The organism is Undibacterium sp. 5I2 (assembly GCF_035019605.1).
Lineage (GTDB): Bacteria > Pseudomonadota > Gammaproteobacteria > Burkholderiales > Burkholderiaceae_D > Undibacterium.
This window is the reverse complement of record NZ_JASJVS010000005.1, coordinates 1-115,343: the sequence shown is the minus strand read 5'-3', so window position 1 is coordinate 115,343 and position 115,343 is coordinate 1. Positions and strand designations below refer to the sequence as shown.

Below are 115,343 nucleotides of genomic sequence, written 5' to 3'. Positions count from 1 at the left end.
CGCTCAATATCTGCCTGACTGTATTCGGCGAACTGCCGCCAGGCTCGGCATTACGCCGCGATGCTGCACGCGACGATGATGACATCTGGGTTTCCGGCACACTCGGCGACGCCCGTCTGGCGCTGGCTGGGTATTTACACGAATTAGCACTCAGTCCAGCCGATTTACACTTGGCCGCACCGCGCATGCATGCGCCCACCCCACGCGTCGCGCTTGGCTTGGCCTTGCGCGGCATCGCCCATGCCGCAGTGGATATTTCCGATGGCCTCGCCGGAGATCTCGGTCACATATTAGAACGCTCGCACTGTGGTGCGACCTTATTCATCGATGCGCTGCCAGCCGGACCCGCCTTGCAACAGCAAGATCGAGCCATCCGACGCCGTTTCACGCTCAGCGGCGGCGACGATTATGAATTATGTTTCACCGCCCCGTCCAGCCAGCGTGCCGCCGTGCTCGCGGCCGGACTGCACAGCGCCACGGCCGTCACACGTATCGGCCGCATTGAGGCGCAGCCTGGCTTGCGTCTGCTTGATACGAACATGAAAACTGTCAGCCTGAGACTGGAATCCTTTGACCACTTTAATAGCCCATGAGTAATCATCCTGACCCGACGCATGCGCCTGGCCGCCGGCCCAGCGCGCGCTTCATGCTGGGCCATCCGGCCCATTTGCTGGCACAGGGTTTTGGTAGCGGCCTCTCGCCTGTCATGCCCGGCACCAGTGGCACACTGTTCGCTTGGCTTAGCTTTGTCTTGCTCAGCCGAGCTTGGCCGGACCTGTTTTCGACGACCACCTGGGGCATCCTGATTGGCGTCGGTTTTTTGATTGGCGTCTGGGCTTGTCATGTGACCGGAAAAAATCTCGGTGCGCCCGACCATGGCAGTATGGTGTGGGATGAAATCATCGCCTTCTGGTTGGTACTGCTGTTCATTATGCCAGCTGATTTCGCCAGTCAAACTTGGGCGTTTGTGATATTTCGCTTTTTTGATATGGTGAAACCACAACCGATTCGCTATTTCGACCAGCGTTTCAAAGGTGGTTTCGGTGTCATGTGGGACGATATCGTGGCAGCTTTTTTCACCTTGCTGAGCTTGGCACTGTGGCGCATCAGCTGAGCGCTTCACATTGATACCGACATGGGGTAAAGTAAAGCCAAGTGCAGCGCTGCTCAGCATTGAGCGCTCGCTCCGCCTAATCAACGAGCCAGGAGTCAAAAAATGAGCAATGCCATAGACCTTGCCGCCGCCGTCGGCGTCGAATTAAAAGCGAAAAAACTCTTGTTGAGCGTAGCAGAATCTTGTACCGGCGGTGGCGTTGCCCATGCCATTACCGACATCGCTGGTTCCTCAGAATGGTTCGACTGCGGATTTATCACCTACTCCAATTCGTCCAAAACCGAATTACTGAATATTTCGGAAGCACTGATCGCCCAACACGGTGCCGTCAGTGAAGAAATTGCCGCCGCCATGGCGGCCGGTGCTATCGCCAATTCGCAAGCGCATGTCGCCTTATCGACCACCGGTATTGCCGGCCCCAGCGGTGCAGTACCGGGCAAGCCAGTCGGCACAGTCTGTTTCGGCTGGCAAATTGGCAGCGTGACACACACCGAGCGGCTGGTTTTCAGCGGCGAGCGCAGTGCTGTACGCGCACAAGCGGTGCAGCATGCGCTGGAAAAACTGCTGCAGTTTCTGCGACAGGAATAATCCGCGCGATGACAATAAAACAAAAAGCTGCAAATTGATACAAAGCTGAAACATTGCCAGAACTTGGATGCGGCACACTGAGGACTAGACATACACTCGCGTGCCGGATTTTGCCGGCCAGTGAGCCAGACTGAGGAAACCCTATGAGCAGCATCAACATTGGCAGCAGCACTACTGCCCTGTCTACCGCACTGCGTAATCTCTCGACGCAAAGCTCGGCGGCGAGCGCAAAACAGGCTTTAGCCGCGATCGACAGCAAGGGTCAGGGGTTTATTGATCCGGCTGAACTGGCATCAAGCTTCACGCAGATTGCCACTGACAGTGCCGCTGCTGGCACCACTACCGGCAGCAGCACAAGCAGTGCCACGGCAGCGGCTGATAAATTATTCAAGCAACTCGACAGCGATAGCAATGGTCAGGTGAGCCAGAGCGAATTGAGCAATGGCTTGCAAAGTCTCAGTGATGCCTTGACCGCTCAATTCAATCAAAGTCGCACGACGGGTTTGAGCAGCAGTAGCTCGGAGGCGAGTACGGCAGCGGTTTCGGCGTCAAGTTCCAGCTCCGCATCGAGTAGCAGTTCCGCGCCAAGTTCAGCAGCTGGGGCTGGCTCAGCGGGTGGTTCGGCGGTCAGTTCTACCAGCAGCAGCAAAACCTATGAAGCGGCCGACACCAACGAAGATGGCACGGTGACGCAAACCGAAGAACAAGCTTATCTTCAAAAACTCGCCACTGCGCGTGCGGAAAAACAGCACGCCAGCACGCCTTCAGAGAGCTCGACTGGCACCAGCGACAAATCACAGCAAGTACAGCAAGCTTACCTCGGCAGCCTTGCTGCCAGCACGGGCACACTTTCTGCCAGCGCTTGATAAACCACGCTTCCTTAATTGCTTTGCATTAATAATTCATCAAGTAAGACCGACTGAATTTTATCGGTATGCAAAGCAAGATTGAATTCTGTTCGAAGTTGCTCGCGAACAATCTCAAAGCCTTCAGTCGTATGCAAGTTGTCAGGATCGATTTTCGACATAATGACGGGAGTCATTTGTGAGAACGCGGCTTTATTCTGAAACAACCACTCTTTATTCTCGTTACTGACTTGTAAAGTCAATTGCATACGGATCACTTGGCCATCCACAGTGACAACGGTTTGCGGCATAGGTAGGTAAGCAAGCGCGGTTTCATGCCCATCGGTAAGACGAATATACGAAATACTGCCAAAAATAAGCAACAGGCCGCATAGAGTCAGGATTGCTGCATAGCGGGCAAAGTTATCGTTTGCGGCAGTCTTTTTCGGTTTCGGAGTATTTTTTTTGCTCGCAACGGCCGGCTCAAGCAGCTTGATTGGCGCGGGGGGCGGGTTCAGTAGCGCAGCCGGCAGAGGCACGGGCTCTGGCACCGGTGCCAATGGTGGGGAAGGCAAATATGCTTCCAGCATGGCCGGCTTGCTCAGGTCCATGTCAAAAAAATCGAGTTCTTGGCTCGCAGCCGGCTGAGGAAGCTCCCCGACTTGCTCAAAATCGAGTTTCTCGGATAGCAGACTCGCTTTTGACTTTTCTATCGCCATGCCAAGCCACCTGATGCTATTGTCCAGTCTACATTGTAACGCATAGAAATTTCCAAAAAGAAACTTTTTGTGTCTAATGCGGACTTATCATCGTAAATCATGCGCCGTCTTTTTTCGTTACAAAGTATGATTCAGTGATTATCAGCTGTTTCGTTTATGATGGACTGTTTTGTTACGTTCACTTGGTTGGCAATGTCTCTCTCTTCTCCCCCCTCTTTCCCTACACTAAGCAGAAATACCACGCTCGACAATATCAAAGGCGTCTTGATTTTTTTAGTGGTATTCGGCCACTTCATTGAAGTGCATATCTCCAATGATGCGTTTTTACGACCCATTTGGGTGTTTGTGTATGCCTTCCACATGCCCATGTTTGCATTGGTATCCGGCATCTTTTCCAAAGCGTATTTGGATGAAACCCAATCGCTGCAATTGATCAAAAACATCGTCGCGCCCTTGCTAGGCATGGAGTGCATTTACGAATTGACGGAATATGCACTGCAAGGCAGTATGAGCGTGTATGCCGGCTTGGTCGCGCCCTACTGGATGCTCTGGTATCTGCTGAGCTTGTTGTGCTGGCGTTTGCTGCTACCCTTGTTTGCACGCTTGCAATTTCCGGTATTACTGGCCGTGGTACTGGCCTTACTGGGCAGTTATTCTGCACAGGCCGGCTACTTTCTGAGCGGCGCGCGCACACTGATGTTTTTCCCGTATTTCTTGCTCGGTTATAGTTTGGGCACGAACTGGCTGCGGAACTATAAACAGGTTTACCTGATCGCTGCACTGGCGATTGCCGCGCTGGCCGCGCTGGCGGTGACGCTGTTACCCGATAATTTTGATTATCGCTGGCTGTACGGCAGCTTCTCGCTGCAGCGCTTGGGCATGGCAAATGTTCATGGAACACTGTACCAATTGTTGCAGTTTGCCGTTTCCACCACGCTCGGACTGGCCATGTTGTATCTGTTGGCACGTAGAGATCTGGGGCTGGCGCGCATAGGCAGGCAATCTATGTATGTGTTTTTATGGCACGGCATGGCTTTAATCATCCTGCAACACTACGGCATACTGAGCCAAATTTTGCACATGGAAGCTGCCACCCGCCTTTGCTTGTCGCTGGCCGCAAGTGCCGCCATCGTCTGGCTGACTGCCCATCCCTACTGCGAACGCATAACGCAAATAGTGATTCTGCGGCCGCTGAGCTGGCTACTGCTGCGTGCTAGCGCGAACCGGGCCGATCCGCTTGGTCTGGCAAAAGAGACGGTGCAGCCGAAATAGTCCGAGCAGATTCCTCTTCTATCCGACAGGCTAACTGCACTTCCCCAGCAACACCGGTATCAAATTGCTGGGGATTTTTTCCCTGTATGCCGCTGTAAAATTGTTTGATTTCTTCCATATCACGCACAATATCGCCGGTAGGCATAAATAAGGGCCCGATACCAGCCGCTTTGCGTCCAAAATCGAGATAGCCGAGCGCTATCGGTACGCCGGCACCGTGTGCAATATAATAAAATCCGGTTTTCCAGTGTGTGACTTTGCCGCGTGTGCCTTCCGGTGGCACGATCACAGTCAGGCGCGCATTGGCGTGAAAGGCATCGACCGTATGCTGAACCAAATTACCGGAACGACTACGGTCGACCGCAATACCACCGAGCCAGTGCATGATATGACCGAACAGCGGCGGAAACAAACTCGCCTTACCCATCCAGTAAACCCGCAGTTGCAGCGCGAAGCACACCATGAGTGTGATCGGAAAATCCCAGTTGCTGGTATGGGGAGCGGCAATCAGTACATATTTTTGCGCATCCGGGGCATCGGTTTCCACCCTCCAACCAGACCAACGTAACAGACGGACAGAAATCCAGCGCATCGCGGAATTGATTATCGGTGTTTCAAAAATAGTAAGATGCATGCCGTAAGTCTTTGAAATAAAGAGATAAATTCACACTCGCTCAGCGTGAACCGGCATTATAGGGAGATATTTTGAAAGCGGGAAATATTTCTTGCTGCTGTGGTAATTTAATCCAGGGAAGCGCCGGTAAAGGTGGCGCGTGATAGCGCGCAACTCAGTGCACAGCGACCCGATGTAGCACACCGAAACGCTCAGCCAATTCGGCCAAGCGCTGATCGAGCGTCCACAGCTTGGCGCCGGGGGTCAGTAAGGTCGAGCTCAACAAGACCATGTCAACGAGCCCACATCCCATCCCGTAAATTGACTCTGACTCAATGAACGCCATGGTTTCGTGCAGGCTGGCATGCTGAACCATAGGAAGCAGAGCTAAGTCGGCTAAGGTTCGCGCCCTTGGGCCGGGCGGTGTGCCGCAAGCAATCTCGCCGATCACCATGGGGTGCGTGAGTGCCAAGTCGCGTCTTAGTAAACTCTCCAGCACCTCATTGCCATTCCGAAAATGGTCAATCCACACCGAAGTATCGACCAGTACACCACTCATCAGGCTGGCTCGGGGCGACGGCGCGCGACCTCAGCGATCTCGGGCATGGCTGCACCCAAGGCCGCCAAACGCTTGGCCGCACGCACGCGTACAAAGGTTTTAATGGCTTCTCGAAACAGATCGGCCTTATCCATGGACGGGTCGGCAATCTCAAGAGCTTGACGATACAGTTCGTCGTCAATGGTGACGGTAGTTCTCATGGCTGCACTCCTGGCATCAATTATGACGCAAGTATGAGTCTGAACGCGCATCATTGCAAGCACTGAACATACGACAAATCACACTGAGGGTACCAACAAAGCCATTTGCTCTGCACTCAGATAGCACCACTGTCCCTCAGCGAGATTGAGTGAACTCAATGTCAACTGCCCAATTGCATTACGTTGCAAGGCTGCACAATGATTACCGGCAGCGGCCAGCATGCGCTTAACCTGGTGATATTTTCCCTGCTCAAGAATAATTTCAATTTTATGCGTATCAAGCTGACGGCATGATTGCGCGGCAAGCGGTGCCGGCTCATCGTGCAGTTGTACACCCGCGAGCAAGGTCGCAAGCAATTCCGGCGTCACTTCGGTTGCCGTGGTCGCTTGATAAATTTTGGGAATGTGGCGCTTTGGCGAAGATTGCGCGTGTATAAAAGGGCCATCGTCAGACATCAACAGCATGCCGGTAGTATCATGGTCGAGTCGCCCAACCGGTTGTACATCACGCCAGCTGAATTGTTCCGGCAACAAACTCAAGACCCCAGGGTGATGACTGGGCTTGCGCGAACACTCAAAATTCGCCGGTTTATTGAGCGCGATATACACATGCTCGCGGTATTGCCAGTCTTCATCAAAAATACGATATACCAAACCCTCGGTTTCCACCGTTGTTTGATAGCGCTCAATAATTTCACCGGCAATGCTGACTTCGCCGTCGGCGACTAATTCACGACAATATTTGCGTGTTCCGAATCCCTGCGACTGCAGGATACGATCTAAAGATAATTTACTCATGGCGTGACTGTAGCAGAAAGTGGCAGCGCTATGCTAGAAGGGAAGCGTTTTTGCTGGGTGAACCAGGCTTACGTGTCCTCGCATCTGCCGCGTCAGTGCGTTTGAGCTTGTTTGGCTATGCGTGGAATCAGCATCGTGAATCGCGTACCTTTGCCCACACTGCTGTCGACACTGATCTCGCCGCCCAATACCTCGGTGACAAGATTATAAACAATATGCAAGCCCAAGCCGCTGCCACCTTGGCCCAAGCGGGTCGTAAAAAAGGGATCAAAAATGCGTCCTAGATGTGCCTCGGGAATACCCTTGCCATCGTCACTGACAATGATTTCGATATTTTCTCGGTCCAGCACGCGTCCGCTGATGCGAACCATCCCACGGAGATCGGCATCGAAGGCGTGAATGAAGGCGTTGTTGATCAAATTGGTCAGCACTTGTCCGAGCGCGCCAGGATAACTGTCGATCATGATGCGCGCCGGAATTTCTGCCTTCACCGCATGCTTGGTCTTACGTATCATCGGTCCAAGCGTCATGATCAGTTCATCGACCATTTCGTTGAGTGCGAACACGCGCCGATTGGCACTGGTACGATCGACTGCAACTTGCTTGAAACTGGTCACCAACTCTGAGGCCTTGCTGAGGTTACGCAACAGTAAATCGGTGCCAAGACCGGCATTCTGCAAATACGTTTCGAGTGTGGAACGACGCAGCCCTTGATTCAGCTGTTGCAATACTTCTTGGGTTTGCTGTTGTAAGGTACTCGCTACCGTCACGCTGGTACCGATCGGAGTATTGAGCTCATGCGCGACGCCGGCGACCAGTGAGCCTAAGGCTGCCATTTTTTCTGTGCGCAACAATTCTTTTTGCGCACGCCGTAAATTTTCCAATACCACCGTCAATTCGCTGTTCGACTCTTCCAGTTCATGGGTACGTTCAGAAACCCGCAATTCCAGATTGAGATTCATATTGCGAATGTCTTGCTCATGTTGACGTTTTTCAGTGATATCTTCGAGGACCAGAATCAACAAGGGTTCACCGGCAATGCGTATCATGCGGCCCGACACCTGACACAGCAGCAGTTGTTCGTGACGGCCACAGCGGAACCACGCTTCACTGCTTGGCATTTCACCGTCCCGCTCAAGCAAGCGCAGCATATTCTGAAAATCTTCCGGATTGCGCCACAGACTGTCTTGGATACTAAGTTCATTGAGAATGACGGCAGCCGGCCAAGCAAACTGGCGCACCCAAGCATCATTGACCGCAACCATGCGATAGCGCTGCTCCTTGCGCAGCACGGTCATGGCCACCGGTGAGGCTTGGAAAATTGCCATGAATTTTTCTTCTGTTTCGCGCAAAATTTGCTCCACGCGCAAACGTTCCTGCAACTCTCGCTGCAAGGCTATATTTTGCTGCTCACGCTGGGCAATCAGTTCCCCGAGGTTCAAGCGCATCTTGTTCAAACCGGCAGCAAGATTGCCGATTTCATCATGGCGTTGCCATTCCAGCGGTTCATTAAGTTTGCCGCTGGCCAAGCGCTCCGTGACGCGCTGCAATTGCTGTATCGGCCGAACAATACGGCGATCGAACAAGAACCAGATCAGCGCAAAGGAAAAAATCACTTGCCCCACCAAGCCGGCGACCAGTTTAAAAAAATCATCGAGTAAGTCGCGATCAACAAACTCTGTGGTCAATTCGATGGTTACATTGCCAATCAATTTATGATTGAAGATGATGGGCCGGTGATCGCTGAGTACCCGCGCACCTTTGCCATACACTTTATCAGCGCGTACAAAGACATTGGCAGCCTCATCTGTGATGACCACGCTGACGACTTCGCGATTGCGCATGACTGCCGCGACGAATTGCTTGCCAACTTCTTTGTCGACATTCCAGATGGGAATTTCCATCGCTTTCGACAACATGTCAGCATTTTGCGCCATCGGCGCATGCACGCGTATCTGTAATTCACGCTCATAGCGTGCTACCAGCACAAAATAACCAAATACCAGCGCTGGCAACAAAATGCCGGAAGCGACGCCTAAGATCGATATTTGTCGGAGGGAAAGTTTACGGAAAACCAATGTTACCTCGACAGTCCGTTACTTAGACTGCTGCTTGCGCCACAATTGAATATTGCTTGCAACCAGTTTATTCATCAAATTCTGTTTGTCGAGTTTGTACAAAGCTTTGGCAATGCGGCCACGTAATTCCGGCGTATTGCACGGTGATTTATGCGACAAGGTGAGATACAGATTTTCATTGGTGATGGCCGAGTCAAGTGCTTTGATATTCGTCATATTCAATTTGGCAACATATGCCAAGCCCGGGTCTTCTTCGTAAATCAAGTAATCGGCACGCGACATGTTGAGCAGCAGAAACGCCTGCTCTAAACTGGGTACGGTAGAAAATTTGAGTGATTCTTTAGCGTAGCGATCAAACTCTTCACCAAAGCTGTTATTGATGACCGTAATACCGGTTTTTCCAGCCAGATCAGACCAATTTCTGTATGTCATTCGGCTGTTTTTGCGAGTCCAGATGACACTGCGCGTTTCGCGCAAACGCGGATAAAAATAATCCATGTATTCCATACGCGGAATGGTCAGAAACGCACCAGCCAATAAATCGACGTGGCCGAGCTTGGCTTCTTCCTGCACCCGTGCCCATGGCCCCACGTAACGGACCTCGATGGGAATGCCGATTTCGGCAGCGATGGCTTGCATGAGTTCAGTACTGGCACCGATGAGATGGCTGTCATCATCGGGATTGCGCCATAGGAAAGGAGGATATTCAGGATTACCGGTGGCGATCAGCTTTTTGCATTCATCAGCAACTGCTGTAGCGGCCCATAATTGAGCGCAAAGCAAGCTGGCCATGCCAAGCAAGCGCAGCACGCCAAACGATTCCGATTTCCATCTTTTCCCCATACTGCAGCCTTTTCTTTGCAACAACTCTGATTCGATTTTGAAGTCTAACCTGCACACAGACACTAAGCAAGCTGCGCTGAGCCTGTAGGAACAAATTAATTACTGTCCTTACAAAGAATAAAATTGCTTAAAATTTAAGAAAAATATCGATTCCTTATTATTCGAACAAAAAAAAACCCGCCGGACAACAGGCGGGTCGGACTGAGTGAAAACGAATCACATTTTTGCTTTGATCAACTTGGCTAATTTCTCTATCCCTTCGTTGATACGCTCCGGCGACACGGTCACGAATGACAGGCGCAAAGTATTTTTTTCACCCTCGTTGGCATAAAATGGTCCACCGGGTACGAAGGCAACATTTTGCTGTATCGCTTCATCGAGCAATTGCTTACTGTCTATATGTGCCGGCAAGGTCACCCAGATGAACATGCCGCCTTCCGGATGCGTCCATTCCACGCCAACCGGAAAATGTCGGCTCAAAGCATCAAGCATGACGGCACACTGACCGGCATAAAAAGTACGGATAGTCGGAATGTGCTGATCGAGGAAGCCATCTTTAATCACTTCATACACCACCATTTGCGTCAGTTGGGCAGTATGCAGATCAGCAGCTTGCTTGGCTTGTTCAAGCTTGCGTATCAAAGGCACCGGACCAACCACATAACCGAGACGAATGCCAGGCGTGAGCACTTTCGAGAACGAGCCCATATAAATGACTCCAGCCGGGTTCATGTTCAACATCTTCGGCAAGGGTTCGCCGGTATAGCACAAATCGCCGTAAGGGTTATCTTCAATCAGCGGAATACCCATGCGCGCGCAGGTTTCCACCAGTTCAAGGCGACGTTCCAGCGAGAGCGTGCGGCCGGTAGGATTTTGAAAATTCGGCAAGGCATACATCAAACGCGCGCCGGCACCGTTGGCAGCAACTGAGGCAGGCAAGACGCCATTTTCATCGGTATCAACCGAGACGAACTCCGGCTGGTAGACGGAAAAAGCTTGCAAGGCACCGAGATAACTCGGGGTCTCGACCAAAATCTTGCTGCCTTCATCGATCAACACTTTACCGAGCAAGTCCAGGCCTTGCTGCGAACCCGATACCATCAAAATTTGGTCCGGTGAAATGCTGCAATCGGCAGTAGACAGCGAGGCTGCCAAAAATTCACGCAGTGGCGCGTAGCCATCAGTCGGGCCGTATTGCAGCGCCGATTTACCTTGCGTTGACAAAACCTTATCAAACGCCGCCTTCATGCGCTCAACCGGGAAGGTTTCCGGCGAAGGCAGACCACCGGCGAAAGAAATGACTTCGGGACGCATGGTCACTTTTAATATCTCGCGTATCACCGAGCTTTGCAACTGCTCGGCGCGTACGGAAAATTTCCAATCGATAGGGGTAGGATTTTCAAGTTTCATGCGGGTCTCACTCAAAGTCATGCCTTACAGGCAAAGTGTTGTTTTCATGCCGTCACCTGAAAAACAGTGTGACGGCGATAGGTCAATGATCAGTCGATTTCGACGATCATTTCGATTTCTACGCAGGCACCCATAGGAATTTGTGCCACACCGAAAGCTGAACGAGCATGCTTACCGGCATCGCCAAACACTTCGACCAGCAATTCCGAGGCGCCGTTAGTAACCAGATGTTGCTCGGTGAAATCACCGGTAGAATTCACTAAACTCATTACTTTGACGATACGCTTAACGCGCGACAAATTGCCACCGCAAGCATCTTGTAAGGTAGCGATCAAATCGATCGCGATGCCACGCGCAGCCAGTTTACCTTCTTCCGTCGTGATATTTTTGCCAAGCTGGCCAACCCAAACTTTGCCATCTTTCTTGGCAAGATGACCGGATAAAAACACGGTGTTGCCGGTTTGAGCATGCATCACATACGCGGCAGCCGGTGCGACCACCGGTGGCAGAGTGATATTGAGCGCGTACAGTCGTTCGGATACTGGCATGATGATCTTCCTAGATAAAATAAACAAAACAGGCTGCCTTTATAACAAGGCAAGCCGGTGAATTCTTGGGTGTGTCGCTAAACGCCCTACAAAAGCCGGCAGCAAGCGCACAGCCTGCTATTGTAAGCCTGCACTAAACCTGTGACCACCCCCAATATCATCGCCCGGCACTGATTTAATTCGGTTCCCATGAGAATTGGGGTAGCGTGGCCGCCGATTGTACAGCCACGGCCAACTACAAAGAAAACATCCACACGGCGGTCAAGGCCAGTGCCACGCCCATACCCAAATTAAAACAGCGCAAACGCTGACCGACCTGCAAATATTGTCGCAACTTATCGCCCATCCAAGCCCAAGCGAATACGCTCAGGGCGCAGGGTATGGCGAAGCCGAGACTCATCCAAGCCATGCGACTGAAAAAATGCGTTTGTCCTATCGCATAGGTGGAGGTGACGGCCACCAACATCATCCACGCTTTCGGATTGACGATCTGAAACATCGCCGCCTGCGGCACGCTCAAGGCTTGCGTGCTTTTGCTATTCGACAGCGTTGCCGAAAAACACAGGCGCCAAGCCAACCACAGCAGATAAGCATTCCCCACCAGTTTCATCGAAAATAACAGAGTGGCATGGCCTTGCAAGATCCAAGCTCCGCCACTGCCAATCGCCCACATCAGGATGACAAAACCGAGTGGCACACCGATCACTTGCGGTAAAGCGGCGCGCAAGCCATGGTTGACGCCAGTCGTGGCGGCGATGGCAACATTCGGCCCCGGGGTAAACGAACCTATCCACGCGAATAAGGAAAAAGCAATGAATTCGCTCAAAGGCATGACAATTCCTCCGCTAATCGCGCGCAGCGGCATAGGACGTCGGCCCGTAGCGACGGCAGTGCAGCTACGTCCGGCTGAAATTGTTGCGAATATGTGAAGGTTTCCATCCTTGCCCCTGTTTGATTAAATATAGATCAATTGCACTGTTCGCATTCCTGTCCGTTCAGGCTTATGCTATCCTAAACGCAATTTCCAATACAGTACCGATACACAAAAGCAGTTAATTAACATACTGTTCCGGTCATTTCTCCAATACACGCTCAAGAAAATTCCATGCAAGCTGCGATGTTTTACCTTTCTCGCGATTCCGGCACCTCTTTGGTCGAGCAAATCGTCACGGCAGTAGCCAATCGCATCGACGATAAATTGCTGCGTACCGGTGCGCGCATGCCATCGATACGCCAGTTTGCCGATGAACAGGGTGTCTCGCGCTTCACGGTCGTCGAAGCCTATGACCGCTTGGTTGCCCACGGCTACTTGGAATCGCGCCGCGGTGCCGGATTTTTCGTGCGCGAACGCGCCCCTATGCTGGCCGCTAGCGCTAGCGCTGCAGCAACGCCGGTGCTGAGCGGCAGTCAGCAACTCGATGTGGTTTGGCTGGTCAGAAATATGTTCCGCCAATTGCCCCCGCAAAAAATGCCGGGTTCGGGCGTACTGCCGCACGACTGGCTGGACGGTGAATTGGTGGCCAACGGTTTGCGCGCGATCAGTCGCCTGAACCAAAATTTGCTGCTGCATTACGGCGTGCCCCAGGGTTTTCTACCGTTACGCCAGCAATTGCAACTGAAACTAGCCGAACTCGAAATTGCTGCAGCCCCAGAACAAATCGTCACCACCAGCGGCGTGACTCAGGCGCTCGACTTGGTGGCGCGTGAATTCACCCGTCCCGGCGACACGATTTTCGTCGATGATCCGGCCTGGTTTCTGATGTTCGGTTCGTTTGCCATACTCGGCGCCAAAGTGATAGGCATTCCCCGCCTGCATGATGGTCCCGATGTTGCCAAACTGGCTGAATTGGCAGCGATCCACAAACCCAAGCTCTACATCATCAATTCGGTCATGCATAATCCGACCTCGACCTCGCTGTCTGCCGCCAAGGCCTTCCAAGTCTTGAAAACGGCCGAGTTGCATGATTTCATGATCGTCGAAGATGATATTTACTGCGACATGCACCCCGGAACCGCAGTCCAGCCGGCCACCCGTATCGCTGCACTCGATCAGTTGCAGCGCGTCATCTATCTGGGCGGTTTTTCCAAATCCTTGGCGGCCAATTTACGCGTCGGCTTCATCGCCACCTCGCCTGAACTGGCGATACGCTTGTCCGATCGCAAAATGCTGTCTAATCTGACAAGCACCGAAATAGGTGAACGGGTAGTCTATAAAGTGCTCTCGGAAGGCCATTACCGCAAGCATGTCGACCGCATCCGCGTGAAACTCGATGCGGTACGCGATGACGTGACCAAACGCCTCGAAGATATTGGTATCAAGGTCGAATACCGTACCCCGGCCGGCATGTTCCTGTGGACCGAGACCGGTATCGATACCAATCGACTCACCGAGCAAGCCATGGAACAGGGATATTTGCTCGCGCCTGGCAGCCTATTCTCACCGCATCAAGCTCCATCGACCAAGATGCGCATCAACATCGCCGCCATGTCTGACTCTGGTCTGTGGGATTTTCTCAAGCAGGCTTTGAAAACAGCTTGAAATCGGCGCAAATTCGGCACTTTCGGATCAAAAACCAGCTTTCTATGCTACATTCTTATCCTTCATTCTAGCTTGCAGTCGCGCTGCTGCGAAACCGCTGCACGCCATATTGTTGTTGAGCTAGTTCACATTTTGCCGATGCTCCTCAGCGACCTCGCGCTGCCGAATTTTTTTGACCTCATTTATTTCTTTTCATTAGCAAATCAAGATGGACATTCTTTTATACGATAACTGGGAACGCCGCCTGCGCCCTTTCACTCCTTTGCGCACCGACTGGGTAGGCCTGTACTGCTGCGGTCCAACTGTTTACGATTATGCCCACATCGGGAATCTGCGCACGTATCTGTTCGAAGATCTGCTGCGTCGCTGCCTGGAATGGAATGCTTACACGGTGCGCCATGTGATCAATATCACCGATGTCGGCCATCTGGTGTCCGATGGCGACGACGGCGAAGACAAAATGGAAAAAGGCAGCCGCAAGGCCGGCGAATCGGCTTGGCAAATTGCCGAGCGCTTCACGCTGGCCTTTAAAGCCGATCTGGCGCGCCTCAATATGCAAGCCCCGGCAATCTGGTGCAAGGCCACCGACCATATCGTCGAACAAATTGATTTCATCGCTTGCATAGAAAGCAAGGGCTACACCTATCGTACCAGCGACGGTATTTATTTCGATACCAGCAAGCAAGATGATTACGGCTACTTGGCGCGCATCAAACGTGACGAGATCAAGGCCGGCAGCCGGGTCGAACTCGGCGAGAAAAAACATGCGACCGATTTTGCCTTATGGAAATTCAGCCCGGCCGCCGAACAACGTCAAATGGAATGGGATAGCCCTTGGGGTCGCGGTTTTCCGGGCTGGCACATCGAGTGCTCGGCCATGTCGGCGAAATACCTGACGCCCTGGTTCGATATCCATTGCGGTGGCGAAGACCATATTTCCATTCACCACAGCAATGAGATCGCGCAAAATCAGGCTTGCCACGGCACCCGCTTGGCCAATTTCTGGATGCACGGCTATTTCCTGCAAATCGATGCCGGCAAAATGTCGAAGTCGAGCGGTGATTTCCTGCGCCTGCAAACGCTGATTGATCAACACATCGATCCGCTGGCCTATCGCTATCTGTGCCTGAGCGCGCATTACCGCAGTCAGATGCAATTCAGCTTCGATGCCCTGCTGTCGGCGCAAACAGCCTTGCAGCGTTTGCGCGAAACTTTCCATGCTTGGCCAGCCGGCGGTGTTGCCGATGCAAGTTTATTGGAAAAATTCACCGCCTTTATCAATGAAGATCTGAATGTACCGCGCGCCTTGGCGCTGAACTGGGAAGTGCTCAAGTCGGGTTTGTCGGATGCCGATAAAAAAGCTACCGTCACCGAATTCGACCGCGTGTTCGGTCTCGGCTTGGTCGACTGGGTGCCGGCCGTGATCGCCATTCCGGCCGAGGTGCAAGCCTTGGCCGAACAACGCCAAGCCGCACGGCTGGCCAAAAACTGGGCCGAAGCCGACCGTCTGCGCGTCGCCTTGCATGCCCTTGGTTATGAAATTGAAGACTTAGCCGGTGCCATGCATATCAAGCCGCTGTCGGCGGTTTGAGGCAACGACGCGCATCAAACAAGTTTGCCTGACACGGCAAACTTGAAATCGCTGCAGCCGTCCCCACTTTGTAATGGTCGTTTTTTATATTTATTTATCTACTACTCTTGCCAAGCTAATTTCCGAGGAAAAAACATGTCAGAAAAACAAACCCTGGGCTTTCAGGCCGAAGTCAAACAATTACTGCAATTGATGATCCACTCGCTGTACTCCAACAAGGAAATTTTCTTGCGCGAGCTGATCTCGAATGCCTCGGATGCCGCGGACAAGCTGCGTTTCGAAGCGATCAACAATGCCGCTCTATTCGAAAGCGACAGCGAACTGCAGATCAAAGTCAGTTTCGATAAAGTCGCGCGCACCATCACGATTTCCGACAATGGTATCGGTATGACGAAGGCCGACGCGATCGAACATCTCGGTACCATTGCCAAATCAGGCACCAAAGAATTTTTCGGCAAGCTCTCGGGCGACGAACAAAAAGACGCTGCCATGATCGGTCAGTTCGGCGTCGGCTTTTACTCCGGCTTCATCGTCGCCGACCGTATCACGGTCGAATCGCGCCGTGCCGGTGCCGGTGCGGATCAAGGCGTGCGTTGGGAATCGGAAGGTGCCGGTGAATTCAGCATTGAAGACATCGCCAAGGCCAGCCGCGGTACCGATATCATCTTGCATTTGCGTGAAGGCGAAGACGATTTCCTGTCAGCTTGGAAATTGAAATCGGTGATCCGCACTTACTCCGACCACATCTCGCTGCCAATCAAAATGCAGAAAGAAGAATGGGACGAAGAAAAGAAAGAGCAAGTACTGCTGGAAGAATTCGAAACCGTCAATCAAGCCAGTGCACTGTGGGCACGCAGTAAATCTGAGATCACTGCCGAACAGTATGAAGAATTTTACAAGCATGTCTCGCACGATTACAGCGCCCCGCTCACACATACCCACAACCGCGTCGAAGGTCGCAGCGATTACACGCAATTGCTGTACATTCCGGCACGTGCCCCATTCGATCTGTGGGACCGTAATAAACGTGGCGGCATCAAGCTCTACGTCAAACGCGTCTTCATCATGGATGATGCCGAACAATTGATGCCGGTGTATTTGCGTTTCGTTAAAGGGGTCATCGATTCCAATGATTTGCCGCTCAATGTGTCGCGCGAAATCCTGCAGGAAAGCCGCGATATCAAAGCGATCCGCGAAGGCTCGACCAAGCGTGTGCTCGGCATGCTGGAAGATTTGGCCAATGCGGACGGCGATGATGCTATCGAAAAGCAAGAAAAATATGCCGGCTTCTGGAAAGAATTCGGCCAGGTGCTGAAAGAAGGCATAGGCGAAGATGCGACCAACAAAGAACGCATCGCCAAGCTGCTGCGCTTCGCCTCCACCCATAACGACAGCGATGTGCAAAACGTCTCGCTGGCCGACTACCTGAGCCGTGCCAAAGAAGGCCAGGACAAGATTTACTATGTCACGGCAGAAACCTATGCGACCGCAAAAAACAGTCCGCATCTGGAAATTTTCCGTAAAAAAGGCGTCGAAGTTTTACTCTTGACCGACCGCGTCGACGAATGGATGCTGTCTTTCCTGAACGATTTCGAAGGCAAGGAATTGGCGTCGGTTGCCAAAGGCGGACTCGACCTCGGCACGCTCGAAGATGAAGCCGAGAAAAAGCACCACGAAGAAACCGAAACCGCGTTCAAAGACCTGATCGAAAAAATGAAAGCCGCGCTCAGCGATAAGGCCAAAGACGTACGCGTGAGCTTGCGTTTGACCGATTCGCCAGCCTGTCTGGTGGCCGACGATAATGATTTGTCCGGCAATCTGGCACGCATGCTCAAAGCGGCTGGTCAAGCTGCGCCCGATTCCAAGCCTATTTTGGAAGTTAACCCCGACCATCCTTTGCTGCAAAAATTGAAATACGAAGAAGCCCGTTTCAGCGATTGGTCGCACATCTTGTTCGACCAAGCCTTACTGGCCGAAGGCGGTATGTTGAGTGACCCTAGCGGTTTCGTGAAACGTCTCAATGAATTGCTGCTGACTAAGTAAGTAAAAAGTCTGAAAAAAATGCCGGGGATATACTTCCCGGCATTTTTTTTGGTGCATGACAAGCGGCCGACACGTCATTCCCGCGCGCTTTTGGCGGGAACCCAGTGGCGTTCGTCGCTAACTCAGTGAGAGACGCGCGTAGTACCGCCGCTCGTTAACAAACGCACCCGCTCACCGCTGCGAAACGACTCATCGGCATCTTGAACAATCGCCTTGATCTCGCCATTATCGAGTCGCACCGTGATTTCATAACCAGGCTTTTGACTGACACTGCCTTCTATTTTTTGCCCAATCACGCCGCCGGCGATCGCGCCGACGATGCCAGCAGCAACCGCACCACTGCCGCCACCGATATTTTTACCCGCAGCGATACCACCGAGCGCTGCGCCGGCGACCGTACCGACTCCGGTTTGTCCCTTATCAATGGTGACATTACGCACCGACTCGACATAAGCCATCCGAATATTCTGCTCAATCTGCGCCTGACCGGCACGATATACGCTGCCCGAATTTGACGGCGACATACAGGCACTCAATAAGCTCGTGGCCGCTATGGCTGCCACGATAAATAACTTTTTCATCACAATCTCCTGGTTACGTACTGATAAGCACACCTTATCAGCTTACAATTAACAGATAATAAGAGTATTGTTTGAGCTCATAGTTCCTTAGCTCAAGCGGCAGCAGCGGTTTTTCGTGCGCCAGATAGTAGCATCCCTCCCTGCCCATCTCATTCAAGCATCTATGCACCGTCGCCCTGCTGCCTTGCCACCTGATTTCAAGCGTTGCTTCGAGCCGGTCATCGACGCTGGCACGCGCTTGCTGATACTGGGCAGTTTACCCGGTGAGCAATCTCTGATGCGCAATGAATACTATGGGAATAAGCAAAATCGCTTCTGGCAACTGGTCGGTGCTGTCATCGATGCCGAGTTACACCAACTGCCCTACCCGGATAAACTGGCCACCCTGCTTCGGCATGGCATAGGCTTATGGGATGTCGTGGCCCAAGCGCAGCGCGCCGGCAGTCTCGACAGCCAAATTCGTGCGCGCGATGACAATGATTTGCTCGGTCTGTTGGCACAGCATCCCGGCATCACAAGCATCGCTTTCAACGGCGGCACCGCAGCCAAACTGGGCTTACGTGTGCTCGGCGCACAGGCCGCCCACTATCGCATCGTCGCGCTGCCATCGAGCAGTCCGGCCTATACGCTCGCGTATGCGAACAAATTGGCGGCGTGGTTGGCCTTGCGCGGATTTTAGACGCTGCCGGCGCAGACCGGACGCGGCGATAGCACGGGCATTGAGCAAGTAGACGGCAGCTTTCATGCGGTTACAAGAATTTTCCCGGTTTTTACCGATGCCATGACAGTAAAAGGTAAAATAGCGCCATGCTTATCAAACGAAAATCCATAGAAGCCGAAGCCAACCATCGCTCCGGCCCACGTGCTGCGGCCCCCAAAGCGCCGCGCAAAGTCCGCTACGCACCAGTCACCTTATCTGAACTCGATGGCGTACGCTATTTGCACTTCGGTACAGAATGGGTACAAGGTGCCATGCGCTTGCGCAAACCCGATGCAATCGAACTCGAATACGCCCAGCAAATGATGTGCTGGATGCTGTTCAATCCCAAGCCTGAACATATGGTGCAACTCGGTCTCGGTACCGGTGCACTGACCAAATTTTGCTATCGTCAATTCGAACAGGCGCGGGTAACGGCCATCGAACTCAACCCTTCCGTCATTTCAATTTGCGAAAGCATGTTCAAACTGCCGATGAATGACGAGCGTCTGAACGTCTACGAAATGGACGCCCTCAATTTTGTCAACGACCCGAATCAGCATGGCGGGGTCGATGCGCTACAGGTCGATTTATACGATGCCACCGCCAAAGGACCGGTGCTCGACAGCGCCGAATTTTACCAAGCCTGCGCTGCATGCCTCAAGCCCGATGGCATCCTGACCGTCAACCTGTTTGGCGACCATCCCAGTTATGCGCGCAATTTGAAAGCCTTGCGCTTCGCCTTCGCGCAGGTGCTGTGTCTGCCGGAAGTCCATGATGGTAACGTCGTCGCAATCGCCTTCAAACAAAAACAGAGTTTCGATTTCAGCGCACTGTATGCACGCGCCGATGAGATCAAAAGCGCCACCAAGTTACCGGCCAAATCTTGGGTTAACGGCTTGAAAGCGGCCTGCGACCCGCTGTGAATTTTGATGCCTCGCTTCGCTGTGCGGGGCATTCCCACCCACTCCTTTTTCCCGCCACCACCTATGACCAGCACCAGCAAACGCAGCCTTAATCTGCAACAGATTTTCACCTGGCTCATGGAAGACGGCATACTCAAAAAAGAGGAAGTGAAAGCGAAATTCAATGAAGCCCAAGGCTTGCTCAAAAACGGCCCGGCCAATATGCACCCCTTGACGGCAGCGGCCCAGTGCAAGCTGCATTCGGCCAAGCCGCCACAAGGCTTGCTGACGCTGGACTGGCTGACCGAATGGGCGGCGCGGAAAGTGCACCTGCCGTTCTACCGCATTGACCCGCTGAAAATCGACTTCACTTCGGTGTCGGATGTGATGTCGGTCAAATATGCCACGCGCTTCAATATTCTGCCGGTCGAATCGACGGCGCAGACCGTGGTGGTCGCCACCACCGACCCTTACAATCATGAATGGCAAGATGAAATCGCGCGCATTTCGCGCAAAGAAATTCGCCTGGTGCTGGCCAATCCGCTGGAAATATCGCAGTACATCGTGCAGTTTTTTTCTTTGGCAAAATCGATTAAAGATGCGCGTAAAAAAGACAGCGCCAACGATCTCGGCTTGCGCCAAAATTTCGAACAATTAGTCGAACTCGGAAAAACCAATAAACAAGTCGACGCCAATGATCAGCACATCGTCAATATCGTCGATTGGTTGTGGCAATTCGCGTTCGACCAACGCGCTTCGGATATTCATCTCGAACCCAAGCGTGATATGGCGACGATACGTTTTCGTATCGATGGTGTGCTGCATCAGGTGTATCAGGTGCCGGCAACAGTCATGATCGCCATGGTGGCGCGCATCAAACTCTTGGGCCGCATCGATGTCATCGAAAAGCGCCGCCCGCAAGATGGTCGCATCAAAACCCGCACCGCCGACGGTCAAGAAGTCGAATTACGCCTGTCAACCCTGCCGACCGTGTTCGGCGAAAAAATGGTGATGCGGATTTTCGATCCGGAAGTGGTCGTCAAAACCTTGCCCGAACTCGGTTTCCCCATCAACGATGCACGCCGCTGGGATGTGCTGACCAAGAAACCACACGGTATCATTTTGGTCACCGGCCCGACCGGCTCCGGCAAAACCACCACGCTCTACACCACGCTCAAGGCCTTGGCAACGACCGATGTCAATGTCTGCACCGTAGAAGATCCGATCGAAATGGTGGAAGCCTCGTTCAATCAAATGCAGGTGCAAGCGTCGATCGATTTAAGTTTTTCCGATGGCATACGCGCCTTGATGCGACAAGACCCGGACATCATCATGGTCGGTGAAATCCGCGACCTGGAAACGGCGGAAATGGCGGTCCAAGCCGCCCTGACCGGTCATCTGGTGCTGTCTACCCTGCATACCAATGATGCACCGTCGGCCATCATGCGTCTGCTCGAACTCGGCGTGCCGTATTACTTACTCGAAGCGACCATCATCGGCATTCTGGCGCAGCGTCTGGTGCGCACGCTGTGCCGTCATTGCAAAACACCAGACGGCGAGATCACCGATGCAGTTTGGCAAAGCTTGGTCGAAGACTGGGGCATCGCCAAGCCGAGCACCGTGTATCGTCCGGTCGGTTGCCCGGAATGTCGCCAAACCGGCTTCCTCGGGCGTACCGGCTTGTATGAATTACTCACCGTTACCCAGGGTTTCAGCAAGCTCATCACCAAAGAAGCTGATTTGTCTGCGCTGCGGGCACAGAGCATCAAAGATCAGATGCAACCCTTACGCATTGCCGGTGCCCTGAAAATCAGCGAAGGCATGACTACCGCCGATGAAGTCTTGAAAGTCACGTCGGCGCTGATTTAAGCAAATGTGCGGCGGCAGCCGCAGCAATACCCTGCGTCACACTCGGATAGCGCAAGCGTGCGCCGAGTTCGGCTTTGATGCGGGTATTGTGCATGCGCCGCGATTCCGACATAAATGACAGCAGCAGCGGCGACACCTGTTGCGCCAGCTCGGCACGTGCCAGACGCGGCGCGGCCGGTAGCGCAAAGGCGGCCGCGACGGCATCGAAATACTCAGCCATCTTGCAATCACTGTCATCGACCGCATGATACACCCGCTGCGGTCGTGCGCGCATCAATGAGAGTACGATCAGGTAGGCCAAATCATCGGCATGGATGTGATTGGTATAGACGTCATCAGCCGCAATCAAGGCCGGCGTACCCTTACGCAAACGATCGAGCGGCAAGCGCTCGGCCGCATAAATACCGGGCACGCGCAGAATAGATAAATGCGCGCGCCTGCCTCTGGCCCAAGCACGCAAGCTCTGTTCGGCCGCCACGCGGCGACGTGCCCGCGCATTCTGCGGTGCCACGCTGCGGGTCTCATCAAAACGCTGCGCGCCGCAGTCACCATACACCCCGGTGGTACTGATATACACCAGACGGCCGCCCTCAGGTAAAATGGCGATCAAATTTTGTGTGCGGCGATCGCCCTCGCCTTCGGCGCGCGGCGGTGCCAGATGGACAATCGTCGGTGCCAAGCCGGCTAAACGTGCCAAGCTGGCGCGGCAATCAAGGTTGGCTAGCAGCGGTATGGCACCGGCGGCGCGCAGTTCGGCGCAACGCGCCGGTTGACTGGTGACGGCAAAGATGCGGAAGCGCTCGCGCAGCAAGGCCAGCAAACGCAGGCCGACATCGCCACAGCCGATGATCAGCAAGCGTGGCTTGCCAGTTTTTTTCAAACGTGTTTTCATATTCAGGATTGTATGACTTTTCAAGTAACCGTAACACCCAGTGGTCGTCAATTCAGTTGTGACGACGGCGAAACCGTCTTATCGGCTGCTTTGCGTGCCGGCGTAGGCTTACCGTATGGCTGCAAAAACGGTGCCTGCGGCTCCTGCAAAGGCCAAGTCACGGCTGGCTCGCTGACCCATGGCAAACATCAGGAACGCGCGCTCTCGAGCGAAGAAGCGGCGCAAGGCATGGCGCTGTTTTGCTGCGCCCGTCCGAACAGCGATCTGAGCATTGTCGTGCGCGAAATCGCCGCCAGCAGCGATTACCCGCTCAAAAAAATGCCAGCCCGTATCGCCAAGCTCGAAAAACTCTCGGGCGATGTAATGCTCATGGCCTTGCAATTGCCGGCCAATGAAAGCTTACGCTACCGCCCCGGCCAATACATAGAATTTCTGCTGAAAGATGGCAAACGGCGCAGCTACAGCATCGCCAATGCCCCCCACAGCGAGACCCAACTCACGCTGCATCTGCGTCACATGCCCGGTGGTTTGTTCACCGATCAGGTTTTTTCCACCCTGAAAGAACGCGACATCGTCCGCTTCGAAGGCCCGCAAGGCAGTTTTTTTCTGCGCGAAGACAGCGACAAGCCGATCATTTTACTGGCTTCCGGCACCGGCATGGCACCGATCAAAGCCATCGTCGAACAACTGATACACAGCGGCTCAACACGCGCCATCACGCTCTACTGGGGCGCTCGTCGCCCGAGCGATTTGTATCTCGATGCCCTGTGCCAGCAATGGCCTGCCCTGCTGGCCAACTTCCGCTATGTGCCGGTAGTGTCCGATGCGCGGCCCGAAGACCAATGGAGCGGCCGCAGCGGCTATGTGCATCAAGCCGTGATCGATGACCATCCCGACCTCTCCGGCCATCAAGTCTATGCCTGTGGCGCACCGCTCATGGTACAAGCGGCGCAAACGCAATTGTCCGGCATCTGCCACTTGCCGGCCGAAGAGTTTTATGCCGATGCGTTCACTTCAGAAGCCGATTTGGCTTAAAACACGGTACTGGGAAAATTTATTTTGACGCAGTGCGGAAAAAGTCCTACACTGCGTTTTATGAAAATCTTCTCTGACATGTCTTCACCAAATATCGCGCGACGCCGACTCGCGCTGTGCGAGCCTGGGCCGACATATTAGTGAAACCGCGCCGTCACCGGACGCAAGCTAATCAAGCCACAGGCCTTTTCCTGTGGCTTTTTTCTTATTGATTACCCCGTATGCCCGCTCACCCTCAGGAGTCTTGAAATGGAATTCAGTCAGTACAAAGTTAATTCTCTGATGTACATCACCCCGCGTCCCGAAATCATCTTTACCGAGGGTCAGGGCATGTGGCTGACCGACCACAATGGCAAACGCTATCTCGATTACTTGCAAGGTTGGGCCGTCAATTGTCTCGGCCATAGTCCAGCCGTGATCCACGAAGCGCTGGTAGCGCAATCAAAAAAATTGCTCAACCCTTCGCCGGCATTTTATAACGCACCGATGCTGGAACTGGCTGGCATGCTGACGGCCGCCTCGTGTTTTGATCGTGTATTCTTTACCAACAGCGGTGCCGAAGCCAATGAAGGCGCGATCAAACTGGCCCGCAAGTGGGGGCAATTGCACCGCAACGGCGCGTTTGAAATCATCACCTTCGACCATAGTTTTCATGGTCGCACCCTGGCCACCATGTCGGCCTCCGGCAAACCGGGCTGGGATACGCTGTTTGCGCCGCAAGTCAGTGGTTTTCCGAAAGCCGATCTCAATGACATCGCCTCGGTAGAAAATTTGATCAGCGACAAAACCGTTGCCGTCATGCTCGAACCGATACAAGGTGAAGGCGGTGTGATACCGGCCAGTACAGAATTCATGCAAGCACTACGCGCCTTGACACAAAAACATGGCATTCTGCTCATCGTCGACGAAGTCCAATCAGGTATGGGCCGTACCGGCGAATTGTTCGCCTATCAATTGTCAGATATCGAACCCGATATCATGAGCTTGGCCAAGGGCATAGGCGGCGGCGTGCCACTGGGCGCGCTGCTGTGTCGCGAAGCGGTGGCTTGTTTCGTTCCCGGCGATCAGGGTGGCACCTATAATGGTGCACCGTTGATGACGGCGGTCGGCATCGCCGTGCTCAAAGAAATCAGCAAGCCCGGCTTTCTGCCACAAGTCAAACAAAGCGCCGCGTATTTGAGTGCCGAACTCAATAAATTGTCGGATGAATTTGGACTCGAAGGCGAACGCGGCGCAGGCTTGCTGCGCGCGCTCAAACTCGGCAGCCCGATCGGCGGCGCGATTGTCGAAGCGGCGCGTAATTTGGAACCGGTCGGTCTGTTATTGAATTCACCGCGTCCCGATCTGCTGCGCTTCATGCCCGCCTTAAACGTCACGAACGCAGAAATCGATCAAATGCTGGCGATGCTGCGCGGCGTGCTCAGCGAACTCAAAAAATAAGAAAAACGCGGATTAAATCGCAGCAGGATTTAATCCGCAATTACTCAGGGTTGCAGCACGAAGTGCAGCACCGATTGTGCCGGTAAACTGTAACTGAAACTATTCTTGGCAATCGCCGCGATGCCCTTGCGTGCACTGAGTGCCTGGCTTGAGGCATCGACGCCCCAAGCCTTGACGGTTTTGAAAGCCAGCGGATTTTTAATCTGTATGCTCGCTTTCACAGCCGTACTCAAACGATTGATGGCGATGATATGCAGGGTAGTCGGATCAGTGGCGCTGACGGCCGCATACACGCTGGCATTGGCATTATTGGTCGAAGCTGATTTAACCGAAATTTCCGGAAATACCGATTTATTTCCATCGTAATTGCGGAATAATTTGAAGCCGGCACCGATATACCCTTCCACATCACCAAAGTAACTGGCCATGTACACGCCCTGACGACCGAACGCCCCGAGCGCATCGGCTTGAGCGATAGCCCCGCTGACATCATCCTTGCCACCGAAATCGTATTCGGTCACGGCCAACTTGGTACCGGGGTAAAAATCGGCAATCGCCTGTTTCAATTTCGGCAGCACCTGCAAGCCGCGGCCATCGGTAAACCCGTAACCGCTTTGGGTAATCCAGCTCGGTTCGACATACGCCGCATCCCACAAGCTGCGCGCCGCCTGCACACGGTCGGCCGGCGTTTGCGAAGCTTGCGGATAATAATGGAATGACAGCGTATCGAGCAAGCGGCGACCGGCGGCCGTCGAGGCTTGTTTCATTTTATTCAAATACACATTGGCGAAGGTCATGCCATTGTAACGATAGCGATCGCCCGTGTTATTGCTCAGAAAAGGTTCTACATTGTAGCTGGCCCAATCAGCCGGTTGCCGTGTCTGCGCACCATCCCACACGGCCCACAAACTGAACAGACCAAGATAGCCGCTGACGGCCGGACCATAAGTCTCCGCGCTGCCATCCATGCGTTTCACGGTTGCCGCCAAGGCAGCATTTTTCTGTAACACATCGGCCACCGTCGTCACATTCGGATACAGCAGCGGATGCGTCCCCTCGCCATAAGCCGACGGCCACTGGTGCCACAGATCCGGTTCATTATCGAGCTCATACGCCTTGACGCCTTTAGCACTGCTGGCCGCACCATAATTTTTCAGTAAAAAATTGAGTTCTTCATCAATATACACGGTGGCGTCGCCGATCTGCGGCTGCAAACTCAAGGCCCCGGCACTGGCCGGCTTATCATTGACGATGCTGACCCAGCGGCTCAGATCGATGTTCGAAGCACCGGGTGCGTTTTGCCACAAGGCGGAACCGTTGCAACTGCCGGGTGGATAGAGATTGACTATATCTTTCGGCAATTTGCCGGCGGCCGGTAATTGCAGCAAGGAGTAGGTACCCAACAACAGCGACTGATCTTGAAAGCTCTTGAGCGCAGCCCCCGGTGCGTAATACGCCAAGCCGGCGGTCTGGGACGGATCACCGGCACCGGCCGTGGCACTGACACCGGCATTGGATGAATTGCACCAATCGGCACCGGAATTACTGACGCCATTTTCCCAGTTATAACTGGTCATATTGTTACCGCCAAGACGACGCGAAACCAAATTCAATTCCTGCAAATTGGCCAAGCCACCCTGATTTTGCAAACCGTTACGCCCGCTGCCATCGGCATACGCGTTATAGCCATAAATCAGCGGACTGATGGCTTTGCGTTCAGATTGGGTATCGACGCTTAAGGTGACGCTCTGGGCCAGCGCCAAGGCGCTATGACCGGCACACGCGCACAGCGTCAAGAGATGGAATAATTTCGATGGGTTCATGGGCCGCTCCACAAGACTACGCGCCAGCCACTATTTCCATATGGAAATAATTTGCGCGATGTGGACGTTATAGCGGATTAGTTTCCCTACATCAACATTACTTACACTTCGGTAACATTTGTCACATCTGCTTGCGCGACGGCATGCCCGACCACATCCTTGTAGGCATGCCAAGTGGCATGGCCGATCAACGGCATGAGCACGATGAAACCCAGATTCCAAGTAGCCAGACCGAGCGCGACCGAGGCCACAATCAACAAGGCCCAAACGATGCTAAGCGGCACATTGATGAACAAGGCAACACAACTGATGATCATGGCGGTAATCGCATCGGTATCACGATCGAGCATGAGCGGAATAGAGACCCAACTGATGGCAAACACAATGCTGGCAAAAATAAAGCCTATGCAGGCATACACCAAAATGAATTCGAGATGGTCTAGCGAAAACAGGTGCTGCAAAAAGCCTTGCATGGTCGGCATGCCCTTGTTGTAAAACAAAGCGAAAATGACCAAAGACGCACGCGCCCACACCATCAGCACCACCGCCAGCACCAAGGCCAAGACGCCGATATTGCTCCAACGCCCGCGCATGGAAAACACACTGCCCAGCAAACCGGAGCGCTGATTTTCCAAGCGCCGGCTGATATCGTACAAGCCCAACGCCAACAAAGGCCCGACCAGTAAAAAGCCACAACTGAGCGCCGACACATACTCGGGCGCATGATTGAGCACCAGATTGAGAAACCACCCCATCAAGGCAAAGCAAACGCCATACAGGAAACTGCTGCCACCCGAAGCCAGGCTGTCACGCCAACCCAACCGTAACCACCTGAAGGGCCGCAGCATAGCGACCCGGCGCAATGGTGGAAACACGGTGTCGCTGTCGATCACGGTATGGATATCGGGCGGCGCGCTGTCGGCTTCGCGCGTCTGCAACGGGTTCGCCATTGAATTCTCTCCTCGCCACATTAGAACAAAGAATTTAATACTAAGACAGTCGCGCCGCATTTGGCAATCGCTGCTGCGCGAAAAGCCCGATTACTGATATTGCAGTGCAATCAAGCGAGCCAGCTGGACCAAGCTGCATCCACCCATTTCGTCGCTGTCCTATTTGTGATCGCCTGATTTTCGTATTTTTACGAGACATCTGCGCTCGGTTACAAACTAAAATCATATTCTCCCCTCCGCAGTATCACCCGCGCTATTGAGATCATCCATGCGTGCCAGTTGAACGAGGTCTCGTCAATGTTTGCCTATTATCTGAAGTCAGGAATACGTAAGCTGCGCAGTCAATTGTCACTGACCATACTTCTGACTATCATCTTGGCGCTCGGCATTGCGGCCAGTGTCACCACGCTGACGATCTTACATGCTTTGTCGAGCGACCCGATTCCGCATAAGAGTGCTGACTTGCTCGTACCTGTCATCGACAATGGTCCCTTGGAGAACTATATTCCGGCGGCCCCGCGTTCAGCAGAAGATTCCCCCCACATGAGCTATCTTGACGCGAGCAATTTGTTGCGTTTGAAATTTGCCAAGAACCGCACTGCACTCTATAACATCCGAAGTTTAGTTGAATCACCAAAAGCCGGATCAGGTTTACTCAGCGTTCGTGGCGTGGCAACCACCAGCGCCTATTTTTCCATGTTTGAACTGCCGTTCAAGTATGGCTCTGCGTGGAGTGAGGATGACGATAACAAGGGCGCCAGGCTGATTGTCTTATCGCAAAATACCAGCACACAATTTTTTGGCACAGACAATCCGGTAGGCAAGCGTCTGCGTTTTCAAGAGCAAGACTTCACCATCATCGGCGTGCTCGCAGCTTGGAATCCTTTGCCGCGCTATACCAATCTCTTGAATGGAAAAAGCATGGTCGCCGGCGAGGATGAAATATACCTTCCGTTTCGCACGGCGATCGCCAACAAGTTTGAAAACAGTGGCAATCTATCTTGCTCCGGCTTGGTCGGCCCGGGCTTTCAAGGCGTGCTTGATTCGGAATGCCTGTGGATACAGTTTTGGTTTGAAACCGATTCGACCATACAAAAAATTCTACTGAAGCAGCAATTGGATGCTTACACCGCCGATCAAAAAAAATTCGGCCGCTTCCCGCGTCAAGCACCGAATGCCTTGTTCAATGTCAGAGAATGGATGGAATATCTGCACGTAGTCCCGAATGACAGCAAGCTGGCGACTTGGCTATCCTTGGGGTTTTTAGTCCTTTGTTTGGTCAATGCGAGCGGCTTGTTACTGGCGAAATTTTCTGCGCGCACGCTTGAGATCGGTATTCGTCGGGCGTTAGGTGCGACGCAAGCTGAGATTTTCAAACAGTACTTAACGGAATCCGTCGTACTTGGCTTAGCCGGCGGCACCCTGGGTTTGGCCTTCACTTATTTTTGTTTGTCGCGTATTGCCATGCACAGTGCCGATTTGGCCGTGACCGCTCAGCTCGATTTCACCATGCTGCTGCTCACATTTTTCCTATCCATCGCCGCCAGTGTTGCGGCCGCGCTGCTGCCGACTTGGCGTGCTAGCAAGGTCATGCCTGCCATTCAATTAAAATCACAATAAATTCAGCAGCCATGGATATTCGCCCGATCTTTTCAGCCTTAATGCGGAATAAGACTGCACCGTTCTTGGTGGCGATACAAATTGCCCTGAGCTTGGCAATTCTGTCCAATGCCATGCATGTCGTAAATATACGCCTCCATGATGCCCATCGCCCTAGCGGTTTGGCCGACGAAGCGAATACTTTTTCCATGCGCATCAGCGCTCATCTGCCGCTGAGCCAGGCGGAAAAAATCAGCTACCAAAAAAGAATAGTACAAGTGGCTTCGGCCGTCGCCGGCGTCGTTTCTGCAGCGGAAGTCTCGCAAATGCCGATGTCGCAAGCGGGCTGGAACGTTTCCATCTCTACCGATCGCCATCAAACACAGCCCAGTGCCATCGTCTCGCTGTACCTGTCGCCGGACTCACTGATCAAAAGCTTGGGCTTACAATTAGTTGCTGGCCGCGATTTCACCGACAGCGATGTTATCGAGCAAGATCCGGACGGCGAAAAAATCAAGCCTGATCAAGTGATTGTCACGCAAGCCTTGGCGCAGAATTTATTTCCGGATGCCGAAAGCTATACGGGAAAATCATTCTTTTGGGGCACAGGATCAGGCGCGAAAGAATCGCACATCATCGGTGTCGTCGCGCGCTTGCAAACACCGAGTGCGCCCAGCGCATCGGCAGCCGACTACTCCGTGCTGCTCCCTGTGAGAACGGCAAGCAGCTCACCGATGCTGGTGATCCGCAGCGAACACGGGCAAGTGCAGCGCGTAATCGCCGAAGTGGAAACGGCCCTACGCGCAGCCAGTACATTTCCCGTGCGGATAGACAGCAAGACCTCACTACAAGACCGACAACAACGCTATGGCAAAGAGATGAGCATCATCTCGATATTAGTCGTCGTCAGCGTGTTGCTGCTGATAATCAGCGCCAGCGGCATAGTCGGCGTAAGCAATTTATGGCTCACGCAGCGACGTCAACAAATTGGCATGCGACGCGCACTCGGTGCAAGAAAAGTCGACATCTTACGCTACTTCATTACGGAGAATGTGATGATCAGCACGGCGGGAATCGGCGGCGGCATGCTGTTGGCTATAGGCTTAAATCAGCTGCTGATCAATCAACTGGACATTGCCCCACTACCGCTCAGCTATGTCGCCCTGGGTGCCATCGGCTTGCTACTGCTCGGTGTCCTTGCCGCTGCGATGCCGGCGTGGCGCGCGGCCAGTATTTCGCCGGCAGTGGCGAGTAAAAATACATTCATAAGGGAAAGCTGATGATCAGAGATACTTCATCACAAGATGCCGTACTGATCGTTCCGACCTGGCAACGGCGTAAGTTTCTGATAGGAATCAGTATCGGCGCAATCGTCCTCAGCATCCTTGCCTTCTGCTTGTTCGCGGCTTGGCGTAACAGTGCCCACTCAGTGAGTATGGCGCGGCTGCGGCTGGCGACAGTCAGCCATGGCAACTTGGTGCGCGATGCGAGTGTCAATGGGAAAATCATCGCAGCCGTCAGCCCGACGGTATTTTCCAGCGCCAGCGGCACGGTCACCCTCACCGTCAAGGCTGGCGATACGGTCAAGCAAGGGCAGGTAGTGGCAGCGCTGGAAGCCCCTGATGTGAGCGAAGCCTTGAAGCGCGAACAATCGCATTACGAACAATTGGAAGCCGAAGTCGCGCGACAAAAAATACTCGCAAGTAAACAAAAACTCTTGGCACAACGCGATGCCGATCAAGCCGAGATTGAGCGCATGGCGGCAGAAAATGCCTATCGCCGGATCGAGAAAGCGGGTGGTTTAGGCGTCGTGCCTGAGAATGATTTCGCCAAAGTACAAAACACACTCAAGAGCGCGGAAATCCGTAGCAAACATGCGGCGGCAGCCGCAGAACTCGAGAGCGCGGATGTGCAGTTAGAGCTGAAGTCAAAAATCCAGCAATTGCAGCGACAAAAAGCTACGCTTAACTATGCCAAACGACGCGTCGATGCCTTACACCTGAGGGCACCAATCGACGGACTGATCGGTGTCGTCTCGGTACCGAATCGTAGCATGGTCGCAGCCGACAGCCCGGTGCTGAGTTTAGTCGATTTGTCTCAACTCGAAGTCGAAGTGGCGATTCCGGAAATCTATCTTGCCGATCTTGGTTTAGGGATGCGTGCCGAGATACACATAGCGGATAGAAAAGTTGCTGGCCAATTAGCTTCCATGTCGCCCGAGGTGTCCAATAACCAAGTCTTGGCGAGAATCCGCTTCGACGCTCAGCAACCAAGCGGCCTGCGGCAGAGCCAGCGCGTCAGCGTGCGCTTGCTGATTGAAGAAAAAAATAATGTCATCGTGGTGCAACGGGGACCATTCTTGGAACAGTTCGGTGGAAAGTTTGCCTACGTATTCAATCAAGGAATTGCCGAGAAACGCGCAATTCAAGTCGGTGCCGTCAGTGTCAGTCAAATACAAATCCTCGATGGCGTAACAGTCGGGGAACAAGTGGTGATCGCCGGCGCTGATGCGTTTGACAATGTCAACCGCATTTCCATACACAATTAAAGGTCGGATTATCTATGATACGAATGACACATCTCAGCAAAGTTTATCGCACTCATCAGATAGAAACCTATGCTCTGCGTGACTTTGACATCCATGTTAAAGAGGGCGAATTCCTGACCGTCACCGGCCCTTCCGGTTCCGGCAAAACCAGCTTTTTAAATATCGCCGGTTTGTTGGAAGAATTTTCCAGCGGTGACTATTTTCTCGATGGTGTCAATGTGAAAAACTTATCCGATGACGCGCGCTCGCGCCTGCGTAATGAAAAACTCGGCTTCATCTTTCAAGGTTTTAACCTGATTCCTGATTTGAATTTATTTGATAATGTCGATGTCCCGCTACGCTATCGCGGGCTACCTCGAGCCGAGCGAAAGGAGCGGATAGAAAGTGTATTGAAACAGGTCGGCTTGGCCTCGAGAATGCGCCATTTTCCTGCCGAATTATCGGGTGGTCAACAACAACGGGTGGCGATTGCACGGGCTTTGGCCGGCTCACCGCGCTTGCTGCTGGCCGATGAACCGACCGGTAATCTTGATTCCAAGATGGCGCATGCGGTCATGGAATTATTAGAACAAATCAATAGTCACGGAACCACGATTTTAATGGTCACCCACGACCCGGAGCTGGCACGCAGGACGCAGCGCACGGTTCATATCATTGATGGACAAGTGAGCGAGCCGCTCAGGTACTGAGATATGACGGTTTCCGGGACGCTGGCACGTATGGCGAAACCAGCGGCTAAGATAACAATCACACCGAAGAAACCACCACGCGAACAGGTGAAGGCATGAGCAGTCAAGCCAGCGTCACGCACACAAAGAATTTATCGACTGGAACGATTGCCAAACATATTGTGGTGTTGCGCGATCAAAAGGTGTTACTCGATACCGATTTGGCAGCGCTGTATGGCGTAACGACCAGTAGCCTGGGGCAAGCCGTTAAACGTAATCTGCATCGGTTTCCGGAAGATTTTATGTTTCAGTTGGATGCTGCCGAATGGGAATCTTTGAGATCACAATTTGTGATCTCAAACACAGGGCGCGGTGGTCGGCGTTATGCGCCGTATGCGTTTACCGAACAGGAACTGGTAGCGGTTTAAGCTCAAATCTTACCAACTATCTTGACAGATACCGAATCCACGATTCGCAGCGCCGCGACACGTATCACAATGAGCGTTATAATCATCAAAATACCATTCCGTTCCGCACCAAGCTGAGTTTTTTCGTAGAAAAATTATCGGTCTAAGCATGCTGCCACTTCACTGCTCTTTTTTCGTCCGCTATGCATGTGCGCTCCTGCTGGCGCTGGGTGCGGGTGCGGCTGCGCCGGCGTTGGCCGCCACGCCGCTGCTGCTGGCCGAGACGCGTGACGAAAACGGTGCGCTGGCACCGATACGTCCGGAAAACCGCAAAATCATCGCTTATTTCGAACGTGCCCTGCATCTGCAGTTTGAGATCCGCCGCTATCCGCTGCCGCGCGTGATAGAAAATGTCAAAGCTGGTGAGGGCTTGGGTTTTGGGATGTCAAAAACCAGCGAACGGCTCAAGGTCTTGGCTTATTCAGAAGCGGTAATGAGCGACTATATCTGGTTGGTGGTGCGTGACGACGCCAACTGGGATTACACCAGCTTGAATGATTTGAAGGGGAAATCGGTCGGCATTGTGCGCGGCATACGCTTCGGCGATGAAATCGACAGTCAAAGAAATCGGCTGTTCAAGGTCGAAGAAGATCAGCCGCAAACCAGTTCGCGGCTGAAAAAACTGCTGTCCGGTCGCATGGATGTCTTACTGTTCAATTCGCGCCTGCAGAATGCGAAGGACCTGGAAAACGAGCTCAATGGCTATTTGCAGGATAAAAATATTCGCAGCGATGCGCAGGCAAAATACCATATCCGGGTGCTGAGCAAACCCTTCTTGGCCGATGAAATTCATTTCGTGACCAGTTTACAGGGCGATACCAGTCTACTCGAGCAAATCAATGCCGCCATCATCAAAGGGCGCAAATCAGGCGAACTGCCGGCATTGATCAAGCTCGAGCACTGAGCAGCACAGGCTCAGTTCAAGCTCAGCACATGGCCCTCGTCGGCACTGACCTGACCGGCCAACATCCGTTCCACCAACGACACCACGGCCGCCGCACCGCGCCCGTGCTGCACGCGCAACCACGGCTGGTCGGCGTGCAGTACCGGTTGCATGAAACGCTGCCAAGCATCGGCAACACGTGCCTGCAAGCCGGCCGGCCCCCAATCGGCCAGCCGCAGCTTGATCTGTGCCGGCGCGAAAAACAATACCGGCCGCGCGCCAGGCAAATGCTGCGCGCCACCCAACTCATCCCAGTGAGTGCCACCGACAGCGCAACTGTAGCGCATCTGATCTTGATATTTTTCATGCAGGGCGGCGCGCAGTGAGGCGTTGCCGGCCATATCGACATACGCGACTGCATGTCCGGCATCGAGCGCCGCCAGATCCTCGTAGCAGTGCACCTCGTGGTAGACGCCGAGACTTTCGACGAAGGCGCGATTGGCCGCCGAAGTCAAACCGATCAGACGCACGCTTTGACGTTGCGCCAGTAAGAATGCCAGCCCATAGGCGGTCTTGCTGGACGCGCTGGAGATCAGTATATCGGTAGCGCCGAAATATTGTTGTTGATCGAGAAAATCATCAATCATGAAGGAAGTGATGAACAGCGGTCGCAACAACATTTGCTCGGCTTCGCTGGCGGCCGTATAGGCCGGGTCGGCATCAGTCAACAGATATTGATTGTACAGGCCATGCATTTCCTGACGATGCGGCGCGGTATCGCTGAAGCCGCCGGCGTGAAAACGCCCCGGTGTCACGCACAAGTGCGTGGCCATCGGGTAGTAACCATAGTAGCGCTGTCCGACTGCGATACCGTCAACGGTAGACAACACCACGTCGGCAAAACCCCAAACCGGGATATTGCCCCAGCCGCTGACGGTTGGAAAAAAATTCCAGTACTTCATTGCCGTACCAAACGCCGCATAGGTGACATTGTTTGCGGTAAATGCAAAATGATCGATTTTCAGCAGCACTTGACCACTCACCAGCGTGGCCGCCGTCGGAATCGTCAGGGGTATGACCTTGGAAACGTGGAGCTGGGCGCGGTCAACAATAAATTCGCAAGACTGATGGTTCATGGTGCTTCCCTCGGTATGTGAGCGGACCAGTATCACACAAACCACCACAACTGCAAAGCCACCGTCTACGCCACGCCACCTGCCGTTGACGGCAGGCGGCGGCGTTTGGTCGCATTCGCCTCGCCGCGGCCAATCGGAAAATTTATGCTGTCAGGGTCGAATCACACCAACCACTACAGGAGAAACGCATGAATCTTCGTTCCCAATATCTGCCGTTTATCGCCGCCACCGTGTTATCACTGAGCGCCAGCGCGCCGGCACAGGCATTTTCAGAAGCCGCGTTTCAGGCGGCATTCACCCATCTGATGCATCCCCATCAAACCGAACAAGCCGCGGCCGCGTTTACCGCGTTACAGCAGAGCGAACCCGGGAATCCGCTGTTACTCGCCTACCGTGGTGCCAGCACCGCGAAACGCGCGGCCGACACGATTTTTCCATGGAAAAAAATGGCCTATGCTGAAGAGGGTATGGCCATGCTCGACAAAGCTTTACAGTTGGCCAGCGTGGCACCAGCCATGCATGGCAACGTGCCGCAACAACTCGAAGTCAAACTCACGGCGGCTAACACCTTTCTGGCGGTTCCCGGGTTTATGCACCGCGCCGGCCAAGCCAAACAATTACTCAAGGATATGTTGAGCGACACCCGGCTGCAGGCCACGCCGCTGGCATTTCGCGCCGCAGTGTGGTGGTGTGCAGCGCAGCAGGCACGCGCGGAAAAAAATCTGCCGCTGGCACGTAACTACCTCAATCAAATCATCGAGCACCATGCCGAGCAAAGCGCGCAGGCCGTACAACTGCTCAAGGAGTTGAGCTGATGAAGCCGGTCATAGAAATGCATGCCGTCCACAAGTCCTACCGCCTCGGTAGCCACTTGGTGCAAGCTTTACGCGGTGTCGACTTGCAGCTCGCGGCGGGTGAATTACTGGCTTTAACCGGTCCTTCCGGTAGCGGCAAGAGCACCATTCTCAATTTATGCGGACTGATAGATCGTCCCGATAGTGGTGACATTCTGATCAATGGCGCAGACATCGGCGGCCTCAGTGAAACCGCACTAACGCTGTATCGCCGCGATCAGATCGGCTTCATTTTTCAGAGTTTCAATTTAGTGCCGGTGATGACGGTGGCCGAAAACGTCGACTATCCGCTGTTCTTAAGCGGCGTGCCGGCGGCTGAACGGCGCGCACGCGTGGCGGCGCAGCTGGCAGCAGTCGGTCTGGCGGAACATGCCGCGCATTTACCCGATGCGCTCTCCGGTGGTCAGCGCCAACGCGTCGCCATTGCGCGCGCCTTGATCAAGCGTCCGAGCCTGGTGATCGCCGACGAACCGACCGCCAGCCTCGATTCGCACACCGCCGATCAAGTACTCGATCTGATGCGCGAACGCGGTCATGCCGAAGGCGCTGCCTTCGTCATCGCCAGCCATGATGAACGCCTGACGCGGCGCAGTGACCGCATCCTCACTCTGCTCGATGGGAAACTGCAATGACAACTCTGAGCCACTTCATCATCAGCAACCTGACTTGGCTGCGCTTCGCGTTTCAAAACAGTAAACGCAATCGCCGCCGCTCACTGGTTACCGTCGCCATCGCCGCCTTGGGCAGCGCCGCCATTTTACTCGCCGGCGGCTTTGCCAGCGCCAGCTATCAAGGTCTGGCCCAAGCCGCGGCGCGCAGCAGCGGGCATCTGATCGTCGGCACGCCGGCGCACTTCAGCAGCGAAGAATACACGCCGCTGCAGTTCGGCATCAGCCATGCCGAACTGCTGACACAAAAGCTGCTGAGCGACCCGGCGGTACGGTATGTGCTGCCGCGGGTAGATTTCAGCGGCCTCATCAGCAACGGCGATAAGTCGACCATCATGCTCGCCATCGGTATTGATCCGGTAGCTGAATTTGCCGTCAAAGGGCCGTTTTTACGCTTACTCGAGGGAGAACTACTAAGCCCACATCCGTCCAGCGCCGAAGTCGTGCTCGGTGCCAGTCTGGCTAAAACGCTCAAAGCCAAGCCGGGCAGTATGCTGACGCTGATGGTCAGCACCAGCGCCGGTGCGCTCAATGCCTTGGACGTCACAGTCTCAGGTTTGGTCTCGACCGGCATCCCCGATATCGACAAGCGTCTGGTGTATATCGATATCGGCTATGCGCAAAAAATTCTGGTCAGCGACAAGGTGTCGAGTCTGGGCTTATTTTTAAACAGCATCGATGCTACCGCAGCGGCGCAACAGCGCTTGGCGCGCACACTGCCACAGATGCGGATTCACACTTGGTTGGACGAAGCATTTTTCTATCGCTCGGTGCGCGATTTGTATAACCGCATTTTCGGGGCGCTTGGTTTGATCATCACGATGATCGTCGTGTTTGTAGTTGCCAATGCCATGGCGATGGCGATCATTGAACGCACCCGCGAAATTGCGACCCTGCGCGCCATGGGTACGCTGCCGTCAGAACTGCGGCGCAGCATTGCCTTCGAAGGAATGTTTCTCGGTGCCGCCGGCGCCTGTGGCGGTGCCCTGCTCGCCGTGCTGGTCTCTTTGCTGCTGCTGCTCTTCCCGGTCGACATGCCGCCACCACCGGGACAATCGGTCGGCTATCCACTGTTGGTGAACATCGATGCCGCCATGTATCTGAGTACCATCGGCATGATGGTACTGCTGGCGATGCTGTCTGCCAGCCTGATCGCCGGTCGCACTCTGCGTACTTCCATCGTCGTCGCCCTGGCGCATAACTGATACGGAGTCATCATGAAATTTCTGTACATTTTTTCTCTCAGCATGCTTGTTTGTAGCAGCACGCAAGCGCTCGAAGTCGGCCCCATGTTGGCTGCAGCCGATCAAGTTCGACTGGGCAGTGGCAATCTGCAAATCGATACCCACATCACCACCGTCCAGCGCGACGGCAGTGTCGAAAAGGAACGCGACTATCTGGTGTATTCCCAGCAGGCACGCCAGTCACTGGTACTGATGCAAAGTCCGGCAGAGAAAGGCCAGAAAGTGCTGATGTCGGGCGATGACTTTTGGATGATACTGCCCGGCAGCCAGCGGCCGATGCGTATCACACCTATGCAAAAACTGCTCGGCGACGCCGCCATCGGCGATATCGCCACCACCAGTTGGGCCGGCGATTACGACGGCAAGTTGATCGGTGAAGAACAATGCGAGGCACAGCGCTGCTGGCATCTGAGTTTGGCGGCGAACCGAACATCACTGGCCTATCAACACATGGAATTGTGGTTATCGAAACAGCATTACCTGCCGCTGAAAGCCGATCTGTATGTGCAATCGGAAAAGTTGGCGAAGCAAGCGCGTTTCATTATGGATGCGACGCAGAGCAGTGTCGCAGAGATGGTCTTGATTGATCAGCTCAGCAGCCACAAAGAAACCCGGATACGCTACCTCAAGCGCACGGCCAAGAGCATTCCGGCGGCATGGCTCAATCCCATGTTTTTGGCTAAAAATCCGAGCTTGGAGTAAGCCATGCGCTCTCGCTTCTGTACACCGGCACTGCTGCTCGCTACTTGCTTATTCCAGCCCTGCTGCAGCGCCGAGCAAAGCGTCAGCGGCCAAGTCCGCACACTGTGGAATACGGCGATCGAAAACAGCCAAGGCCCGGCCGCCGCGGCCGATCGTTTACTGCCCGGCATCGTCGACATGCGCGCCGCAACTGGCGTAGTCGAGGGCGAGTTGCATGTCACGCTACCCGGTGTTTATGGCATCGCTACCGTACAAGCAGACAGTCACAAGTACAGCACGGCGTGGCTCAATGAATTGGTGGCAAATTATGATGCCGGCGCCTGGCAATACAGTGCAGGAAAAAAAATCCTCAGTTGGGATGTCGGCTACGCCTTCCGCCCGAATGATGTGATCGCACGCGAAACCCGCCAAGCTCTGGTCAGCAGCACCTTGATCGGTAGGCCGCTGGCGATGGCCGAATATTTTACGGCCGAGCAGGCCGTCACGCTGGTCTGGGTCAATCCCGGTCAGCATGCCGCCGGTGACAGCAATCGCGAGCCGGCCGTGGCGGCACGTCTGTATCAGCGCGCCGGCGCACTCGACTGGTATGGTTTCGCTCGCTATGGCCAAGACAGTGCTGCCAGCCTCGGCAGCGCGCTGGCTTGGGTCAGTAACGAAGCGCTGGAACTGCATGCCTCGTATCGCTATCTGCAGCGCGCTGAGCTAGCGGGGCTAGATAGCGCAGCCCCTTTACTCGCCAGCAGCACACCAGTGAACACGACTCTGCAAGCACCGGCGCAGCAAGCCTTGATCGGTCTGACCTACACCACCGCAACCCAGCACAGCTGGCTGCTGGAGGCGTGGTGGGATGGCACGGCAGCGCCGGCTGCCGTCTGGCGCGAGTGGAATGAGCGTAATCGTCAATTGCAGGCATTCGCTACACAAAGAAGCACATTGAGCAGGCCAGTGGCCGGCAATTTGGCATGGCAAACCGGCTTACTGTCAGCCAGTGCCAATCTGCGGCGAAAAAATCTGTTGGCCCGCTGGAGTTGGCAAAGCGGCGCTTGGCAATACGCTTTCGATACGCTCTACACCCCGGAAGACGCGGCGCATGTCAGTACCGCCAGCTTGACTTGGCAAGGTGACCGTTGGCATATCGACGCCGGACTGCGCCATGCCGGCGGGCCCAGCAAGGCGATACTGAGCCAGTTACCGGTGAGGGATAATGCTTATGTAGCGGCGACCTGGGCGTTCTGAAGCAGCAGTCTGCTTATTGTTTCATCATGATGCTGCGCACCACATCATTGAAGGTGGTAACCATCTCAGGATCAAACTGCACATGAATATTGGCATTAATTTCGGAAATCGCGCTGAGCAGACTTTTCTTGTAACTGCGATCGGAACGCTCGGCCGTGATCGAGCAGAAGGTGTCAATGATGGCCAGCATGCGCCCGCCCGGGTGGATGGCTTCGCCGACCAAGCCATTCGGATAACCGGAACCATCGTAGAATTCATGATGGTTAAGTACGATCTGAGCTGCTTCGTCCCAGCCACCGAAGCGTAGCAACAGTTGGCAACTGATCTGCACATGCTCTTGCACGATACGCAGCTCTTCGCGCGACAACATGCCTTCTTTGTTGTAAATCGCGTGCGGAATAAAGCTCATGCCGACATCGTGCATGAGCGCGGCGGCGCGCAATTGATCGGGGTTGACCGGAAAACCCAAGGCTTCATTGAATGAGGCCGCCAATTGCACCGTTTGCTCGCTGCGGTTTTTACGGAACATGGTCAACATGTCCATGCGCACCGACAGACTGCGCATCAATTCCATATCATCCGGCAAAGTCAATTCGACCTTGCCCAGTTTGTGATTGGTATTTTTTTCCACCACCCGCCCGCCCAAAGCCACGATGGCATCGCGAAACACGGCCGGCGTCAAACCATTGACGGTATTGGCTTGCAGTGCTTCGCACACATCGGACAAACGTCGCCGTTGAATTTCATCGGCCGCGCCGGTGGCGATCAACTCCGATAACAAGGCTTCGATCTGATCGGTGGCCAGCAGTAAAAATTCGCCGAGCTCAGGAAAATATTGTTCCGGATGCGCGCGCACCCGGGCAAACACTTCTTCTATTCTATGGAGTAAGGCATTGAGCGGTGCCAGTCCGACCATCTGACAATTCCCTTTAAGGGAATGCATGGAACGAAACATGCGGTGGATGTATTCGGTACCACCATGCTGATTCAAGGCTTTGACGCAGACTTCCACTTCGGCGCAGCATTCACGGGTGCAGTCGACGAAATCATCGATAATGCTGCGCTCCATTGCCAGAAATCCCGGGCAGCTGAATTTTTCAGCATTACTGACTGTGTTGGTGGTCATGGCGATCCGTCCTCGTCTCAATGTGGGCTACGCTGGCTCAGTGCAAGCTTGGGTCAATATAATGATAAATATAACTGAAAACGCGCAAGCCAAGGACTTATTGACACAATTTATCATTATCCGTCGTTTCGCGAAGCGACACATCGCTGCCACCGCGAGCAGGTCGAGAAATTTGCAACTTGCGAGGCAATTCGAGAGATAATGGCAGATCCGACACCAGCAGGGAGTTTGCAGATTGAAAGCCAGCCACCGATTATTGAGTACTCTGGCCACGATGCTGCTATTGAGCGCCTGCCAAAAAGCTGTCCGTAGCCCTGAAACGGTCACGTATCTGATCAAAGGTGACAAGCACAGCGCGATTTATCCACTCGATATCGTATCGAGCAGCGAAGATGTGCACATCCATTTACAGCCAGCCGCACCCGACCCGCAAGTGTGGGCGATGGAAAATAATGGCACTCCTGTGCAATTCAACTTCAGCCGCGAGGGCGATACACTGATCGTGCCCGGGAAATTCGAACATTTACAATTGCGTCATGCTCCCGATGGGGATATCGACATCAGCAAAATAGAAAAATAGAACTGCTTGATTGAAAAAAAACCCCGCTGATGTAAGGCAGCGGGGTTTTTTTACAACAGTATTTACTTCTTACGTTGCGGTGGCAAATCCGTACAGACGCCTTTATACACTTCCGCCGCCATGCCTATCGATTCGCCCAGCGTTGGATGAGGATGGATGGTTTTGCCGATATCGACGGCATCCGCACCCATTTCTATGGCCAAGGCGATTTCACCGATCATATCGCCGGCATGCGTGCCGACCATGCCGCCACCAACGATGCGTTTGGTTTCTGCATCGAATAACAACTTGGTGAAGCCTTCATCACGGCCATTGGCCACTGCGCGACCCGAAGCCGCCCATGGGAAATGACCTTTTTCGTATTTGATACCCTTGGCTTTGGCATCATCTTCGGTCAGACCCACCCACGCGACTTCCGGATCGGTGTAAGCCACCGATGGAATCACGCTGGCATCGAAATAGGCTTTCTCACCGGCTGCCGCTTCGGCTGCCACATGCGCTTCATGCACAGCTTTGTGGGCCAACATAGGTTGACCGACCAAGTCGCCGATGGCAAAAATATGCGGCACGTTGGTGCGCATTTGTTTGTCTACGTTGATGAAACCACGCTCGCTGACTGCCACGCCAGCTTGGTCGGCGGCGATTTTTTTACCGTTAGGACTACGACCGACTGCTACCAGCACCAAATCATACAATTGTGGCGCAGGTGAGGCGACCGCAGCGTCAACGCTTTCGAAGCTGACTTTAATTCCTTCCGGCAGGGCTTCAACGGCGACCGTTTTGGTTTTCAACATGATGTTGTCAAAACGTTTTTCATTAAATTTCTGCCAGACTTTGACCATGTCACGATCAGCACCCTGCATCAAGCCATCCATCATTTCGACCACGTCGATACGCGCACCCAAGGTGGAATACACGGTGGCCATTTCCAGACCGATGATGCCGCCGCCGATGACCAGCATGCGTTTTGGAATCTGCCGCAATTCCAAGGCACCGGTACTGTCGACAATCCGCGGATCGGCCTGTTCCTTGGCACCGATAAAGGGCAAATTCACCACCGCAGAACCAGCTGCAATGATAGCTTGCTTGAACTGTATGGTCTTGCGCGTGCCATCGGCGGCGGTCACCGTCAGGTGATACGGGCTGACGAATTGTCCTACGCCCTGCTCCACAGTGACTTTGCGCGCCTTGGCCATGCCGGACAAACCACCGGTCATTTTTTTGATCACGCCGTCTTTATACGCACGCAATGCATCGATATCGATCGCCGGCTTGGCATACGTTACGCCATGCGCGGCCATGGTAGCGGTTTCATCGATCACTGCAGCCACATGCAACAAGGCTTTCGAAGGAATGCAGCCGACGTTGAGGCAAACACCGCCTAAAGTGGCATATTTTTCGACCAACACGGTTTGCATGCCCAGATCAGCGGCACGGAACGCCGCCGAATAACCGCCAGGACCAGCACCAAGCACCAGCATCTCGCATTCGAGATCAACCGTGCCGCTGTAATTGCCAGCGGCTGGGGCGGCTACGACTGCTGCTGTCGCTGCTGCCGCTGCCGGTACTGTAATTGCAGCCGCGACAGCAGGGGCCGCCGTGGTGGTTTCCAATTCCAGCAAAGGCGTGCCTTCGGCGACTTTATCGCCGACCTTGACTTTGATAGCCCGTACCACACCGCCCAAGCTGGTCGGAATTTCCATACTGGCCTTGTCCGACTCAACCGTGATCACCGACTGATCGAGCTTGACGGTATCGCCAACTTTGACCATGAGTTCGATGACTTCGACTTCTTTGAAGTCGCCGATATCGGGCACATTCACGGTGACCAGCGTTGCTACCGCCGCGGCTGCAGCTACAGCGGCTACTGGCGCGGCCGGCGTTGCTGCGGCCGCAGGCGCTGCGGCTGCCACCGGTGCTGCTGCAGTTGCCGGTGCAGAGACGGCAGCAGCGCCGGACTCTAATATCAGCATCAAGCCACCTTCGGCGATTTTGTCACCGATTTTGACGCGTAATTCTTTGATCACACCAGCATGACTCGATGGAATTTCCATACTCGCCTTGTCCGACTCGACCGTCACCAAGGATTGATCGACCTTGACCGTATCGCCTACCTTCACCAGCAACTCAATGACTTCGACTTCTTTGAAATCGCCGATATCGGGCACTTTGACTTCGATTGTACTCATCGCAGATTCTCCGTTTACAGCAGGGTTTTACGCAAATCAGCCAAGATATCGCCCAAATAGGCGGAGAACTTGGCGGCCATGGCACCATCGATGACACGGTGATCATACGACAAAGACATTGGCAACATCAGGCGCGGCACGAACTGCTTGCCATCCCATACCGGTTTCATGCTCGACTTGGACAAACCGAGGATCGCCACTTCAGGCGCATTGATGATAGGCGTAAACGCCGTGCCACCGATACCACCGAGGGAAGAAATGGTAAACGTAGCGCCTTGCATGTCGGCCGGTTTGAGCTTGCCATCGCGGGCCTGGGCTGACAATTCACCCATTTCCAGCGCGATTTGCGAAAGCGTTTTTTGGTCGGCATTCTTAATCACCGGCACCACCAAGCCATTCGGCGTATCGGCGGCAAAGCCGATGTTGTAATACTGCTTGAGGATCAGGTTGGCACCGTCAGCATCGAGCGAAGCATTGAAAGCCTTGAATTTTTTCAGTGCCGCTACGCTGGCCTTGATGACGAACGCCAGCATGGTCAACTTGACGCCGGATTTGACCAAGGCATCGTTGGACGATTTGCGGAACTCTTCGAGGCCGGTAATATCAGCTTCGTCGAAGTGCGTGACATGCGGAATCATGACCCAATTGCGATGCAAATTCGGACCGCTGAGTTTTTTGATGCGCGACAAAGGCAGTAATTCGGTGGCACCGAATTTACTGAAGTCCAGCGATGGCCATGGCAACACGTCGAGACCGACGCCGCTGCCGGTTTTCGCCGGTGCTGCCAAAGCTGCCACAGCAGTGCTGCCAGCCATGATGCCCTTGACAAAGTTCTGTACATCTTCTTGGGTGACGCGGCCTTTTTGGCCGGAACCGGCAACGCGTGCCAGATCGACGCCGAGTTCGCGTGCATATTTACGTATCGATGGCGAAGCGTGGGCTTTGCCGGCCGCAGCGGTGGCTGCCGGTGCGGCAGCTGCAGCCTGAGCAGGAGCCTGAGCAGGCGCAGGCGCTGCCGGTGCCGCAACTGTCGCAGCAACTGCAGGTGCCGCCACCGCTGCCACGGCTGGCGCTGCAGCTGCAGCTGGAGCAGGAGCAGCAGCAGCAGACGCCTCCACCACCACCATGGCCGAGCCTTCAGCGATCTTGTCGCCAACCTTGACTTTAATTTCGGTTACCACACCGGCATGGCTAGATGGAATTTCCATGCTGGCCTTGTCCGATTCAACTGTAATCAACGATTGATCGACCTTGACCGTATCGCCGACTTTCACCATCAGTTCAATGACTTCGACTTCCTTGAAATCGCCGATATCGGGCACTTTGACTTCAATTGTACTCATAGGATTAGCTCCGTTATGTTCTTCAGATAAGAGAAGCGCGGCACGCGGCAGCGCTTCCGAAGGCCGGCAACCAGTGCCGCCGACCCAGCTCAATCAGACTGTGACAGGATTCGGTTTGTCAGCATTGATGCCATACTTGGCGATGGCTTGCGCCACCACTGAGGCAGACAAAGCACCTTCATCAGCGAGTGATTTAAGCGCAGCGATGACCACGAAATAACGGTTCACTTCAAAGAATTCGCGCAATTTCGCACGCGAGTCGGAACGACCGAAACCATCGGTGCCGAGTACTTTATAGCTACGGCCTTTAGGAATGAAGGCGCGCACTTGTTCAGCAAAGGTACGCATGTAATCGGTCGAAACAACGATAGGGCCAGTGCTGTCCTTGAGGCATTCGGTGATGTACGGCAGACGCGCCGTTTCGGTCGGATGCAGCATGTTCCAGCGTTCGATATCCTGGCCATCACGCGCCAGCAGAGTAAACGATGGTGCGGACCAGACGTCGGCAGCAATGCCCCAGTCATTGATGAGCAAATCAGCGGCAGCGATCACTTCACGCAAAATCGTACCGGAACCCATCAATTGCACGCGGTGCTTAGTGCTTTGTTCGGCTTTCTGCAACTGGTACAGACCTTTGATGATGCCGGCTTCTTGGCCCGCTTTCAGACCCGGATGACTGTAATTTTCATTCATCAAGGTGATGTAGTAGAACACATCTTCCTGATCGGTAACCATACGGCGCAAACCATCATGCATGATGACCGCAACTTCATGAGCGAAGGTAGGATCATACGGTACGCAATTCGGAATGGTCGAAGCCAATACATGGCTGTGGCCATCTTCATGCTGCAAGCCTTCACCATTGAGCGTGGTGCGACCGGCGGTACCGCCGAGCAGGAAGCCGCGTGCGCGCATGTCGCCGGCAGCCCAAGCCAAGTCACCGATACGTTGCAGACCAAACATCGAGTAATACGTGTAGAACGGAATCATCACGCGGTTATTGGTCGAGTAGGAAGTGGCCGCAGCAATCCACGAACTCATGCCGCCGGCTTCATTGATACCTTCTTGCAGAATTTGGCCGGCTTTATCTTCGCGGTAGTACATCACCTGGTCTTTATCGACTGGTTCGTACAATTGACCCACCTGGCTGAAAATACCGATCTGACGGAACAAACCTTCCATCCCGAAGGTACGCGACTCATCAACCATAATAGGCACCACGCGCTGGCCGAGGCTGGCGTCGCGCAGCAGCGCCGTCAAAATTCGCACATACGCGGCGGTAGTCGAAATTTCGCGACCTTCTGCCGTCGGTTCAAGCATGGCTTGGAAAGCTGTCAGCGGTGGCACGACCAAGGCTTCATCGGCTTTCTGACGACGCTGTGGCAAATAACCACCGAGCGCCTGACGACGCGCATGCAGGTATTGCATTTCCGGGGTGTCATCGGCCGGTTTGTAGAAGGGAATCGACGGTAAATCGGCATCCGCGATCGGCAACTGGAAGCGATCACGCATGGCTTTGATCGCTTCGTCGTCGAGCTTCTTGGTATTGTGCGCAGTATTGCGTGCTTCGCCGGACTTACCGAAACCGAAGCCCTTGATACTCTTGGCCAGAATAACCGTCGGCGAACCTTTGTTTTCCTGGGCCACTTTGAAGGCTGCATAGATTTTATGCGGATCATGGCCACCGCGGGTCAAGCGCCAGATATCATCATCCGACATCTTGGCGACCATTTCCAGCAATTTCGGGTGTTTGCCAAAGAAATTGGCGCGGACATAGGCACCATCTTTGGCTTTGTAATTTTGGTATTCGCCATCGACGGTTTCCATCATTACTTTTTGCAGTATGCCGTCTTTGTCTTTCGCCAGCAATTCATCCCAGCCTGCACCCCAAATGACTTTCACAACATTCCAACCGGCACCGCGGAAATCCGATTCCAGTTCTTGTATGATTTTGCCGTTGCCGCGTACCGGACCATCAAGGCGTTGCAAGTTACAGTTGACCACGATAACCAGATTGTCGAGTTGCTCGCGACCGGCCATACCGATGGCACCCATCGATTCCGGTTCATCCATCTCACCATCACCGCAGAAGGCCCAGACTTTACGTTTTTCCGTGTCGGCGATGCCACGGGCATGCAAATACTTGAGGAAGCGCGCTTGGTAAATCGCCATCAGTGGGCCCAGGCCCATCGATACGGTAGGGAATTGCCAGAAGTCAGGCATCAGTTTCGGATGCGGATACGAAGATAAACCCTTGCCATCGACTTCGCGACGGAAATGGATCAACTGTTCTTCAGTCAAACGGCCTTCCAAAAACGCGCGGGCATAAATACCGGGGGAAGAATGGCCTTGAATGTACAGCAGATCGCCGCCGTGATCTGCGGTCGGCGCATGCCAAAAATGGTTGAAGCCTATGCCCAGCATATTAGCCAGCGAAGCGAAGCTGGACAAGTGACCACCCAGATCGCCATCGACCCGGTTCGCCTTGACGACCATGGCCATGGCATTCCAACGCATCATCGAGCGCAGTTTTTCTTCGATTTCCAAATTGCCCGGGCAATGCTCGCCCTGATCGGCTGGAATCGTGTTGACATACGCGGTATTGCTGGAAAATGGGATGTGCGCACCGCGACGGCGCGCCAGATCGACCATGCGTTCCATCAGATAATGAGCACGTTCCGGCCCTTCGTTGTCAATCACGGATTCGAGCGCGTCGAGCCACTCATTGGTCTCCATTACATCGGGATCGTTGACGGCTTGCGCCAGAACTTGGTCTATCTGGGGTGACATACAGGTCTCCTGTTGGTGTACTTTTTCTGAGAAAGCACGTGGGCGTATCGACAAATTAAAGCATGACTTTTTATTGCTACAAGTATTTTAACAGGGCTTTTTTAATTTACCAAATAGCGATATGCAATACCATAATGTGAAATTATACTGCTGCGCAACATATTTTCAGATAATTCTTTGTCAAGCACATACTTGCTTGGTGTTAAGTCGTATTGCACTGCAATAAAGAAGGGATTTCAGCGCTTTTCCAGCGTCGCTTTTCCGTCAAACTAAAGCACATGCAAGCGCGTGAGCATTCCCGCCACAGCAAATTTGCGCAATTTCCTAAAACGCACTGCCAATCCCAGCCCATCCCTTATAATCGCGTTTCCCCCCCTTTTTTTTTGCTGATTGCGATCATGACTGCCCACATCATTAACGGAACCGAACTCTCCCAACAATTGCGTACCGAAGTCAGCCGCCGCGCCGCCGCCTTAAGCGCACAAGGGCGCCAGCCCGGCTTGGCCGTGCTGCTGGTCGGTGAAAATCCGGCTTCGCAAGTGTATGTGCGCAATAAAGTCAAAGCCTGCGAAGACTGCGGTTTTTATTCGATACTCGAAAAATATGAGGCTGATCTCAGCGAAGCGACGCTGTTGGCGCATATAGAACGGCTCAATAATGACCCGAAAATCAACGGTATCTTGGTACAACTGCCCTTGCCGGCACATATCGATGCCAATAAGGTCATTGAAGCCATTGCCGCAGAAAAAGATGTCGATGGTTTCCATGTCAGCAATGCCGGTCTGCTGATGACCGGCAAGCCCTTGTTCCGCCCCTGCACCCCTTACGGCGTGATGAAAATGCTCGAGTCTATCGACTATCCACTGCGTGGTGCCAATGCCGTCATCGTCGGTGCCTCAAATATCGTCGGCAAGCCGCAAGCGATGCTGCTCTTGCAAGCTGGGGCTACCGTCACCATCTGTAATTCGAAAACCCGTGATCTCGGCGCGCACACACGCAATGCCGACATCCTCGTCGTCGCCACCGGCATCCGCAACATCGTCACGGCCGACATGGTCAAGCCCGGTGCCGTGGTGATCGATGTCGGCATGAACCGCGATGATGCCGGCAAACTGTGCGGCGATGTCGATTTCGCCAATGTCAAAGAAGTCGCCGGTTACATCACACCGGTGCCGGGCGGCGTTGGTCCGATGACGATCACGATGTTACTTGTCAACACTATCGAAGCTGCCGAAAGAAACTGATATGACCCACGCCTCTCCCTTGCTCGACTTTTCCGACCTGCCTCGCTTCGCCGACCTGCGCGCCGAAGAGATCACGCCGGCCATCACACAACTGATCGCCGAATGCCGCGCCGTTGTGACGCAGTTGACGGCCGACAGCGCTGCCGCCGAGCTGAGCTGGGACAATTTCGTCATCCCGCTGGAAAATGTCACCGAGCGGCTGGGACGGGCGTGGAGTACGATCAGCCATCTCAACGGCGTGGCAGACACACCGGAATTGCGTGCCGCTTACAATGAAAATCAACCTGCCGTCACCGAATTCTGGACCGAGCTCGGCCAGAATCTGGCGCTGTTCGAGCGCTATAAAGCGCTGCAAGCACGCCCCGACTTTGCAAACCTGGCCGCGGCACGCCAAACCATCATCAGCAACGCCATCCGTGATTTCCGTCTCGGCGGTGCCGAACTGAGTGAAGAACACAAGCAGCGCTATGCGGAGATTCAAGAACAGCAAGCCATGTTGTCGACCAAGTTTTCTGAAAACGTGCTCGACGCGACCAATGATTACCGTTTGCTGGTGGCTGATGTCAAACAATTAGCCGGTCTGCCTGAGGATGTCATCGCAGCGGCGCATGCGGCGGCTGCCGCCGAAGACCGCAGCGGCTATCAATTCACGCTGCACTTCCCTTCGTATTTCCCCTTATTACAATATGCCGATGAGCGGCAGTTGCGCGAACAAATTTATCGTGCCAATGCGACCAAGGCCTCGGAACTCGGCGCCAAGCCGGAATGGGATAACAGCAGCCTGATCGAGCAATTGCTGGCTTTGCGCGAAGAAGAGGCTGGCTTACTCGGTTACAGTAATTTCGCCGAAGTGTCGTTAGTCAGTAAAATGGCTGAGTCACCAGCCCAAGTCAGCGCCTTCCTGCTGGACTTGGCGCTGCGCGCACGACCATATGCAGAAAAAGATTTGCAAGAGTTACGCAGTTTTGCCGCTGCCGAACTCGGTATCGCTAGCCTGGAAGCCTGGGATGTCGCCTATGCCTCAGAAAAATTACGCGAAAAACGTTATGCCTTCTCCGAACAAGAAGTCAAACTCTACTTCCCCGAACATCAAGTCGTGCAAGGCTTGTTCAACGTGATTCAAACTCTGTTTGCGGTCAATATCAAACCCGATCAAGCCAGTACCTGGCATGCCGATGTCAAATTTTTCCGCATCGAAAAAGACGGTGAATTGGTCGGCCAGTTTTATCTCGACCTGTATGCCCGCGCCGGTAAGCGCGGCGGGGCTTGGATGGATGATGCGCGCGGCCGTCGCCGCACCGACGCCGGCATCCAGACTCCGGTGGCTTACTTGGTCTGCAATTTCACCCGTCCAGCCGTTACCGATGGCGTCGCCAAACCGGCTTATTTCACGCATGACGAAGTGATCACCCTGTTCCATGAATTCGGCCATGGCCTGCACCATTTGCTGACTCAGGTGGAAGAATTGTCAGTATCCGGCATATCAGGAGTGGAATGGGATGCGGTCGAATTGCCCTCGCAATTCATGGAAAATTTTTGCTGGGAGTGGGATGTGCTGCAGCAAATGAGTGCCCATGCCGAAACCGGTGCCGGTTTGCCGCGTGCGCTGTATGACAAAATGATCGCAGCACGTAACTTCCAATCGGGCTTACAGACCTTGCGCCAAGTGGAATTCGCTCTGTTCGACATGCGTCTGCATGGTGCCGATCAAAGCGGCTACCAAACACCGCAAGAAATTCTCGCTGCCGTGCGCAGCCAGGTAGCGGTATTCTCCGCGCCGGAATTCAGCCGCGTCCAGCATTCGTTCAGCCATATCTTTGCCGGCGGCTATGCGGCCGGGTATTACAGTTACAAATGGGCAGAAGTGCTGTCAGCTGATGCCTATGCGGCCTTTGAAGAACATGGTATCGCGGAAGGCAGTAATCTTTCGCGCCGCGCCGGGCTTCAATTTCAGCAAGAAGTATTGGAAGTCGGCGGCTCGCGGCCGGCACTGGTGTCCTTCACCGCCTTTCGCGGCAGAGCGCCATCGATTGATGCCCTGCTGCGACACAGCGGCATGAGTAACTGAGGAGGCGACGGTGCCACGCCATACCCTCATGTTGATAGGCAGCTTGTCTGCCTTACTGCTCAGTGCGGCAACACAGGCCGAGGTGTATAAGTCGGTGGGGCCAGATGGTAGCGTGACTTACTCAGACACGCCACCGCCACCCGGACGCGTTCTGCTGGAAAAAAAATCGCTGCCCAATGCCGAAGCCAACCCCGGGTTTTCGTATGAACTGGCGCTGGCAGCGAGTACTCAGCCGGTAATCCTCTACAGCATGGCAAACTGCCCGCCCTGCGTCGATGGAGCCAAGCTGCTGAAAGCGGCGGGCATTCCATTTCTCGAACAAACCATCAGTACCCCGCCCGAGCAAGAGCGCTTGAAACAACTGGGCGGCGACAGCCAACTGCCGTTTCTCACCATAGGCAGCAAGAAACTGCATGCGTTTAATCCCGACGAGTGGAAAGCCGCGCTCAAACTGGCCGGCTACCCGGCGGCCAACCGTTTGCCGGCTGATTATCGTTATCCCGCCCCACAGCGCTTGCTGCCGGCTGGTCCAAGCGCTGCGTCTGGCAACAGCAACAGCAAGAGTAACAGCAAGAGTAACAATCCGCCGCCGACCGCCGCACCGAAACCTGGTACTGATCATGACTTCCGCTTCTGAACCCACCCGCATTGATTTTCACAGCAATGTCAGTGACCCCATCCATTACGCTTGCCGGCTGATTCGCAAGGCCCGTGCGGCCAACTGCCGCTTGGTCGTATATCACCCGGAGGCCGCACTGCTGCAGCAACTGAGCCACGCCCTGTGGACCCTCGATGACAGCGCGTTTTTGCCGCATGTGATGGCTGACGACCCCTGTGCGCCGCAAACGCCGGTGATCTTCTGCCAGCGCGAGCTGCAACTGAGCCCGCACTTTGAGTTATTGCTCAATTTAAGCAGCTCGGCACCACCACAATTCGGCCTGTTCGGGCGCATGATAGAAATCGTCCCCAGCACGGCGCAAGCCACCGCGCTTGGACGCGAACGCTACCGCGGCTATCAACAACAAGGCTTTGCACTCTTCCACCACGTCGCGAATTAACTCTGATGAATACACAACTTGACGCCAGCATTCCTGTACTCACTGAAATCATCGAGGTCGCCACCCCGCTCACAGCGCTCAGCAGCGCTGCGGCCAGCTCCAGCGATGCCGCGGCCAGCCCCGGCTTGCAGCCCGATTCCGAGCAATGGCTGCTACTCGAACAAACGCTGAAAGAAAACGTCCTCAAACAGATTTTGGCGCGCGTCGACTTCGTGCTCGAACATCGGGTACGCGATAACCTCGCCGATATCTTGCAAACGGCGGTAGAAGGCTTGGCCGCAGAAATACGCAGCGGGCTGAAAAATTCGCTGGAAGATATCGTTACGCGTGCAGTTAATCAGGAAATCACCAAGGCAAAGATACAAAAATAGTCAAATTAATCGAGTCGACTTTCATTTATAAACATCAATTCAATTTTTTCGTTCATAAATAAAAATATTGGTTCACTTTCTGACTACCTCAATTCGCCAAGACTTTCTACAATCATCTCTCGACAAAAAAATTATCAGGAGATTTTGCCAATGAAAGTCATCGTCCTCGGCGCCGGCATTATAGGAACCGCTACGGCTTGGTTTCTCAATCAACAAGGTCACGAAGTGACTGTGATCGAGCGTCAGCCCGGTGCCGCCCAGGAAACCAGTTTTGCCAACGGATGCCAGATTTCGGTATCGCATGCCGAACCCTGGGCTAATCCTTCCGCCCCACTGAAAGTACTGAAGTGGCTGGGCCAAGCGGATGCCCCGCTGCTGTTCCGACCACGCGCCGAATACTTGCAATGGGCCTGGGGCATACGCTTTCTGCGCGAATGCACACAAACCCGAACCGACCACAATATCCGTCAAATTGTCGCGATTTCAGAATACAGCCGGCAAACGCTGCAAGAGGTAGTGGCCGAGACCGGCATCGAATACGATCGCCAGCAACAGGGGATTTTGCATTTCTATACCGATCAGAAGGAATTCGACAGTTCTCTGCCGGCTGCGCAATTGATGCGCGATCTCGGTTGTCCGCGTATTTCCATCGCGGCCGATGAGGTGGTACGACGGGAACCGGCACTGGCCGGGATTCGCGCCCAGATCGTCGGCGGCGACTATACCGAGAACGATGAGTCGGGCGACATCTACAAATTCACCACGCGCTTGGCTGAGCTGGCGCGTCAAGCTGGCGTCACGTTTCAATACAATACCAGTGTGACACGCCTGCTCACCGAAGGCAGCGCAGCCGCTGCCAAGATCACCGGCGTGGAAGTGATTGATGGAGCGGGCCGCCATCAAGTGCTGCATGCCGATTCCTTCGTGGTGGCGATGGGCAGCTTCTCACAAGCGCTACTCAAACCGCTAGGTATCAATCTGATGATCTATCCGGGTAAAGGCTATTCGGCTACCTATGCCATCCGCGACGCCGCGGCTGCCCCGACGGTCTCGCTCACCGATGATGGTTACAAACTGGTAGTCTCGCGCCTCGGCGACCGCCTGCGCGTGGCCGGCACCTGTGAAATCAACGGTTACAGCCGCGAACTCAACAGTGCCCGCTGCGCCGCCATCACGCGGCGCACCCGTGAATTATTCCCGCATGCCTGCGACTACGACAATCCGACCTACTGGACCGGTTTACGGCCACTGACGCCGTCGAACATTCCGTACATAGGCAAAACCCGGTATACCAACCTGTTCCTCAATACCGGCCATGGCACGCTGGGCTGGACCATGGGGGTCGGTTCCGGCCGCGCCATCGCTGAAATCATGTCAGGACACCGACCCGAAGTCGATTTCGCCTTCACCGGCAGCATCTGAATTATTTCCGCACAGTAATTTTTCGCCGCATGCTGCAGTCGAGTTAAGCCGAGGCGAGCATGACAGCCCGCTCAAAGACGGTCAAAACCGTGCTTGAGCGGCTATTTTTTGCCACAATCGGCAAATTATTTTTTCACTCTTACCAGTAGCTCGGTAGCCTTTTCATCGAACCCAATACGGGTACTGAACTTGGTCTTTTTCATCGGGAAACGTGAGTGGAAATGTCGGACATTGCCGGAACCGGAAATGGCGCGCCGCACAAATTGATAGTAGCCATCCATGTCAATCACGTGCACAACCAGAAAATAATCGTACTCACCGGAGACGAAATAACACTGCATGACTTCACTCTCTTTATTCATGCGTGCCTCAAAATCGTGCATGAATTCGTCGCCCTGATTGGTCAGGGAAACTTCAAGAAACGCCAGCATGCCGTAACCGAGTGCAAATGGATCGACCATACTGACCTCAGCATTGATCACTCCTGCCTCTCGTAACTCTCTGATGCGGCGCAAACAAGTCGGCTGAGAAATGTGTAATTTCTCAGCCAAGCTGCGCGTTGGGATTTGGTTGTCTTTTTGAAGCTGGTTCAAAAGCTTGCGATCCAGCTTGTCGAGCGCACGGAATTGGGGCATATAAAAATCGTTATTCTTGAAAAAAAAACGCACAAAATAGCTTTGCGAAACATTTTTTATGTTGTACCTTTTGCCTATTCAGTTATCTGGATAAGTCTGTAAGGCAGTATTGTTGTTCTACTTTTCAAACCTTAGGAGTATGTTCATGTCGTTCAAAACTAAAATGATTCCACTGGCAGGCGCAATTGCATTCGCTTTCGCCGGTACTGCGGCAGCTCAGGAAGTAGTAATTAAAATTGGTCACGTCGGACCAGTTTCAGGTTCCATCGCCCATCTGGGTAAAGATAACGAAAACGGCGCCAAAATGGCGATCGAAGAACTGAACGCCAAAGGCGTTATGATCGGCGGTAAAAAAGCCAAATTCGAACTGCTGACAGAAGATGACGCTGGCGATCCGAAACAAGGCACTACCGTAGCACAGAAACTGGTTGATGCGAAAGTCAACGGCGTCATCGGTCACTTGAACTCCGGCACCACAATCCCAGCATCGAAAATCTACAACGACGCCGGCATTCCACAAATCTCGCCATCGGCAACCAATCCTAAGTACACGCAACAAGGCTTCAAAGGCGCGTTCCGTGTAGTTGCCAATGACGGCCAATTGGGCGGTACACTCGGTCGTTACGCAGTACAAATCAATAAAGCGAAAAAAGTCGCCGTCATTGATGATAAAACAGCCTACGGCGAAGGCGTCGCTGCTGAATTTATCAAAGGTGCCAAAGGCAAGGGCGCAGAAATCGTCGTACAAGAGCATACCACTGACAAATCAACTGATTTCAGCGCTATCCTGACCTCGATCAAAGCGAAAAAACCTGACGTCATTTTCTTCGGCGGTATGGATGCAGTAGCTGGTCCTATGCTGCGTCAGATGAAAGCACTCGGCATCGAAGCCAAATTCATGGGCGGCGACGGCATCTGCACAACCGATCTGGTTAAATTGGCTGGCGACGGCATTGCTGATGGCCAGGTAGTCTGCGCTGAAGCGGGCGGTGTTCTGGATGCGCAAAAAACAGCGAATGACAAATGGAAAGCTGATTACAAGAAGAAATTCGGTATCGATGTACAAATCTACGCACCGTATGTCTACGATGCTGTGATGACTATGGTACAGGCAATGAAAGAAGCCAATTCAGCTGAACCGGCAAAATACCTGCCATTCCTGAAGAAAATCAAATACCACGGCGTCACTGGTGACATCGCATTTGATGATAAAGGCGATATCAAAGACGGCACACTGACTTTGTACACATACAAAGGCGGCAAACGTGACATCTTGGCTGTGACTAAATAAGTCTTGCTTCAAGTAAAAAAGCCCGGTTTCAAAACCGGGCTTTTTTTATGTGCGCAGGCAGTGTTTACTTCTGCGACAGCACCCATTTCACCAGCGTATGTGCTTCTGCATCGCTGACTTGCGGATTAGCCGGCATCGCCATCGCGCCCCACACGCCGCTGCCGCCCTTTTGTACTTTCATCGCTAATTTGGCTTCAGCCGTTTTGTCGCCGGCGTATTTTTTAGCGACGTCCTTGTAAGCAGGACCAACCAGTTTGGTGTCAACCGCATGACAAGCCATGCAATTTTTTGATTTGGCCAATTCCAGATTTGCCATCGCTGAACCAGAGGCCATCATTGCCACTGCCGCGCCGACCAATAATGCATATTTCATTACTCTCTCCAAGTTAATTAGTGCCCCATCATTCTAGCGCGTTTCAAAGATTTGCAAAGAACTGCACGTGACTTGGTTGACCTGCTACAAAATCAGCATTAATCTTCGTACAAAGGAATTTAACTATGTTACTAATCGTCACGCTGGCACTGCTGCTTGGGCTGAAATGGGCTGAGGTCTGGATATTCGCCAGCTTGTCTTGGTGGTGGATCATCGGCTTGGCGGTATTTGCCTTTCTGTGGTTTGAATTTTTCGAACGTATGCTCGGTCTCGACAAACGCAAAGAGCATTCCCACTACGAAAAAATCAAACAAGACCGGGTCAAACGCAGCTTCGATAAAAAAAATGGCCACTGACTTGGCTACTTCACTGCTAAGCTGATGCCGCTGGCCGCTACCCACCCGCTCGAATTACGCCAACTACGCTACTTCATCGTACTGGCTGAAGAAATGCACTTCGGTAAAGCGGCACTGCGCCTGAACATGACCCAGCCGCCGCTGTCGCTGGCGATCCGCCAATTGGAAGAGAAGCTGGGCAGCGCGCTGTTCTTGCGCAGCACCCGGCAAATTTCGCTCACCCCGGCCGGTGCCGCCTTGCTGCCAGCTGCGCGCAAACTACTGCAACAAGCACACAGCTTACGCCAAACGGTACAACGCGCTGCCGCCGGCACGGCTGGCCACCTGTCGTTGGCCTTCGTCTCCATCGCCGACTACAGTATTCTGCCGCCGACCTTACGCGCGTTTCGCCAGAGTCATCCGCATGTAAGTATAGAATTACGCGAGGCAACCAGCGATGTCCAACTGGCCGCACTCGACGCCGGCGAAATCGATGCCGGCTTCCTGATTCCGCCGCTGCCGGAAAAACTACAACAACGCCTCAGCTATCTGAAAATCCTGACCGAGCCGCTGATGCTGGCGGTACCAGAAAGCCTGTTCGCACGCGATCAAGCGGTGACGCTGGCCGATTGCATGGCCCAGCCGCTGATCTTATTTCCACGCAAAATCGCCCCGGCTCTGCACGACACCATCTTGGCCTGCTTCCATGCCGCCGGTCTGACACCGGAGATCGGTCAACAGGCTATTCAGATGCAAACCATCGTCGGACTGGTTTCGGCTGGCATGGGGATCGCACTTGTGCCACAATCTGTCTCGAACTTACAACGCCCCGGCGTAGTCTATCATCCGCTGATGCCGGCTGCGCCCGCCGTCGAAATTGGCTTTGCCTTCAGAAAAGATCATCGTTCTACGGTCTTAGCTTCCTTTTTGCAGCTTTTACAAACACAACTATGCTGATACATCCCAATCCTGATCCGGTCGCGCTCGCTATCGGCCCTTTGTCGATTCACTGGTACGGCCTGATGTACATGGTCGCCTTCATTCAGTTCTCGCTGCTCGGACGCCTGCGTCTGAAACTGCCGCACATCACCGCCCAAGGTTGGACTGCCGAACACATCGACGATATGTTGTTTTACGGTGTGCTCGGGGTAGTGCTGGGCGGCCGGCTCGGCGAAGTCTTGTTTTATCGGCCCGATTTTTTCTTCGCCAACCCGCTGGAAATTCTGCAAGTCTGGCATGGCGGCATGTCCTTCCATGGCGGCTTCATCGGCGTGTTGATTGCCATGTACTTATGGGCGCGTAAAGCCAAGATGCCGCTGGTGAACGTGTATGATTTCATCGCCCCGCTGGTACCGCTCGGTTATGCCGCTGGCCGCATCGGTAATTTTATCAATCACGAATTACCGGGTCGGATTGCTTCCGCCGATCTGCCGTGGGCCATGATCTGGCCTGGTGTCGATCATCCGGTTCATCCCTCGCCGCTGTATCAGGCGCTGGTCGACGGCGTGTTGTTATTCGTACTGTTGTGGATCTATGCGCGCAAAGCGCGCCCGCCACTGGCCGTCGGTGCCATGTTCGTCATGCTGTACGGTTGCGCGCGTTTCTTTACCGAGTATTTCCGCGTGCCTGATTATGAAGTCAGTTTTGCCGGACTGACGATATCCGCCGGCCAAATGCTATCGCTGCCGATGATCGCTGCCGGTGCCGCCATGCTGATTTATGTCTACCGCAAGGCTGCACGCGCGCAGCAATAATCAGTCGCTCTCAGAGGTCCAATGAGTTCAGCGACAACTGAACTCATTGGACCTTTTTTTGTCCAAGACCAGTAACGCTCACTGTCATTGACCTCATCCCTACATAGAGGAATTCTTATGCGCCGCACCCTGATTTCACTGGCCTTACTGGCCTCCTGTTCACCGCTGGCCAGTATGGCGGCCACATCGCATGCTGCCCTGCCCGTCTCCGGCATAGACTTGCAATGGCAAGACCACAGCGTGCGACCGCAAGATGATTTTTACCGCTATGTATCAGGCAAATGGATGGAACGCACCGAGATACCGGCAGATCGGGCGCGCTTCGGTGCCTTCGATCATTTGCGTGATCTCTCCGAACAACGGACCCATGCCATCATTACCGGACTCGCCGCCGCCCCTGACTTGGCGGCCGACAGCGAACAAAGAAAAGTCGCCGACCTGTACCGCAGTTTCATGGATCAGTCGCGTATCGATACACTCGACAGCCAACCGCTGGCCCCCTTGTTTGCACAGATCGATGCGCTGAGCTCGCGTCAACAATTACCGGCACTGATGGCCAGCTTGTCCGAACTCGAGCTCTCCCTACCACTGCAATTAAGCATCAGTCAGGATGCGCGTGATGCGCGCAGCTATGCGGTCTACCTGGGGCAAGGCGGACTGAGTATGCCGGACCGTGATTACTATCTCAAAGACGATGCCAAGATGCAGGGCTATCGGCAAGCCTACTTGCTACATCTGGAAAAAATGCTGAGCATGAGCGGTGACAGTACGGCCAAAGACCATGCCGCAGCGATTTTGGCGCTGGAAACGGCGCTGGCTAAAATTCAGTGGAGTAAAGTCGAGAACCGCGATCCGCTCAAAACCTATCATAAAATCGAGGTCGCCAAACTGTCTGAACTGCTGCCCGACTTCGATTGGCGCGCTTACCTCGACGCCAGCGGCGTCGGCACGCGTACCAGTTACCTGATTGTGCGCCAAGATTCCTACCTGCGCGCAATGGCAGGCATACTGCAAGACACCCCACTGCCGGTCTGGCAAGCCTATTACAAATGGAAAGTGCTTGACGCTTACGCACCTTTTCTATCGCAACGCTACGCCGATCAACATTTCGCCTTCAACAGCGTCACCCTGCGCGGCATTCCGGAAAATCAAGCACGCTGGAAGCGCGCCGTTGCGCGGGTCGAAGAAAGCTTACCCGATGCTGTCGGCAAGCTGTATGTGGCACAATATTTTTCGGCGGCAGACAAAGCCAAGATGGAACAATTGGTCGGCAATTTGATCTTAGCCTACCGCCACAGCATACAAGAACTGAGTTGGATGAGCCCCGCCACGAAACAAGAAGCGCTCGCCAAACTGGCCAAGTTCACGCCCAAGATCGGCTACCCCGACAAATGGCGCGATTATAGTGAACTCAAGATAGCCGCGGACGATTTGCTCGGCAACATCCGGCGCGGCCGCAGTCATGAATATCGCCGCAAACTGGCTCAACTCGGTCAGCCGGTGGACCGCAGTGAGTGGTTCATGAGTCCGCAGACGGTGAATGCCTATTTTAATCCGCGCATGAATGAAATCGTCTTCCCGGCGGCGATCTTGCAAGTACCGTTTTTCAACCGCCAAGCCGATGATGCCGTCAACTATGGTGGCATCGGTGCCGTGATCGGCCATGAGATCAGCCACGGCTTTGATGATTCCGGCAGCCACTACGATGGCGATGGTAATCTGCGCGATTGGTGGAGCGAAACGGATAAACACAACTTCAAACAACTCACCACCGCCTTGGTCAAACAATACGCCGCCTACAGCCCGCTGCCCGGTTACAACATCAATGGTGCCCTGACGCTGGGTGAAAACATCGCCGATAATTCCGGCCTGGCGATCGCACTCAAAGCCTATCAGCTCTCGCTCCAAGGTAAGCCCGCAGCACTGATCGATGGCTATACCGGTGAGCAGCGCTTGATACTCGGCTGGGCGCAGGTGTGGCGCACCAAAACGCGCGATGCCGAAGCCATACGCTTGTTGAGCATAGACCCGCATTCTCCTGGCGCTGCGCGCAGCAATTTGCCATTGATGAATTTGCCGGCGTTTTATACCGCATTCGAACTCAAGCCGGGCGACCAGATGTATTTGGCACCGCAACAGCGCGTCACGATTTGGTAAGTGTGATACCAAGGAAAGCGCAGATTTAATCTGCGCTGGCTGAAAATCAACAGGACAGGATATCAAACCGTTTACAAAAGTAATTTGCGAGCTCATTCGGGGCGGCGATCTGAAGCGCAGCATTTGAGTCGCACACAACATGGATAATTGGCGCTTGACGCCACGCGTACTTCAGGATTATATTAGAGCCATGTCCTCTCCAACACACATCACCGTCGCGAAACAAGCCAAGCTGCACCAAGCTGTGCTGGCCGTTTCCGCTCTGATGCTGCTATCACTACTGACCCTACTAGCGCTACGCTGAATCAGTCTGCGCTGTACGTATTACCAAACCTCGTTTCACCTGATCTGCCTTGCTCGTTTCACCGCATCATCGCATTGCTCTGATCAATCATTTTCACGTTGCATACAAAAACTACCATGTCCGAAATCGCTATTATTCGCCGTCGCCAGTTTGCATCCACACAGCCATCGCCGTGCTGCGTACGCCTGTCCTTGACGCTGGCGCTACTACGACTAGCGACCGCTTAAAGGCCTCGCGTCCTCGGTGGCTGCCTTTAAGTTCTCCCCCACCCTCGCTTGAAAATTGTTTGACCGCGACCCTCGCAGTCGACTTCGTGCGCCCTTTTTTTATTGCCGATCACGCAAATCCGATTCTGTAATACAGAATCACGCCATCCGCTTCCGCCCTTTATCATAGGTGCCGGGACTGCTGTAGCGCAGACGACCACGAGTCCTCTGCGCGCAGAATGTGGCATCCCCTCCCCTCAGTAGCAAAACCCGCCAGCATTTTTTTTCATCACAAAATGCCATCGCGAAAACTTTCACGCTAAACTCTTCTCATTGAACCCCTAATGGAGAACAGCGATGGATAACTATCAAGCGCAAGTCATTTGGCAACGCCAGCAACAGGAATTTTCCGACAACAAATACAGCCGCGCACATGAATGGAAATTCGACGGTGGCCTGAGTGTGCCGGCTTCGTCGGCACCGTCTTCGGTACCGCTGCCGTATTCGCTGGCCGAAAATGTCGACCCCGAAGAAGCCCTGATCGCGGCGCTGGCCAGTTGCCATATGTTGTTTTTTCTCGCCTTCGCCTGCAAACAAGGCTATATCATCGATACCTATGATGATGAAGCCATCGGCACGATGAGTAAAAACGAACGTGGCCGCCTGTATATTTCCGCCATCACGCTGCGCCCGCGCGTGCTGTTTTCCGGTGACAAAACAGCGACAGCAGAGCAAATCAACGCCCTGCACGAGCTCGCGCATGAACACTGCTACATCGCCAATTCGGTGCGTGCCGAAGTCACTATCATGGCGCGCTGAAGACGATGTATCAACCAGCCCACTTCATCGAAAACCGCCTCGAAGTTTTGCAACAACTGATCGCGGCCCATCCGCTGGCTTGCTTAGTCCATCATGATGAGCACGGACTCGACGCCGATTACCTGCCTATGCTGCTGAGCGCGCCAACTGCCGCTGCACCGTTCGGCACGCTGCGCGGACATGTGGCCAGAAATAATCCACTGTGGAAAAATCAAGACCAAGTAATGCTGCTGTTTCAAGGACCGAGTGCCTACATCACACCGAGTTGGTATGCCGAAAAAAAACTCAATGGTGCCGTGGTGCCGACTTATAACTATGCGGTCGTGCAGGCTTATGGACGGATACAATTGGTCGAAGATCCGGCCGTCTTTCTCGCCTTGTTGACCGATCTCACGCAGCATTTCGAAACCCCGCGGTCACAGCCGTGGCAAGTCAGCGATGCGCCGCCCGACTATATTCGCAACTTGATGAATGAGATCATCGGCATTGAGATTACGCTGACCCGTCTGAGCGGGAAATGGAAAACCAGCCAAAATAAATCACTGCAAAACCGCAGCCACATCGCCGTCAGTCTGCGCGACGATGCGCCGGTAGCGGCAGCGGATTTGGCTGATTTGATGGAACGGCAATTGTTCGAGCCTTGAGCAAGTGCAGAACAACTCCCGCTTCAAGAAATCGCGCCAGCCTGACTGAGCATGGCATGCAGCAGCACATTGCAGCCGGCCGCCAGATGCGTAGGCTGTGCGTCTTCGATTTCGTTATGGCTGATACCATCCTTGCAGGGCACGAAAATCATACCTGCCGGCGCAACTCGGGCGGCGTAAATGGCGTCATGCCCGGCCCCTGATACCACATCCATGCTGCTGTAACCGAGCAGCGCGGTGGCGCTGCGTACAGCACTGACGCAATCAGGATGAAACGGACAGGGTGGGAAAGACGACACCCGCTCCAGAGTAATCTGCAAACCGCTGCGCTGTGCGGTCTGTTCGACATAGGCCAGGATTTCAGCATGCATGGTATCGAGCAGTTCTGGCGTGACATTGCGTAAATCGATGCTGAATTTGACTTCGCCGGGAATCACATTGCGGCTGTTCGGGAATACTTGCACCATGCCGACCGTACCGCGACCATAAGGTGGATAGCGATTCCCGATGTGAACCACCTCTTGCATGATGCCGGTGGCGACTTGCAAAGCATCTTTGCGTAAGGCCATAGGCGTCGGGCCAGCATGCGCTTCCATGCCGGTGACGATACAATCATACCAAGACAGGCCGAGTACGCCGGGTACCACGCCGATGACGACGTCTGCATCTTCGAGCACCGGCCCCTGTTCGATATGCGCTTCAAAATACGCACCGATAGGATGCTGGCCCGGCACTTCGCTGCCGAGATAGCCGATGCGGCTTAATTCTTGCAGCACCGTGCAGCCGTCGACATCCGTGGCGGCATACGCATGTGCGAGACTGAAGGCGCCGCAAAATACGCCCGAGCCCATCATCACCGGCACAAAGCGCGAACCCTCTTCATTTGTCCAAAATGCGACTTCCAATGGCGCCTCAGTGTGAATGCCATGATCGTTTAAGCTGCGCATGACTTCGAGTGCCGCCAGCACACCATAATTGCCATCAAATTTACCGCCGGTAGGTTGGGTATCAATATGGCTGCCGGCCATCACCGGCGCGCGGGTCGGATCGAGCCCGGCACGGCGCATGAAAACATTGCCGATCTGGTCGGTTGTGATGCTAAGGCCAGCGGCGCGGCCCCATTGAATCACCAAGTCGCGCGCCTGGCGGTCGAGCTCACTCAGCGCCAGCCGTTTCACCCCACCCTTAGGCGTTGCACCAATCTGCGCCAGTTCCATCAAGGCGCTCCAGAGTCGGTCGCCATCGATACGAATTGCTGCTGTTTCCATGTTCATTACTCCGAAAGTGAGTGTGCGCCTTGTTTATCCAAGGCTTCGAAGACTGCCGTAAACGGCGGCCGTTTGACGTAATTGCCGGCACCTGCTTGGGCCCGCAAGTCGCCCTGACAAAATACCAAGCGACCGGCGCTGATGGTGTGAGTCGGAATGCCGCGCACACGGCGGCCTTCGAATACATTGAAGTCGCCGCGCGAAAACTGGGTGGCGGCCGACAGCGTCTTGCTGCCGGCCGGATCCCATAACACCAGATCGGCATCGGCACCGACCGCGACCACGCCTTTACGCGGATAGATATTGAAAATTTGTGCGCAATTGGTCGAGGTGACTTTGACGAATTCGGAACGGGTCAGGCGACCGCTGTTGACGCCGGCATCCCACAACACCATCATACGTTCTTCGACACCGCCACAACCATTGGGAATTTTTGTGAAGTCGTCTTGTCCGGCAGCTTTTTGGCCGGCGCAAAACGTGCAATGGTCGGTCGCCGTGGTATGCAGATTACCGCCCTGCAAGCCTTGCCATAAGGCCCGCTGATGTTCGCTGCTGCGAAATGGCGGACTCATCACATGCGCAGCGGCGGCGGCAAAATCGGGCTGGTAATAGACGCTGTCGTCGACTACTAAATGGCCGGCCAATACCTCGCCATACACGCGCTGCCCGCGCGCTCTGGCGCGCGCGATGGCGTCGAGCGAATCAGTACACGAGACATGCACGATGTACAGCGGGGTATTGAGCACGGCCGCGATGGCGATGGCGCGCTGTGCCGCTTCACCTTCCACCAGCGGCGGACGCGAAGCCGGATGCGCCGCCGGCGTGCGTTCTCCCCGCGCCAATAAATCCTGCTGCAACAGATAGACCAGCTCGCCATTTTCCGCATGCACGGTCGGTATGGCACCGAGCTCGCGCGCACGGCGAAAGCTTTTTACCAGAATTTCATCATCGGCCATGATAGCGTTTTTGTAGGCCATGAAGTGTTTGAAACTATTGACACCATGTTGCGTGACCAAGGTTTCCATATCGGCGTGCACGCTGTCATCCCACCAAGTGATGGCAACATGAAACGAATAATCGGCGGCGGCTTTAGCGGCCCAGCCGCGCCACTGATGATAGGCATCCAGTAAATTTTGTTGTGGTGCGGGAATGACGAAATCGATGATGCTGGTGGTGCCGCCGGCCAGCCCGGCGGCACTGCCGCTGAAAAAATCATCTTGCGTCACCGTACCCATGAAGGGCAACTGCATATGCGTATGCGGGTCTATCCCACCCGGCATCAGGTACAAGCCATCGGCATCAATGATTTCGGCACCGAGTGGCGCTTCCAGTGCCGCACCGATGGCGACAATCTTACCGTCCGCGCACACAACATCGGCGCGAAATTCCCTATCGGCGTTGACCACGGTCGCGCCACGTATCAGGATGCTCATACTGCCTCCAAGAAGTTCGAGAGCGACCGCTGTCGCCGCTTATTTTTTAAGTTTCATCAAGATCAAATACACCGATCCCGCCAGTGCCAGACCGACAAACCAGGCATAGGTGTAGAGCGTATTCCATACTGCTGCGACAGCGCCAAAGCTGGCCGGGAAAGCCGCATGCAAAAAGCCGGGAAGATTCGGTAACACCCCAAGTACAAAGGCAATCACTGCGGCCGGATTCCAGCCTTGCCGATAACTGTAGATACCGGTATCGCTGTAAAGTTCGGCCAATTCGATGCGGGTTTTGCGGATCAAGTAGTAATCGACGATCAGAATACCAGCGATCGGCCCGAGCAAAGCCGAATACCCGATCAACCAAGTGAAGACATAGCCTTGTGTGGTTTCGAGTATCTTCCAGGGCATCATCACCAAGGCGATCGAGGCGGTGATATAGCCACCCGTGCGGTAAGAAATGCGCTGTGGATGCAGGGCAGAAAAATCATAGGCCGGGCCGACCAAGTTGGCCGCCAAATTCACCGATACGGTATCGATCAGCAGAATCACCAAAGCGATCAAGACTGCTGCGCCGCTCATGCGACTGGCGACATCGACCGGATCCCATAAGGCTTTGCCGTACAAGACTACGGTGGCCGAGGTGACGATCACCGCCAACAGCGCCAGCAAACCCATCGGTGCCGGCAAGCCTATGGTCTGGCCGAGTAATTGATCTTTCTGCGATTTGGCAAAACGCGTGAAGTCAGGAATATTCAATGCCAGCGTGGCCCAGAAGCCGACCATGGCCGTCAAGGAAGGCCAGAACACGATCCAGAATTGCCCGGCTTTTTTGCCACCGGCGACGAATTGCGATGGCTGATCGAGTAAAGGACCGAAGCTGCCGACCTGGTTGTAGACCCAGCCTAAGAGTAAAAAACAAATCAGAATTTTGAGTGGTGCGGTATATGTTTCGAGTCGGCGTATCGCATCCATGCCGTGAAAAATGTACCAAAACTGGATACCCCAGAACAGTAAAAAGCACAGCAACTGGGCGACGTTAATGCCTAGCCCGGCAATCGGCTCACCGCCGAGCGGATGACCGAGCAAAACTCCACCCAAGGTGTAGATCATCTGGGCACCAAACCAGGTTTGTATACCGTACCAACCGCAAGCAACGATGGCGCGCATCAGTGCAGGTAAGCGCGCACCGCGCACGCCGAATGAGCTACGTGCCAACACCGCGTAGGGGATACCGTATTTGGCACCGGCATGGCCGATCAAGAGCATCGGCACCAGCACGATGGCATTGGCCAGAAATACCGTCCACACCGCCTGATAGCCGGACATGCCACCTTCTATCAAACTGGCTGCCAGCGTATAGGCGGGAATACACATGACCATTCCAACCCACAAGGCGGCGAAGTGATACCAGCGCCAGGTTCTCTGGGCCTCGGTAGTCGGTGCCAAATCGGCATTCCAGAGCGGATTGTTTTCTGCTTGCATGTTGTCTTCCCTGTTGTAAGGTGGTGATACGGGTGCTGGTGTCAGCAGCCTACCATATTGACTCAGCAAGCTTCGTTCCAGCTACCGTCTCGAGCACAGCGACGCGCCGACACACTGGCAAGTCGCTACTTCAACACCGCACGGGGGTTGCGCGCATCCTCAGTCCAATTCATATAGGCTTTGCCATTGTTCTGCGGCAACATGCTGATGCAATTCTCGACCGGACAAGTGATCTGGCACAGATTGCAACCGACGCACTCGGCCGTCTTGACTTCGTAGCGCCGTGCGCCGTTCGCATCGATCAATTGAGAGATCGATTGGTGCGAGGTATCTTCACAGGCGATATAACAACGCCCGCAAGCGATGCACAGATCTTGGTCAATGGCGGCAACGACCTCGTAATTCATATCGAGGTATTTCCAGTCGGTGGTATTGGCGATGGCCTTGCCGGAAAAATCGGCGATCGTCGCATAACCGTGCTGATCCATCCAGCGCGACAAACCATCGCACATTTCGTTGACGATGCGAAAGCCATGCAGCATCGCGGCGGTGCAGACTTGCACCGAACCGGCACCAAGTGCTAAAAATTCGGCCGCGTCGCGCCAATTGCCGATGCCGCCTATGCCCGAGATCGGCAAACCGCGGGTAGCGGGGTCACGAGCGATTTCGGCCACCATATTGAGGGCGATCGGTTTCACCGCCGGGCCACAATAGCCACCATGGGTGCTTTGCTGACCGACGATGGGGCGAGCAATCATTTGCTCGAGATCGACTGAGGTGATGGAATTGATGGTATTGATCAGCGAGACCGCATCGGCACCGCCAGCGCGGGCTGCGCGGGCCGGCAGCCGCACATCGGTGATATTGGGGGTCAGTTTGACGATAACCGGTAAGGAACAATATTGTTTACACCAGCGCGTGATGCGCTCGACATATTCCGGCACTTGCCCAACCGCAGCACCCATGCCGCGTTCCGGCATACCGTGCGGACAACCGAAATTCAATTCTATGCCGTCGGCCCCGGTCGCTTCTACCAATGGCAACACGCGCTTCCAACTCTCTTCTTCGCACGGAAACATCAGCGAGACAATCATCGCGCGATCGGGCCAAGCCTGTTTGACTGCCGTGATCTCGCGCAGATTGATGGCCAAGCTGCGGTCGGTAATGAGTTCGATGTTATTGAAACCGATGACTTCGCGATTTTTTCCAAAGTGCGCCGAATAACGTGAAGACACATTCACCGGCGCTGGATCTTCGCCCAAGGTTTTCCACACCACGCCACCCCAACCGGCTTCAAAGGCGCGTATCACGTTGTAGGCCTTGTCGGTCGGGGGTGCCGAAGCGAGCCAAAAAGGGTTGGGGGCTTTGATACCGGCAAAATTGATGGAGAGATCAGCCATGGTTTACCTGTGCTTTCAAATCGTGGTCGATCGCGTCGGCCGCGAGCTTGCCGTGTTGTACCGCTTGTACCGTCAAATCCTGCCCGGCAGCGATGCAATCGCCACCGGCATACACACGCATCAGACTGGTGCGATAGGCGGCGTCGACGGCAATTTTATCGTGCGAGAACTGCAATCCATCAGTTCCGGCCAGCGCGCTGCGTTCCAGCGTTTGTCCCAGCGCCGTGAAAATCGCTTGCGCGGGTAATTCGAAGCTTTCACCGCTACCACTGAGTAAGCCAGCGACTTCGCGGGTACGCTCGAAACGCATGCCACACACGCGGCCTTCTTGGTCGAGCAAGACTTGCTGCGGTGCTGCCCAAGTAACTATCCTGACCTGATTTTGCCGAGCAATCGATTGCTCGTGCAAGGTCGCCGACATCTGGGCTGCACCACGGCGGTACACCAGCGTGACTTGTTCGGCACCGAGCCGAGCGATCTGCACCGCCATATCGATGGCGGTATTGCCGGCCCCGATCACGATGCAGCTGCGTGGCAGTGGCAAAGCGCTTAAGTCTTCGGCTTGACGCAAGGCAGCGATATACTCTACCGCCGGCAGCAAGCCCGGCGCATCTTCCCCACACAGTCCGAGCCGACGACTGGCCGCCAAGCCGAGTGCCAGAAACACGGCGGCATGCTGGCGCAGTAAATCGCTGAGATGCAGATTCTTGCCGAGTTCTTGCTGATAACGCAGCGTGATTCCACCGATACCGAGTAAAAATTCGATTTCTTTCTGCGCCACCGCATCGGGCAATTTGTAGCGGGCGATGCCGTATTCATTGAGACCGCCCGGTTTGTCATGTGCCTCGAAAATCACCACGTCATGGCCGCGCATGGCCAGCCTATGCGCGCATGCCAAGCCGGCCGGACCAGCACCAACCACGGCCACGGTGTGGCCGCTGGCCGCTGCGCGCGCGAACGGATGGCTGGAAAACTTGGTGTTATCGAGCGCATAGCGCTGTAACAAGCCGATGCGTACCGGTGCGGCTTCGCTGGCATGATTGCGCACGCAGGCCTGCTCGCACAGAATTTCGGTAGGACAAACGCGCGCGCAACTGGCACCGAGTATGTTTTGCTGCAAAATACCGACCGCGGCCCCCTCGATATTGCCAGTGGCGATGTGTTGTATAAACCCCGGCACATCGATCTGGGTCGGGCAAATGCGCATGCACGGCGCATCATAGCAATACAAACAGCGCGCACTCTCGAGCGCCGCGGCCCGCGCGCTCAGGGCTGGTACCAAATCGGCAAACTGTGCCGCCAAGACCTCAGGTTCGGATTGTGCTGATGCCAAATGCTTTAAAGCTTGCAACATAGTGACTCCTGAAAGTGAAAGCGTGCGCGCTCGTCCTCAGATTTCGAGGAGAAATCAATCGATTTTTTTCAGTATCTCGGTGAGCTTGCCGAACAATAGATCGATGTGGTGTTTTTCAAGAACCAGCGGTGGCGATAAGGCGATGATGTCGCCGGTGGTACGAATCAGCACGCCTTCGGCGAACGCTTGTTTGTACACGGCCATGGCTCGTGCGCCGACTTGACCCGGGCGCGAGGCCAATTCAATCGCACCGATCAAACCGACATTGCGCAGATCGATCACATGCGGCAAGCCTTTGAGCGAATGCAGCGCGTCTTCCCAATACGCCGTCATGCTTTGCGCATGTTCCAGTACTTTTTCTTCTTTAAATACCTGTAAGGCCGCCAAACCGGCCGCACATGCCAGCGGGTGACCGGAATAGGTATAGCCATGGAAAAATTCTATGCCGGCCGGGCTCTCGAGCAGAGCGTCGTAAATCATCTGTTTGCTGAACACCGCGCCCATAGGAACGACACCGTTGGTGAGACCCTTGGCAGTCGTCATCAGATCGGGATAGACAGAAAAATAATCGCAGGCGAATGGCGTGGCCATACGTCCGAAACCGGTGATGACTTCGTCGAAAATGAGCAGAATGCCGTGCTTATCACACAATTCGCGCAAGCGTTTGAGGTAGCCTTGCGGTGGCAAAATCACCCCGGCCGAACCGGATAAGGGTTCAACGATGACGGCGGCAATGGTCGAGGCATCATGTAAAGCCACCAAACGATCGAGTTCATCGGCCAGATGCGTGCCATATTCGGGCAAGCCGCGGCTGAAAGCATTTTTTTCCAGATTATGCGTGTGCGGCAGATAGTCAACACCAGCCAACAAGGTAGAGAATTGTTTACGATTGGCCGGCAAACCGCCGATCGACATACCGCCGAAACCAACCCCGTGATAACCACGTTCGCGACTGATGAAGCGGGTACGCTGCGCCTCGCCACGTACACGATGATATGCCAGCACCATCTTGAGGGCCGTATCGACCGCTTCCGAACCGGAATTGGTATAAAACACTTGGCCGAAATGTTGGCCACTGTAATCGATCAATTGTTCGGCCAATTCAAACGCCGCCGGATGCCCCATCTGAAAAGCCGGCGCATAATCGAGCGTGGCCACAGCCTGCTGCACCGCCCGCACGATAGTCGGGTGAGAATGACCCAGCGGGACACACCACAAGCCGGCGGTACCATCGAGAATATCGCGCCCATCTTGATCGCGGTAATACATGCCGGCGGCCGAAGCCACCAAACGTGGCGCTTGTTTATAATCACGATTGCCGGTGAAGGGCATCCAATACGCATTTAATTGTTGCTTGCTGAGCATGCAGTTCTCCTGAAAACAATTTACCAATCGGTAAAACTATGTTGAAATCCTAATGAAGGCCAAAGTTCGGCAACAGATACAGCCAGATCAAATCGACCCAACCGTATAGTTTTTTTTACCTGTACAGTTATATGATGCGCCGCCCCACCAACCACAGGAAATCTCTCATGCAAGTCATGCCCGACGCCGAAGCTTTACTCTGGCCGCAAGTGACGCTGGCACGCAGTCGCCAAGCCAGCTTGGTAGAGCAAATCGTGCAGGAAATCACGCGCCTGATACAGTTGAATCAGTTGCCGGTGGGCCGCAAGATGCCATCGGTGCGGCAATTCGCCAAATGCAATGCCGTCAGCACCTTTACCGTAGTGGAATCGTATGAGCGTCTGATCACGCTCGGTCTGCTCAGCTCGCGCCGCGGTTCCGGCTATTTTGTCAACCGCGCGTCGGCACCAACGCAAGCCGCGCCGCCGCTCGGGCTGCCCCATGCACTGGATGCGCTCAACCCGGAACTGTATTCCGGCGTCTCGAGCGCGCTGCCGGTCGGCTCCGGCTGGCTGCCGCCGGAGTGGTATGGTGACGACATCTTGCTCGATGCCTTGCGCCAGGCGGTGCGAATTCCCAGCCAGCGCTTGCGCGGCTACGGCAATCCACTCGGTTTTCCCAGCTTGCGCCAGCAATTGGCCGCCACGCTGACGGCGGATTTGTTTCAAGTCGATGCCGAACAAATCGTGCTCACCCACGGTGCCACCCATGCTTTCGATCTGATTCTGCGCACCCTGTGCAAACCCGGTGACACCGTGCTGGTCGAAGATCCGGGCTACAGTAATCTGCTGTCGCTGATCCGCCATCACGGTTGCATCCCGGTCGGTATTGCGCGCGACGCCGACGGGCTCGATCTCGACAGCCTGTGTGCCAAAGCGCTGCTGCACCAACCGAAACTGATGTTCGTCAACACCGTGCTACATAATCCGCTCGGTACCAGTCTGAGTCAAACTCAGGCGCACCGCTTGCTGGCCTTGGCCGAACAATATGACTTCTGGCTGGTTGAAGACGATATTTACCGCGAACTCTGCGTGCGCGCCGAACCCTCGCTGGCGGCGATGGATGGCTTGCGCCGCGTGATACGGGTCGGCAGTTTTTCCAAAACCCTCTCGCCCACCTTACGGGTCGGCTCGGTGTGTGCCTCGCACTCGCTGATCGATGAACTGGTACGCATCAAGATGCTGGCCGGTCTGACCACCTCGGAAATCAATGAACGTGCGGTACTGCACGCGATCAGTTCGCGCCTGTACCGACGCATGCTGGAAAAACTCAAGCGTCAACTCGACAGCAGCCGCGACGCCGCCCTGCAATTGCTGCTCACGGCCGGCCTGACGCCTCTGGCCGAGCCACGCGGCGGCATGTTCATCAGCGCCGGCTGGCCCGACTCCAAGCTCAGCGCCGCCAGCATCGCCAAGAGCGCCTTACAAGCTGGCATACTGTTGGCACCAAATGATTTTTTCCGCCTCACAGCCAGCCCCCATCCGTGGTTCCGCTTTAATATCGCCTATACAACTGGCAGCGTGCTCAGTGAGTTTCTGGCCAATCATGGATAAACGTCCCCACTCCAGTCAGCGCGATGCGCTGCAAGCGCGTATCTTGCAAAGCGCGGTGGCAGTATTTGCCGAAGCCGGCTATGCCGGCAGTTCGGTAGCCAGCATTGCCGAGCGCGCCGGCATCTCCAAGCAGAACCTGCTGTACTACTTCGCCAACAAACAATGCCTGTATCAAACTGTGCTCGACCGAGTGCTCGATCAATGGTTGGAACGAATGGATATTTTGGCCGACCAAGAGCAAGAGCCGGCTCAGTTGCTGCGCAGTTACATCGCCGCCAAATTGCGTTTTTCGCGCGAGCAGCCGCAAGCCTCACGGGTCTACGCGATGGAAGTGATCAGCGGGGCACCGATCTACGGTGCACGCTTGCGCGAAAAAATCTTACCCTTGCTGAAAAAAGATATCGCCGTATTCGAACTCTGGATCAGTCAAGGAAAAATTGCCGCCGTCAATCCCACCCATTTACTGTTTCTGATTTGGGCCATGACCCAGTCGTATGCCGATTTCAGCATGCAAATGAGTCTGGTACTGGGTCATAGTCCTTTGTTGGAAGGCGATTTTCTCGATGCCGAACAATTGATCGTCGATTTGATACTGCAGCGGCTGCAAGCTAGCCGTAGTGATTGAATCAGCCGCAGCGCACAAGGACAGCGTCCGGTTTACAGGCTATGATTGCCGAAACCGTCGTTCCGCGTAACAATACCTGACTCACGTTTTTTTACCCCCACTGCTTATGCACTCTTTGCTGGAAAAGATTTCCCTTACACTCAGACTGCGCCGCATCGGCGTGCGCCTGGCCCTGAGTTACGGCTTGTTGCTGGCTTTATTTCTGATCGTGATCTTACTGCTGTACGGGCAAATCAACCGCATGACGCGTCTCGACGCGCAATTCGCCAATACCGAAATCGGCAGCCTGCTCGAGGTACAGGCGCTGAGCCTGTCGACCGAAAGCGTCAGCAGTGCCTTGTTGCAGTTGCTGACCGCGACGCGCGACAAACGTATCAATGAGTACACCGGTGTCGATGAAAAGAACCGCCGCATCAGCGCGCTGATCATCGCGCTTAAACAAAAACTCAGCGATCAGGAACAAATCGACACGCTGCAGCGCTTGGAATTACGCCGCGATAATTATCAGCATATGTATATTGCACTGGTCAATCTGCTCGAAGAGGAGGGCCAGGAAGCCGCCAAGCTGAGTTTTTCCGATGATGTGCAACCTGCCCTGAGCGCTTTGTTGGAAGAATCAAATCGCTTACTGCTGCATGAACAAAAGCTAATTCAAGAATCTCAACAGCAATCGCAAGCGGCGCTGGCCCATACCGCTCTGTTGGCCATCGTATTGTCGGTGCTGGCCTTGCTGGCAGCGGCACTGCTGGCTTGGTTGACCACGCGCAGTGTGGTGGCACCGCTGGCGCAATTGCAATCGAGCGCGCTCAACATCGCCGCTGGCGACTACCACTCCAAGGTGCCGGTCACGCGCACAGAAGAAGTCAATGAAGTCGGCCTGGCCTTGAATACCATGGCCAGCGCGATTGCTGTGCGCGAAAAAGAAATTGAACAATTGGCGTATTATGACCCGCTCACCACGCTGCCCAATCGCACCTTCTTGCTGAAACATTTCGGGCACACCGACATGCGCCACCATGCGCTGATACTGATGGACTTGGCACGCTTAAAAAGCGTCAATGAAACTTTGGGTTTCGACAGTGGCGACACCGTCATCGCTGAAGTCGCGCGGCGCCTGGCCGCGATCGTCAGCACACACGACCTCCTCCGGCCAGCGGTGTTGATCAAATTAGCCGGCGGCATGTTCGCAGTTTTGTTTTGCGCGCGCGATCACAGCAGCGTGAACGAGCTGCAGCAACGCATAGACAGCGCCATGGATATACCGGTACGCTGCGGCCCGCATGCGATCGACATCAATTTGGTATATGGCTTGGCAATCAGCGGCGCAGTCGCGCTGAGCTTACTAAACCTGCTGCGCAATGCTGAAGTGGCCTTGTATGCGGCCAAACATAGCATGCGCCAATTAGCTTGGTACAGCGACGCGCAAGAAGCCTCGCGCCTGACGCATCTGAGCTTGGTATCGGATTTACGTGCCGCCGTCAAAGCGGCAGAACTGCAAATGTGGCTGCAACCGAAGATCATGCTGGCCGATTCGCGCGTGTATGGTTTCGAAGCCTTGGTACGTTGGCAGCATCCGCAGCGCGGCTTCATTTCGCCGGCCGAATTCATTCCCTTCGCCGAACGCACTGGTTATATCAGCCTCATCACCGAATGGATACTCGAGAGTGCGCTGAGCACCTTGTCTGACTGGAAAAGCACTTATCCAAATCTGAGCATTGCCATCAACGTGAGTACCCAAGATTTGCGCGACAAACAATTTCCCGAACGGGTAGCCGCGCGGCTGCAACAAGCACAGATTGCGCCGCACTTGCTGCGCATGGAAATCACCGAAAGCGGCATCATGGAAGATCCTGCCAGCGCCATCGAATTACTGCAACGCTTACGCGCCACCGGCATCGGTATTTCCATCGATGATTTCGGCACCGGCTATTCATCGCTGGCATATTTACAAAAATTGCCCGTCAATGAACTTAAAATCGATCGCAGCTTTGTCACCGACATCGATCTGCACAGCCATACCCAAGGCTTGGTCAAGACCATTATTGACATGGGCCACGGCCTTGGACTCAGCGTCATCGCCGAAGGCATAGAAACGCCGGCCGAACGCGCTGTATTGGAACGACTGGGCTGCGATGCCATGCAGGGCTATTTAGTCAGCAAACCCTTATACGGCCAAGCGCTGACAGACTGGTTGGCCGTGCATGCCGCAGCCGACGCGCTGCCTGAGCCTGGTTAACGATGCCAGCGACGAAACATCAGCCACCATGACGATAACTTTTTTTTGCTAAGCGACCATGCAACCGCCTCGTATTCCCGATAATGAAACGCAACGCCTCGATGCCTTGCGCGCATCCGGTTTGCTCGACACCCCGGCCGAAGCCCGCTTCGACCGCTTGACTGACCTAGCGCAGCAAATTTTTAATACATCGATCGTCCTGATCTCGCTGATCGATAGTGAGCGCCAATGGTTCAAATCACGTCAGGGGCTCGATGCCTGCGAAACCGGCCGCGATATTTCTTTCTGTGGTCATGCGATTTTATCGGCAGAGATTTTTTGTATCGACGATGCCCTCAGCGATGCGCGCTTTGCCGATAACCCGCTGGTATTGGGCCCACCTTTCATTCGTTTCTACGCAGGTGCTCCGTTGCACAGCGCCAGCGGACAGTGTCTCGGTACCTTATGCCTGATCGATACCCTGCCACGTCATCTGACAGCGGCAGAACTGCATATTTTGCGTAATCTGGCCGATTGTGTAGAACATGAAATCAGCAACCAGCAAGCGCAACGCCAGCACGACGCCATGCTCATGCTCAACCGTATTACCTCACTCAATTTGCAAGACCCGCAGATGTTGTTACGCGAAACCTTGGCGCTCGGCTGTCAGTATTTAAAACTGGCCGATGGCGTGATCACGGAATTCGTCGGCGCGGACAGCGTGATTCGGGTATTGCAGTCGGCCGGTGGACAATTTCATGAGGGTCAACATTTTTTCAGTCCAACCAGCCAGACCGATCATCTGCTGCAGGACAGCGGGGTGACGGCGATTGCCGACCTCGGGCCGCCGAGCGAACCGCTCACTGCCGACGGCCCGCAGCTGCGTGCCTATATCGGTGTGGCGCTGCATCTCGATGGCCAACGCTACGGCAGCTTGAGTTTCGCTGACCGCAGCGCGCGCAGCAGCGACTTCAGTCAGCTCGACCGCGAATTCGTCAATGTGCTGGGCGACTGGGTCAACAGCAGCCTGCGTGGGATGCAGTTGAACCGCGCGTTACAGCGCCAGCAGGCACTCAACGAGGCAGTCGCCCAGGCGCAAACCCAATTCATCAAAGAACAAGATCGCGGCACAGGCTTCGATGCTTTATTAAGCACAATGTTAGAGCTCAGCGCCAGCCAATACGGTTTCATCAGCGCTGTGGTCGATCATGTCAATGCCGTGCCAGCGCTGGAAGTGTGCGCGCTTGCCGATCTGACTTGGGATAGCAAAACCCGTTTGCGCGCGCAAAAAAACAAACAGAATAATCTGAACTACCGACAAATGCTCAGTCTGAGCCAGGATGCGCTGCGCACCGGTCAAGCGCTGCTGTACAGTACCGATGCAAGTACTACACCGGCAGTCTTGGGGGCAGCACCGGCCTGGCCACATTGGCTGACCATTCCGGTACGGCATGACGAGACGATCGTCGCCCTGATCGGCTTGGCCAATGCGACGCCAGTCTATGATCAAAATTTGATTGATTTTCTACAACCGGTTACCAATGCCATCGGCCAGTTGATCAATGCCGGCTATATCGCCCGACAACACAGCGACAGTGAACTGCGCTTGGCCAATATCATCGAAGGCACCCATATCGGCACGTGGGAATGCCACATCCCCACCGGTAAAACTACTTTCAACGCACGCTGGGCGGAAATGCTCGGCTATACCTTGGAAGAGCTGCAGCCGACCACCATCACCACTTGGCTCAATCTGTGCCATCCCGATGAAATGCAGGCATCGGCGGCCATGCTGGCGCAGCATTTCCGCGGCGAGCTGCCGCACTACGATATGACGACGCGTCTGCGTCACAAAAACGGCCACTGGATCTGGGTGCGCGATCGCGGTTGCGTGGTCAGTTGGTCGGCCGACGGCGCGCCGCTGGTGATGGCGGGCAGCCACCAGGATGTCACCATGGAACGCAGTGCCGAAGAAAAACTGGCGCATGCCTACGCCTTGCTGGAACAATCGAATGCCGCTGCCCGCATCGGTACTTGGGAATACGATTTGCAAAGCGAGCGCGTTGAATGGAGTAAGGTAACGCGACAAATCCATGAAGTCGCGCCCGATTACTGTGTCAATGTCACGCACGCGCTGGCCTTCTACAAAAAGGGCAAGCACCAAGATCGGGTACGTCTGTTGTTTACCGCAGCAGCGCAAAAAGGCGAGGGTTTCGACAGCGAATTTAAAATTCTGACGACCCGAAACAATGAGCGTTGGGTGCGCGTAATCGCGCTGCCACAGTACCAGAATGGCGCCATCAAGCGTATTTACGGTACCTTTCAAGATATCACCGAGAGCAAAATCAGTGCCCAGAATATGCAAGACCAAGCGGCCCAAACCCAAGCGATACTCGATAACGTCCTCGACGGTATCATCACCGTCGACCATCGCGGCCTGATCGACTCCTACAACTTTGCCGCCGCCGATATGTTCGCTTACCATAAAAACGCTCACCATCAAGAGCAATTAACCGGACAGCACTTCAGCGTGCTCTTGCCTATCTTGGCAGAACCGCAGAATTCGGTACTGCGATTTACCGGCAACCGCATCGAAAACCTGATCGGCACGGCGCGGGAAATCGAAGCACGCCGCAAAGACGGCAGCATCTTCCCACTCGAATTATCGATCTCGACCGTCACACGGCGCGGCCGCCCGCTGTATATCGGACTCATGCGCGATATCACCGAGCGCAAACGCTTGGAACGTATCAAAAATGAATTCATCTCGACCGTCAGCCATGAGTTACGCACCCCGCTGACCTCGATTTCAGGGGCACTCGGTCTGATACTCGGCGGTGCCACCGGCGCTTTGCCACAAAATTTAGCACCGTTGCTCAACATTGCCAGCAAAAACAGCCAACGCCTGAGTTTTCTGATCAACGACTTGCTCGATATGGAAAAGCTCAGCGCCGGCCAAATGCAGTTCAATATTCAACTCTATGCCTTGCCGAACCTGCTGGCGCAAGCGGTGGAAAGCAATCTTACCTTCGGCAGTCAACGTAGAGTATGCCTGCAACTGATCGAACCGGTACCCGATATCAGCCTGGCAGTCGACAGCCACCGCTTCATGCAGGTGTTGTCGAATTTATTATCGAACGCGATCAAATATTCGCCCCCTGGTGAAACCGTGGAAATTCGCGCGACCCTGCTGCCGACGGCCGTGACGATCAAGGTCAGCGACCGTGGCAATGGCATTCCGGCCGAATTCCGCGCGCGTATTTTCCAAAAATTTGCCCAAGCCGATTCCTCCGATACGCGCGAAAAAGGCGGCACCGGGCTCGGTCTGGCGATATCGCGCGAATTGGTCGAGCATATGGGTGGCAGCATAGGCTTTGACTCGGTCTGGGGCCAAGGTGCCGACTTCTATTTCCAGCTGCCGCTGCCGGAAAGCGTCGCAAGCGCGCCCACAAAGCTATAATCACGCCTTCACCGCCGCGCAGCACGCTGCGCGGTCTCACTTCACTTTGTAAAGTTGCATCATGATAGTTCTCGGCGTTGAATCTTCCTGCGATGAAACCGGACTGGCCCTGTACGATACCGAGCGCGGCTTACTGGCGCACGCACTGCATTCGCAAATCGCGATGCACCAGGAATACGGCGGCGTGGTGCCGGAACTGGCCTCACGCGACCATATCCGCCGCACCCTGCCCTTGCTCGAACAAGTCTTGCGCGAGGCCGCCATCGAGCGCCACGCCATCGATGCCGTCGCCTATACCCAAGGGCCGGGGCTGGCTGGGGCACTGCTGGTCGGGGCCTCGTTCGCCTGCGGTCTGGGGATGGCGCTTGATCGACCAGTACTGGGCGTGCACCACCTCGAAGGCCACTTACTCTCGCCGCTCTTGGCCAGCACACCGCCGGCGTTTCCCTTTATTGCCTTGTTGGTATCTGGCGGTCATACGCAGTTGATGCGGGTCGACGGCGTTGGTCGCTATACGCTGCTCGGTGAAACTCTGGACGACGCCGCCGGCGAAGCCTTCGACAAATCAGCCAAGTTACTCGGTTTAGATTATCCGGGCGGTCCGGCGATTTCTCTGCTGGCCGAACAAGGCGACCCCAGTGTGCATCAGTTTCCACGTCCGATGTTGCACTCGAAAGATTTCAACTTCAGTTTTTCCGGCCTCAAGACCGCGGTTCTGACGGCCGTCAAAAAATATCCGGACGCACTGAGTGAAGTCGATAAAGCCAATGTCGCACGCGGCTTTGTCGATGCCATCATCGATGTCTTGACAGCCAAATGTGTAACGGCGATGAAACAAAGCGGTTTGCAAAGACTGGTGATCGCCGGCGGCGTCGGTGCCAACCGCCAGTTGCGCGCCTCGCTCAATGCGGCAGGAGCGAAAAAACGTTTCCGCGTGTTTTATCCGGAATTGGAATTTTGTACCGACAACGGTGCCATGATCGCCTTCGCCGGTGCCATGCGGCTGCAGCAAAACCCCGCCTTGGCAACGCGCGACTATGGCTTTAATGTGCGGCCACGCTGGCCGCTGCAAGAATTGACGGCAGCCTGAGGCTGCTGGCTTGGGCGGCCTAAGGAAACTCTATTTTTTTTTGCTGCCCAAACGACTTTCCTTACCGGCAAGCAGATTGCCGATATTTTGACGATGCCGATACACGAGCAATACACTCATGGCCGACACAGCCAGCATCATTTCATTATTGCCGAACAAAAAGCCGTAATACAAAGGCGCAAAAATAGCGGCAATCAGTGCGGCCAGTGAAGAATAGCGGAAGGCAAACGCCACCGCCGCCCAGGTCACCAGCGTGGCGACACCAAGCCAAACATTAATGCCGAGTAATACACCGGCAGCAGTCGCCACTCCTTTGCCGCCGACGAACTTGAAAAATACCGGCCACAAATGGCCGAAAAACACCGCCAAGGCAACCAGTGCCACGGCACCGGCCTCCAGCCCGAATTCATTTTGATAGCGCAGTGCCAACCAAACTGCGAACCAACCCTTGAACGCATCACCGAGCAAGGTCAGCACCGCCGCTGCCTTGTTACCGCTGCGCAGCACATTCGTGGCACCGGGATTTTTCGAACCGTAAGTACGCGGATCGGACAAGCCGAACAATTTACTGACCACTACTGCAAACGACAGTGAGCCGATCAGATAAGCGGCGATGACCGCCAAAACAGTATTCATAGGTTTCCTCGATGGTGTCCGGTTAGGCTGCTAGCCTGAATTTTGCAGCCGATTACGGTTAAGTCCGACAGACTGTTAGCACGAATACAGCTTGCCGAGAGCGAATTCTACCCCAGAACAGTAGGATGCTGGCTCCTCAAACATGCTGCTTTGCTGAACCTTGACGCACATTGACATCGATGACGAAACTGAGAGCAGATGCCAGAGCGAAGGGATTTTGCATCAAAATGCCGTCAATAATTGAATGACTGGAACTTTCCCAAAAGCATATTGACATGTCAATTTCTTTTTGTAATTCTATATTGGCCTTTGCAAGACGTATTCCGGCAGACTTTTAAAACTTTTCTGGAAGATCAAAATGCAAGAACTGAACATAGAACAAATCGAATCTGTCGTAGGTGGCACCATAGGTGGACAACTATTCCCAGGTTACATTTTTGGCGAGGCCATGAATATGGCAGTAGGTGGATTTGTTAGCTGGTGTAATTCCGGTGCCGGAATTGGCGGCCGTATGGATACCATGGGTAAGCTGGGGTGAACAGTAAGCTGATAAGCGGGTACGTGACTATTGGAGCGAATTCAATTTCAGTTAATGAATTTTGCCAGTATTGTCTATTATAGCTTATGCAACTATCACTTTTTAATGCGTCCATTAACAAGTTGAACTATGCTGCTACTGCCATACTTTACGCGGCACTTTGGTACAGCGCTGTTGTGGCAGCTGTAATAATTTTCTTTTCAGACCAATCATTGGATGAAGAGTTAAGCACAACACCCATACGAGCTTTAGGTTCACTAGGGTTTGGTGCCGTAGTAGCCCCGCTGATTGAAAACTTCATTTTCACTTCTGCATTAAAATTATACGCCGACAGCAATCCCAAAATGACTGCCTTCATTGCAGCAGCAATTGCTGCTGCACTACATGCTCCGAGGAGATCTTTTTTTTCGTTCGGTCTTTTTTATATCATTGCAGCAGTGTATTTAACCCATTTCAAGAAGAATCCCAAATACGCCTTTTTTCTTGGTTTTTATATACATTCCGTTTGCAACTTTCCTGCATCAGTTATTCCACTACTTTATGCAACCGGACTGCTTGCGAAGTAACACTCAGAAAACCTTGGTGTTTGCCAAGGAAACACAGAGCCTGACGCGTCTGGATATCAATCGCGTCGACACGTGATAACAGCGCCCCGCATCCCACCCCATTGTCACTCTCCCAACGCACACGACACTGGCGTGGCGTGCAGCAGACTGATTAACAAAGCTGGTGCGATACCGATTAAATAGCCACGTTGTCCGCCGTTGATGTAAATTTTTTCCAACTCCAGAATGCTGCTCTCCACATATACCGGCAATTTTTTCCTAGTGGCAAACGGCGAAGTGCCACCGACCAGATAGCCGGAATGTTTTTGTGCAACTTCGGGCTGACACGGCGCAATCGCCTTGCAGCCGATCTGACGCGCCAGATTCTTCGTCGATACCTTGCAGTCGCCGTGCATGAGCACGATCAGCGGCTTGGCCACTTCGTCTTGCATCACTAAAGTCTTGATCACAATATGCTCGGCCACTCCGAGCTCGCGCGCCGACACCGCCGTCCCGCCGTGCTCTTCATAGGCATACGGGTGTTCACTGAACAGTGCCTGCTGGGCGCGTAGAAATTGCGTCGCCGGCGTCATCGATACGTGTTCTTTTTTTGCCAAATTCAATTCTCACAAGTGTGGCTATAGAGGCGCAATTATAGCCGCCTCAGCCCGGCACCGCAGGCCAAAAGCAACAAGCCCGCCGCGCATAATTTCACTTTTAAAAGATAAATTGAAAAACTGAGAAATGACACAAAGCAACAATATCATGCAGAAAATGACCATTTTTTCGCAATATGAAGTTAAAAAACAACAAAAACTTGGCAGATAGAAATCATCAACGCTTATTTAGGATAAATTATTTTCATTCGGAATTGAGTTGTGAATTTCTTTTTTTCATTTTCATCGGGCGGCGAGCATGTTTTGAGCTGCCGAAAAAACTCCAGCCCAGCCGATTATCACTTCGCTATTGCCATGTACTCACTGAGGAACTCATCATGCATACCCATTTCAAAACCAGGCCACATCCAATCGGCGTGGCCATCAGTATCTTGACCGGATCGCTGCTAGGCAGCGGCATGGCCGTGGCCGAAGAACTCGATGACAACGACAAGCCGCACCGCGTCGAGGTGACCGGCTCGAATATCAAGCGCGTCAGTAAAGAGGGTACCTCGCCGATACAAACTATTTCGGCGCAAGAGATACGCAATAGTGGTGCCTCGACGGTCGCTGAATTACTCAAAAAAATACCCTCACTTGGTGTCGGCGGTTTTAATGACAGCCCCGATCAAAATGGTTTTTCACGCGGGGTTGCTACCGCCTCGTTGCGCGGTCTCGGCTCGACCTCAACACTGATTTTATTAAATGGCCGACGCATGACGCCGTCTGCCTATGCCAATCCAAACAACGGTCAATCGACCTTATACGACCTCAACAGCATCCCAATCTCCATGCTCGAACGAGTAGAAATTTTCAAAGACGGCGCCTCCGCCGTCTATGGTTCCGATGCGGTAGCCGGGGTCATCAATTTCATCACCAAACGCGATTATAAAGCAGGCGAAATTTCGACCAGCATCAGCGCCAACGACGACCGCGAATTCGGCCGACAAAACCTCAATGGAGCGATCGGCTTCGGCGATCTGGGCAGCGCTGGTTACAATATCCTGTTTGCGCTCGATTACTCACAAAGAGCAGCGACCAGCACGCGCCAAGGCTCGAACGACATCCAAGCCGCTCAGTATGCGGATATGAATTTCCGCCTCAATCCCTATAGCAGCAGTGTCTCGAACCAAGCGTTCTTTTTTCGGGAAAAGGAAGCGGGGGCCAACGCATTTTTGTCTACCGGGCCAACGGTGATTAATCAAACCAACTGCAATCCTGAGCGGCTGATCGTCGGTGGGCCTGCCAATAACATCACCAGCGGGCTCTTATACGACCGCACATTTTGCAACTATGATGTAGACCAATTTGCCGAAGCACAAAGCAAAGCCGATGATCTCAGTTTACTCTCGGTGGGCAACTTGAAAATCAATGACCATCTCACTGCATTCAGCGAAGTCGGTTTCTCTGTTTCACAGCGCGTCTATCGTTCCCCCGCACCCGGCATGAACGGCCTTTCCCCGACGACCAACTTTCTACTCGGCGGACTTGCGGCGCCATTCCAAGCAATCTTACCTGTTGGGCACCCAGATAATCCTCACAGCGATGCCCGCAGCGCCATCATGTATCGCTTTGAGAATATCAAAGGCGGCACCGATTTAGAAAACCGTAACATCCGCGCCGTAGCAGGACTGCGTGGCAGCCTGTCCGACTGGGATTGGGAAAGCGCCGTACTGTGGAATCAATCCAAACGGACCGAAACGCGTTATGGATCATTGTACTTACCGACGCTACGCACACTGATCTCAGAAAATCGCCCCTTGGCGGCGCTCGCGGCCGACCCCAGTATCAGCCCCAATTTAACCAATATCGGTATCGCCGAAATTCTTCAGTGGGATGCCAAAGCGAGCACGGAATTCGGCGAACTGCCGGGCGGTGCTATCGGCTTCGCCAGCGGGCTGGAGTTGCGTCAGGAAAAATTAGTGATCACCCCCGATGCCTTGAATGCGCGCGGCGAAATCCTCGGCTTAACGACCACCGCCATCGATGCCAAACGCAATGTTGCCTCGGCTTTTTTTGAAGTACGCGCGCCGTTCTTGAAAAATTTTGAAATGGACCTGGCTGGCCGCGTCGACAAGTACCCTGGTCTGAAAACCAATTTCGTTCCTAAGATCGGTGCCAAGTACACGTTCAACGATAAAATGGCCTTGCGCGGCGCGTACTCAGAAGGCTTTCGAGCCCCCGCGCTGTCACAGGTCGCACCCGGTGGCGCGCAATATTTCGTGAACGGCTTGGTTGATCCGCTGCGTTGCCCGAACGGCGTGACACCGGTGGACGGCGCCAATATCTCCGATTGCAATAGCCAAATCTCCGGCGTCGGTGGTGCCAACCCAGATCTCAAGCCGGAAACCTCTAAAAGTATCTCACTCGGCCTGCTCCTTTCACCGACAAAGGATATGGACATCACACTCGATGCCTATAAAATTCGTAAGGAAGGTGAAGTCAGTCTCAGTAGCCCTACTTTTTTACTCGAACATCCGGAAAATTACCCGGCTGACTCTATCATCCGCGATAACAACCCCTTGAATCAATTAGTCGACGCCAACGGTCGCCCAGTCGCCGGCACCGGTCCCTTGCTGGCCGTCAAAACGCCGTGGATCAATCAAGGTAGTACGGAAGTCAGTGGTCTTGATCTGGATATGCAACTGCGTAAAAATTTGGGCGAATATGGCAAGCTGACTGCCACCCTCAATGCCAGCTATCTGATTTCCTATCGCCGCGCAGAACAAGCCGGTAACCTCGAACGGAATGCCGTCGGCACCGCCGGTGGAATCAATGACTGGGCCACCTCAGTCGAGGAGATTCCGCGCTTACGCAGCAGCCTGTCACTGCTGTGGGAAAAAGAGCCGCATAAGTTGGTCGCCACAGCTAACTTCATCGATAGTGTTTCGATGGTGCGACGCTACGACAATACACTCACCTATCCGACGCCATTTTGTCATTATGGATCAGGGCAACCAGCCACTGCAACCGCGCTCGGCGGCGTTCCCAAATACGATGCGTATTACCCAGATTGCCAAGTGCCAAGTTGGACCACGTTCGACCTTGCCTACAGTTACAGCGGATTCAAAGACCTGACTTTAGGAATTCATATCAGTAATATTTTAGATACCAAAGCACCCTATTACCCGGCCGGTAACACGACCTCCATCGTTGAGCAAGGCTACCAATCCGCCTTGCACAACAACACCGGACGCTATTTCAAATTCATCGCCAAATATACCTTCCGATAGAACATTAACCAGCTCCTCCAGACGCTGCGATATTGAGATGGTGCGACGCAGCGTCTCTTATATGCTTTTGATTGCGAGATCATCATGAATACTTTTTGTCATCCGATTCACAGCTTGCTGTTACTCAGTGTTTTTCTCCTTACGCCTCTCAGTGCATTTTCCATGTCAAACGCCGACTCTATCCCAATCGAACATTTCTTTAAAAATCCGCAACTGTCACAAGTCAGGCTTTCGCCTGATGGCAGTCACCTTGCCCTGCTTGCTGCCGGTCAGAACGACCGGCAGGTTCTGGCCGTCATGAAGATTGAAAAATTACAAGCAAGCATTGTCGCCGCGTACGACAAAACCGATGTTGTCTTCTTCGACTGGGTCAATAATCAGCGTTTGGTTTTCGGTGTTGGTGATCGCGATCTCGGGGTTGGCGAACAAAGCAAAGGAAACGGCCTGTTCGCCGTCAATGTTGACGGCAGCGGGTTCCGGCAATTGATCGAAACCGCGACCGATATCACCAGTGCTGGCGGAAAATTTCGCACCCTCAACGCCTTGCACAGTTTCGTCGATATCACTCATGTGAACGGCTCAAATGATATTTTTGTCGGTCGCGCTAGCGGTACGAAGAAAAATCCCACTATAAGTCTGCTCAAACTCAATACCGTCAATGGCTATCACGAAATCGTCCCCACCCCCAGCAATGCCAATGGCTACCTGATTGACCGAAGCGGTGAAGTACGAGTCGCCATCACGACCAACGATCATATCACCGGCATTCATTACAAAGATCCCGACACCCAGCAGTGGCGACTATTGATTGAATTCGACAGTGTCAAGGAAGCGGGATACAAACCGGTTTCCATCGGCCTTGATGGCAGTCTGTATGTACAAGCCACGAATAGAAAAAATACTCAGGCAATTTATCGCTACGATTTGAAAAACCAGCGCCTTCCCGCGCTCGCCCTGCTAGAGAGTCGTGATTTTGATTTGGACGGTAGGTTTATTTACAATGCAGATGAGGCCAAATTGCTTGGCATTCACTATGAAAGTGATGCCGCCGCCACAATATGGTTTTCCGACAAATGGCGTGAAATACAAAAAACGATTGATGCCGCTTTGCCCAATACCATCAACCAGCTCTCTCTTCCAGAGGAAAAATCTTCTGCTGTCGTCTTAGTCCATACGTTTTCAGATGTCCATCCTGGTGCGTATTTTTTGTTTCATACCGACACCCGCACATTGACGCCTATCGGTGACAGGTATGCAGACATCCGGCCCGAGCAAATGTCTTCGAAAGATTTTTTCAAAATACAGGCACGCGATGGCATGCTTATTCCGACTTATTTAAGCTTACCGAAAAACGGCCCCAAACAACAGCTCCCTATGGTCGTGCTGGTGCATGGTGGTCCGTATGTCAGAGGAGGACATTGGAACTGGGAACGCGAAGTACAATATCTCACTTCGCGCGGCTATGCGGTATTGCAACCTGATTTTCGCGGTAGTACTGGCTACGGCGAAAAACTGTTCAAAGCGGGCTGGAAGCAATGGGGACTGACTATGCAAGACGACGTGACCGATGCCACGCGATGGGCAATCGCTGAAGGCTATGCGGACCGTCAACGAATTTGTATTGCCGGCGCAAGTTATGGTGGCTATGCGACCTTAATGGGATTGATCAAGGAACCTGAGCTGTATCGCTGCGGCATTAGTTGGGTTGGCGTCACGGACATTAACTATTTGTTCGATATCAGTTGGAGTGATACGGCCGGCACCATCTGGTCACGTTTTGGTATGTCGGCGATGATCGGTGATCAAGTCAACGATGCGGCGCAGTTTTCTGCCACCTCTCCGCTCGTTCAAGCCCACCGCTTGAAGAAACCCCTGATACTGGCGTATGGCGCAGCGGATCGACGGGTACCGCTGATACATGGAGAAAAATTTCTGGCAGCCGCCCCCAAAGAGGTGCCGATTGAGTGGATCAGCTATGCCGAAGAAGGCCACGGCTGGCGCACATTGAAAAACAATGTCGATTTTTGGCAACGCGCCGAGAAATTTCTCGATTTGCATACGCGAGTCGATTGATTGACTAGCCGCGCGGATGATGCAAAGCATGCAACTGCTTCAATCGTTCGCGCGCTACGTGGGTGTAAATCTGCGTGGTCGAAATATCGGCGTGTCCAAGCAGCAGTTGCACCACACGCAAATCGGCACCATGGTTGAGTAAATGGGTGGCAAATGCATGGCGTAAGGTATGCGGCGAGAGTGGCGTGACGATGCCGGCGGCGGCGGCATATTTTTTGATCAATATCCAAAACATCTGACGTGTCATGGCCCCGCCACGCGCAGTGACGAACAAGGCCTCATCGATCTGGCCTTGTAAAATCTCGGCGCGCGCGTGCTGCAAATACTTTTCCAGCCACTGCCGCGCATCTTCACCGAACGGTACCAGACGCGTCTTATCGCCCTTGCCGGTCACCCGCACCACGCCGTCATTGAGGCTCAGTTCCAGCGCTTTGAGCCCGACCAGCTCACTCACGCGCAAACCGCAGGCATACAATAATTCCAGCATGGTTCGGTCACGCGTGCCCAATACGGTGGCCGGCGGTGCCTGCAGCAGAGCTTCCACCTCGGCTTCGCTGAGTGTCTGCGGCAAGCGGCTCGGTTGTTTGGCCGATTTCAATTTACTGCAAGGATTGAGGCTGACTAAGTTCTGACGCAGCGCCAGTTGATAAAAACGTTTGAGCACCGACAGGCGGCGATTGGCCGAGGTCGCTTTGGAACTGGCATGCTTGGCCGAGATATACGCGCTGATATCGGCATGATCGATTTGATACAAATCTTTCTGACAGCGCTGATACTGCCATTCGGCGAACAGGCGCAGATCGCGCCGATAGGCGTCGACGGTATTTTTGGCCAAACCTTCTTCCAGCCACAGCAGATCACAAAACTGATCGATCTGCGCCGTCAACGCCGCCGGTAAGGCGGCGGCGGCGCGCAAGGCGGCGACATCGGCTCTGGCGACCATCAGATCAAAACCTCAGACATAGGCCGCCACACCTTCATGCGCCAGCAACCAGCGTTTGACGCCAAGGTGAAAACCAGTCTCTTCATCGTGATGGGCAAAGCCACCTAAACCGCCGACGGCAGTGACACGATGACAAGGAATCAGCAAAGGAAACCAATTGGCGCCGCAAGCCTGACCGACTGCGCGCGGCGCTGAACCGACATGCTTGGCCAACTGCCCATAGGTAGCGACTTCGCCACGCGGAATAGTGGCAATCGCTTGCCAAACGCGCTGCTGAAATGCGGTGCCGACGGCAGCGAGCGGCAAGCTGAAACGGAAATCAGGATCGTCCAGATAGGCCGCTACCTGAAGCGCCGCTTGCTCGGCCAACGCATCGAGCGGAGCTTTTTCAGTAAAACGCGGCGGCAGATAGACCAATTCACACAGACTGGCGGCACGACTGCGAATGCCGATGGCACCGAACGGTGCCTCGACGATGGCGGAAAAAATCGCCGTTTCGTGTTCGGACATGCTGTTTCTCCCTATGGAAACGCTATTTTATTACAAACGTGGTCGCAGCCTACAAAAGAAAAAAGGCGCATCAGACGATGCGCCTTTAAAATTGTTGTCGCGTTTTCGGCTGTTTAGTGTCCGGTCTACACCGTCACTCAGCTTATAGTAAAAACGCGCGTCTCCTCAGTGTACGGTATCGATACCGTTTTTTGCACTACCGCCTTTTAATCTTTCTTTATCCGTGCTTTTGCCCAATGGCAACTAAGCTGTTTTACTTGGCACAAGCTTACCGCTTACCAACAACTCATCTGGGCAGAATATAGCATGGGAAAATACACACGGCAAAAAAAACAGTCTAAAACAAAACAGAGTGTTGCAGATATGTAAAAATTATTTCCAAAGTGAGGAAATGTGTTAGGCGGCCATAGCTTATTTTGAAATGTCGACCTGTTTCGATTTTTTTAACTGGCGATTGAGGGTTTATTCAAATTAAAAAAGGCGCTGTCAGCGATCAAAAAATGCAATAATTGCTGCACCGCAGCATGCTGCTGATTCATTTTTTTTCAGCCAATGCTGCCTCGAGATTGACGCGGGCGATCAAGTCTGCACTGATCCGTCCTGCCATATTTTTTTGCACTGGCAGCAAAGCTGCTTTCCATGCCAGCAAGTCTTTTGCGCTCAAGCTCACTACCAGCGTCTTGCCCGAGCGCCGCACCGCCACCAACGCCGCTTCATTCTCTTGTTCGGCAATGGTATTGGCATAGATGGTGGCACTTTTCATCGCCGTTTCCAGTTCATCACGTATATCGCCAGGCAAATCATCCCAGAATTTTTTATTCACGATGACGGCGTAGCCGAGATAAGCATGATTAGTCAGCGTCAGATATTTTTGCACTTCGTGCATGTGCTGCGTATACAAATTCGATATCGGATTCTCGGTACCGTCGACCAAGCCGGTTTTCAAGGCCTGAAATACCTCCGAAAACGCCAAGCTCATCGGCACAGCACCGAGCGCACGCATTTGCAGATCGATCACTTTCGATGGTTGTATGCGCATTTTTTGCCCACGCATATCGCTCGGTACACGGATAGGCTTGTTCGACGACATCTGCTTGAAACCGTTATCCCAGAATGCCAGACCGACAATGCCCTTGGTTTCCAATTTTTGCAGTAAATTTTGGCCTACCGGGCCTTGCGTGACACGGTATAAAGTGGCTTTATCGGGGAAGATATACGGCACATCGAAGACTTCAAATTCTTTGATGCCGAGCGGCGCAAACTTGGCCAGCGACGGTGCCAGCATCTGCACGGCCCCTAATTGCAAGGCCTCGAGCTCTTCCTTGTCTTTGTACAGGCTGCTGTTGGGATAGACTTCCACTCGTACCCGCCCCTTGGTGGCGGCTTCGGCGAGCGCTTTGAAGCGCAATGCAGCCTTAGCTTTGGGCGTATCGTTGGCGACCACGTGGCTGAATTTAATGACGATAGTCGACTGCCCCCAGGCATGGCAACATGTCAGCAGCAACAGCACTGACAGACAGCGCAACAAGGTACGGGAAATCGACATGCAGGTCTCATTATCATAATTATTTTTCACTCCTGATGATCACTAGTCCGCCCAGACGGCGCAATTGTGGAAAACCACATTCACTGCAGAAAGCTGGCAGTTTGTTTCACCTCTGCAGTAAACTAGTCCAACAACCCTGACTGATGATGAAAAAATTCTACCAAACTCAACGATGGCCTAACCAAAAATGGCGCTGGATCTTACCGATCCTGCTGGTATCCCTGTTCCTTGCCACCCTGATTTGGTTGCCTTGGCAAGCACAGCGTATGGAAGCCAACGAACGCCAAGAACAATTAATCGCCGATACGCTCTGGGTTGAGCAAGCGATTCAGTTTCAGCTCAATCGCAATGATGAAATGCTGCGCCAAGTCGGTGCCGAAATCAGTGCCATGAAATTACCGGTCGATGCAGCCTTGCGACGCTTTACCGGTTTAGTCGAAAATAACCACGAAATTGAACGCATCTCTTGGTATGACCAGTTCGACCATGTCGTCACCACTACCAGCACCCTGCGCGAACGCTCGACGCTACCGCATTTTGAATCAGGGGTGCCGGAGATCGACCTCAAGACGCGCTGTTACCCGCCGGTTTCCGATGGTAATTCTGCCATCGCTTATCAGTTGAGCTGCCAAATCCCCTTGATACATGAGAAGCGCTATGCCGGCAGCATCGTCATCAATTACAAACTCAAGGGCATACTGGACGAGCTCGTGCCATGGTGGTTTGCGCATGACAACCAAATTACCCTGGTTGACAGCGACGACAATGTCTTTGCGGATCGGGCCGCCGGCGGCATCGGTAAAAACGTCTATATTCACAACCGCACACTCGACCTGCCCGGCATCACCTTGATCTTGCGGACCAACAGTATCAAGAGCGAACCTAAGCTGTTGGCGAATTTACTCGTGCTCATGGTGATCGTGCTCTCACTCGGGCTGATCTGGAGCCTGATCGCCCTATGGCGCGACATTAACCGCCGTCTGGCTGCTGAGGGAGCCTTACGGCAGCAAGTGACGTTTCGCACGGCGATGGAAAACTCGCTCGTCACCGGTCTGCGCGCGCGCGACATGCAAGGGCGGCTGACCTATATCAACCCGGCCTTCAGCAGAATGATCGGCTATCCGCCCGAAGAGATCGTCGGACGACTGCCACCGATGCCGTATTGGGCCCCGGAAGCGCTGGAAGAATACAAACAACGCTTCACCCAACTATTAGCCGGATCGGTGCCACAAGATGGTTTCGAAACCATCTACCAACGCGCCGACGGTCAGCGTATTCCAGTGCTGGTGTACGAGTCGCCGCTCATTGCCGAATCAGGTGAACAAACCGGTTGGATGAGCTCCATCCTCGATATTTCCGAACTCAAGCATGCGCAAGAACTGAGCCGCCAACAAGAAGAAAAACTGCATGCCAGCGCACGCTTGGCAACCATGGGGGAAATCGCCTCGATGCTGGCACATGAATTGAATCAGCCGCTGGCCGCGATTTCAAGTTACACCACCGGTGCCATCAACTTGCTCGAAGCCGGCGACAGCGATAAAGTTTTACTGCAAAGCGCGATGAGCAAGGTGCATGCGCAAGCGCAGCGGGCCGGACAAATCATCCGCAGCGTGCACGAATTTGTAAAAAAACGTGAACCGAGCAGAGAGCAAGTTGACCTCTGCGAACTGATACAATCAGTCATGCCGCTGATCGAATTGCAAGCGCAATCGTCATATATTCCTATCCAATGGCTGCCGCCAAGACAAAGCCCGAAAGTACTGGCCGATCAAGTATTGATTGAACAAGTTTTACTCAATCTGACTCGCAATGCTATCGAATCGATGCAAGACACGCCGCCGGCCCGGCGCAGCCTGCGCATACAAGTACAGCTCGACTTGGCACTCGACGCCATTGCGGTAGAAGTGATCGATCGCGGCCATGGCATTTCCAGCAGCATTGCCGAGCAATTGTTTTCACCGTTTTTTTCCACCAAAGCCAGCGGCATGGGCATGGGCCTCAACATCTGCCGCACGGCGATCGAATTCCACGGCGGCAAACTGACCCACAGCGACAACCCTGGTGGTGGTACTATCTTTCGCTTTGTGTTACCGACATTTCACGAACCTGTGTCACCGGCCATGTGAAGCGCGCTGCTGAGCACGCCAAGACCCGGCCAAGCCTATCTGGAGAGAATATGCTACATATCATCGACGACGAAGATGTCATCCGCGACGCACTGGCTTGGCTGGCCCGCTCGCGCCAGATCGGCGCATTGGTTTACGGCAGCGCGGAACACTTTCTCAGCACACTGGACCAAGCTTTTCATTTTGACAGTCAGGGCGATTGTCTGCTATTGGACGTGCGCATGCCGGGCTTGAGCGGCATACAAATGTTCGACCAACTGGCACTGCGCAAGCTCACGCGTCGACTACCGGTGATTTTCCTGACCGGCCACGGTGACGTACCCATGGCCGTCGATTCGCTCAAACGCGGTGCGTTCGACTTCTTTGAAAAGCCGTTTAACGACAATAAATTGATGGATAGGGTGCAAGAGGCGCTGGAACAATCGCGCCAAGCCGGTGCCGCTGCAGCCATTCACGAACGCCTGGCCAGCTTGTCGGCACGCGAAAAAGAAGTGTTGGAATTGATCTTGCAGGGAAAAATGAACAAGGTCATCGCCGATCAGCTCGGCATCAGTATGCGTACCGTAGAAGTACATCGCGCGCATATTTTCGACAAAATGCAAGTTAAAACCGCGGTTGAACTGGCGGGCATTCTGAAATAAAGCCAAGGCCGATGCGCTTACGGCTCATACAAAATTATTCTCCAGCAGGTGCCGCCGGTAGAGCCAAGCACTGAGCACGAGTGTCAGTATTTCGGCCAGCAACAGGGCAAACCAAATCCCACTGGCCCCCATCCATGCGACCAGCAAGCACAATGCTGCCAGCAATAAAACGAAACTGCGCAGCAGTGCGATCACGGTAGAGCGCAGCGGTGCTTCGATAGCGGTGAAATAACCGGAAATAAGTAAATTGGCACCGGCCGGAATGAAAGCCAGCGCATACCACGGCACTGCGGTGCCGAGAATGTCCCAGGCCTCGGCATGCTCACCCGGTAGCAGCCACACAATCAGTTGATCCGACTGTGTCCACATCAGCAGCATCGCGCCAGCAGCGAACAACAATACACACAGCGCACCGATATGCATGGCCGAGCGCAGCGCCTGCCATTCCCCGGCACCGCGCTGAAAACTGACCAGCGTTTGCATGCTCTGCACCAGCGCCACCATGGTCACGACGGCTGCGATGGTTAAATACTCCAAGACCGCATACGCTACCAAGCCGGCCTGACCAAGCTGACCGGCGATGACCCAATTAAAGGCTAGAATCGTGAACGCCGGGGCCAATTCGCCGAGTAATTCCGACAAACCGTTATAAGCAATCTGAGCAAGCACATTGACTTGTTCAAATGCATGCGACACCAAGCGCAGATGCGCGGCCCGCCACACATGATACGACAGCATCAGCAGCGCCGCCACCGCATGGCTGATGCCGGTAGCCCAAGCGGCACCGCGCATGCCGTAAGAAAATTCGACGATGAACAGGTAATCAAGTCCGATATTAAGCAGCGCGCCGATGCAAAGACACAGTAAACCATAGCTGGCCGCGCCTTCCACTCGTAAAAATAATTCCAAGGCATAACTGAGCGTGGCAAACAAGGTGAAGCCGGCCGCGATTTGCAAATAACTCTCTGCATACGCGCGCATCGGCCCCGGGGGTACCACCATCTCAACCAGCCAGCCGGCCCCCAAGCCCAGCGCCAGCGAACAGGCCAGACCGAGTACGCACAATAAACAACAAGACTGCGTGAAGGCGGCCGCGGCCGCACGCGCCTCGCCGGCACCGAGCAAGCGCGCCACCAAGGTGGCACCGCCGACGCCGACCATCACACTCAAGGCATACGGTATATATAAGAACGGTACAATCAGATTGAATGCCGCCAGACCAGTGCTGCCGACATAACGGCCGATGAACACGCCATCGATGAACGCATAGGCACTGTACACCCAGGCGGCGAGTACGGTAGGAATCGCCAAGCGTAAATACTGCCGAAACAAAATAGCGGACCACATAAAAAATTCAGGCTCCGTTCACACCATGGCAGGTCAGCGCCCAACTGACATGTTCGCGCACCAGCGCCGACGGATGCTGAGCGCGCGCGCGCAACGCCGCGACGATGGTGGCGTCGCCTGGCAATGCAACGGCGGCATTACCCAGCCCGACGGCGAGATTGCGCAACCAGCGTTCATGGCCGATGCGGCGTATCGGACTGCCCTCCATGCGCTGTAAAAACTGTTCTTCGCTCCAAGCGAACAGGTCGACCATGCGCGCTTGATCGAGCCCGTGTCGCACCGCGAAATCATCGAGTTCGCTGGCTTGTGCAAACTTATTCCAAGGACACACCAGTTGGCAATCATCGCAGCCATAGACGCGGTTACCGATCAGCGCGCGCAACTCGAGCGGAATGCTGCCATGTAATTCGATGGTCAAGTAAGAAATACAGCGGCGCGCATCGACTTGATAGGGTGCGACGATGGCCCCGGTTGGACAAGCCGTCATACAAGACGAACACTGACCGCAATGCTCAGTCACCGGCGCATCGACCGGCAAGGGCAGATCGATCAAGATTTCTCCGAGAAAAAACATCGAGCCGGCATGGCGACTCAAGAGCAGTGTGTGCTTACCGCGCCAACCCAAGCCAGCCTTGGCGGCCAGCGCCACCTCCATCACCGGTGCTGAATCGGTATACACCCGATGGCCGAACGGACCGATGTCTTGCGCAATCCGATCGGCCAGTTGCTGCAAGCGCGCGCGTAACACTTTGTGGTAGTCGCGACCACGCGCATACAGTGAAATCACCGCCTGATCGGCCGCCTGATTTTGCTCGGCAGCGCGCCAGCCTTCGGTTTGCGGTAAATAATTCATCCGCACAGAAATCACCCGCACCGTGCCCGGTACCAGCTCGGCCGGACGACTGCGCTTGCTGCCATGCGCGGCCATATACGCCATGTCACCATGATACCCGGCGGCCAGCCATTGCGCGAAATCGGCTTCGACATGGCTCAGATCGACATCCGCGATCACCACATCGGCAAAACCGCACTCACGCCCCCAGAGCTTGATGCGCGCCGCCAGTTCGATCAAAGAGGAAGCAGTGTGCGTCATCGGCACGCCCGCGCTAAATATACAAGGACCGGACGATATGCTATGTTAAGCGAATTCATGAATACAGACTTGGCTGGAAATGTCACATTATAAAACCACACTGCCCGATGAGGCAGCCACACAAACTTTAGGGAAGTGTCTGGCACGCGTACTGCAGCCGGGCATGTCGCTATTTTTACATGGCGACCTCGGTGCGGGCAAAACTGCACTCGCACGTGCGCTCATTCATGCAGCCGGCTACCATGGCACAGTCAAAAGCCCGACCTACACGCTGGTCGAGCCGTATCCAGTGACTTTGCACGGCCAGAAATTAACAATACTGCATTTTGACTTATATCGCATGGTCAGCGCAGAAGAGTTTTTAGACGCTGGGTTTCGCGAAGAGTTCAATGCCTCTAACATCTGCCTGGTCGAATGGCCAGAAAAAGCCGATGGCATCCTGCCGCAAGCAGATTTACAGTTATTTTTACGCGTCGCCGGTGACGCACGTGAGGTAGAATTGCACGCGTTGTCTGTCAAAGGTATCGCATGTCTCGCATCACTCCAATTCGTTCCAAATCTGTAAGCCCGCAGCGTCGCCGTACTCTGCTCAAAGCCGGCGGCACCTTGCTGCTGTCGGTATTCGTCACGCCCTTGGCACGGGCGGCCAAAATTCTCGCCGTGCGCGTCTGGCCGGCGGAAGACTACACCCGTGTCACGTTGGAAAACGACAGTGAATTGGTGACTAACTTTTTCACCGTCAAAAATCCGGAACGCCTGGTCGTCGATATCGAAGGGCTGGAACTCAATCCGACCTTGAAAGAACTGGTCGCGAAAATCCAATCCAACGACCCCTACATACGCCAAGTCCGAGTCGGCCAAAACAAGCCCAATGTGGTCAGGCTGGTGTTCGATTTGAAAGAAGAAGTCAGCCCGCAGGTATTTACCCTGCAACCGGTTGGCAATTATAAGCACCGTCTGGTATTCGATCTGTATCCGGCCAATGCGCCCGACCCGATCGCCGCCCTGATTGAAAAAGGCGACTGGCAAAATGATGGCCAACACGCCCAAGTCGCACCGACCACACCTATGGGCGAACGCAAAGCCGAGCCAGCCGAATTGCCGGCCGAAGCCAAAGCGAAACCATCCGCCAAACCGGAAAACCGGCCCGACAGCAGTGTCGCGGCGAAACCGCTCGATAAATTCGATAGCGCCAACCCTTTGCTTATGCGCATGATCACCATCGCCATCGACCCCGGTCATGGCGGCGAAGACCCAGGTGCCACTGGGCGCGGTGGCAGTCGCGAAAAAGATGTCGTGTTGGCGATTGCGAAACGCCTCAAGGCAAAACTGGAACAACACCCGAACATGCGCGTCATGCTCACACGCGACGCCGACTACTTCGTACCGCTCAATGTGCGCGTACAAAAAGCACGCGCCGTGCAAGCCGATCTGTTCATGTCGGTGCATGCCGATGCCTTTGTCAATCCGACTGCTCGCGGCTCATCGGTGTTCGCCTTATCCGAAAAAGGTGCCAGTTCCAGTGCGGCGCGCTGGCTGGCCGATAAAGAAAACGCCGCCGATTTGATCGGTGGCGTCAACATCAAAACCCATGACCGTCAATTGGCCAGCGTCTTGCTCGACCTTTCTACCACGGCGCAAATCAACGATAGCCTGAAACTTGGCAAGGTGGTACTCAATGAAATCAGCGGCATCAACCGCTTACACAAGGGCGCGGTCGAACAAGCCGGCTTTGCGGTCTTGAAGGCCCCGGATATTCCCAGCATCTTGATAGAAACGGCCTTCATCTCCAACCCCGAAGAAGAAGCCAAACTGACCGACGACGCCTATCAAGACCAAATGGCTGAGGCCATCGTCAAGGGTGTCAAAAAGTATTTTTCAAAGAATCCACCGCTGGCAAAAAGTCGCCTGACCTGAGCTCGCCTCAGCCAAGCTCTACATGGGCGCTGGAATCGCAAGCGCTGCCGGCGGCAATCCAGCGCCGCACGCGTCGCCCCAACCAAGCATGCAGCGGCAAGGGCAGCGCGCGCAGAGTACGCACATAGCGCGCCGGCTGCAACACCATGCCACAGCGATAATGCTGCCCTGCTTCATGCCATTCGAGCGCGCGGCAGGGTCCGCGGCGCTGCCACAAAAAAATAAGTGCCACCGGGCAAGCCTCGGCAGCACAACACACACCACAACCATTACACGCCTGCCCGAGCGGCGGCTTCATCGGTGCCGCCTGGTGCAACCAGATACGGATCGATGAAGCGGCCAAGATCAGACCGCCTTACGCCAGCCGCGACACAGCTTCCACAAGGTACCGAGCAAGATAGGAACAATCGCAGCACCCACACCAACGAGCACAATGCTATTCAAATGCTCACGAATGAAAGGAATATTACCGAAAAAATAGCCGCTCAATACCAAACTGAAAATCCACAGCAAGGCGCCGAGCACATTGAAGATTTGGAAAGTACGATGCGTCATATCGGAAATGCCGGCCACAAACGGCGCAAAAGTACGCACGATGGGAATGAAACGCGCCAGCACCACGGTTTTGCCGCCATGTTTTTCATAAAACTCATGGGTTTTTCTCAGTGCCGCTTTATCAATCCAGCGGTAATCACGTTCCAGCACCCGGTGGCCGATCTGACTGCCTATCCAGTAATTGACGGTATTGCCGAGTATCGAAGCGAGCACTAACAAAACGATCAGCACCCAGACATTCATGGCACCGGTCGCGCTGAAAGTGCCGGCAATGAACAATAATGAATCGCCGGGTAAAAACGGCAGTACAACAAACGCCGTTTCACAAAAAATAATCGCAAACAACACGACATATACCAAGGTGCCATATTGTGCAATCACCGCACCGAGCATTTTGTCGACATGCAAAAGCATACCTAATAATTGCATAAAATCCATTATCATCCTAGTCTGGGAACCCGCGGATATCATACACTAAGCCGCTGCGCGCGCAAGCGAGCAGGTATAATTTGATGATGAATGCAAACTCTCTTGAACGCCGCCCCATTTTGGCGCTGCCCGATAACTTAATTTCCCAGATCGCCGCCGGTGAAGTGGTCGAACGGCCTTCCGCCGTAGTCAAAGAAATTCTTGAAAACGCTCTCGACGCCGGTGCCGCCAGCATCAGCATCCGCCTCGAAGAAGGCGGCGTCAAGCGCATTGCCATCACCGACAATGGCCGCGGCATTCCGCCAGAGCAACTGCCGCTGGCCTTGGCACGCCATGCCACCTCAAAAATCGCCTCACTGTCCGAACTCGAAAATGTCGCCACGCTGGGCTTTCGCGGTGAAGCGCTGGCCTCGATCGCCTCGGTCTCGCTACTCACCCTGACCACGCGCACGGCCGACGATGCACATGCCTGGCAAATCGAAGCCGGCAAAATCTCACCGGCCTCGGGTGCTGCCGGTACCACAGTCGATGTACAAGATCTGTATTACAACACGCCGGCGCGACGCAAATTTCTGAAATCGGAACAAACTGAATTCGGCCATTGTGCCGAAGTGGTGCGCCGCATCGCGCTGGCCCGGCCGGACGTCGCCTTTTCCCTGAGCCACAACGGCAAAGCGGTCGACCATTGGAATGTCAGCGCGATCGACAAACGCAGTGGGCAAATTCTGGGTGACAATTTTTCTGCGGCCCGCTTAGCGCTCGACGAAAGCGCCGGCCCCTTGCGACTACATGGCTTCGTCGGCTTACCGACCGCCTCGAAAGCGCGCGCCGATGCCCAGTACTTTTATGTTAATGGTCGTTTTGTGCGCGACAAACTGCTGACCCACGCCGTGCGCGCCGCGTATCAGGATGTCTTGCACGGCGACCGCTATCCCGCGTATGTGCTGGCCTTAGAACTCGACCCGGCGTTGGTTGACGTCAACGTCCACCCATCCAAAATCGAAGTACGCTTCCGCGACAGCCGCGCCGTCCATCAATTTGTCTTTCACGCCGTCAGCCGCGCCTTAGCCCTGACTTCGGCCACCGCCTACGGCACCGTACCGGCACCGGCCACCGCCGCTGCCAGCTCACCGCAAGCCTGGATCGCCGGCACACAAAGCAGCTTCGCCAGCCAATTCGCCACGCCACGAGAAAGCGGCGGCAGCAGTAACGGCGGCCAAAACTACAACAACTTCGGCAGCCGCAACGAAGCCGGCGTAGCGCAAAATCTGCAAAGCTATGGCGCGCTGTTTCGCCCGCCCACCGGCACGACACCGCAAGTGCCACCAGCGCGCAGCCTGCCGGACGACGAACATCCGCTCGGTTTTGCACTGGCCCAGTTACACGGCGTGTATGTGATCGCCCAAAACAGCCAAGGCTTGGTACTGGTCGACATGCATGCGGCACACGAACGCATCCTCTACGAGCAACTCAAACAGGCGCTCGATGAAAACGCCATGCCGGTACAAGCCCTGCTGATTCCGGTCACTTTCTACGCCGATGCCATCGAAGTAGCCACCGTCGCCGAACACCACGATACCCTGAAAACCCTGGGTTTCGACCTCGCCGCCATCAGCCCGACCACCTTGGCCGTGCGCGCCGTGCCGGCCCTGCTGCAAAATGCCGATGCCCAATCGCTGGCGCGCGACGTGCTGCGCGAAGTACGCGAATACGGCGGCTCGCGTGTGCTGATCGACCGCCGCAATGAATTGCTCGGCACATTGGCTTGTCATACCGCCGTACGTGCCAATCGCAGCCTGACCGTACTGGAAATGAACGCCCTGCTGCGCCAGATGGAACAAACTGAACGTGCCGACCAATGTAATCACGGCCGCCCGACCTGGGTACAACTGGGCATGAACGACCTCGACCGGATGTTTTTACGTGGCCAATAAAACTATTCCCGCAGCGCCGCGGCAGCCACTCGTGATCGCCATCATGGGCCCAACCGCCTCCGGCAAGACCGCGGCCGCGTTGACCATCGCCCGGCACATTCCGGCCGAAATCATCTCGGTCGATTCCGCCCTCGTGTATCGCGACATGGATATCGGCACCGCCAAACCGAGCGCCGCCGAGCGCGCCAGCGCGCCGCACCACCTGATCGACCTGATCGACCCGGCGCAATCGTACTCGGTAGCGCAGTTCCGCACCGATGCCGCCGCACTGGTCAACGATATTCGCGCGCGCGGCAAACTGCCGATCTTAGTCGGCGGCACCATGATGTACTTCAATGCGCTCAAACACGGCCTCGACGATTTACCCGGTGCCGATCCCATACTGCGTGCCGCACTCGATGCCGAAGCCGCACGCGACGGCGTGCCGGCGCTGCATGCACGCCTGGCGCGCCTCGATCCGATCACCGCCGCGCGCCTGCAGCCGAACGATAGCCAGCGCGTCCAGCGTGCCCTCGAAATCATCACGCTGTCCGGACAAGCCATGAGCACCCTGCTGGCCCAGCAAAGCCGCGCCGCACCCGCCTTCGAAACCTTGGCTATCTCGCTGGAACCGTCGGATCGCAGCGTGCTGCACCAACGTATCGCCGAACGCTTCGACCACATGCTGGCGCACGGTTTCCTCGACGAAGTGCGCCGCCTCAAGCAACGCCCCGAGCTGCATCCCGACCTGCCCTCGATACGCTGCGTCGGCTACCGTCAGGCCTGGGATTATCTCGATAACAATATCAACGCAGCAGAGATGCGCGAACTTGGCATCATCGCCACCCGCCAGTTGGCCAAACGCCAGCTGACTTGGTTGCGCTCTATGCCGGAACGCCTGATCATCGATTGCCTGAGCCAAGACCCGCAAGAGCAAATCCTTGAAATGGTCAGAAAAAACCAGGATGGCCAGACATGAAAGCGTCACCGCAGCAGCGTTTTGATACAGAACAAAGCAATTCCCAGAAAATTCCGTCTCCCGATATTGACAGCGGGGTCACAGCCTGACATAATCTCAGGCTTCTTGGTGATATAGCTCAGTTGGTTAGAGCACAGCACTCATAATGCTGGGGTCGGTGGTTCAAGTCCACCTATCACCACCAGAATTTCGTTCAGACTCGTTCTGCAACGTACGAAGAACCCGCAAACTCCTTGGAGAATGCGGGTTTTTTGTTGTGCGCGCGGATAGGATACGTGCTGGGATCGACCACATCGGGTCGATTTTGGGTGTGCTGTCGCTGGTACCGGATTTCAAAAAAATGCGTAGCGACAGGCATGCGGTGCTATACGGTTCATTGAATAGCGATCACCTGAAATTGATACTAAAGAGCGCACACTGCGAACAGTGGAAAATCACCCTCTTGACCTGGAAACAGTAAAAACAACGCAAGCCTTCTTAGCTGAAGCGGCTACGAAATTTCCTTTGCGGAGCGCAATTTTGTACGGCAATCGTGCCCGTGGAGAATTCAAACCGGACAGCGATGCCGACCTGGTGGTTTTACTTTCAAGTCGACATGGGCAATTTTTGTCTGCAAAAATGGCCCTGTCCGATAAGTTGCACCTTTTTGCGGAGACTGTTTGCGGACCGGTGGCCTGCGATCAAAGATTGAAAACGGTGAATTCAAGAAGGCGCTCATCAACAACTAAATGGATCGTCGCAAGCGACGATGGAAAAGCCTCTGGAAGGGGTTTGCATCCCCTCCCATCGCGTCGCTCCTTCGTCGCTCACCGGCCTGAAGAGGCTGTCGCAAAAGGGTTTTCAGTCGGTATCATTACCCCGACTGGTGGCCGCGTCGTTCCTGCGTGCTTTTGGCAGGAATCCAGCGACGTTCGTGGTTAACTGAAAATGCCAGAAATTGTGGCATTTTCAGTGTAAAAAACGACACTAGGTTCCCGCCAAAAGCACGCGGGAATGACGAGGTATACGGTGTTTCAGGTGTAAAAAAGCGTCCATTAGGCTTTTGCGACAGCCTCTGAAGGCCGGGGTTTCAAACCCTAGTCAGATTTTTGATGAATGCTATCCCGAATACGTATTGGTACTTGCTTCACCATTGCTCTTTCCTGCGCACATTTTCGAATTTATCCTATTTACTTTTTTACACCAAGACATAAAATGTTTTCTATTCGTGAGGAGAAAAAAATGACCAAGTCTGTCAGTCAATCCGAAACCCATCCCATCACGCAGCCTCCCGATCAACAGCAAGAAGTAATCACATCGCCGTCCTGAAAAGAGCACTATGACTTACTACTGAGGTCTGAACATGTCAGTTAAGCTCACTGCCGTTTCATTCAACTACCGTGTCCGCAGCATTGCCAGCGGCCCTTGGTACCGCAATCTGTTTTCCCGCACGGAAACCACAGTCAACATTTTCCAAGCTCTCGATTTGCATCTGCCTCACTCAGGGACTAACTACGGATTACTCGGTAAAAATGGTAGTGGAAAAACGACACTGATCAAACTCATGAGCGGCATTCTGCAAGCCGATTCCGGTAGCATTGATGTATTCGGCGATAGTCCCAGCACGCGCAAGCCGGGCATGCTGCGCCAGCTCGGCGTGATGTTCGGACATCAATCGCTGCTCTGGCCTGAACTGTCGTTGCACGAAAACCTGCGACTGTTCGAGCATATATATCGGCGCCATTACGATCCTGCCCAAGTTGACATACGATTACAGGAGCTGGCGCTCTGCCATATCGTCGACAAACCTGCCAAAACCTATTCCTTGGGGCAATCTGTCAAAGCCAATCTGCTCATTCATCTGCTCAATCAACCGCGATTATTAATTCTGGATGAGCCAACCATAGGGCTAGATATCGAATCTGGAATTGCCTTGCGTCCGTCTCTGGCGCAGTTTGCTCAGCAAACCGGCGCTATCGTACTGATCACTTCGCACAATATGGCCGATATTGCCGAAATTTGCGAGCAGGTTTTTTTTCTTGTACAAGGCAGGATACGTGCGATTGAACTCAATCCCAAACACGGCAAGCACGAGAAAATTATTCACTTGGAGAGCCTGTTTCTATGATCATCCGCTATGCAGTCGTAGAGACACTCAGGACCAAAGCGGCCTTTCTCGGTCCGGTATTTTTGTTTGCCATGCTCTACCTGATTGAATTCAGTTTTTGGTCCAAACTGACCGCAGAGGCAGGCATCGCTCATTACAAGCAAGAAACGATCATTCATTATCTGCTCTGGTCTGTCTTGATTTTTCAAATTACGGCGGTGTCCGGCTTACCCGATGAATTGGCTGTGTATATAGAAAACGGCCAAATTGAACGCTTCCTGCTGCTACCGACAGGCGTACTGAGATTTTTTCTCGCTTATGGCCTGGGCCAAATGTTGGCACGATTACTGCTATTCTCACCGCTCATTCTGTGCATCATGCTGATAAAAGGAGCGGGTAATTTTGTGTTGCTGCCAGTTTTGCTGACAGCGGGTCTGCTCATCAACATCTGCCTCAGTTTTTCGCTCTCGTGCCTGAGTTTTACATTCAGAGAAGCCTACTCACTTGTTACCATCAAGGATACCTTAGCCTGGGTACTGTCCGGTGCGCTGATCCCGCTCGATTTATTTCCAGTATTGGTTCAACATGTCTTCGCGTTTTTGCCGTTTCAGTACATCAGCTTCATTCCCGCCCAAGCCGCAATGGGTCGGAGTGGGCATGATTTGTTTTTGCCCCACTTGGCGGCTGTACTGTTGAGCATGCTGACGATTGCCCACTACTCATGGAAGTATTTATCAAAATATAACCAGGCTTACGTTTCCTATGATTGACTATCCACTGATACGACTCGGTTTTTACCAAAGCGTATCGATAGCGAAAAAAAATCCCGTTAATTTCTGGGTTTCCGCGCTCGTTAATTTCATTTATGGTGTGACTCAGGGAATTTTTTGGTGGGCACTCAGTCAGCACAGCCAATTTCTCGGTTTTATGAGTCAGCATTATCTACTCGTTTTTTTTGTCACTGTTGTCTGCGTCGATAATTTGTATATGATGCTGTTCGGCCAAAGCAGCATGGAACTGCAGCGCCGAGTGCACAATATGAAGCTCGATACCCATTTGCTGCTGCCGGTGCATTTGCCATTTTTTTATGTTGCCACAAGCATCTCATTACAACACGCTATGCTGACATCGGCTGCGCTGCTTTCCTTCATTGTCCTGCACATTACACTGACGACCCCACTCTGGCTGGCCTTGGTTCACCTGCTTGTGATTGTGGAAGGAAGTATCGTGCTGGCAGCGATCAGTTGGATCTATCGTTCAAGTATTTTCTGGACTAATGCATTGGTGGCGATGCGTCATTCCAATCCCAGCTTCAAGGTCATGATCCGGCCGCTTGATGCATTCGACGGCGTCGCACGCCTGATTTTTCTCTTTCTCATCCCCTGCTTGTTCATCACCGGCGTTCCGGCCTGGCTAGTCGGCAAGCAATTCGACTGGACTTGGTTTGCGGCGCAAAACGTGGTCGTTTGTCTGTTGGTATGCTTGGCTAATCATATATTTATCATTGGCACTCGACGCTATGGTCGCGTGACTACTTAGGCTAGAGAGCCCCATGATTTTGAAACAATCGCCCGATATGTATCACCAATCCGTCATCAGCGGCGTAGCCTGCCATCATGATCAATACATCACCACTGCCGGATACGATAACAAAGTTGTTGTTCAGCTTGGGCTACTGGCTGTCCATTTTGCGCAGCCTCGGCCAGTTCTCGCCAGGTCTTGACTTGTGCTGGGTAAAGTCCTTTGCCACGACAATATAGTGCCAGATCTGCTTCATTGAGTGCGGCGGTTTCTACAATGATAGCGAACTTGGCTTGGGCAGTTCATTGTTACGGTCGGTTGTTGGCACAGGGCGTCCTTGCTGACGTAGTTTTGTACGGCAGTTATAGATAGGCTGCTGCTATGAAAAACGAAATTCTAAACGAAGAACGAATTGCTACAATTCTCGCACGCGCAGATGCCACTGCAAGGGGACCATGGAAGGCGATGCTTGAGGGACGCGACCATTCAAGCGGTTCAAGTTGCATCATTATTCAAAATGCTTGCATTGACCTTGATGGGGCCTCTGATGCAGATATTGTATTCATAGCAAATGCGCGTCAAGACATACCATATCGTGTTTCAGAACTTCTGCGCCTGCCCTCTGTGTCAGGATAGTTGATAAGATTTGAGCTTAAGCCGCTGCCAGTTCCTTGCTCATTTTTTGTAACACTGGAAGCAAACACCAAACAACTGCAGTCTGGGCCACAGCCATTTGGTAATCGCACAGCTCAGCGGTCCACGCCCTCGCGCAACCAAATCTCATGCACTTGCGACCAATCCGGCGGTTCGCTGGTTAAAAATCCTACCGTCTTGCCGCTGGCGATGTGCTTGAACGCACGCATCGCCTGTAAGTGCGCGCCAACCACCAGGAAACGTCGCATCGCTGCTTCATCTTCCCAGACCGAGTAAGTGTGATGCACGCCATTGATCTTGCGCGCCGCTACCCGAATCAAGCCGGGTGAGCGTTGCGCTTGCGTCATCGAGCGCACGGCAAACCAGGCAAAGCGCAGGTAATGCCAACTGCTGTTAACGCGCAAACCGGTAATCGATACGTACACCAGCGGTGCCGGCAAAGGCTGGACAGGATTTTCCATCAGGGTCACGCTCCTTCGTTGATAGTAATTCGATCAGGTCACCGCGTCAGACTTCGCTCCATTGCCGCAGCAAATTATGATAACACCCAACCAGGGCGCGCCGCGCAGTGGCATCGGCCCCGGTTTGGTTAAGGGTTTGTATTGCTTGATCCATGTCGAACAAGATGCTGCGCTGTGCCGCGTCTTTGACCAGACTTTGCACCCAAAAAAAGCACGCCAGACGCGTCCCACGGGTGACCGCAGACACCTGATGCAAGCTCGTTGCCGGGTACACCAGCATGTCGCCGGCCGCGAGTTTAGCACTGTGTTCGCCATAGGTGTCGACGATGCGTAACTCACCGCCATCGTACTCGTCGGTATCGGCCAGAAACAGCGTGGCCGATACGTCCGTGCGCAGCTTACTGCCATGATGCGGATGCAAACGCACACTGCCATCCACATGCAAACCGAATTCCATGCCGGCACCATAACGATTGAACATCGGCGGGTAGACGACATTGGGTAAGGTCGCGCTGATGAACAAGGGGTGCCGTTCCAGTGCCGATAAAATGATCTGCTGGCATTGCTGCGCCACCTCAGACTGCTCATCGATTTGTTCATTGAGTTTCACCGCTGCCCCCTGATACCCGGCAGTAACGCGCCCATCAACCCATGCCGACCCGGCATGCTGCAACAATTGGCGCACTGCCGCCAGAGTATCGGGCGTGAGAACTTGCGGAATATGAATCAGCATCGTCGCGCTCCTGTTGAGATCAGAAGCGATAGGCCAATGACAGCATAGCGCTACGACCGCTGCCCGGTACCGCACGCCCGCCGTCGGACTGGATCAGCGCATCGGCATACAGTTTATTGGTCAGGTTAAACAAATTCAAGCGTACATCGTATTTTTTCTGCGTATAGGCCAGTGTCGTATCCCAGCGCGTGTAGCCACCAACGCCGACCAAGTTGGTGGAATTAGCGTAACGCTGCGACATATACACCGGCCCACCGCCGAGTTCCCAATGCTTGGCAAGTTCCCAGGTGGTCCATGCAGTCAGGGTGTTGCGCGGCGTATTGGCCGGAGTTTTCCCTGCGGTTCCATCGATTGCAGAGGCGGCAAGGATGCGCGCATCGAGGTAAGTGTAGTTCATCGCCACTTGCAGAGTTTTACTCAGGCGGCCAGTCGCACCGGCGCGAAAACCATTGACGCGCACGGTGCCGTCAAGTTCGTAGACCCCGGTGCTGATCTGGCTGCGCGCATTCTCTTTTTGAATTTGGAATATGGCCGAAGTCAGCGCTACATCACCGTTCAATACATCCCATTTCCCGCCCAGTTCATACGAACGATTTTTTTCCGGATCCAAATTCTGTTGACCCAATGTGCCGGTCAACTGTTCCAACGAAGGGTTAAACGAGGTGCCATACGATACATAGTAAGATTGTTGTGCATCCGGTTGCCAAATCGTACCGAGTCGCACACTGGTAAAGCCGATCGCTTGATAGGCATTGGCGATCGCGGTGCTGCCGACCGTATTGGTCGAATTGATGGAATTGTTGATGCTGGCAGTGAAGCGATCATAACGTAAGCCGGCAACCAATTTGACCTGGTCCGTGAGGTCCATGGTATCGTTAACATAGGTCGCCACGGTGTTGGCAGAGCCGCCGGCGCGATTACCAGCGCTGCTCGTTACGCTCGTTGGCGAGTTAGCGTTATTTGGGTTTAATAATGACACGCAAGCGACATAGCCGGTAGTGGCGTTGGCGGCATTGAGGGCAGTGCCATTGCAAGTGCCGTTGCGGTAGTAGGCTTGATTCTCATAGCTGTCGTGGCCGAGTTCAAGCCCAGCCAAGACATGATGCTTGATGCCGCCGCTGACGAGTACGCTGGATAATTCGGTTTGATTGAAAAACGAATAGTCGCTGATCGTGCGATCATGGCTTTGCAAGCGTACCGACAGGCTGCTCAGTGGCAGTGCGCTGGTGGCCGACACCGGCAAGGTAGAGAAGCCTTTTGCGCCGACCGTGCCTATGGTATTGGCGGCAGTTTCCACGGCACTGGTGCGCACGTAATTGAATTGGCTTTGGTTACGCAGCGTGGTGTCGGCACTGAGCTTGTGTATCACCGTGCCATTGAGGGCAGCCACATCGGACGTGGTGTGGTCATCCTCATAGCCATAGGCGGTGTCACGTGCGACCTTGGCCGGCCGGCCGTTCAAAGGACCGATGCCGTAGTCGGGCTGGTCACGATTATGTTGTAACAGGGCAGACAGGGTAATGTCAGTCGCCGTTCCGATACCGAAGCGTAGCGAGGGTGCCAGGCCAAAGTCTTGTACCTTGGATTGATCACGCGTACTGGCATTGCCATCCTGCGCCATCGCCAACACACGTACGGCTGAGGTATCGGAAGTGGCGTGGTTCACATCGATGCTGGAACGCGCCAGACTATTACTGGTCAGCGAGACATTCACTTCGGTTTGATCTTTGAGCTGCGGCTTTTTGCTCACTTGGTTGATGGCACCGCCAGTTGAACCGCGACCGAATAACATCGACGATGGCCCCATCAGCACTTCAATCGCATCGAGCGCAAAGGTGTCGCGGAAATATTGACCACGATCGCGAAAGCCATCGAGATAGACGTCGGTGCGCGCAGAAAATCCATTGAGATTGACGTTATTGCCGATTTGTCCGCCCTCGGCACCACCGAGGGTGATGCCGGAGACATTACGCAAAGCTTCCGACATCGAGTTTGCCCCTTGCGATTGCATCAAAGCCTTATTCACCACCGTGACCGATTGTGGGATATCACGCTGCTCGACCGCCAACTTACTCAATGACAGCGTACCGGAAACGAAGTCGTTGCGGCGGCCTTGCACCTGGACTTCCGGTAAATGATCGGCAGTTTGCTCGACACGACTCGTTGCAGCGACTTCTTGCGCTAATACAACTTGTGACTGAGCAAATAAGGTAATCAGGGCGGCGGCGATAGGTGTGCGGCGTTTCATGCTGACTTTCAGTGGCGGTTAAATGGGAAGCGCGACAATGACGCTTCAAAGCAACATGAATTATATTGTAAATAGTAACGATTATCAATTGCATTGCGATTTAATGTGGTTTAAGCACCCAGGCGCCTGAGCGGCAGAACGGAGTCGGCTGCAAACTGAGATGCCCATGGCGCGTTTCTCACCATACGAAAATTTGGATTCACATTGTGAGATTGACGTATGATAAACACCGTGAAGACATTTTCATTTTACGAAAATTTATTTCACATCGCAAAAATACAAACATAAGCCATTGAAAACAAAGGTGTTTATTTAAGTTATATGTCTTATATAAGACATGGTGCACGAGCTAAAAACGGTTTATTATTCTTTCATGCAGTTTCGCTTCGATTTCAACACCCTGTTTTTGTAAGAGCATCATTGACGTGATCGCCGATACAAATTTCTCAATCTTGTTTTATTTTTTTTGAGGTAGCCCCATGTCACAATATCAAAACGACATCAAAGCCATTGCCGGTCTGAAAGACAAAGAAGGTAGTGCCTGGAACGCGATCAATCCTGAATCGGCCGCCCGCATGCGCGCGCAAAACCGCTTCAAAACCGGACTCGACATCGCTCGCTACACGGCCAAGATCATGCGTACCGACATGGCTAACTACGATGCCGATCCATCCAAATACACGCAGTCTCTTGGTTGCTGGCATGGTTTCATCGGTCAACAGAAGATGATTTCGATCAAAAAACACTTCAACAGCACCGATCGCCGCTACCTCTATCTGTCGGGCTGGATGATCGCCGCGCTGCGTTCGGAATTTGGCCCATTGCCAGATCAATCTATGCATGAAAAAACCGCTGTTGCCGGTTTGATCAAAGAACTTTACACTTTCCTGCGCCAAGCCGATGCGCGTGAGCTCGGCGGTTTGTTCCGTCAGCTCGATGCTGCACAGGGTGCTGCAAAGCAAGCAATTCAAGATAAGATCGACAATCACATCACCCACGTTGTGCCTATCATTGCCGATATCGATGCCGGTTTCGGCAATGCCGAAGCGACGTATCTGATGGCAAAACAAATGATCGAAGCCGGTGCTTGCTGCATCCAAATCGAAAACCAAGTGTCGGATGAAAAACAGTGCGGCCATCAAGATGGCAAAGTCACGGTACCACATGAAGATTTCTTGGCAAAAATCCGCGCCGTACGTTACGCCTTCCTCGAACTCGGTGTCGATGATGGCCTCATCGTTGCGCGTACTGATTCGCTCGGTGCCGGTTTGACCAAGCAAATTGCGGTAACTAACGAAGTCGGCGACCTCGGTGATCTGTACAATTCTTTCCTCGATGTGGACGAAGTATCGACGGCATCGATGAACAATGGTGACGTAGTCATCAAACGCGGCGACAAATTACTGCGCCCGAAACGTTTGCCGAGTAACTTGTTCCAATTCCGCGCCGGTACTGGTGAAGAGCGTTGCGTACTCGATTGCATCACCTCGCTGCAAAACGGCGCAGATTTGCTGTGGATAGAAACTGAGAAACCACATATCGCTCAAATCGGTGGCATGGTCAGCGAAATTCGTAAAGTCATCCCGAATGCCAAGCTGGTTTATAACAACAGCCCATCGTTCAACTGGACTTTGAATTTCCGCCAGCAGATTTTCGATATCATGAAACAAGAAGGCAAAGATATTTCCGCTTACGACCGCGCTGCGCTGATGAATGTCGAATACGATGGTACTGAATTGGCCATCGTCGCTGATGAAAAAATCCGCACCTTCCAGGCTGATTCGGCCCGTGAAGCTGGTATTTTCCATCACCTCATCACTTTGCCGACTTACCATACTGCTGCTTTGTCGACCGATAACCTGGCTAAAGACTATTTCGGCGACCAAGGTATGCTCGGCTATGTCGCCGGTGTACAGCGCAAAGAAATCCGTCAAGGTATTGCCTGTGTCAAGCATCAAAACATGGCCGGTTCCGACATGGGTGATGATCATAAAGATTACTTCAGCGGCGATGCAGCACTGAAAGCCTCGGGTAAAGACAACACGATGAATCAGTTCTGATACACGCTGACGCGCGACAGTGCGCGCCAGTGAAATAAAAAAATGCCTGATGATTTTTTTCATCAGGCATTTTTTTATTTCAAACAACCGAGCACCGCTACAAACTGCTTAGCTTAGTTTTTCGATGCCGTGCAATCAGCGCCGTGACACTCATAGGCCGACCCAACAGATAGCCTTGCACCGGACAGCCGAATTGACGCAAAAAACTCAGCTGCGCATCGGTTTCCACGCCTTCGGCAATCACGCCGATTTTCATATTGCGGCCCAATTCAAGGATGGCGCGGACGATCGCGCAATCGTCGCGGTCATGCGGCACACCGGAGATGAATAAGCGGTCAATTTTCAAGGAAGACAGCGGCAAGCGCTTGACTAAAGATAAGGAAGAATACGCGATGCCGAAATCGTCGAGGCTGATGGAAAACCCTAAGCTGGTCAACTCGCGCATGATGGGGATAGATTTTTCCGGCTGACTCATGACCGCACTTTCGGTCAGCTCAAGGCAGATATTATCGCTGGTAATACCGGCCTGGCTGACGATGCGCATCAATTCGGCCGGCAGTTCGCTGTCCAGGAATTCCGGCGCGGCCATGTTGATATGGACCTGCATGTGCATCATGCCGGCAGCATGCATGAGCGGCAAATCGCGGCAAACTTGCTCGACCACCCAGCGACCGAGATGTACGATGAGGCGACTGCGTTCAGCAATCGGAATGAATTGATCGGGCCGCACGATTTCACCGCTCGGTTTACACCAGCGTATCAGGGCCTCGACGGCGCAGACGCGGCCATCGACACTATCGAAAATCGCCTGGTATTCAAGAAAAAATTCATTGCGCGCGTGGGCATGATGTAGCTCAGATAATAAAGCCAGTTGTCCGGCTAATTCTTGCTGGGCACGATTGCCATCGTCTTGGTAATGACTGACCAGATTGCGGCCGTTGCGTTTGCTCAGATACATGGCGGCATCGGCCGCATGCAGTAGTTCCGCCGTGCTGCTGCCATGCTGCGGAAACACGCTGATGCCGATGCTGGCAGAAACCGACAATTCACTGCCCTCATAAATGAACACGCTGCGTGCCGCCTGCAATACCGCCTGCGCCAGCATATCGAGCTCGAGCACACTGCCGCTGGCGAGTATGGCAAACTCATCGCCACCCAAACGGCCGATGACCGCATCGCGCGGTGCGACTGCCTGCATACGGCGCGCGAATTCTATCAATACGCAATTGCCGGCTTGATGGCCTAAGGCGTCGTTAATCGGTTTGAATTGATCGAGATCGATATACAAGACGCCGAAACTCGGCTGTTTTCCATCGTGACAGGCCGCATCGAGCGCTGCATGAAAGTGCTTGCGATTAGCCAGACCAGTCATTTCATCGCTGAGGGCTAAGCGGCGGATTTGCGCCTGCTGCGTCATGCGCTGTGCGGTCAAGGCGATGAGCGCACCGATTGCCGCCGACAAATCGGGCAATTGGGCTTCGCGCTGACGCGGAAAATTACTGAAAAATTCCAGTACGCCAGGACGGTGCAAACTGCCATCCGCGGTCACATAGGTAACCGGAAACAGATACCCAGACTGTAAGCCACTGGCACTCGCTAATGCGCCGCGTAAAAACTCGCCACCGCTACTAAAACCGTCTATCCATTCGGCCTGACCGGTACGCCAAACCCGTCCGACCAAGTCGTGCTCAGGGGAAATATGCATGGCTTCACTACAGAGCTGGAACGGCACAAGCCGGGCATTATTCCCATGCCAAAAATGCTTACAGTGCAAGATATTCGCGTCGCTGCCATCTTGGCCCAACTCCCAATACGCGCCCCATTCCCAACCAAGATCGAGACACACTAACTCAATAATTTTAGTGACGGCCTCAGCGAGCGTGTCGGTACCGATCAAATACTGGGTCAGGGCGAAATTGAATTTCTCGCGCATCGCTGCGTGCTTGACCGATGTCACATCGATCAGCACGCCCGAACTGATCGCGGCAGACTCGGCAACCAAAGAACGCAGACGAAACCAGCGCACCCCTTCGAGCGGATCGATCAAACGAAATTCACAATCGAGCGGCGCACCACCATGGCGCGCTTGCTCCATGGCTGCACTGAAACTTGGCAAATCATCCGGAACCACATGGGTAGAGCAAGCCTCAGCCGAGGCATGCTCGCCGGCGGCTACCCCCAGATAGGCGGCGGCAACCATGGATAAACTCATCTGTCCGCGCGCGCGCGCCAGCCACCAGCGGCCGTAAGCGCTCAGATCTTCAATTTGCTCCGGCACGATACTGCGCGCAACGATAGACTGCCACAGTGGGGTATCGACAACGCTTTCTGCTTGGCTATTGCCGCGCATTACTGTTGCCGACATGATAAGGCCAGGCCGACAAAGGCAGGGGTTTGTGCCGTACGTTGCGGTTCGCATCTTACACACGCATTGCTAGGCTCATATGCCAAAGGCATGGTAGTTCCAATCATTTGGGTCGCCCACGGCTGCGCCGCTGACGAGGGAGTGCAATCAGTCAAAATATTTTCCAGGCGTAGCGCGGGACGGTTTGCCTGCATCAAGCATAATTACCGAGCACAAATTGTGCCAACAGGAAATATTTATCGCAATCACGCAGCGCGAGCGGCAGCGCGCACACGAAGGCCGCTTACTCTGGCGAACAATATGGCGGTAACGGCAGCATGCCTGTCATCGCGCCGGTGCTGTGAAGGAGAGAGAGAGGGAGGCGTGGTGCAATCAGAAAATGGAGCGCGCGGTCAGCGTCGTAAATCGTTCCAAAGCATAGGTGCCGGCCAATGAGTTGCCAGTCGCATCGAGACCGGGCGACCAGACGGCTACCGCCAATTCGCCGGGAACAATCGCCAAAATACCGCCGCCGACGCCACTTTTAGCCGGTAATCCGACGCGATAGGCAAAGTCGCCGGCCGCATCATAGGTTCCACAGGTGAGCATGAGGGCATTGAGGCGCTTGGCCGAACTGCGATCGAGAATCGCCGTGCCATTCCAAGGGATAGTACCGTGTTGCGCCAAAAAGCTGCCGGAGCGTGCCAGCTCGCTGCAAGTCATCGTGATCGAACACTGGCGGCAATAACTGGCGATGACTTGCTCAACCGGATTATGCAAATTACCGAAATCTTTCATCAAATGGGCAATGGCGTAATTTCTGTGCGCCGTGGCGCGTTCCGATTCGGCCACCGCCGTATCGAAATCGATGCCGGCATTACCGCAGATGCTGCGGGCAAACTGCAGCACGGCGATATCGGACTGGACAAAGCGACTCGCCAAAATATCGCTGATCACCAAGGCCCCGGCATTGATGAAGGGATTGCGCGGCTTACCGCGCTCGTGCTCAATTTGCACCAAGGAATTGAAGGGATTGCCAGACGGTTCGCGCCCGACCCGCTCCCAAATCGCATCTCCTTCACGCGAAAACGCCAATGCTAAGGCGAATAATTTGGTAATACTCTGCAAGGAAAACTTCTGCTCGGCCACTCCAACCTGATAACTACTGCCATCAAGGCAATAAATCGCCATGGCAAATTGCGCCAAAGGCACCGTCGACAACTGCGGTATGTATGAAGCAACGCGACCTTCGGCAAGCAAAGGCTGAACTTCTTCGTAAATGGTGGCCAGGATGGCAGAGTAGTCAAGTTTCATCTTAAGGCGTCATCAGGAAATGGAATGCTGGTCAGCAGGAGCTCAGTATGCATAACTTATCCGAAATCGGCAGAATTTTATTCTGTAATAAAAGGAAATACCCGATTTATCACAAATCAGGGAAGCGCGGATGAAATCCGCGCTTCCCTGAGTCTAATCGCCGGCATCAACGCGGCGGCTTGCTTGCCGTGGCACGTATACCGCAGCAACTTAATGGATCGTCGCAAGCGACGATGGAAAAGCCTCTGGAAGGGGTTTGCATCCCCTCCCATCGGGTCGCTCCTTCGTC

101 protein-coding genes, 1 tRNA gene and 1 pseudogene (1 of these 103 running past the window's edge) are annotated in these 115,343 nt (G+C 54.1%); 61 read left to right on the top strand and 42 right to left on the bottom strand.

Going from position 1 to position 115,343, the window contains the following annotated elements:
- From thiL to QN359_RS03660, 4 genes are all read left to right on the top strand, one after another.
- A protein-coding gene (thiL, locus tag QN359_RS03675; protein WP_322247320.1) for a thiamine-phosphate kinase crosses the window boundary here: on the top strand, positions 1 to 593 show its 3' portion. It extends 376 nt beyond the left edge of the window; only the last 593 of its 969 coding nucleotides appear in the window; the start codon falls outside the window, past its left edge; it ends in the stop codon at positions 591 to 593.
- Positions 590 to 1,114 (top strand): phosphatidylglycerophosphatase A, encoded by a 525-nt coding sequence (locus QN359_RS03670; RefSeq protein ID WP_322247319.1) that lies wholly within the window; start codon positions 590 to 592, stop codon positions 1,112 to 1,114. Before thiL ends, QN359_RS03670 begins: the two co-directional genes overlap by 4 nt.
- 102 nt (positions 1,115 to 1,216) lie before the next feature.
- Entirely contained in the window at positions 1,217 to 1,702 is a 486-nt protein-coding gene (locus tag QN359_RS03665; RefSeq protein WP_322247318.1) for a CinA family protein, read from the top strand.
- A 143-nt stretch (positions 1,703 to 1,845) separates the two neighbouring features.
- Positions 1,846 to 2,568: an EF-hand domain-containing protein gene (locus QN359_RS03660; protein ID WP_322247317.1), complete on the top strand. Its 723-nt coding sequence runs from the start codon at positions 1,846 to 1,848 to the stop codon at positions 2,566 to 2,568.
- 14 nt (positions 2,569 to 2,582) lie between these two features.
- Here QN359_RS03660 and QN359_RS03655 read toward each other — a convergent pair whose 3' ends face one another.
- The gene (locus QN359_RS03655; RefSeq protein ID WP_323493189.1) at positions 2,583 to 3,137 is read right to left on the bottom strand and encodes a flagellar basal body-associated FliL family protein; all 555 of its coding nucleotides are present in this window, start codon (positions 3,135 to 3,137) and stop codon (positions 2,583 to 2,585) included.
- 321 nt (positions 3,138 to 3,458) lie between these two features.
- On the opposite strand from QN359_RS03655, the gene QN359_RS03650 reads away from it, so the two are divergent.
- Positions 3,459 to 4,538 carry an acyltransferase family protein gene (locus QN359_RS03650; RefSeq protein WP_322247315.1) on the top strand — a complete coding sequence of 360 codons (1,080 nt, stop codon included), beginning with the start codon at positions 3,459 to 3,461 and terminating at the stop codon, positions 4,536 to 4,538.
- Here the strand turns inward: QN359_RS03650 and QN359_RS03645 are convergent.
- The 9 genes from QN359_RS03645 to QN359_RS03605 all read right to left on the bottom strand — a co-directional run bounded on the left by QN359_RS03645 (position 4,480) and on the right by QN359_RS03605 (position 12,419).
- A complete protein-coding gene (locus tag QN359_RS03645; protein ID WP_323493190.1) occupies positions 4,480 to 5,172 on the bottom strand; it encodes a lysophospholipid acyltransferase family protein in 693 nt (230 codons plus the stop codon). The two genes, QN359_RS03650 and QN359_RS03645, sit on opposite strands and share 59 nt — an antisense overlap.
- A gap of 154 nt (positions 5,173 to 5,326) precedes the next feature.
- Positions 5,327 to 5,710, bottom strand: coding sequence for a PIN domain-containing protein (locus tag QN359_RS03640; RefSeq protein ID WP_322247313.1), 384 nt, complete (start codon positions 5,708 to 5,710; stop codon positions 5,327 to 5,329).
- Positions 5,710 to 5,910, bottom strand: a complete 201-nt coding sequence (locus QN359_RS03635; RefSeq protein WP_322247312.1) for a type II toxin-antitoxin system VapB family antitoxin — start codon at positions 5,908 to 5,910, stop codon at positions 5,710 to 5,712. The genes QN359_RS03640 and QN359_RS03635 overlap by 1 nt, the downstream gene beginning before the upstream one ends.
- Positions 5,911 to 5,988: 78 nt before the next feature.
- Positions 5,989 to 6,708: a 16S rRNA pseudouridine(516) synthase gene (locus QN359_RS03630; RefSeq protein ID WP_322247311.1), complete on the bottom strand. Its 720-nt coding sequence runs from the start codon at positions 6,706 to 6,708 to the stop codon at positions 5,989 to 5,991.
- A 92-nt stretch (positions 6,709 to 6,800) separates the two neighbouring features.
- Positions 6,801 to 8,723, bottom strand: coding sequence for an ATP-binding protein (locus QN359_RS03625; RefSeq protein ID WP_323493555.1), 1,923 nt, complete (start codon positions 8,721 to 8,723; stop codon positions 6,801 to 6,803).
- Between the two features lie 81 nt (positions 8,724 to 8,804).
- A complete protein-coding gene (locus QN359_RS03620; protein WP_322247309.1) occupies positions 8,805 to 9,629 on the bottom strand; it encodes a substrate-binding periplasmic protein in 825 nt (274 codons plus the stop codon).
- 216 nt (positions 9,630 to 9,845) lie between these two features.
- The gene (locus tag QN359_RS03615; protein WP_322247308.1) at positions 9,846 to 11,039 is read right to left on the bottom strand and encodes a PLP-dependent aminotransferase family protein; all 1,194 of its coding nucleotides are present in this window, start codon (positions 11,037 to 11,039) and stop codon (positions 9,846 to 9,848) included.
- An 89-nt stretch (positions 11,040 to 11,128) separates the two neighbouring features.
- The gene (locus QN359_RS03610) at positions 11,129 to 11,587 is read right to left on the bottom strand and encodes a RidA family protein (protein WP_322247307.1); all 459 of its coding nucleotides are present in this window, start codon (positions 11,585 to 11,587) and stop codon (positions 11,129 to 11,131) included.
- Between the two features lie 235 nt (positions 11,588 to 11,822).
- On the bottom strand, positions 11,823 to 12,419 hold the full coding sequence (locus tag QN359_RS03605; protein ID WP_322247306.1) for a LysE family translocator: 597 nt from the start codon (positions 12,417 to 12,419) through the stop codon (positions 11,823 to 11,825).
- A gap of 285 nt (positions 12,420 to 12,704) precedes the next feature.
- Here QN359_RS03605 and QN359_RS03600 point away from each other — a divergent pair, with 285 nt between their 5' ends.
- The 3 genes from QN359_RS03600 (at position 12,705) to htpG (ending at position 17,760) form a co-directional block, all read left to right on the top strand.
- A complete protein-coding gene (locus QN359_RS03600; protein ID WP_322247305.1) occupies positions 12,705 to 14,126 on the top strand; it encodes a PLP-dependent aminotransferase family protein in 1,422 nt (473 codons plus the stop codon).
- A 208-nt stretch (positions 14,127 to 14,334) separates the two neighbouring features.
- Entirely contained in the window at positions 14,335 to 15,717 is a 1,383-nt protein-coding gene (gene cysS / locus QN359_RS03595) for a cysteine--tRNA ligase (protein ID WP_322247304.1), read from the top strand.
- A gap of 135 nt (positions 15,718 to 15,852) precedes the next feature.
- Positions 15,853 to 17,760, top strand: a complete 1,908-nt coding sequence (gene htpG / locus QN359_RS03590; RefSeq protein WP_322247303.1) for a molecular chaperone HtpG — start codon at positions 15,853 to 15,855, stop codon at positions 17,758 to 17,760.
- 122 nt (positions 17,761 to 17,882) lie between these two features.
- Here the strand turns inward: htpG and QN359_RS03585 are convergent, their stop codons facing one another.
- On the bottom strand, positions 17,883 to 18,341 hold the full coding sequence (locus QN359_RS03585) for a glycine zipper 2TM domain-containing protein (protein WP_322247301.1): 459 nt from the start codon (positions 18,339 to 18,341) through the stop codon (positions 17,883 to 17,885).
- A 163-nt stretch (positions 18,342 to 18,504) separates the two neighbouring features.
- On the opposite strand from QN359_RS03585, the gene QN359_RS03580 reads away from it, so the two are divergent.
- From QN359_RS03580 to QN359_RS03570, 3 genes are all read left to right on the top strand, one after another.
- On the top strand, positions 18,505 to 19,020 hold the full coding sequence (locus QN359_RS03580; RefSeq protein WP_322247300.1) for a DNA-deoxyinosine glycosylase: 516 nt from the start codon (positions 18,505 to 18,507) through the stop codon (positions 19,018 to 19,020).
- Between the two features lie 128 nt (positions 19,021 to 19,148).
- A complete protein-coding gene (locus QN359_RS03575) occupies positions 19,149 to 19,964 on the top strand; it encodes a spermidine synthase (RefSeq protein WP_322247299.1) in 816 nt (271 codons plus the stop codon).
- Between the two features lie 63 nt (positions 19,965 to 20,027).
- Positions 20,028 to 21,812: a GspE/PulE family protein gene (locus QN359_RS03570; protein WP_322247297.1), complete on the top strand. Its 1,785-nt coding sequence runs from the start codon at positions 20,028 to 20,030 to the stop codon at positions 21,810 to 21,812.
- Here the strand turns inward: QN359_RS03570 and QN359_RS03565 are convergent.
- Positions 21,793 to 22,704, bottom strand: coding sequence for a sugar nucleotide-binding protein (locus QN359_RS03565; protein ID WP_322247295.1), 912 nt, complete (start codon positions 22,702 to 22,704; stop codon positions 21,793 to 21,795). The genes QN359_RS03570 and QN359_RS03565 overlap by 20 nt on opposite strands.
- A gap of 12 nt (positions 22,705 to 22,716) precedes the next feature.
- Between QN359_RS03565 and QN359_RS03560 the strand changes: the two genes are divergently transcribed.
- The gene (locus QN359_RS03560) at positions 22,717 to 23,739 is read left to right on the top strand and encodes a CDP-6-deoxy-delta-3,4-glucoseen reductase (RefSeq protein ID WP_322247293.1); all 1,023 of its coding nucleotides are present in this window, start codon (positions 22,717 to 22,719) and stop codon (positions 23,737 to 23,739) included.
- A 249-nt stretch (positions 23,740 to 23,988) separates the two neighbouring features.
- Positions 23,989 to 25,179, top strand: coding sequence for an acetylornithine transaminase (locus QN359_RS03555; protein WP_322247291.1), 1,191 nt, complete (start codon positions 23,989 to 23,991; stop codon positions 25,177 to 25,179).
- Positions 25,180 to 25,223: 44 nt separating this feature from the next.
- On the opposite strand, the gene QN359_RS03550 is transcribed toward QN359_RS03555, so the two are convergent.
- Entirely contained in the window at positions 25,224 to 27,002 is a 1,779-nt protein-coding gene (locus QN359_RS03550) for a glycoside hydrolase family 44 protein (protein ID WP_322247289.1), read from the bottom strand.
- 101 nt (positions 27,003 to 27,103) lie between these two features.
- Entirely contained in the window at positions 27,104 to 27,952 is an 849-nt protein-coding gene (locus tag QN359_RS03545; RefSeq protein ID WP_322247287.1) for a DUF2189 domain-containing protein, read from the bottom strand.
- Positions 27,953 to 28,249: 297 nt separating this feature from the next.
- Between QN359_RS03545 and QN359_RS03540 the strand changes: the two genes are divergently transcribed.
- The 6 genes from QN359_RS03540 to QN359_RS03515 all read left to right on the top strand — a co-directional run bounded on the left by QN359_RS03540 (position 28,250) and on the right by QN359_RS03515 (position 34,138).
- The gene (locus QN359_RS03540; protein WP_322247285.1) at positions 28,250 to 29,572 is read left to right on the top strand and encodes an ABC transporter permease; all 1,323 of its coding nucleotides are present in this window, start codon (positions 28,250 to 28,252) and stop codon (positions 29,570 to 29,572) included.
- A 41-nt stretch (positions 29,573 to 29,613) separates the two neighbouring features.
- The gene (locus tag QN359_RS03535) at positions 29,614 to 30,831 is read left to right on the top strand and encodes an FtsX-like permease family protein (RefSeq protein WP_322247283.1); all 1,218 of its coding nucleotides are present in this window, start codon (positions 29,614 to 29,616) and stop codon (positions 30,829 to 30,831) included.
- Complete coding sequence (locus QN359_RS03530; protein ID WP_322247281.1) at positions 30,831 to 32,099, top strand: efflux RND transporter periplasmic adaptor subunit; 1,269 nt, start codon at positions 30,831 to 30,833, stop codon at positions 32,097 to 32,099. Before QN359_RS03535 ends, QN359_RS03530 begins: the two co-directional genes overlap by 1 nt.
- A 14-nt stretch (positions 32,100 to 32,113) precedes the next feature.
- The gene (locus QN359_RS03525) at positions 32,114 to 32,788 is read left to right on the top strand and encodes an ABC transporter ATP-binding protein (RefSeq protein ID WP_322247280.1); all 675 of its coding nucleotides are present in this window, start codon (positions 32,114 to 32,116) and stop codon (positions 32,786 to 32,788) included.
- A 95-nt stretch (positions 32,789 to 32,883) separates the two neighbouring features.
- Positions 32,884 to 33,195, top strand: a complete 312-nt coding sequence (locus QN359_RS03520; protein WP_322247278.1) for an ORF6N domain-containing protein — start codon at positions 32,884 to 32,886, stop codon at positions 33,193 to 33,195.
- A gap of 148 nt (positions 33,196 to 33,343) precedes the next feature.
- Complete coding sequence (locus tag QN359_RS03515) at positions 33,344 to 34,138, top strand: substrate-binding periplasmic protein (protein ID WP_322247276.1); 795 nt, start codon at positions 33,344 to 33,346, stop codon at positions 34,136 to 34,138.
- A gap of 11 nt (positions 34,139 to 34,149) precedes the next feature.
- On the opposite strand, the gene QN359_RS03510 is transcribed toward QN359_RS03515, so the two are convergent.
- A complete protein-coding gene (locus QN359_RS03510; RefSeq protein WP_322247274.1) occupies positions 34,150 to 35,253 on the bottom strand; it encodes a DUF2855 family protein in 1,104 nt (367 codons plus the stop codon).
- 188 nt (positions 35,254 to 35,441) lie between these two features.
- Between QN359_RS03510 and QN359_RS03505 the strand changes: the two genes are divergently transcribed.
- The 5 genes from QN359_RS03505 to QN359_RS03485 are packed head-to-tail and all read left to right on the top strand — an operon-like array spanning position 35,442 to position 39,957.
- Positions 35,442 to 36,068, top strand: a complete 627-nt coding sequence (locus QN359_RS03505) for a hypothetical protein (RefSeq protein ID WP_322247272.1) — start codon at positions 35,442 to 35,444, stop codon at positions 36,066 to 36,068.
- On the top strand, positions 36,068 to 36,739 hold the full coding sequence (locus tag QN359_RS03500; protein WP_322247271.1) for an ABC transporter ATP-binding protein: 672 nt from the start codon (positions 36,068 to 36,070) through the stop codon (positions 36,737 to 36,739). Before QN359_RS03505 ends, QN359_RS03500 begins: the two co-directional genes overlap by 1 nt.
- Positions 36,736 to 37,980 (top strand): ABC transporter permease, encoded by a 1,245-nt coding sequence (locus QN359_RS03495; RefSeq protein ID WP_322247269.1) that lies wholly within the window; start codon positions 36,736 to 36,738, stop codon positions 37,978 to 37,980. Before QN359_RS03500 ends, QN359_RS03495 begins: the two co-directional genes overlap by 4 nt.
- 12 nt (positions 37,981 to 37,992) lie before the next feature.
- Complete coding sequence (locus QN359_RS03490; RefSeq protein WP_322247267.1) at positions 37,993 to 38,721, top strand: outer membrane lipoprotein-sorting protein; 729 nt, start codon at positions 37,993 to 37,995, stop codon at positions 38,719 to 38,721.
- Between the two features lie 3 nt (positions 38,722 to 38,724).
- Positions 38,725 to 39,957 carry a hypothetical protein gene (locus tag QN359_RS03485; protein WP_322247266.1) on the top strand — a complete coding sequence of 411 codons (1,233 nt, stop codon included), beginning with the start codon at positions 38,725 to 38,727 and terminating at the stop codon, positions 39,955 to 39,957.
- A gap of 13 nt (positions 39,958 to 39,970) precedes the next feature.
- On the opposite strand, the gene QN359_RS03480 is transcribed toward QN359_RS03485, so the two are convergent.
- A complete protein-coding gene (locus QN359_RS03480) occupies positions 39,971 to 41,083 on the bottom strand; it encodes an HD domain-containing phosphohydrolase (RefSeq protein WP_322247265.1) in 1,113 nt (370 codons plus the stop codon).
- Positions 41,084 to 41,318: 235 nt separating this feature from the next.
- Here QN359_RS03480 and QN359_RS03475 point away from each other — a divergent pair, with 235 nt between their 5' ends.
- Positions 41,319 to 41,663, top strand: a complete 345-nt coding sequence (locus QN359_RS03475) for a hypothetical protein (protein ID WP_322247264.1) — start codon at positions 41,319 to 41,321, stop codon at positions 41,661 to 41,663.
- 62 nt (positions 41,664 to 41,725) lie between these two features.
- Here QN359_RS03475 and lpdA read toward each other — a convergent pair whose 3' ends face one another.
- The 3 genes from lpdA to aceE all read right to left on the bottom strand — a co-directional run bounded on the left by lpdA (position 41,726) and on the right by aceE (position 47,985).
- On the bottom strand, positions 41,726 to 43,852 hold the full coding sequence (gene lpdA / locus QN359_RS03470; protein ID WP_322247263.1) for a dihydrolipoyl dehydrogenase: 2,127 nt from the start codon (positions 43,850 to 43,852) through the stop codon (positions 41,726 to 41,728).
- A 14-nt stretch (positions 43,853 to 43,866) separates the two neighbouring features.
- A complete protein-coding gene (aceF, locus tag QN359_RS03465; RefSeq protein WP_322247261.1) occupies positions 43,867 to 45,195 on the bottom strand; it encodes a dihydrolipoyllysine-residue acetyltransferase in 1,329 nt (442 codons plus the stop codon).
- A 93-nt stretch (positions 45,196 to 45,288) separates the two neighbouring features.
- A complete protein-coding gene (gene aceE, locus QN359_RS03460) occupies positions 45,289 to 47,985 on the bottom strand; it encodes a pyruvate dehydrogenase (acetyl-transferring), homodimeric type (protein WP_322247259.1) in 2,697 nt (898 codons plus the stop codon).
- Between the two features lie 398 nt (positions 47,986 to 48,383).
- On the opposite strand from aceE, the gene folD reads away from it, so the two are divergent.
- The 6 genes from folD to QN359_RS03430 all read left to right on the top strand — a co-directional run bounded on the left by folD (position 48,384) and on the right by QN359_RS03430 (position 54,148).
- Positions 48,384 to 49,229, top strand: coding sequence for a bifunctional methylenetetrahydrofolate dehydrogenase/methenyltetrahydrofolate cyclohydrolase FolD (gene folD, locus QN359_RS03455; RefSeq protein ID WP_322247257.1), 846 nt, complete (start codon positions 48,384 to 48,386; stop codon positions 49,227 to 49,229).
- 1 nt (position 49,230) lies between these two features.
- Positions 49,231 to 51,297: a M3 family metallopeptidase gene (locus tag QN359_RS03450; RefSeq protein WP_322247256.1), complete on the top strand. Its 2,067-nt coding sequence runs from the start codon at positions 49,231 to 49,233 to the stop codon at positions 51,295 to 51,297.
- Positions 51,298 to 51,307: 10 nt separating this feature from the next.
- Positions 51,308 to 51,934 carry a glutaredoxin family protein gene (locus QN359_RS03445; protein ID WP_322247254.1) on the top strand — a complete coding sequence of 209 codons (627 nt, stop codon included), beginning with the start codon at positions 51,308 to 51,310 and terminating at the stop codon, positions 51,932 to 51,934.
- Positions 51,918 to 52,355, top strand: a complete 438-nt coding sequence (locus QN359_RS03440; protein ID WP_322247252.1) for a DNA polymerase III subunit chi — start codon at positions 51,918 to 51,920, stop codon at positions 52,353 to 52,355. The genes QN359_RS03445 and QN359_RS03440 overlap by 17 nt, the downstream gene beginning before the upstream one ends.
- Positions 52,356 to 52,360: 5 nt before the next feature.
- The gene (locus QN359_RS03435; protein ID WP_322247250.1) at positions 52,361 to 52,726 is read left to right on the top strand and encodes a hypothetical protein; all 366 of its coding nucleotides are present in this window, start codon (positions 52,361 to 52,363) and stop codon (positions 52,724 to 52,726) included.
- 114 nt (positions 52,727 to 52,840) lie between these two features.
- A complete protein-coding gene (locus QN359_RS03430) occupies positions 52,841 to 54,148 on the top strand; it encodes a D-amino acid dehydrogenase (RefSeq protein ID WP_323493195.1) in 1,308 nt (435 codons plus the stop codon).
- Positions 54,149 to 54,273: 125 nt separating this feature from the next.
- Here the strand turns inward: QN359_RS03430 and QN359_RS03425 are convergent, their stop codons facing one another.
- Positions 54,274 to 54,783 carry an Lrp/AsnC family transcriptional regulator gene (locus QN359_RS03425; protein ID WP_322247246.1) on the bottom strand — a complete coding sequence of 170 codons (510 nt, stop codon included), beginning with the start codon at positions 54,781 to 54,783 and terminating at the stop codon, positions 54,274 to 54,276.
- A 145-nt stretch (positions 54,784 to 54,928) separates the two neighbouring features.
- On the opposite strand from QN359_RS03425, the gene QN359_RS03420 reads away from it, so the two are divergent.
- Complete coding sequence (locus QN359_RS03420; protein ID WP_322247244.1) at positions 54,929 to 56,074, top strand: branched-chain amino acid ABC transporter substrate-binding protein; 1,146 nt, start codon at positions 54,929 to 54,931, stop codon at positions 56,072 to 56,074.
- A gap of 64 nt (positions 56,075 to 56,138) precedes the next feature.
- On the opposite strand, the gene QN359_RS03415 is transcribed toward QN359_RS03420, so the two are convergent.
- Positions 56,139 to 56,447 carry a c-type cytochrome gene (locus QN359_RS03415; protein WP_322247243.1) on the bottom strand — a complete coding sequence of 103 codons (309 nt, stop codon included), beginning with the start codon at positions 56,445 to 56,447 and terminating at the stop codon, positions 56,139 to 56,141.
- A 125-nt stretch (positions 56,448 to 56,572) separates the two neighbouring features.
- Between QN359_RS03415 and QN359_RS03410 the strand changes: the two genes are divergently transcribed.
- The 6 genes from QN359_RS03410 (at position 56,573) to QN359_RS03385 (ending at position 62,666) form a co-directional block, all read left to right on the top strand.
- Positions 56,573 to 56,803 (top strand): TIGR04438 family Trp-rich protein, encoded by a 231-nt coding sequence (locus QN359_RS03410; RefSeq protein ID WP_322247241.1) that lies wholly within the window; start codon positions 56,573 to 56,575, stop codon positions 56,801 to 56,803.
- A gap of 24 nt (positions 56,804 to 56,827) precedes the next feature.
- Complete coding sequence (locus QN359_RS03405; RefSeq protein ID WP_322247240.1) at positions 56,828 to 57,739, top strand: LysR family transcriptional regulator; 912 nt, start codon at positions 56,828 to 56,830, stop codon at positions 57,737 to 57,739.
- Positions 57,733 to 58,536, top strand: a complete 804-nt coding sequence (gene lgt / locus QN359_RS03400; RefSeq protein ID WP_322247239.1) for a prolipoprotein diacylglyceryl transferase — start codon at positions 57,733 to 57,735, stop codon at positions 58,534 to 58,536. Before QN359_RS03405 ends, lgt begins: the two co-directional genes overlap by 7 nt.
- Positions 58,537 to 58,653: 117 nt before the next feature.
- Positions 58,654 to 60,693 (top strand): M13 family metallopeptidase, encoded by a 2,040-nt coding sequence (locus QN359_RS03395; RefSeq protein WP_322247237.1) that lies wholly within the window; start codon positions 58,654 to 58,656, stop codon positions 60,691 to 60,693.
- A gap of 867 nt (positions 60,694 to 61,560) precedes the next feature.
- Positions 61,561 to 62,022: an OsmC family protein gene (locus QN359_RS03390; protein WP_322247236.1), complete on the top strand. Its 462-nt coding sequence runs from the start codon at positions 61,561 to 61,563 to the stop codon at positions 62,020 to 62,022.
- A 5-nt stretch (positions 62,023 to 62,027) separates the two neighbouring features.
- On the top strand, positions 62,028 to 62,666 hold the full coding sequence (locus QN359_RS03385) for an FMN-binding negative transcriptional regulator (RefSeq protein WP_322247235.1): 639 nt from the start codon (positions 62,028 to 62,030) through the stop codon (positions 62,664 to 62,666).
- A 23-nt stretch (positions 62,667 to 62,689) separates the two neighbouring features.
- Here QN359_RS03385 and QN359_RS03380 read toward each other — a convergent pair whose 3' ends face one another.
- The 6 genes from QN359_RS03380 to QN359_RS03355 all read right to left on the bottom strand — a co-directional run bounded on the left by QN359_RS03380 (position 62,690) and on the right by QN359_RS03355 (position 70,971).
- Complete coding sequence (locus tag QN359_RS03380; RefSeq protein ID WP_322247233.1) at positions 62,690 to 63,940, bottom strand: Zn-dependent hydrolase; 1,251 nt, start codon at positions 63,938 to 63,940, stop codon at positions 62,690 to 62,692.
- The gene (hydA, locus tag QN359_RS03375; RefSeq protein WP_322247232.1) at positions 63,940 to 65,367 is read right to left on the bottom strand and encodes a dihydropyrimidinase; all 1,428 of its coding nucleotides are present in this window, start codon (positions 65,365 to 65,367) and stop codon (positions 63,940 to 63,942) included. Before hydA ends, QN359_RS03380 begins: the two co-directional genes overlap by 1 nt.
- Before the next feature lie 39 nt (positions 65,368 to 65,406).
- Positions 65,407 to 66,852 carry an NCS1 family nucleobase:cation symporter-1 gene (locus QN359_RS03370; RefSeq protein ID WP_322247231.1) on the bottom strand — a complete coding sequence of 482 codons (1,446 nt, stop codon included), beginning with the start codon at positions 66,850 to 66,852 and terminating at the stop codon, positions 65,407 to 65,409.
- A 125-nt stretch (positions 66,853 to 66,977) separates the two neighbouring features.
- Entirely contained in the window at positions 66,978 to 68,252 is a 1,275-nt protein-coding gene (preA, locus tag QN359_RS03365) for an NAD-dependent dihydropyrimidine dehydrogenase subunit PreA (RefSeq protein WP_322247230.1), read from the bottom strand.
- Positions 68,245 to 69,606: an NAD(P)-dependent oxidoreductase gene (locus tag QN359_RS03360; RefSeq protein WP_322247228.1), complete on the bottom strand. Its 1,362-nt coding sequence runs from the start codon at positions 69,604 to 69,606 to the stop codon at positions 68,245 to 68,247. The genes preA and QN359_RS03360 overlap by 8 nt, the downstream gene beginning before the upstream one ends.
- A gap of 54 nt (positions 69,607 to 69,660) precedes the next feature.
- Entirely contained in the window at positions 69,661 to 70,971 is a 1,311-nt protein-coding gene (locus QN359_RS03355; RefSeq protein WP_322247227.1) for an aspartate aminotransferase family protein, read from the bottom strand.
- A 167-nt stretch (positions 70,972 to 71,138) separates the two neighbouring features.
- Here QN359_RS03355 and QN359_RS03350 point away from each other — a divergent pair, with 167 nt between their 5' ends.
- The 5 genes from QN359_RS03350 (at position 71,139) to tsaD (ending at position 79,953) form a co-directional block, all read left to right on the top strand.
- Positions 71,139 to 72,563 (top strand): PLP-dependent aminotransferase family protein, encoded by a 1,425-nt coding sequence (locus QN359_RS03350; RefSeq protein WP_322247226.1) that lies wholly within the window; start codon positions 71,139 to 71,141, stop codon positions 72,561 to 72,563.
- Positions 72,556 to 73,188 (top strand): TetR/AcrR family transcriptional regulator, encoded by a 633-nt coding sequence (locus QN359_RS03345; protein WP_322247225.1) that lies wholly within the window; start codon positions 72,556 to 72,558, stop codon positions 73,186 to 73,188. The genes QN359_RS03350 and QN359_RS03345 overlap by 8 nt, the downstream gene beginning before the upstream one ends.
- A gap of 106 nt (positions 73,189 to 73,294) precedes the next feature.
- On the top strand, positions 73,295 to 75,424 hold the full coding sequence (locus tag QN359_RS03340; RefSeq protein WP_322247224.1) for a GGDEF domain-containing protein: 2,130 nt from the start codon (positions 73,295 to 73,297) through the stop codon (positions 75,422 to 75,424).
- A 58-nt stretch (positions 75,425 to 75,482) separates the two neighbouring features.
- On the top strand, positions 75,483 to 78,863 hold the full coding sequence (locus QN359_RS03335; RefSeq protein ID WP_322247223.1) for a PAS domain S-box protein: 3,381 nt from the start codon (positions 75,483 to 75,485) through the stop codon (positions 78,861 to 78,863).
- A 61-nt stretch (positions 78,864 to 78,924) separates the two neighbouring features.
- Entirely contained in the window at positions 78,925 to 79,953 is a 1,029-nt protein-coding gene (tsaD, locus tag QN359_RS03330; protein WP_322247222.1) for a tRNA (adenosine(37)-N6)-threonylcarbamoyltransferase complex transferase subunit TsaD, read from the top strand.
- Positions 79,954 to 79,983: 30 nt separating this feature from the next.
- Here tsaD and plsY read toward each other — a convergent pair whose 3' ends face one another.
- Entirely contained in the window at positions 79,984 to 80,589 is a 606-nt protein-coding gene (gene plsY / locus QN359_RS03325; protein ID WP_322247221.1) for a glycerol-3-phosphate 1-O-acyltransferase PlsY, read from the bottom strand.
- 358 nt (positions 80,590 to 80,947) lie between these two features.
- Between plsY and QN359_RS03320 the strand changes: the two genes are divergently transcribed.
- A complete protein-coding gene (locus QN359_RS03320) occupies positions 80,948 to 81,127 on the top strand; it encodes a hypothetical protein (protein WP_322247219.1) in 180 nt (59 codons plus the stop codon).
- A gap of 122 nt (positions 81,128 to 81,249) precedes the next feature.
- Positions 81,250 to 81,693 carry a hypothetical protein gene (locus QN359_RS03315; protein ID WP_322247217.1) on the top strand — a complete coding sequence of 148 codons (444 nt, stop codon included), beginning with the start codon at positions 81,250 to 81,252 and terminating at the stop codon, positions 81,691 to 81,693.
- A gap of 104 nt (positions 81,694 to 81,797) precedes the next feature.
- Here QN359_RS03315 and QN359_RS03310 read toward each other — a convergent pair whose 3' ends face one another.
- Positions 81,798 to 82,289 carry an aminoacyl-tRNA deacylase gene (locus QN359_RS03310; RefSeq protein WP_322247216.1) on the bottom strand — a complete coding sequence of 164 codons (492 nt, stop codon included), beginning with the start codon at positions 82,287 to 82,289 and terminating at the stop codon, positions 81,798 to 81,800.
- 377 nt (positions 82,290 to 82,666) lie between these two features.
- Between QN359_RS03310 and QN359_RS03305 the strand changes: the two genes are divergently transcribed.
- A complete protein-coding gene (locus QN359_RS03305; RefSeq protein ID WP_322247215.1) occupies positions 82,667 to 85,561 on the top strand; it encodes a TonB-dependent receptor domain-containing protein in 2,895 nt (964 codons plus the stop codon).
- A gap of 84 nt (positions 85,562 to 85,645) precedes the next feature.
- Complete coding sequence (locus tag QN359_RS03300) at positions 85,646 to 87,634, top strand: alpha/beta hydrolase family protein (RefSeq protein ID WP_322247214.1); 1,989 nt, start codon at positions 85,646 to 85,648, stop codon at positions 87,632 to 87,634.
- A 4-nt stretch (positions 87,635 to 87,638) separates the two neighbouring features.
- Here QN359_RS03300 and xerD read toward each other — a convergent pair whose 3' ends face one another.
- The 3 genes from xerD to QN359_RS03285 form a co-directional block, all read right to left on the bottom strand.
- On the bottom strand, positions 87,639 to 88,577 hold the full coding sequence (xerD, locus tag QN359_RS03295; protein WP_322247213.1) for a site-specific tyrosine recombinase XerD: 939 nt from the start codon (positions 88,575 to 88,577) through the stop codon (positions 87,639 to 87,641).
- 12 nt (positions 88,578 to 88,589) lie between these two features.
- Entirely contained in the window at positions 88,590 to 89,087 is a 498-nt protein-coding gene (locus QN359_RS03290) for a methylated-DNA--[protein]-cysteine S-methyltransferase (protein WP_322247212.1), read from the bottom strand.
- Between the two features lie 535 nt (positions 89,088 to 89,622).
- The gene (locus tag QN359_RS03285) at positions 89,623 to 90,633 is read right to left on the bottom strand and encodes a TRAP transporter substrate-binding protein (RefSeq protein ID WP_323493194.1); all 1,011 of its coding nucleotides are present in this window, start codon (positions 90,631 to 90,633) and stop codon (positions 89,623 to 89,625) included.
- A 146-nt stretch (positions 90,634 to 90,779) separates the two neighbouring features.
- Between QN359_RS03285 and QN359_RS03280 the strand changes: the two genes are divergently transcribed.
- Both QN359_RS03280 and QN359_RS03275 read left to right on the top strand, forming a co-directional pair.
- Complete coding sequence (locus tag QN359_RS03280; RefSeq protein WP_322247210.1) at positions 90,780 to 92,759, top strand: PAS domain S-box protein; 1,980 nt, start codon at positions 90,780 to 90,782, stop codon at positions 92,757 to 92,759.
- A gap of 50 nt (positions 92,760 to 92,809) precedes the next feature.
- Positions 92,810 to 93,400, top strand: a complete 591-nt coding sequence (locus QN359_RS03275; protein WP_322247208.1) for a response regulator transcription factor — start codon at positions 92,810 to 92,812, stop codon at positions 93,398 to 93,400.
- Between the two features lie 24 nt (positions 93,401 to 93,424).
- Here QN359_RS03275 and QN359_RS03270 read toward each other — a convergent pair whose 3' ends face one another.
- Both QN359_RS03270 and queG read right to left on the bottom strand, forming a co-directional pair.
- Positions 93,425 to 94,747, bottom strand: a complete 1,323-nt coding sequence (locus QN359_RS03270) for an MATE family efflux transporter (RefSeq protein WP_322247207.1) — start codon at positions 94,745 to 94,747, stop codon at positions 93,425 to 93,427.
- Positions 94,748 to 94,754: 7 nt separating this feature from the next.
- The gene (gene queG, locus QN359_RS03265; protein ID WP_322247206.1) at positions 94,755 to 95,840 is read right to left on the bottom strand and encodes a tRNA epoxyqueuosine(34) reductase QueG; all 1,086 of its coding nucleotides are present in this window, start codon (positions 95,838 to 95,840) and stop codon (positions 94,755 to 94,757) included.
- 79 nt (positions 95,841 to 95,919) lie between these two features.
- On the opposite strand from queG, the gene tsaE reads away from it, so the two are divergent.
- Positions 95,920 to 96,405 (top strand): tRNA (adenosine(37)-N6)-threonylcarbamoyltransferase complex ATPase subunit type 1 TsaE, encoded by a 486-nt coding sequence (tsaE, locus tag QN359_RS03260; RefSeq protein WP_322247205.1) that lies wholly within the window; start codon positions 95,920 to 95,922, stop codon positions 96,403 to 96,405.
- Positions 96,369 to 97,757 (top strand): N-acetylmuramoyl-L-alanine amidase, encoded by a 1,389-nt coding sequence (locus tag QN359_RS03255; RefSeq protein ID WP_322247204.1) that lies wholly within the window; start codon positions 96,369 to 96,371, stop codon positions 97,755 to 97,757. Before tsaE ends, QN359_RS03255 begins: the two co-directional genes overlap by 37 nt.
- A gap of 7 nt (positions 97,758 to 97,764) precedes the next feature.
- Here QN359_RS03255 and QN359_RS03250 read toward each other — a convergent pair whose 3' ends face one another.
- Positions 97,765 to 98,100, bottom strand: a complete 336-nt coding sequence (locus tag QN359_RS03250) for a hypothetical protein (protein WP_322247203.1) — start codon at positions 98,098 to 98,100, stop codon at positions 97,765 to 97,767.
- A gap of 2 nt (positions 98,101 to 98,102) precedes the next feature.
- Positions 98,103 to 98,750 carry a VTT domain-containing protein gene (locus QN359_RS03245; protein ID WP_322247202.1) on the bottom strand — a complete coding sequence of 216 codons (648 nt, stop codon included), beginning with the start codon at positions 98,748 to 98,750 and terminating at the stop codon, positions 98,103 to 98,105.
- 77 nt (positions 98,751 to 98,827) lie between these two features.
- On the opposite strand from QN359_RS03245, the gene mutL reads away from it, so the two are divergent.
- The 8 genes from mutL (at position 98,828) to QN359_RS03205 (ending at position 105,442) form a co-directional block, all read left to right on the top strand.
- Positions 98,828 to 100,675 carry a DNA mismatch repair endonuclease MutL gene (gene mutL, locus QN359_RS03240; protein ID WP_322251090.1) on the top strand — a complete coding sequence of 616 codons (1,848 nt, stop codon included), beginning with the start codon at positions 98,828 to 98,830 and terminating at the stop codon, positions 100,673 to 100,675.
- A 43-nt stretch (positions 100,676 to 100,718) separates the two neighbouring features.
- Entirely contained in the window at positions 100,719 to 101,633 is a 915-nt protein-coding gene (gene miaA / locus QN359_RS03235) for a tRNA (adenosine(37)-N6)-dimethylallyltransferase MiaA (protein WP_322251089.1), read from the top strand.
- Between the two features lie 107 nt (positions 101,634 to 101,740).
- A tRNA-Met gene (locus tag QN359_RS03230) sits at positions 101,741 to 101,817 on the top strand.
- Between the two features lie 242 nt (positions 101,818 to 102,059).
- The gene (locus QN359_RS03225) at positions 102,060 to 102,554 is read left to right on the top strand and encodes a nucleotidyltransferase family protein (RefSeq protein ID WP_322247201.1); all 495 of its coding nucleotides are present in this window, start codon (positions 102,060 to 102,062) and stop codon (positions 102,552 to 102,554) included.
- A gap of 421 nt (positions 102,555 to 102,975) precedes the next feature.
- The gene (locus tag QN359_RS03220; RefSeq protein ID WP_322247200.1) at positions 102,976 to 103,740 is read left to right on the top strand and encodes an ATP-binding cassette domain-containing protein; all 765 of its coding nucleotides are present in this window, start codon (positions 102,976 to 102,978) and stop codon (positions 103,738 to 103,740) included.
- On the top strand, positions 103,737 to 104,489 hold the full coding sequence (locus tag QN359_RS03215; protein ID WP_322247198.1) for an ABC-2 family transporter protein: 753 nt from the start codon (positions 103,737 to 103,739) through the stop codon (positions 104,487 to 104,489). Before QN359_RS03220 ends, QN359_RS03215 begins: the two co-directional genes overlap by 4 nt.
- On the top strand, positions 104,482 to 105,258 hold the full coding sequence (locus tag QN359_RS03210; protein WP_322247197.1) for an ABC-2 family transporter protein: 777 nt from the start codon (positions 104,482 to 104,484) through the stop codon (positions 105,256 to 105,258). The genes QN359_RS03215 and QN359_RS03210 overlap by 8 nt, the downstream gene beginning before the upstream one ends.
- 13 nt (positions 105,259 to 105,271) lie before the next feature.
- Positions 105,272 to 105,442, top strand: coding sequence for a hypothetical protein (locus QN359_RS03205; RefSeq protein ID WP_322247195.1), 171 nt, complete (start codon positions 105,272 to 105,274; stop codon positions 105,440 to 105,442).
- On the opposite strand, the pseudogene QN359_RS20055 reads toward QN359_RS03205, so the two are convergent.
- Positions 105,375 to 105,542: pseudogene (locus tag QN359_RS20055) on the bottom strand (IS3 family transposase); the annotation flags it as partial. The gene QN359_RS03205 and the pseudogene QN359_RS20055 sit on opposite strands and share 68 nt — an antisense overlap.
- 79 nt (positions 105,543 to 105,621) lie before the next feature.
- On the opposite strand from QN359_RS20055, the gene QN359_RS03200 reads away from it, so the two are divergent.
- Positions 105,622 to 105,876 carry a hypothetical protein gene (locus QN359_RS03200; protein ID WP_322247192.1) on the top strand — a complete coding sequence of 85 codons (255 nt, stop codon included), beginning with the start codon at positions 105,622 to 105,624 and terminating at the stop codon, positions 105,874 to 105,876.
- A gap of 113 nt (positions 105,877 to 105,989) precedes the next feature.
- Here QN359_RS03200 and QN359_RS03195 read toward each other — a convergent pair whose 3' ends face one another.
- The 3 genes from QN359_RS03195 to QN359_RS03185 are packed head-to-tail and all read right to left on the bottom strand — an operon-like array spanning position 105,990 to position 109,336.
- Positions 105,990 to 106,355, bottom strand: a complete 366-nt coding sequence (locus QN359_RS03195; RefSeq protein WP_322247191.1) for a hypothetical protein — start codon at positions 106,353 to 106,355, stop codon at positions 105,990 to 105,992.
- A gap of 46 nt (positions 106,356 to 106,401) precedes the next feature.
- The gene (locus QN359_RS03190) at positions 106,402 to 107,088 is read right to left on the bottom strand and encodes a Fe2+-dependent dioxygenase (protein WP_322247189.1); all 687 of its coding nucleotides are present in this window, start codon (positions 107,086 to 107,088) and stop codon (positions 106,402 to 106,404) included.
- A gap of 19 nt (positions 107,089 to 107,107) precedes the next feature.
- Entirely contained in the window at positions 107,108 to 109,336 is a 2,229-nt protein-coding gene (locus tag QN359_RS03185) for a TonB-dependent siderophore receptor (protein ID WP_322247187.1), read from the bottom strand.
- A 479-nt stretch (positions 109,337 to 109,815) separates the two neighbouring features.
- Between QN359_RS03185 and QN359_RS03180 the strand changes: the two genes are divergently transcribed.
- Positions 109,816 to 111,396 carry an isocitrate lyase gene (locus QN359_RS03180; RefSeq protein WP_322247186.1) on the top strand — a complete coding sequence of 527 codons (1,581 nt, stop codon included), beginning with the start codon at positions 109,816 to 109,818 and terminating at the stop codon, positions 111,394 to 111,396.
- Positions 111,397 to 111,493: 97 nt separating this feature from the next.
- Here the strand turns inward: QN359_RS03180 and QN359_RS03175 are convergent, their stop codons facing one another.
- Both QN359_RS03175 and QN359_RS03170 read right to left on the bottom strand, forming a co-directional pair.
- The gene (locus QN359_RS03175) at positions 111,494 to 113,761 is read right to left on the bottom strand and encodes an EAL domain-containing protein (RefSeq protein ID WP_322251010.1); all 2,268 of its coding nucleotides are present in this window, start codon (positions 113,759 to 113,761) and stop codon (positions 111,494 to 111,496) included.
- Between the two features lie 372 nt (positions 113,762 to 114,133).
- Entirely contained in the window at positions 114,134 to 115,054 is a 921-nt protein-coding gene (locus tag QN359_RS03170) for a glutaminase (protein ID WP_322251009.1), read from the bottom strand.
- Positions 115,055 to 115,343 lie beyond the last annotated feature (289 nt).

Bases quoted from the DNA above. Each gene is read 5' to 3' on its own strand.
- QN359_RS03670 (WP_322247319.1), top strand. From the start codon at position 590: ATGAGTAATCATCCTGACCCGACGCATGCGCCTGGCCGCCGGCCCAGC.
- QN359_RS03665 (WP_322247318.1), top strand. From the start codon at position 1,217: ATGAGCAATGCCATAGACCTTGCCGCCGCCGTCGGCGTCGAATTAAAA.
- QN359_RS03660 (WP_322247317.1), top strand. From the start codon at position 1,846: ATGAGCAGCATCAACATTGGCAGCAGCACTACTGCCCTGTCTACCGCA.
- QN359_RS03655 (WP_323493189.1), bottom strand. From the start codon at position 3,137: ATGCTGGAAGCATATTTGCCTTCCCCACCATTGGCACCGGTGCCAGAG.
- QN359_RS03650 (WP_322247315.1), top strand. From the start codon at position 3,459: ATGTCTCTCTCTTCTCCCCCCTCTTTCCCTACACTAAGCAGAAATACC.
- QN359_RS03645 (WP_323493190.1), bottom strand. From the start codon at position 5,172: ATGCATCTTACTATTTTTGAAACACCGATAATCAATTCCGCGATGCGC.
- QN359_RS03640 (WP_322247313.1), bottom strand. From the start codon at position 5,710: ATGAGTGGTGTACTGGTCGATACTTCGGTGTGGATTGACCATTTTCGG.
- QN359_RS03635 (WP_322247312.1), bottom strand. From the start codon at position 5,910: ATGAGAACTACCGTCACCATTGACGACGAACTGTATCGTCAAGCTCTT.
- QN359_RS03630 (WP_322247311.1), bottom strand. From the start codon at position 6,708: ATGAGTAAATTATCTTTAGATCGTATCCTGCAGTCGCAGGGATTCGGA.
- QN359_RS03620 (WP_322247309.1), bottom strand. From the start codon at position 9,629: ATGGGGAAAAGATGGAAATCGGAATCGTTTGGCGTGCTGCGCTTGCTT.
- QN359_RS03615 (WP_322247308.1), bottom strand. From the start codon at position 11,039: ATGAAACTTGAAAATCCTACCCCTATCGATTGGAAATTTTCCGTACGC.
- QN359_RS03610 (WP_322247307.1), bottom strand. From the start codon at position 11,587: ATGCCAGTATCCGAACGACTGTACGCGCTCAATATCACTCTGCCACCG.
- QN359_RS03605 (WP_322247306.1), bottom strand. From the start codon at position 12,419: ATGCCTTTGAGCGAATTCATTGCTTTTTCCTTATTCGCGTGGATAGGT.
- QN359_RS03600 (WP_322247305.1), top strand. From the start codon at position 12,705: ATGTTTTACCTTTCTCGCGATTCCGGCACCTCTTTGGTCGAGCAAATC.
- cysS (WP_322247304.1), top strand. From the start codon at position 14,335: ATGGACATTCTTTTATACGATAACTGGGAACGCCGCCTGCGCCCTTTC.
- htpG (WP_322247303.1), top strand. From the start codon at position 15,853: ATGTCAGAAAAACAAACCCTGGGCTTTCAGGCCGAAGTCAAACAATTA.
- QN359_RS03585 (WP_322247301.1), bottom strand. From the start codon at position 18,341: ATGAAAAAGTTATTTATCGTGGCAGCCATAGCGGCCACGAGCTTATTG.
- QN359_RS03580 (WP_322247300.1), top strand. From the start codon at position 18,505: ATGCACCGTCGCCCTGCTGCCTTGCCACCTGATTTCAAGCGTTGCTTC.
- QN359_RS03575 (WP_322247299.1), top strand. From the start codon at position 19,149: ATGCTTATCAAACGAAAATCCATAGAAGCCGAAGCCAACCATCGCTCC.
- QN359_RS03570 (WP_322247297.1), top strand. From the start codon at position 20,028: ATGACCAGCACCAGCAAACGCAGCCTTAATCTGCAACAGATTTTCACC.
- QN359_RS03565 (WP_322247295.1), bottom strand. From the start codon at position 22,704: ATGAAAACACGTTTGAAAAAAACTGGCAAGCCACGCTTGCTGATCATC.
- QN359_RS03560 (WP_322247293.1), top strand. From the start codon at position 22,717: ATGACTTTTCAAGTAACCGTAACACCCAGTGGTCGTCAATTCAGTTGT.
- QN359_RS03555 (WP_322247291.1), top strand. From the start codon at position 23,989: ATGGAATTCAGTCAGTACAAAGTTAATTCTCTGATGTACATCACCCCG.
- QN359_RS03550 (WP_322247289.1), bottom strand. From the start codon at position 27,002: ATGAACCCATCGAAATTATTCCATCTCTTGACGCTGTGCGCGTGTGCC.
- QN359_RS03545 (WP_322247287.1), bottom strand. From the start codon at position 27,952: ATGGCGAACCCGTTGCAGACGCGCGAAGCCGACAGCGCGCCGCCCGAT.
- QN359_RS03540 (WP_322247285.1), top strand. From the start codon at position 28,250: ATGTTTGCCTATTATCTGAAGTCAGGAATACGTAAGCTGCGCAGTCAA.
- QN359_RS03535 (WP_322247283.1), top strand. From the start codon at position 29,614: ATGCGGAATAAGACTGCACCGTTCTTGGTGGCGATACAAATTGCCCTG.
- QN359_RS03530 (WP_322247281.1), top strand. From the start codon at position 30,831: ATGATCAGAGATACTTCATCACAAGATGCCGTACTGATCGTTCCGACC.
- QN359_RS03525 (WP_322247280.1), top strand. From the start codon at position 32,114: ATGATACGAATGACACATCTCAGCAAAGTTTATCGCACTCATCAGATA.
- QN359_RS03520 (WP_322247278.1), top strand. From the start codon at position 32,884: ATGAGCAGTCAAGCCAGCGTCACGCACACAAAGAATTTATCGACTGGA.
- QN359_RS03515 (WP_322247276.1), top strand. From the start codon at position 33,344: ATGCTGCCACTTCACTGCTCTTTTTTCGTCCGCTATGCATGTGCGCTC.
- QN359_RS03510 (WP_322247274.1), bottom strand. From the start codon at position 35,253: ATGAACCATCAGTCTTGCGAATTTATTGTTGACCGCGCCCAGCTCCAC.
- QN359_RS03505 (WP_322247272.1), top strand. From the start codon at position 35,442: ATGAATCTTCGTTCCCAATATCTGCCGTTTATCGCCGCCACCGTGTTA.
- QN359_RS03500 (WP_322247271.1), top strand. From the start codon at position 36,068: ATGAAGCCGGTCATAGAAATGCATGCCGTCCACAAGTCCTACCGCCTC.
- QN359_RS03495 (WP_322247269.1), top strand. From the start codon at position 36,736: ATGACAACTCTGAGCCACTTCATCATCAGCAACCTGACTTGGCTGCGC.
- QN359_RS03490 (WP_322247267.1), top strand. From the start codon at position 37,993: ATGAAATTTCTGTACATTTTTTCTCTCAGCATGCTTGTTTGTAGCAGC.
- QN359_RS03485 (WP_322247266.1), top strand. From the start codon at position 38,725: ATGCGCTCTCGCTTCTGTACACCGGCACTGCTGCTCGCTACTTGCTTA.
- QN359_RS03480 (WP_322247265.1), bottom strand. From the start codon at position 41,083: ATGACCACCAACACAGTCAGTAATGCTGAAAAATTCAGCTGCCCGGGA.
- lpdA (WP_322247263.1), bottom strand. From the start codon at position 43,852: ATGAGTACAATCGAAGTCAAAGTGCCCGATATCGGCGATTTCAAAGAA.
- aceF (WP_322247261.1), bottom strand. From the start codon at position 45,195: ATGAGTACAATTGAAGTCAAAGTGCCCGATATCGGCGATTTCAAGGAA.
- aceE (WP_322247259.1), bottom strand. From the start codon at position 47,985: ATGTCACCCCAGATAGACCAAGTTCTGGCGCAAGCCGTCAACGATCCC.
- folD (WP_322247257.1), top strand. From the start codon at position 48,384: ATGACTGCCCACATCATTAACGGAACCGAACTCTCCCAACAATTGCGT.
- QN359_RS03450 (WP_322247256.1), top strand. From the start codon at position 49,231: ATGACCCACGCCTCTCCCTTGCTCGACTTTTCCGACCTGCCTCGCTTC.
- QN359_RS03440 (WP_322247252.1), top strand. From the start codon at position 51,918: ATGACTTCCGCTTCTGAACCCACCCGCATTGATTTTCACAGCAATGTC.
- QN359_RS03435 (WP_322247250.1), top strand. From the start codon at position 52,361: ATGAATACACAACTTGACGCCAGCATTCCTGTACTCACTGAAATCATC.
- QN359_RS03425 (WP_322247246.1), bottom strand. From the start codon at position 54,783: ATGCCCCAATTCCGTGCGCTCGACAAGCTGGATCGCAAGCTTTTGAAC.
- QN359_RS03420 (WP_322247244.1), top strand. From the start codon at position 54,929: ATGTCGTTCAAAACTAAAATGATTCCACTGGCAGGCGCAATTGCATTC.
- QN359_RS03415 (WP_322247243.1), bottom strand. From the start codon at position 56,447: ATGAAATATGCATTATTGGTCGGCGCGGCAGTGGCAATGATGGCCTCT.
- QN359_RS03410 (WP_322247241.1), top strand. From the start codon at position 56,573: ATGTTACTAATCGTCACGCTGGCACTGCTGCTTGGGCTGAAATGGGCT.
- QN359_RS03405 (WP_322247240.1), top strand. From the start codon at position 56,828: ATGCCGCTGGCCGCTACCCACCCGCTCGAATTACGCCAACTACGCTAC.
- lgt (WP_322247239.1), top strand. From the start codon at position 57,733: ATGCTGATACATCCCAATCCTGATCCGGTCGCGCTCGCTATCGGCCCT.
- QN359_RS03395 (WP_322247237.1), top strand. From the start codon at position 58,654: ATGCGCCGCACCCTGATTTCACTGGCCTTACTGGCCTCCTGTTCACCG.
- QN359_RS03390 (WP_322247236.1), top strand. From the start codon at position 61,561: ATGGATAACTATCAAGCGCAAGTCATTTGGCAACGCCAGCAACAGGAA.
- QN359_RS03385 (WP_322247235.1), top strand. From the start codon at position 62,028: ATGTATCAACCAGCCCACTTCATCGAAAACCGCCTCGAAGTTTTGCAA.
- QN359_RS03380 (WP_322247233.1), bottom strand. From the start codon at position 63,940: ATGAACATGGAAACAGCAGCAATTCGTATCGATGGCGACCGACTCTGG.
- hydA (WP_322247232.1), bottom strand. From the start codon at position 65,367: ATGAGCATCCTGATACGTGGCGCGACCGTGGTCAACGCCGATAGGGAA.
- QN359_RS03370 (WP_322247231.1), bottom strand. From the start codon at position 66,852: ATGCAAGCAGAAAACAATCCGCTCTGGAATGCCGATTTGGCACCGACT.
- preA (WP_322247230.1), bottom strand. From the start codon at position 68,252: ATGGCTGATCTCTCCATCAATTTTGCCGGTATCAAAGCCCCCAACCCT.
- QN359_RS03360 (WP_322247228.1), bottom strand. From the start codon at position 69,606: ATGTTGCAAGCTTTAAAGCATTTGGCATCAGCACAATCCGAACCTGAG.
- QN359_RS03355 (WP_322247227.1), bottom strand. From the start codon at position 70,971: ATGCTCAGCAAGCAACAATTAAATGCGTATTGGATGCCCTTCACCGGC.
- QN359_RS03350 (WP_322247226.1), top strand. From the start codon at position 71,139: ATGCAAGTCATGCCCGACGCCGAAGCTTTACTCTGGCCGCAAGTGACG.
- QN359_RS03345 (WP_322247225.1), top strand. From the start codon at position 72,556: ATGGATAAACGTCCCCACTCCAGTCAGCGCGATGCGCTGCAAGCGCGT.
- QN359_RS03340 (WP_322247224.1), top strand. From the start codon at position 73,295: ATGCACTCTTTGCTGGAAAAGATTTCCCTTACACTCAGACTGCGCCGC.
- QN359_RS03335 (WP_322247223.1), top strand. From the start codon at position 75,483: ATGCAACCGCCTCGTATTCCCGATAATGAAACGCAACGCCTCGATGCC.
- tsaD (WP_322247222.1), top strand. From the start codon at position 78,925: ATGATAGTTCTCGGCGTTGAATCTTCCTGCGATGAAACCGGACTGGCC.
- plsY (WP_322247221.1), bottom strand. From the start codon at position 80,589: ATGAATACTGTTTTGGCGGTCATCGCCGCTTATCTGATCGGCTCACTG.
- QN359_RS03320 (WP_322247219.1), top strand. From the start codon at position 80,948: ATGCAAGAACTGAACATAGAACAAATCGAATCTGTCGTAGGTGGCACC.
- QN359_RS03305 (WP_322247215.1), top strand. From the start codon at position 82,667: ATGCATACCCATTTCAAAACCAGGCCACATCCAATCGGCGTGGCCATC.
- QN359_RS03300 (WP_322247214.1), top strand. From the start codon at position 85,646: ATGAATACTTTTTGTCATCCGATTCACAGCTTGCTGTTACTCAGTGTT.
- xerD (WP_322247213.1), bottom strand. From the start codon at position 88,577: ATGGTCGCCAGAGCCGATGTCGCCGCCTTGCGCGCCGCCGCCGCCTTA.
- QN359_RS03290 (WP_322247212.1), bottom strand. From the start codon at position 89,087: ATGTCCGAACACGAAACGGCGATTTTTTCCGCCATCGTCGAGGCACCG.
- QN359_RS03285 (WP_323493194.1), bottom strand. From the start codon at position 90,633: ATGTCGATTTCCCGTACCTTGTTGCGCTGTCTGTCAGTGCTGTTGCTG.
- QN359_RS03280 (WP_322247210.1), top strand. From the start codon at position 90,780: ATGAAAAAATTCTACCAAACTCAACGATGGCCTAACCAAAAATGGCGC.
- QN359_RS03275 (WP_322247208.1), top strand. From the start codon at position 92,810: ATGCTACATATCATCGACGACGAAGATGTCATCCGCGACGCACTGGCT.
- QN359_RS03270 (WP_322247207.1), bottom strand. From the start codon at position 94,747: ATGTGGTCCGCTATTTTGTTTCGGCAGTATTTACGCTTGGCGATTCCT.
- queG (WP_322247206.1), bottom strand. From the start codon at position 95,840: ATGACGCACACTGCTTCCTCTTTGATCGAACTGGCGGCGCGCATCAAG.
- tsaE (WP_322247205.1), top strand. From the start codon at position 95,920: ATGTCACATTATAAAACCACACTGCCCGATGAGGCAGCCACACAAACT.
- QN359_RS03255 (WP_322247204.1), top strand. From the start codon at position 96,369: ATGTCTCGCATCACTCCAATTCGTTCCAAATCTGTAAGCCCGCAGCGT.
- QN359_RS03245 (WP_322247202.1), bottom strand. From the start codon at position 98,750: ATGGATTTTATGCAATTATTAGGTATGCTTTTGCATGTCGACAAAATG.
- mutL (WP_322251090.1), top strand. From the start codon at position 98,828: ATGAATGCAAACTCTCTTGAACGCCGCCCCATTTTGGCGCTGCCCGAT.
- miaA (WP_322251089.1), top strand. From the start codon at position 100,719: ATGGGCCCAACCGCCTCCGGCAAGACCGCGGCCGCGTTGACCATCGCC.
- QN359_RS03220 (WP_322247200.1), top strand. From the start codon at position 102,976: ATGTCAGTTAAGCTCACTGCCGTTTCATTCAACTACCGTGTCCGCAGC.
- QN359_RS03215 (WP_322247198.1), top strand. From the start codon at position 103,737: ATGATCATCCGCTATGCAGTCGTAGAGACACTCAGGACCAAAGCGGCC.
- QN359_RS03210 (WP_322247197.1), top strand. From the start codon at position 104,482: ATGATTGACTATCCACTGATACGACTCGGTTTTTACCAAAGCGTATCG.
- QN359_RS03205 (WP_322247195.1), top strand. From the start codon at position 105,272: ATGATTTTGAAACAATCGCCCGATATGTATCACCAATCCGTCATCAGC.
- QN359_RS03200 (WP_322247192.1), top strand. From the start codon at position 105,622: ATGAAAAACGAAATTCTAAACGAAGAACGAATTGCTACAATTCTCGCA.
- QN359_RS03195 (WP_322247191.1), bottom strand. From the start codon at position 106,355: ATGGAAAATCCTGTCCAGCCTTTGCCGGCACCGCTGGTGTACGTATCG.
- QN359_RS03190 (WP_322247189.1), bottom strand. From the start codon at position 107,088: ATGCTGATTCATATTCCGCAAGTTCTCACGCCCGATACTCTGGCGGCA.
- QN359_RS03185 (WP_322247187.1), bottom strand. From the start codon at position 109,336: ATGAAACGCCGCACACCTATCGCCGCCGCCCTGATTACCTTATTTGCT.
- QN359_RS03180 (WP_322247186.1), top strand. From the start codon at position 109,816: ATGTCACAATATCAAAACGACATCAAAGCCATTGCCGGTCTGAAAGAC.
- QN359_RS03175 (WP_322251010.1), bottom strand. From the start codon at position 113,761: ATGTCGGCAACAGTAATGCGCGGCAATAGCCAAGCAGAAAGCGTTGTC.
- QN359_RS03170 (WP_322251009.1), bottom strand. From the start codon at position 115,054: ATGAAACTTGACTACTCTGCCATCCTGGCCACCATTTACGAAGAAGTT.